General features: G+C 57.7%; 111 protein-coding genes and 1 riboswitch (2 of these 112 cut by a window edge). Of the genes, 49 read left to right on the forward strand and 62 right to left on the reverse strand.

Features of this window, described 5'->3' with window-relative positions; genetic code table 11:
- Together ABJI08_RS09690 and ABJI08_RS09695 are read left to right on the forward strand one after the other, a co-directional pair.
- A protein-coding gene (locus ABJI08_RS09690; protein WP_348401630.1) for an FAD-binding dehydrogenase crosses the window boundary here: on the forward strand, window positions 1-68 show its final stretch. 1,573 nt of this gene lie to the left of the window's left edge; only the last 68 of its 1,641 coding nucleotides appear in the window; the start codon falls outside the window, past its left edge; the stop codon is at window positions 66-68.
- Window positions 69-95: 27 nt separating this feature from the next.
- Entirely contained in the window at window positions 96-944 is an 849-nt protein-coding gene (locus ABJI08_RS09695) for a DUF1989 domain-containing protein (protein WP_348401631.1), read from the forward strand.
- A 218-nt stretch (window positions 945-1,162) separates the two neighbouring features.
- Here the strand turns inward: ABJI08_RS09695 and ABJI08_RS09700 are convergent, their stop codons facing one another.
- On the reverse strand, window positions 1,163-2,503 hold the full coding sequence (locus ABJI08_RS09700; protein WP_348401632.1) for an aminotransferase class I/II-fold pyridoxal phosphate-dependent enzyme: 1,341 nt from the start codon (window positions 2,501-2,503) through the stop codon (window positions 1,163-1,165).
- A gap of 100 nt (window positions 2,504-2,603) precedes the next feature.
- On the opposite strand from ABJI08_RS09700, the gene ABJI08_RS09705 reads away from it, so the two are divergent.
- Complete coding sequence (locus tag ABJI08_RS09705) at window positions 2,604-3,500, forward strand: LysR family transcriptional regulator (RefSeq protein ID WP_348401633.1); 897 nt, start codon at window positions 2,604-2,606, stop codon at window positions 3,498-3,500.
- Here ABJI08_RS09705 and deoD read toward each other — a convergent pair.
- From deoD to ABJI08_RS09730, 5 genes are all read right to left on the reverse strand, one after another.
- Complete coding sequence (gene deoD / locus ABJI08_RS09710) at window positions 3,447-4,157, reverse strand: purine-nucleoside phosphorylase (RefSeq protein ID WP_348401634.1); 711 nt, start codon at window positions 4,155-4,157, stop codon at window positions 3,447-3,449. The genes ABJI08_RS09705 and deoD overlap by 54 nt on opposite strands.
- 83 nt (window positions 4,158-4,240) lie before the next feature.
- On the reverse strand, window positions 4,241-4,519 hold the full coding sequence (locus tag ABJI08_RS09715) for an acylphosphatase (RefSeq protein WP_348401635.1): 279 nt from the start codon (window positions 4,517-4,519) through the stop codon (window positions 4,241-4,243).
- Between the two features lie 55 nt (window positions 4,520-4,574).
- The gene (locus tag ABJI08_RS09720; protein WP_348401636.1) at window positions 4,575-4,889 is read right to left on the reverse strand and encodes an H-NS histone family protein; all 315 of its coding nucleotides are present in this window, start codon (window positions 4,887-4,889) and stop codon (window positions 4,575-4,577) included.
- 193 nt (window positions 4,890-5,082) lie between these two features.
- Complete coding sequence (locus ABJI08_RS09725) at window positions 5,083-7,062, reverse strand: protein meaA (protein ID WP_348401637.1); 1,980 nt, start codon at window positions 7,060-7,062, stop codon at window positions 5,083-5,085.
- A 94-nt stretch (window positions 7,063-7,156) separates the two neighbouring features.
- The gene (locus ABJI08_RS09730) at window positions 7,157-7,804 is read right to left on the reverse strand and encodes a GNAT family N-acetyltransferase (RefSeq protein ID WP_348401638.1); all 648 of its coding nucleotides are present in this window, start codon (window positions 7,802-7,804) and stop codon (window positions 7,157-7,159) included.
- Window positions 7,805-7,818: 14 nt separating this feature from the next.
- Between ABJI08_RS09730 and ABJI08_RS09735 the strand changes: the two genes are divergently transcribed.
- The 6 genes from ABJI08_RS09735 to ABJI08_RS09760 all read left to right on the forward strand — a co-directional run bounded on the left by ABJI08_RS09735 (window position 7,819) and on the right by ABJI08_RS09760 (window position 14,749).
- On the forward strand, window positions 7,819-9,177 hold the full coding sequence (locus ABJI08_RS09735; RefSeq protein ID WP_348401639.1) for a 1-acyl-sn-glycerol-3-phosphate acyltransferase: 1,359 nt from the start codon (window positions 7,819-7,821) through the stop codon (window positions 9,175-9,177).
- 154 nt (window positions 9,178-9,331) lie between these two features.
- Window positions 9,332-10,618 (forward strand): crotonyl-CoA carboxylase/reductase, encoded by a 1,287-nt coding sequence (gene ccrA, locus ABJI08_RS09740; RefSeq protein WP_348401640.1) that lies wholly within the window; start codon window positions 9,332-9,334, stop codon window positions 10,616-10,618.
- A gap of 387 nt (window positions 10,619-11,005) precedes the next feature.
- Window positions 11,006-11,719: a LuxR family transcriptional regulator gene (locus tag ABJI08_RS09745; protein WP_348401641.1), complete on the forward strand. Its 714-nt coding sequence runs from the start codon at window positions 11,006-11,008 to the stop codon at window positions 11,717-11,719.
- A gap of 88 nt (window positions 11,720-11,807) precedes the next feature.
- Window positions 11,808-12,446, forward strand: a complete 639-nt coding sequence (locus ABJI08_RS09750) for an acyl-homoserine-lactone synthase (RefSeq protein ID WP_348401642.1) — start codon at window positions 11,808-11,810, stop codon at window positions 12,444-12,446.
- A 51-nt stretch (window positions 12,447-12,497) separates the two neighbouring features.
- Window positions 12,498-14,024: an AAA family ATPase gene (locus ABJI08_RS09755; RefSeq protein WP_348401643.1), complete on the forward strand. Its 1,527-nt coding sequence runs from the start codon at window positions 12,498-12,500 to the stop codon at window positions 14,022-14,024.
- Window positions 14,021-14,749 carry an SDR family oxidoreductase gene (locus ABJI08_RS09760; protein WP_348401644.1) on the forward strand — a complete coding sequence of 243 codons (729 nt, stop codon included), beginning with the start codon at window positions 14,021-14,023 and terminating at the stop codon, window positions 14,747-14,749. Before ABJI08_RS09755 ends, ABJI08_RS09760 begins: the two co-directional genes overlap by 4 nt.
- Here ABJI08_RS09760 and ABJI08_RS09765 read toward each other — a convergent pair.
- The 15 genes from ABJI08_RS09765 to trpS form a co-directional block, all read right to left on the reverse strand.
- The gene (locus ABJI08_RS09765; protein ID WP_348401645.1) at window positions 14,746-15,951 is read right to left on the reverse strand and encodes an anaerobic sulfatase maturase; all 1,206 of its coding nucleotides are present in this window, start codon (window positions 15,949-15,951) and stop codon (window positions 14,746-14,748) included. The genes ABJI08_RS09760 and ABJI08_RS09765 overlap by 4 nt on opposite strands.
- A gap of 77 nt (window positions 15,952-16,028) precedes the next feature.
- On the reverse strand, window positions 16,029-16,790 hold the full coding sequence (locus ABJI08_RS09770; RefSeq protein WP_348401646.1) for a TIGR02186 family protein: 762 nt from the start codon (window positions 16,788-16,790) through the stop codon (window positions 16,029-16,031).
- A 1-nt stretch (window position 16,791) separates the two neighbouring features.
- Window positions 16,792-17,709 carry a sulfite exporter TauE/SafE family protein gene (locus ABJI08_RS09775; protein WP_348401647.1) on the reverse strand — a complete coding sequence of 306 codons (918 nt, stop codon included), beginning with the start codon at window positions 17,707-17,709 and terminating at the stop codon, window positions 16,792-16,794.
- Window positions 17,710-17,804: 95 nt separating this feature from the next.
- Window positions 17,805-18,770: an ABC transporter permease gene (locus ABJI08_RS09780; protein ID WP_348401648.1), complete on the reverse strand. Its 966-nt coding sequence runs from the start codon at window positions 18,768-18,770 to the stop codon at window positions 17,805-17,807.
- Window positions 18,770-19,864 (reverse strand): ABC transporter permease, encoded by a 1,095-nt coding sequence (locus tag ABJI08_RS09785; RefSeq protein WP_348401649.1) that lies wholly within the window; start codon window positions 19,862-19,864, stop codon window positions 18,770-18,772. The genes ABJI08_RS09780 and ABJI08_RS09785 overlap by 1 nt, the downstream gene beginning before the upstream one ends.
- Before the next feature lie 169 nt (window positions 19,865-20,033).
- Window positions 20,034-21,563: an ABC transporter ATP-binding protein gene (locus ABJI08_RS09790; protein ID WP_348401650.1), complete on the reverse strand. Its 1,530-nt coding sequence runs from the start codon at window positions 21,561-21,563 to the stop codon at window positions 20,034-20,036.
- Entirely contained in the window at window positions 21,560-21,916 is a 357-nt protein-coding gene (locus ABJI08_RS09795) for a molecular chaperone GroEL (RefSeq protein WP_348401651.1), read from the reverse strand. The genes ABJI08_RS09790 and ABJI08_RS09795 overlap by 4 nt, the downstream gene beginning before the upstream one ends.
- 79 nt (window positions 21,917-21,995) lie before the next feature.
- Window positions 21,996-22,985: a BMP family ABC transporter substrate-binding protein gene (locus ABJI08_RS09800; protein WP_348401652.1), complete on the reverse strand. Its 990-nt coding sequence runs from the start codon at window positions 22,983-22,985 to the stop codon at window positions 21,996-21,998.
- A gap of 151 nt (window positions 22,986-23,136) precedes the next feature.
- On the reverse strand, window positions 23,137-23,559 hold the full coding sequence (locus ABJI08_RS09805; RefSeq protein WP_348401653.1) for an N-acetyltransferase: 423 nt from the start codon (window positions 23,557-23,559) through the stop codon (window positions 23,137-23,139).
- Window positions 23,556-24,146 carry a tRNA (adenosine(37)-N6)-threonylcarbamoyltransferase complex dimerization subunit type 1 TsaB gene (gene tsaB / locus ABJI08_RS09810; protein WP_348401654.1) on the reverse strand — a complete coding sequence of 197 codons (591 nt, stop codon included), beginning with the start codon at window positions 24,144-24,146 and terminating at the stop codon, window positions 23,556-23,558. Before tsaB ends, ABJI08_RS09805 begins: the two co-directional genes overlap by 4 nt.
- 243 nt (window positions 24,147-24,389) lie before the next feature.
- On the reverse strand, window positions 24,390-24,953 hold the full coding sequence (locus tag ABJI08_RS09815; protein ID WP_348401655.1) for a NifU family protein: 564 nt from the start codon (window positions 24,951-24,953) through the stop codon (window positions 24,390-24,392).
- 72 nt (window positions 24,954-25,025) lie between these two features.
- Entirely contained in the window at window positions 25,026-25,616 is a 591-nt protein-coding gene (locus ABJI08_RS09820; protein ID WP_348401656.1) for a 2-hydroxychromene-2-carboxylate isomerase, read from the reverse strand.
- A gap of 3 nt (window positions 25,617-25,619) precedes the next feature.
- Complete coding sequence (locus ABJI08_RS09825) at window positions 25,620-26,075, reverse strand: universal stress protein (protein WP_348401657.1); 456 nt, start codon at window positions 26,073-26,075, stop codon at window positions 25,620-25,622.
- A 68-nt stretch (window positions 26,076-26,143) separates the two neighbouring features.
- Window positions 26,144-27,007: a branched-chain amino acid aminotransferase gene (locus ABJI08_RS09830; RefSeq protein ID WP_348401658.1), complete on the reverse strand. Its 864-nt coding sequence runs from the start codon at window positions 27,005-27,007 to the stop codon at window positions 26,144-26,146.
- A gap of 166 nt (window positions 27,008-27,173) precedes the next feature.
- On the reverse strand, window positions 27,174-28,214 hold the full coding sequence (gene trpS, locus ABJI08_RS09835; RefSeq protein WP_348401659.1) for a tryptophan--tRNA ligase: 1,041 nt from the start codon (window positions 28,212-28,214) through the stop codon (window positions 27,174-27,176).
- Between the two features lie 73 nt (window positions 28,215-28,287).
- Between trpS and ABJI08_RS09840 the strand changes: the two genes are divergently transcribed.
- On the forward strand, window positions 28,288-28,974 hold the full coding sequence (locus ABJI08_RS09840) for a rhomboid family intramembrane serine protease (protein WP_348401660.1): 687 nt from the start codon (window positions 28,288-28,290) through the stop codon (window positions 28,972-28,974).
- Here ABJI08_RS09840 and ABJI08_RS09845 read toward each other — a convergent pair whose 3' ends face one another.
- From ABJI08_RS09845 to ABJI08_RS09860, 4 genes are all read right to left on the reverse strand, one after another.
- Window positions 28,975-29,493 (reverse strand): DUF308 domain-containing protein, encoded by a 519-nt coding sequence (locus tag ABJI08_RS09845; protein WP_348401661.1) that lies wholly within the window; start codon window positions 29,491-29,493, stop codon window positions 28,975-28,977.
- 82 nt (window positions 29,494-29,575) lie between these two features.
- Window positions 29,576-31,120, reverse strand: coding sequence for a murein biosynthesis integral membrane protein MurJ (gene murJ / locus ABJI08_RS09850; protein ID WP_348401662.1), 1,545 nt, complete (start codon window positions 31,118-31,120; stop codon window positions 29,576-29,578).
- Window positions 31,117-33,849, reverse strand: coding sequence for a [protein-PII] uridylyltransferase (locus tag ABJI08_RS09855; protein ID WP_348401841.1), 2,733 nt, complete (start codon window positions 33,847-33,849; stop codon window positions 31,117-31,119). Before ABJI08_RS09855 ends, murJ begins: the two co-directional genes overlap by 4 nt.
- Before the next feature lie 37 nt (window positions 33,850-33,886).
- Window positions 33,887-35,059, reverse strand: a complete 1,173-nt coding sequence (locus ABJI08_RS09860; RefSeq protein ID WP_348401663.1) for a penicillin-binding protein activator — start codon at window positions 35,057-35,059, stop codon at window positions 33,887-33,889.
- A gap of 95 nt (window positions 35,060-35,154) precedes the next feature.
- Here ABJI08_RS09860 and rsmI point away from each other — a divergent pair, with 95 nt between their 5' ends.
- The 3 genes from rsmI (at window position 35,155) to gshB (ending at window position 37,407) form a co-directional block, all read left to right on the forward strand.
- Window positions 35,155-36,012, forward strand: a complete 858-nt coding sequence (gene rsmI / locus ABJI08_RS09865) for a 16S rRNA (cytidine(1402)-2'-O)-methyltransferase (RefSeq protein ID WP_348401664.1) — start codon at window positions 35,155-35,157, stop codon at window positions 36,010-36,012.
- 69 nt (window positions 36,013-36,081) lie between these two features.
- A complete protein-coding gene (locus ABJI08_RS09870; protein ID WP_348401665.1) occupies window positions 36,082-36,408 on the forward strand; it encodes a YraN family protein in 327 nt (108 codons plus the stop codon).
- 63 nt (window positions 36,409-36,471) lie between these two features.
- Complete coding sequence (gene gshB / locus ABJI08_RS09875) at window positions 36,472-37,407, forward strand: glutathione synthase (protein WP_348401666.1); 936 nt, start codon at window positions 36,472-36,474, stop codon at window positions 37,405-37,407.
- Here gshB and ABJI08_RS09880 read toward each other — a convergent pair whose 3' ends face one another.
- The 4 genes from ABJI08_RS09880 to cobU all read right to left on the reverse strand — a co-directional run bounded on the left by ABJI08_RS09880 (window position 37,408) and on the right by cobU (window position 41,013).
- Entirely contained in the window at window positions 37,408-38,922 is a 1,515-nt protein-coding gene (locus ABJI08_RS09880; protein WP_348401667.1) for a YifB family Mg chelatase-like AAA ATPase, read from the reverse strand.
- 69 nt (window positions 38,923-38,991) lie between these two features.
- On the reverse strand, window positions 38,992-39,858 hold the full coding sequence (locus ABJI08_RS09885) for a glutathione S-transferase (protein WP_348401668.1): 867 nt from the start codon (window positions 39,856-39,858) through the stop codon (window positions 38,992-38,994).
- Window positions 39,859-39,916: 58 nt separating this feature from the next.
- Window positions 39,917-40,495 carry a histidine phosphatase family protein gene (locus ABJI08_RS09890; RefSeq protein WP_348401669.1) on the reverse strand — a complete coding sequence of 193 codons (579 nt, stop codon included), beginning with the start codon at window positions 40,493-40,495 and terminating at the stop codon, window positions 39,917-39,919.
- On the reverse strand, window positions 40,492-41,013 hold the full coding sequence (gene cobU, locus ABJI08_RS09895; protein WP_348401670.1) for a bifunctional adenosylcobinamide kinase/adenosylcobinamide-phosphate guanylyltransferase: 522 nt from the start codon (window positions 41,011-41,013) through the stop codon (window positions 40,492-40,494). The genes ABJI08_RS09890 and cobU overlap by 4 nt, the downstream gene beginning before the upstream one ends.
- A gap of 32 nt (window positions 41,014-41,045) precedes the next feature.
- On the opposite strand from cobU, the gene ABJI08_RS09900 reads away from it, so the two are divergent.
- The 4 genes from ABJI08_RS09900 (at window position 41,046) to ABJI08_RS09915 (ending at window position 44,749) form a co-directional block, all read left to right on the forward strand.
- Window positions 41,046-41,918 (forward strand): ChaN family lipoprotein, encoded by an 873-nt coding sequence (locus ABJI08_RS09900; protein WP_348401671.1) that lies wholly within the window; start codon window positions 41,046-41,048, stop codon window positions 41,916-41,918.
- A 69-nt stretch (window positions 41,919-41,987) separates the two neighbouring features.
- Entirely contained in the window at window positions 41,988-43,184 is a 1,197-nt protein-coding gene (coaBC, locus tag ABJI08_RS09905) for a bifunctional phosphopantothenoylcysteine decarboxylase/phosphopantothenate--cysteine ligase CoaBC (protein ID WP_348401672.1), read from the forward strand.
- 39 nt (window positions 43,185-43,223) lie between these two features.
- Window positions 43,224-43,691, forward strand: coding sequence for a dUTP diphosphatase (dut, locus tag ABJI08_RS09910; RefSeq protein ID WP_348401673.1), 468 nt, complete (start codon window positions 43,224-43,226; stop codon window positions 43,689-43,691).
- Complete coding sequence (locus ABJI08_RS09915; RefSeq protein ID WP_348401674.1) at window positions 43,691-44,749, forward strand: HesA/MoeB/ThiF family protein; 1,059 nt, start codon at window positions 43,691-43,693, stop codon at window positions 44,747-44,749. Before dut ends, ABJI08_RS09915 begins: the two co-directional genes overlap by 1 nt.
- A 41-nt stretch (window positions 44,750-44,790) precedes the next feature.
- On the opposite strand, the gene ABJI08_RS09920 is transcribed toward ABJI08_RS09915, so the two are convergent.
- Window positions 44,791-45,999 carry a PLP-dependent aspartate aminotransferase family protein gene (locus tag ABJI08_RS09920; protein ID WP_348401675.1) on the reverse strand — a complete coding sequence of 403 codons (1,209 nt, stop codon included), beginning with the start codon at window positions 45,997-45,999 and terminating at the stop codon, window positions 44,791-44,793.
- 111 nt (window positions 46,000-46,110) lie between these two features.
- Here ABJI08_RS09920 and ABJI08_RS09925 point away from each other — a divergent pair, with 111 nt between their 5' ends.
- Entirely contained in the window at window positions 46,111-48,123 is a 2,013-nt protein-coding gene (locus tag ABJI08_RS09925) for a M3 family metallopeptidase (protein WP_348401676.1), read from the forward strand.
- Between the two features lie 111 nt (window positions 48,124-48,234).
- Here ABJI08_RS09925 and ABJI08_RS09930 read toward each other — a convergent pair whose 3' ends face one another.
- The 7 genes from ABJI08_RS09930 to ABJI08_RS09960 all read right to left on the reverse strand — a co-directional run bounded on the left by ABJI08_RS09930 (window position 48,235) and on the right by ABJI08_RS09960 (window position 55,813).
- Window positions 48,235-49,731, reverse strand: a complete 1,497-nt coding sequence (locus ABJI08_RS09930; protein WP_348401677.1) for a phosphomannomutase/phosphoglucomutase — start codon at window positions 49,729-49,731, stop codon at window positions 48,235-48,237.
- Window positions 49,732-49,755: 24 nt separating this feature from the next.
- Window positions 49,756-50,589: a 3-deoxy-8-phosphooctulonate synthase gene (gene kdsA, locus ABJI08_RS09935; protein ID WP_348401678.1), complete on the reverse strand. Its 834-nt coding sequence runs from the start codon at window positions 50,587-50,589 to the stop codon at window positions 49,756-49,758.
- The gene (locus ABJI08_RS09940) at window positions 50,590-52,242 is read right to left on the reverse strand and encodes a capsule biosynthesis protein (RefSeq protein WP_348401679.1); all 1,653 of its coding nucleotides are present in this window, start codon (window positions 52,240-52,242) and stop codon (window positions 50,590-50,592) included.
- Complete coding sequence (locus ABJI08_RS09945; protein ID WP_348401680.1) at window positions 52,220-52,879, reverse strand: ATP-binding cassette domain-containing protein; 660 nt, start codon at window positions 52,877-52,879, stop codon at window positions 52,220-52,222. Before ABJI08_RS09945 ends, ABJI08_RS09940 begins: the two co-directional genes overlap by 23 nt.
- A 187-nt stretch (window positions 52,880-53,066) precedes the next feature.
- The gene (locus tag ABJI08_RS09950; protein WP_348401681.1) at window positions 53,067-54,314 is read right to left on the reverse strand and encodes a Na+/H+ antiporter NhaA; all 1,248 of its coding nucleotides are present in this window, start codon (window positions 54,312-54,314) and stop codon (window positions 53,067-53,069) included.
- Window positions 54,315-54,441: 127 nt separating this feature from the next.
- Window positions 54,442-55,476: a permease gene (locus ABJI08_RS09955; RefSeq protein ID WP_348401682.1), complete on the reverse strand. Its 1,035-nt coding sequence runs from the start codon at window positions 55,474-55,476 to the stop codon at window positions 54,442-54,444.
- Window positions 55,469-55,813 (reverse strand): metalloregulator ArsR/SmtB family transcription factor, encoded by a 345-nt coding sequence (locus ABJI08_RS09960; RefSeq protein ID WP_348401683.1) that lies wholly within the window; start codon window positions 55,811-55,813, stop codon window positions 55,469-55,471. The genes ABJI08_RS09955 and ABJI08_RS09960 overlap by 8 nt, the downstream gene beginning before the upstream one ends.
- A gap of 85 nt (window positions 55,814-55,898) precedes the next feature.
- Here ABJI08_RS09960 and ABJI08_RS09965 point away from each other — a divergent pair, with 85 nt between their 5' ends.
- A complete protein-coding gene (locus tag ABJI08_RS09965; protein ID WP_348401684.1) occupies window positions 55,899-56,480 on the forward strand; it encodes a uracil-DNA glycosylase family protein in 582 nt (193 codons plus the stop codon).
- A complete protein-coding gene (locus ABJI08_RS09970; protein ID WP_348401685.1) occupies window positions 56,477-57,268 on the forward strand; it encodes an SseB family protein in 792 nt (263 codons plus the stop codon). Before ABJI08_RS09965 ends, ABJI08_RS09970 begins: the two co-directional genes overlap by 4 nt.
- A 28-nt stretch (window positions 57,269-57,296) precedes the next feature.
- On the opposite strand, the gene ABJI08_RS09975 is transcribed toward ABJI08_RS09970, so the two are convergent.
- The 7 genes from ABJI08_RS09975 to ABJI08_RS10005 form a co-directional block, all read right to left on the reverse strand.
- Complete coding sequence (locus ABJI08_RS09975) at window positions 57,297-58,226, reverse strand: glyoxylate/hydroxypyruvate reductase A (protein WP_348401686.1); 930 nt, start codon at window positions 58,224-58,226, stop codon at window positions 57,297-57,299.
- Entirely contained in the window at window positions 58,223-58,633 is a 411-nt protein-coding gene (locus ABJI08_RS09980) for a VOC family protein (RefSeq protein ID WP_348401687.1), read from the reverse strand. The genes ABJI08_RS09975 and ABJI08_RS09980 overlap by 4 nt, the downstream gene beginning before the upstream one ends.
- A gap of 73 nt (window positions 58,634-58,706) precedes the next feature.
- The gene (rodA, locus tag ABJI08_RS09985) at window positions 58,707-59,846 is read right to left on the reverse strand and encodes a rod shape-determining protein RodA (RefSeq protein ID WP_348401688.1); all 1,140 of its coding nucleotides are present in this window, start codon (window positions 59,844-59,846) and stop codon (window positions 58,707-58,709) included.
- Window positions 59,843-61,786 (reverse strand): penicillin-binding protein 2, encoded by a 1,944-nt coding sequence (gene mrdA, locus ABJI08_RS09990; RefSeq protein ID WP_348401689.1) that lies wholly within the window; start codon window positions 61,784-61,786, stop codon window positions 59,843-59,845. Before mrdA ends, rodA begins: the two co-directional genes overlap by 4 nt.
- On the reverse strand, window positions 61,783-62,319 hold the full coding sequence (locus ABJI08_RS09995) for a rod shape-determining protein MreD (protein WP_348401690.1): 537 nt from the start codon (window positions 62,317-62,319) through the stop codon (window positions 61,783-61,785). Before ABJI08_RS09995 ends, mrdA begins: the two co-directional genes overlap by 4 nt.
- A complete protein-coding gene (mreC, locus tag ABJI08_RS10000) occupies window positions 62,312-63,205 on the reverse strand; it encodes a rod shape-determining protein MreC (RefSeq protein ID WP_348401691.1) in 894 nt (297 codons plus the stop codon). The genes ABJI08_RS09995 and mreC overlap by 8 nt, the downstream gene beginning before the upstream one ends.
- Before the next feature lie 76 nt (window positions 63,206-63,281).
- Window positions 63,282-64,322 (reverse strand): rod shape-determining protein, encoded by a 1,041-nt coding sequence (locus tag ABJI08_RS10005; RefSeq protein WP_348401692.1) that lies wholly within the window; start codon window positions 64,320-64,322, stop codon window positions 63,282-63,284.
- A 217-nt stretch (window positions 64,323-64,539) separates the two neighbouring features.
- Between ABJI08_RS10005 and rlmJ the strand changes: the two genes are divergently transcribed.
- Complete coding sequence (gene rlmJ / locus ABJI08_RS10010) at window positions 64,540-65,322, forward strand: 23S rRNA (adenine(2030)-N(6))-methyltransferase RlmJ (RefSeq protein ID WP_348401693.1); 783 nt, start codon at window positions 64,540-64,542, stop codon at window positions 65,320-65,322.
- Between the two features lie 47 nt (window positions 65,323-65,369).
- Here rlmJ and ABJI08_RS10015 read toward each other — a convergent pair whose 3' ends face one another.
- Together ABJI08_RS10015 and ABJI08_RS10020 are read right to left on the reverse strand one after the other, a co-directional pair.
- Window positions 65,370-66,911 carry an arylsulfatase gene (locus ABJI08_RS10015; protein WP_348401694.1) on the reverse strand — a complete coding sequence of 514 codons (1,542 nt, stop codon included), beginning with the start codon at window positions 66,909-66,911 and terminating at the stop codon, window positions 65,370-65,372.
- 172 nt (window positions 66,912-67,083) lie between these two features.
- Window positions 67,084-68,655 (reverse strand): 2-isopropylmalate synthase, encoded by a 1,572-nt coding sequence (locus ABJI08_RS10020; RefSeq protein ID WP_348401695.1) that lies wholly within the window; start codon window positions 68,653-68,655, stop codon window positions 67,084-67,086.
- A gap of 295 nt (window positions 68,656-68,950) precedes the next feature.
- Here ABJI08_RS10020 and ABJI08_RS10025 point away from each other — a divergent pair, with 295 nt between their 5' ends.
- Both ABJI08_RS10025 and ABJI08_RS10030 read left to right on the forward strand, forming a co-directional pair.
- Complete coding sequence (locus ABJI08_RS10025) at window positions 68,951-69,436, forward strand: hypothetical protein (protein WP_348401696.1); 486 nt, start codon at window positions 68,951-68,953, stop codon at window positions 69,434-69,436.
- A gap of 3 nt (window positions 69,437-69,439) precedes the next feature.
- Window positions 69,440-70,045, forward strand: a complete 606-nt coding sequence (locus ABJI08_RS10030) for a TetR/AcrR family transcriptional regulator (protein WP_348401697.1) — start codon at window positions 69,440-69,442, stop codon at window positions 70,043-70,045.
- A 227-nt stretch (window positions 70,046-70,272) separates the two neighbouring features.
- Here the strand turns inward: ABJI08_RS10030 and ABJI08_RS10035 are convergent, their stop codons facing one another.
- The 3 genes from ABJI08_RS10035 to ABJI08_RS10045 are packed head-to-tail and all read right to left on the reverse strand — an operon-like array spanning window position 70,273 to window position 73,302.
- Window positions 70,273-71,382: a hypothetical protein gene (locus tag ABJI08_RS10035; protein WP_348401698.1), complete on the reverse strand. Its 1,110-nt coding sequence runs from the start codon at window positions 71,380-71,382 to the stop codon at window positions 70,273-70,275.
- The gene (locus tag ABJI08_RS10040; RefSeq protein ID WP_348401699.1) at window positions 71,360-71,887 is read right to left on the reverse strand and encodes a hypothetical protein; all 528 of its coding nucleotides are present in this window, start codon (window positions 71,885-71,887) and stop codon (window positions 71,360-71,362) included. The genes ABJI08_RS10035 and ABJI08_RS10040 overlap by 23 nt, the downstream gene beginning before the upstream one ends.
- A gap of 29 nt (window positions 71,888-71,916) precedes the next feature.
- Window positions 71,917-73,302, reverse strand: coding sequence for a 2-isopropylmalate synthase (locus tag ABJI08_RS10045; protein ID WP_348401700.1), 1,386 nt, complete (start codon window positions 73,300-73,302; stop codon window positions 71,917-71,919).
- 155 nt (window positions 73,303-73,457) lie between these two features.
- Between ABJI08_RS10045 and ABJI08_RS10050 the strand changes: the two genes are divergently transcribed.
- Entirely contained in the window at window positions 73,458-75,116 is a 1,659-nt protein-coding gene (locus ABJI08_RS10050; RefSeq protein ID WP_348401701.1) for an NAD+ synthase, read from the forward strand.
- Window positions 75,117-75,178: 62 nt separating this feature from the next.
- On the opposite strand, the gene ABJI08_RS10055 is transcribed toward ABJI08_RS10050, so the two are convergent.
- From ABJI08_RS10055 to ABJI08_RS10065, 3 genes are all read right to left on the reverse strand, one after another.
- Window positions 75,179-76,126: a 1-phosphofructokinase family hexose kinase gene (locus tag ABJI08_RS10055; RefSeq protein WP_348401702.1), complete on the reverse strand. Its 948-nt coding sequence runs from the start codon at window positions 76,124-76,126 to the stop codon at window positions 75,179-75,181.
- An 83-nt stretch (window positions 76,127-76,209) separates the two neighbouring features.
- A complete protein-coding gene (locus tag ABJI08_RS10060; RefSeq protein WP_348401703.1) occupies window positions 76,210-76,614 on the reverse strand; it encodes a metallopeptidase family protein in 405 nt (134 codons plus the stop codon).
- Between the two features lie 55 nt (window positions 76,615-76,669).
- Entirely contained in the window at window positions 76,670-77,599 is a 930-nt protein-coding gene (locus ABJI08_RS10065; RefSeq protein WP_348401704.1) for an MBL fold metallo-hydrolase, read from the reverse strand.
- 111 nt (window positions 77,600-77,710) lie between these two features.
- Between ABJI08_RS10065 and ABJI08_RS10070 the strand changes: the two genes are divergently transcribed.
- The 3 genes from ABJI08_RS10070 to gltX all read left to right on the forward strand — a co-directional run bounded on the left by ABJI08_RS10070 (window position 77,711) and on the right by gltX (window position 80,400).
- On the forward strand, window positions 77,711-78,139 hold the full coding sequence (locus tag ABJI08_RS10070; protein WP_348401705.1) for a DUF1801 domain-containing protein: 429 nt from the start codon (window positions 77,711-77,713) through the stop codon (window positions 78,137-78,139).
- A gap of 88 nt (window positions 78,140-78,227) precedes the next feature.
- Window positions 78,228-78,920: a hypothetical protein gene (locus tag ABJI08_RS10075; protein WP_348401706.1), complete on the forward strand. Its 693-nt coding sequence runs from the start codon at window positions 78,228-78,230 to the stop codon at window positions 78,918-78,920.
- 154 nt (window positions 78,921-79,074) lie between these two features.
- Window positions 79,075-80,400, forward strand: a complete 1,326-nt coding sequence (gene gltX, locus ABJI08_RS10080; RefSeq protein ID WP_348401707.1) for a glutamate--tRNA ligase — start codon at window positions 79,075-79,077, stop codon at window positions 80,398-80,400.
- A gap of 190 nt (window positions 80,401-80,590) precedes the next feature.
- Here the strand turns inward: gltX and ABJI08_RS10085 are convergent, their stop codons facing one another.
- A complete protein-coding gene (locus ABJI08_RS10085; protein WP_348401708.1) occupies window positions 80,591-81,154 on the reverse strand; it encodes a gamma-glutamylcyclotransferase family protein in 564 nt (187 codons plus the stop codon).
- 94 nt (window positions 81,155-81,248) lie between these two features.
- On the opposite strand from ABJI08_RS10085, the gene ABJI08_RS10090 reads away from it, so the two are divergent.
- The 4 genes from ABJI08_RS10090 to gcvP all read left to right on the forward strand — a co-directional run bounded on the left by ABJI08_RS10090 (window position 81,249) and on the right by gcvP (window position 86,468).
- Window positions 81,249-81,707: an Rrf2 family transcriptional regulator gene (locus ABJI08_RS10090; protein ID WP_348401709.1), complete on the forward strand. Its 459-nt coding sequence runs from the start codon at window positions 81,249-81,251 to the stop codon at window positions 81,705-81,707.
- Between the two features lie 50 nt (window positions 81,708-81,757).
- Window positions 81,758-81,845: riboswitch (glycine riboswitch) on the forward strand.
- Window positions 81,846-82,003: 158 nt separating this feature from the next.
- On the forward strand, window positions 82,004-83,128 hold the full coding sequence (gene gcvT, locus ABJI08_RS10095; RefSeq protein ID WP_348401710.1) for a glycine cleavage system aminomethyltransferase GcvT: 1,125 nt from the start codon (window positions 82,004-82,006) through the stop codon (window positions 83,126-83,128).
- 18 nt (window positions 83,129-83,146) lie between these two features.
- Window positions 83,147-83,506, forward strand: coding sequence for a glycine cleavage system protein GcvH (gene gcvH, locus ABJI08_RS10100; protein WP_348401711.1), 360 nt, complete (start codon window positions 83,147-83,149; stop codon window positions 83,504-83,506).
- Between the two features lie 112 nt (window positions 83,507-83,618).
- The gene (gcvP, locus tag ABJI08_RS10105; RefSeq protein ID WP_348401712.1) at window positions 83,619-86,468 is read left to right on the forward strand and encodes an aminomethyl-transferring glycine dehydrogenase; all 2,850 of its coding nucleotides are present in this window, start codon (window positions 83,619-83,621) and stop codon (window positions 86,466-86,468) included.
- A gap of 171 nt (window positions 86,469-86,639) precedes the next feature.
- Here the strand turns inward: gcvP and ABJI08_RS10110 are convergent, their stop codons facing one another.
- Window positions 86,640-89,165 carry an FtsX-like permease family protein gene (locus ABJI08_RS10110; RefSeq protein WP_348401713.1) on the reverse strand — a complete coding sequence of 842 codons (2,526 nt, stop codon included), beginning with the start codon at window positions 89,163-89,165 and terminating at the stop codon, window positions 86,640-86,642.
- Complete coding sequence (locus ABJI08_RS10115; RefSeq protein WP_348401714.1) at window positions 89,162-89,848, reverse strand: ABC transporter ATP-binding protein; 687 nt, start codon at window positions 89,846-89,848, stop codon at window positions 89,162-89,164. Before ABJI08_RS10115 ends, ABJI08_RS10110 begins: the two co-directional genes overlap by 4 nt.
- A gap of 99 nt (window positions 89,849-89,947) precedes the next feature.
- Between ABJI08_RS10115 and ABJI08_RS10120 the strand changes: the two genes are divergently transcribed.
- Together ABJI08_RS10120 and ABJI08_RS10125 are read left to right on the forward strand one after the other, a co-directional pair.
- A complete protein-coding gene (locus ABJI08_RS10120; protein WP_348401842.1) occupies window positions 89,948-90,526 on the forward strand; it encodes an arylesterase in 579 nt (192 codons plus the stop codon).
- Window positions 90,527-90,529: 3 nt separating this feature from the next.
- On the forward strand, window positions 90,530-91,141 hold the full coding sequence (locus ABJI08_RS10125; protein WP_348401715.1) for an SOS response-associated peptidase family protein: 612 nt from the start codon (window positions 90,530-90,532) through the stop codon (window positions 91,139-91,141).
- A gap of 19 nt (window positions 91,142-91,160) precedes the next feature.
- Here the strand turns inward: ABJI08_RS10125 and ABJI08_RS10130 are convergent, their stop codons facing one another.
- The gene (locus tag ABJI08_RS10130) at window positions 91,161-91,367 is read right to left on the reverse strand and encodes a cold-shock protein (RefSeq protein ID WP_348401716.1); all 207 of its coding nucleotides are present in this window, start codon (window positions 91,365-91,367) and stop codon (window positions 91,161-91,163) included.
- Between the two features lie 301 nt (window positions 91,368-91,668).
- Between ABJI08_RS10130 and ABJI08_RS10135 the strand changes: the two genes are divergently transcribed.
- Window positions 91,669-92,991, forward strand: coding sequence for an NAD(P)-dependent oxidoreductase (locus ABJI08_RS10135; RefSeq protein ID WP_348401717.1), 1,323 nt, complete (start codon window positions 91,669-91,671; stop codon window positions 92,989-92,991).
- A 14-nt stretch (window positions 92,992-93,005) separates the two neighbouring features.
- The gene (gene preA, locus ABJI08_RS10140) at window positions 93,006-94,310 is read left to right on the forward strand and encodes an NAD-dependent dihydropyrimidine dehydrogenase subunit PreA (protein WP_348401718.1); all 1,305 of its coding nucleotides are present in this window, start codon (window positions 93,006-93,008) and stop codon (window positions 94,308-94,310) included.
- Between the two features lie 93 nt (window positions 94,311-94,403).
- Here the strand turns inward: preA and ABJI08_RS10145 are convergent, their stop codons facing one another.
- The 3 genes from ABJI08_RS10145 to ABJI08_RS10155 all read right to left on the reverse strand — a co-directional run bounded on the left by ABJI08_RS10145 (window position 94,404) and on the right by ABJI08_RS10155 (window position 96,906).
- Window positions 94,404-95,573, reverse strand: coding sequence for an MFS transporter (locus ABJI08_RS10145; RefSeq protein WP_348401719.1), 1,170 nt, complete (start codon window positions 95,571-95,573; stop codon window positions 94,404-94,406).
- On the reverse strand, window positions 95,570-96,187 hold the full coding sequence (locus ABJI08_RS10150) for a TetR family transcriptional regulator C-terminal domain-containing protein (RefSeq protein ID WP_348401720.1): 618 nt from the start codon (window positions 96,185-96,187) through the stop codon (window positions 95,570-95,572). Before ABJI08_RS10150 ends, ABJI08_RS10145 begins: the two co-directional genes overlap by 4 nt.
- A gap of 83 nt (window positions 96,188-96,270) precedes the next feature.
- A complete protein-coding gene (locus ABJI08_RS10155) occupies window positions 96,271-96,906 on the reverse strand; it encodes a TetR/AcrR family transcriptional regulator (RefSeq protein WP_348401721.1) in 636 nt (211 codons plus the stop codon).
- 129 nt (window positions 96,907-97,035) lie between these two features.
- Here ABJI08_RS10155 and ABJI08_RS10160 point away from each other — a divergent pair, with 129 nt between their 5' ends.
- The 8 genes from ABJI08_RS10160 to ABJI08_RS10195 all read left to right on the forward strand — a co-directional run bounded on the left by ABJI08_RS10160 (window position 97,036) and on the right by ABJI08_RS10195 (window position 104,222).
- Window positions 97,036-98,286, forward strand: coding sequence for a Zn-dependent hydrolase (locus ABJI08_RS10160; protein ID WP_348401722.1), 1,251 nt, complete (start codon window positions 97,036-97,038; stop codon window positions 98,284-98,286).
- Between the two features lie 75 nt (window positions 98,287-98,361).
- A complete protein-coding gene (locus ABJI08_RS10165; RefSeq protein WP_348401723.1) occupies window positions 98,362-98,721 on the forward strand; it encodes a hypothetical protein in 360 nt (119 codons plus the stop codon).
- A 21-nt stretch (window positions 98,722-98,742) separates the two neighbouring features.
- Entirely contained in the window at window positions 98,743-100,197 is a 1,455-nt protein-coding gene (hydA, locus tag ABJI08_RS10170; protein ID WP_348401724.1) for a dihydropyrimidinase, read from the forward strand.
- A 65-nt stretch (window positions 100,198-100,262) separates the two neighbouring features.
- Window positions 100,263-101,045 (forward strand): ABC transporter ATP-binding protein, encoded by a 783-nt coding sequence (locus ABJI08_RS10175; RefSeq protein ID WP_348401725.1) that lies wholly within the window; start codon window positions 100,263-100,265, stop codon window positions 101,043-101,045.
- Window positions 101,038-101,469 (forward strand): GNAT family N-acetyltransferase, encoded by a 432-nt coding sequence (locus ABJI08_RS10180; protein WP_348401726.1) that lies wholly within the window; start codon window positions 101,038-101,040, stop codon window positions 101,467-101,469. The genes ABJI08_RS10175 and ABJI08_RS10180 overlap by 8 nt, the downstream gene beginning before the upstream one ends.
- Complete coding sequence (locus ABJI08_RS10185; RefSeq protein WP_348401727.1) at window positions 101,466-102,350, forward strand: ABC transporter permease; 885 nt, start codon at window positions 101,466-101,468, stop codon at window positions 102,348-102,350. Before ABJI08_RS10180 ends, ABJI08_RS10185 begins: the two co-directional genes overlap by 4 nt.
- Entirely contained in the window at window positions 102,350-103,189 is an 840-nt protein-coding gene (locus ABJI08_RS10190) for an ABC transporter permease (protein WP_348401728.1), read from the forward strand. The genes ABJI08_RS10185 and ABJI08_RS10190 overlap by 1 nt, the downstream gene beginning before the upstream one ends.
- A gap of 43 nt (window positions 103,190-103,232) precedes the next feature.
- Window positions 103,233-104,222, forward strand: coding sequence for an ABC transporter substrate-binding protein (locus tag ABJI08_RS10195; RefSeq protein WP_348401729.1), 990 nt, complete (start codon window positions 103,233-103,235; stop codon window positions 104,220-104,222).
- Between the two features lie 99 nt (window positions 104,223-104,321).
- On the opposite strand, the gene ABJI08_RS10200 is transcribed toward ABJI08_RS10195, so the two are convergent.
- On the reverse strand, window positions 104,322-107,012 hold the full coding sequence (locus tag ABJI08_RS10200) for an AsmA-like C-terminal region-containing protein (RefSeq protein ID WP_348401730.1): 2,691 nt from the start codon (window positions 107,010-107,012) through the stop codon (window positions 104,322-104,324).
- Between the two features lie 312 nt (window positions 107,013-107,324).
- Here ABJI08_RS10200 and ABJI08_RS10205 point away from each other — a divergent pair, with 312 nt between their 5' ends.
- Together ABJI08_RS10205 and trxC are read left to right on the forward strand one after the other, a co-directional pair.
- On the forward strand, window positions 107,325-108,371 hold the full coding sequence (locus tag ABJI08_RS10205) for an AbrB family transcriptional regulator (RefSeq protein WP_348401731.1): 1,047 nt from the start codon (window positions 107,325-107,327) through the stop codon (window positions 108,369-108,371).
- A 47-nt stretch (window positions 108,372-108,418) separates the two neighbouring features.
- Window positions 108,419-108,850 (forward strand): thioredoxin TrxC, encoded by a 432-nt coding sequence (trxC, locus tag ABJI08_RS10210; RefSeq protein WP_348401732.1) that lies wholly within the window; start codon window positions 108,419-108,421, stop codon window positions 108,848-108,850.
- On the opposite strand, the gene ABJI08_RS10215 is transcribed toward trxC, so the two are convergent.
- Window positions 108,834-109,985: a geranylgeranyl reductase family protein gene (locus tag ABJI08_RS10215; protein WP_348401733.1), complete on the reverse strand. Its 1,152-nt coding sequence runs from the start codon at window positions 109,983-109,985 to the stop codon at window positions 108,834-108,836. The two genes, trxC and ABJI08_RS10215, sit on opposite strands and share 17 nt — an antisense overlap.
- A gap of 103 nt (window positions 109,986-110,088) precedes the next feature.
- On the opposite strand from ABJI08_RS10215, the gene ABJI08_RS10220 reads away from it, so the two are divergent.
- Entirely contained in the window at window positions 110,089-110,484 is a 396-nt protein-coding gene (locus tag ABJI08_RS10220; protein WP_348401734.1) for an acyl-CoA thioesterase, read from the forward strand.
- 122 nt (window positions 110,485-110,606) lie between these two features.
- Complete coding sequence (locus ABJI08_RS10225) at window positions 110,607-110,948, forward strand: BrnA antitoxin family protein (protein ID WP_348401735.1); 342 nt, start codon at window positions 110,607-110,609, stop codon at window positions 110,946-110,948.
- Between the two features lies 1 nt (window position 110,949).
- Here ABJI08_RS10225 and ABJI08_RS10230 read toward each other — a convergent pair whose 3' ends face one another.
- Complete coding sequence (locus ABJI08_RS10230) at window positions 110,950-111,165, reverse strand: hypothetical protein (RefSeq protein ID WP_348401736.1); 216 nt, start codon at window positions 111,163-111,165, stop codon at window positions 110,950-110,952.
- Window positions 111,166-111,460: 295 nt separating this feature from the next.
- Here ABJI08_RS10230 and ABJI08_RS10235 point away from each other — a divergent pair, with 295 nt between their 5' ends.
- Both ABJI08_RS10235 and ABJI08_RS10240 read left to right on the forward strand, forming a co-directional pair.
- A complete protein-coding gene (locus tag ABJI08_RS10235; protein WP_348401737.1) occupies window positions 111,461-112,309 on the forward strand; it encodes a fumarylacetoacetate hydrolase family protein in 849 nt (282 codons plus the stop codon).
- A gap of 15 nt (window positions 112,310-112,324) precedes the next feature.
- Window positions 112,325-113,097, forward strand: partial view of an IlvD/Edd family dehydratase gene (locus tag ABJI08_RS10240; RefSeq protein ID WP_348401738.1) — the 5' portion only. The gene runs 1,009 nt beyond the window's last position; the window shows 773 of its 1,782 coding nt (coding positions 1-773); the start codon lies at window positions 112,325-112,327; its stop codon lies beyond the right edge, outside the window.

The following is a 113,097-nucleotide window of genomic DNA, read 5'->3' on the forward strand; positions in this document are numbered from 1 at the left end:
ACGCGTTGGAAGGTACGTTTCTGGGCGGGTGTATTTATTCAGGTCGCGCGGCCGGCAGGTCTGTCTGAGGCATTGATGCAAAAGGAGAATTCAGGATGAACCAGCCAGTTGATGCGGACGAGCGGCGTGCCAAAGCGCCGGTGATTTGTTACCCGGTCGACACTTTGCCGAGACCCGATCTTGCGCTTTATGCCCGTGCCCGCAACGGGGCCGTCAAGGTGAGCGAAGTGGTGGTTCCGCCGCGAGAGGCCGGGTGCTTTCATGTCAAAGCCGGGTCCTTTTTCCGGATATCTTCGATTGATGGGCCACAGGTGGGGGACCTGAACCTGTGGAATGCCAGTGATCTGTCCGAAAGGTTCTATTCCGGCAAGACCCGGGCGCTGCACGGGACGCATCTGAGTACGGGCGCGCGCATGTGGTCTTCTTTCCCGTATCTGAGGCCTATGGCGACCGTCACGCAGGATACGCTGTCGTGGTACGGCATGGATGAATACGGTGGCAGCGTGCATGATGTGATTGGCACGCGTTGTGATCCCTATACAGGTAACTTGTTGAATTCGGACAACTATCATCATTGTTGCCACTCAAACCTGACCCGTGCGCTGGCGCAGGAAACGGGATTGCCGCTGAAGGACGCAGAGGCCCATGTGCATGACGTTCTGAATGTCTTTATGTGCACGGGTTTCACGCGGGACACAGGGCAATATTTCATGAAGGCCAGCCCGGTGCGTCCGGGGGATTACATCGAATTCTTCGCTGAGATCGACCTGCTCGGCGCGCTCAGCGCCTGTCCGGGCGGGGATTGTTCCAGCCAGCACAGCTCGGATGTCGCAGCGTGTTATCCGTTGATGGTCGAGGTGTTTGACCCAGTGGCGGGCACGCTGGGTTCATGGCAACCGCCCGCTGTGAACCAGTATGACCGGACCCATGGAATTGAGGGCTGACCCGACTTGAAAACTCTCGGCGCCATGGCCTTAGCTGGCGCTCGATTTGGCGCATCGGCAGCGCGTCGGTATCACGTCGGTATTGCGTCGGTTTTGGCGTGGTGGCGATGGATACCCACCCCCACGTCTTGCACGCGTCGAAATCGACGCGCCGGGGCCCCGCGCCCATTGGGCGTGGGGCCGGGCCCAACGGATGGCGGACCAGCTTGCTGGTCAGATCATCGGGCGGGAGCCTCTGGCAGGTGGACAAAGTGAAGCCGGTCGAAGGTCTTTCGCCAACGCGCCGTTTCACCAGCTAACGTTTCAGGCGCGTCCGAGCGCAGCGCCTCTGCAATCCGCCGCGCCAGTTCCGGTGCGTGCGCGCGCGTCATGCCCCAGCGCACCAGTTCCGGTGTGCCAATGCGCAATCCGTTCAGATCATTCGCCACAGGGGCGGTTGGCAACCCGATACCGCAGGCCAGAAACCCCGCCCGCCGTAGCTTTTTCGAGGCCGCTTGCCCTCCACCGAAAGGCTCTGCCAAAATGGCGAATTGATGAGATCGGGTTGGGCCATCTTGGGTTTCGAAAACAGCAGTGCCTAATGCCTTGAGTTCGGCTGCCAGTGCGCTGGCCAGATCGATCATTGCGTCTGCATAGTCCCGTCCGTGATCGCGCCAGTCCAGCATGCTGACCGCCAGCGCGGCGGATTTGGCCGCGTCGAAATTGGCGGTCATTCCTGGGAACGCAATGGCATCCAGCCGCTCGGCAATGGTGGCGTCATTGGTGACAATCAGGCCCGAAGGCGGGCCGCCCAGCGATTTGTAGGTGGACATGGTCATCACATGCGCGCCTTCGGCCAGCGGGTTTTGCCATGCGCGCCCGGCGATAATGCCGCATTGATGGGCCGCGTCGAACAGCACATGCGCCCCAACCGTATCCGCAATTGCCCGAATTTCGCGGACCGGGTGTTCCAGCAGGTTCAGCGATCCGCCAATCGTGATCAGCTTGGGTTTGACCTGTCCGACAAGCTTTGCCAGCGCTTCAAGGTCGACAGTGTAGCCGTCTGCATTCACCGGTGCCGCATGGCTGGTTAGCCCATATAGACCCGCGCAGCCTGCCGCGTGATGGGTGACATGCCCGCCAATCTCGGCCGGTGGTGTGATGATGGTGTCGCCGGGGTTGGTCAGGGCCATGAAGCCATAAAGGTTGGCAATCGCCCCCGAGGGCACACGGATTTCTGCGTATTTCGCGCCAAACACTTCGGCGCAAAGTTCAGCTGCGATGACCTCGATCTCTTCGATGGCTTCCAGACCCATTTCGTATTTGTCGCCGGGATAGCCCAGCGATGGGCGGGTGCCCATGCCCGATGCCAACAGCGCTTCAGCCATTGGGTTCATCACGTTGGTCGCGGGGTTGAGGTTAAAGCAATCGCGTTCGTGGATCTGCCGGTTTTGATCAGCGAGTTCGCTGATCCGGGACGATATGGCGGCGCTTTGGGCGGTGGCGGTCTGTGTTGCGATGCTTTGAACACGTGTTTCACAGTTGGCGGGCACCCATGGGCGCGGGGTGAGGTGAGGCATGTCAGGCTCCGGTTTGATGTTGTGCCCACTAGGCGCGGATATTTGCGATCGCGCAAACCAGTTTTCATGATATGTAGGCATAGTAAAGCTAGGGGTATTTATGGCAATTGCACCACCAAGACCCAAGGGGCCGCCGCTGACGGCGTTGCGTGCTTTTGAGGCGGCGGCCCGGTTGGGCGGGTTCTCCCGGGCGGCAGAGGAATTATGCGTGACCCCGGGAGCGATCGCGCAACAGGTGAAGGCTTTAGAAGACTGGTGTGGGGCGGCGTTGTTTGACCGGCAGGCACAGGGCGTTGATCTGAGCCGGGTCGGGGCCGAGGTGTTGCCCGGTTTGACACATGCGTTTGACGCGCTTGGTGCGGCGGTTGGTGATTTGCGGCAGGCGGCAGCACCGGGGCGGGTGCATATTGCGGCGCTGCCATCCATCGCGCAGCTATGGGTGTCGCCGCGCATGCCAGCGCTTCGTGCAGCCTTGCCCGGGTTGCAATTGTCTGTCACCGCGCTGGAAACGCCGCCCAACCTGATGCGCGACCCGTTTGATCTGACAGTGTTTTACGGCGCAGGCGACGGCGTGCGCATTGCGCAGGACGAGATATTCCCTGTCTGCGCCCCGGATGTGGCAGAGCGATTGCGCGATATTGGTGATCTGGCCGACGTGCCGTGCTTATCGGATGCGGTATGGCAAGAGGATTGGGCCCGTTGGCTGAGCGCATGCGGGTGTGATTTGCGTGTAAAAGGACCGGTCTATTCGCTCTATGCGCTTGCCGTCGAAGAAGCGGTGCACGGCGCGGGGGTCCTGATGGGGCACGGCGCGCTGATCGAGCGGCATCTGGCCAGCGGTGCGCTTGTTGCGCCGTTTCATACCCGCGCACGTTTGCCCCGCTGGTTAGAGCTGCGCCACAAGGGCGGCGCGGTTGCGCCACCCTTGCAGGCGTTGATCGGGTTACTGAGCGGAGAAGGCGGCCTCCAGCGCAATCTCGACCATGTCACCAAATGACTTCTCGCGGTCCTCGGCGGGCAGGGCCTCGTGGGTGATCAGGTGATCAGAGACCGTCAGCACAGCAAGCGCGCGCCGCCCATGACGCGCCGCAAGATTGTAAAGCTCGGCTGCCTCCATCTCGACGCCCAGAATGCCGTGGCGGATCATTTGTTCGTTAAGGTCGGGGCGTTCGTCATAAAACACGTCCGAGGAATAGATATTGCCAACATGCGTGGGCGTGCCGCGCGCGGTCGCCGCATCTGCAGCAGCGCGCAGCAATCCGTAATCGGCGCAGGGCGCAAAGTTCAGTTCTTTGAAAATGCCGCGTGAAGGCGTCGACACGGAACTGGCTGACATGGCGATAATGACATCACGCACATTCACGCTGGTCTGCATTCCGCCGCAGGACCCGATGCGGATCAGGGTTTGGGCATTGTAGCTGGTGATCAGCTCATTGGCGTAGATTGACAGCGAAGGCATGCCCATACCGGACCCGTGAATGGTCACGCGATGTCCGTTCCATGTGCCGGTAAAGCCCAACATGCCGCGCACCTTGTTGACGCATTCCACGTCGCTGAGAAATGTCTCGGCGGCCCATTTTGCGCGATACGGGTCGCCGGGCAGCAGGACGGTGTCGGCAATCTGGCCGGGTTCGGCACCAATGTGGATGGTCATGGATGTCCCTCATGCGTGAATTCTGGTTCTGCCGGCCAGAAGACGACAACCCGGGCATCTGTGCAAGGGGGAAGGCAGGTCAGTCAGCGGCGGATGACGAAACTTGTGCTGTCCGGGGCAGGGGTGGATTTGTGCCATTGCACATCGCGCACCCAGGCGGCGGCGGGGCCGGACCACAGATCGGTTAGCATGGTCTCGACAGCGGTTGGATCGCCCTGAAAGAAGGCGGTCACGGATCCGGTGGGGTCATTGCTGACCCAGCCTTGAAGACCCAGTTTGCGCGCACGCGCTCGTGTCCAGGCGCGGAATGCGACGCGTTGAACCCGTCCAGTGATTTTGGCTGTAATGGCAGTCTGAGACATGCGGCACCTTTGCAAGCGAGAGTGCCGCATGTCGTGAGTCGGAACAAGGCGCGACTCAGATTTCCATCTGATCGGGGGCAATACCCGCAGCAAGTGCTTCGTCAAACCACTTTGGTTTACGCCCTTTTCCAGTCCAGGTTTTGGACTTGTCATCCGGGTGCACGTATTTTGGCACGCCTTTGGTCAATCCGCCCTGACGTTTTCCGGCGACGTTTGCAATTTCATCCAGAGAGAAACCGTATTTTTCGGCGGCCTCCTGCACGGCTTTGAGCGCATTGGCTTTGCGCGCTGTCTCCAATTTTACAAGTTGAATATCGATCTGTGATTTGAGCTCAGTCAGTTGACCGGCATCCATGCCTTCTAAATCCATGGTTTTTCCCTTCGCGTATTTTCGTGGCAAAATTTACCAACATAACTCACCCAAAGAATAGGCGTTAATTTGTGTCAGTTATTGCCAAAAACTGTATCAAAGCAGTCGTTTGGGGAAGTAAGAGAGTCAAATAGCCGGATATTCGGCGGAAATCCGGCTATTTTGAGGCGACGCGCAATTCGCCGCTGATTAGTTATTGTGCGGCCACTGCTTTGGGATCGACGAGGGTTACAATGTCGCGCATGATTGTATTCAGCTCAAAATCTTTTGGTGTGTAAACGCGGGCGACGCCCATAGCGCGCAAACGATCCGCATCTTCGTCCGGAATGATTCCCCCAACAATGACGGGTGTATGACCCAGACCAGCCGCTTTCATACGTTGCATCAGGTCTTCGACCAAGGGGATATGGCTGCCGGACAATATCGACAAGCCAACGACATGCGCCTCGTCATCCAGCGTTTTTGCGACGATTTCTTCGGGTGTCAGGCGAATGCCGTCATACGTGATGTCCATGCCGCAATCGCGTGCGCGAAAGGCAATCTGTTCGGCGCCGTTGGAATGGCCGTCCAGTCCGGGCTTTCCGATCACGAATTTCAGACGTCGTCCCAAGCGGTCGCTGACAGTGTCCACAGCTTCGCGAATTTCGTCCAGCCCTTCGGTTTTATTGGACGGCGCGCCGGAAACACCAGTTGGCCCGCGATATTCACCGTGGATGACGCGCATCTGCGCCGCCCATTCGCCGGTGGTCACGCCAGCCTTGGCCGCAGCGATTGAGGCGGGCATGACGTTTTTGCCAGACTGAGCGGCGGCGCGCAGGTCGGCGAGCGCCTTTTCCACGGCGGCGGTGTCACGTGCGTTGCGCCATTCGTTCAAACGGTCGATCTGGTGCTGTTCCACAGCCGGATCAACGACCATGATGCCGCCATCTCCAGTCATCAGGGGCGAGGCTTCGCCCTTTTGGTATTTGTTCACGCCGACAACAACGGTTTCACCAGCTTCGATCCGGTTCAGACGCTCTGCGTTTGAATCAACCAGACGCGACTTCATATAGTCGATTGCGCTGATGGCGCCGCCCATGCTGTCGAGGTTGGCCAGTTCGTGGCGCGCGCCGTCTTTGAGTGCGGCCACCTTTTTATCGACCGCCGGGTTGCCATCAAACAGGTCATCAAATTCCAGAAGATCGGTTTCATAGGCCATGATTTGCTGCATGCGCATTGACCATTGCTGATCCCATGGGCGGGGCAGGCCAAGGGCTTCGTTCCATGCCGGAAGCTGCACGGCGCGGGCGCGGGCCTTTTTCGACAAAGTCACGGCCAGCATTTCGATCAGGATGCGGTAAACGTTGTTTTCCGGTTGTTGCTCAGTCAACCCAAGGCTGTTGACCTGAACACCATATCGGAAACGGCGGTATTTCGGATTTTCGACCCCATAACGGGTTTCGAGGATTTCATCCCAGAGATCGACAAAGGCGCGCATTTTGCACATCTCTGTTACAAATCGTATCCCGGCATTTACGAAAAACGAAATACGACCCGCGAGCGCAGGAAAGTCTTCGGCAGGGACGCGTGGTTTCAATGCGTCCAATACGGCAATGGCTGTGGCCAGCGCAAATGCCAGTTCCTGTTCCGGTGTCGCGCCTGCCTCTTGCAAATGGTAGGAGCACACGTTCATCGGATTCCATTTGGGCACGTTGGTATAGCAATACTCGGCCACATCCGCGATCATTTTGAGCGAGGGTTTGGGTGGGCAAATATACGTGCCGCGCGACAGGTATTCCTTGATCAGGTCATTTTGGACGGTGCCCTGCAATTTCGAGATATCGGCGCCCTGTTCTTCGGCGGCGGCAATATAAAGGGACAGCAACCAGGGCGCGGTGGCGTTGATTGTCATTGAGGTATTCATCTGCTCGAGCGGGATTTGATCGAACAGGGTGCGCATGTCGCCCAGATGACAGACAGGCACGCCGACCTTGCCGACTTCGCCGCGCGACAGGATGTGATCACTGTCATATCCGGTTTGTGTTGGCAGGTCGAAGGCGACGGACAGCCCGGTCTGGCCTTTTTCAAGGTTCGAGCGATAAAGCGCGTTTGATGCCTCGGCAGTTGAGTGGCCAGCATAGGTGCGGATCAGCCAGGGGCGATCGGTTTGACGGTCTTTCTGCATCTGCGACATGGCACGTCCTCGTAAATCGTTTGGGCAATAATGTTGCGTCACAGCGTAGATATGCGAAATATCATGTGCTTGTCAATTCGCTGCGTTGCGGCAATTACGTTGTGACGTCACATACCATCTTTGTTGCGCTGTTAAACCCGAAGATATGCCGCAGGGGGCCAAGGTGATCTGTGCCAGTGGCCACAAAACCCTGACGTTCATAAAGTGCGCGCGCGCGAGGGTTGCTATCGATCACATCCAGACGGACATTGGACAGGCCCTGATGGATGGCCTGTTGTTTGATGGCAGCAATCAGAGCGGTACCAGCACCCATTCCGCGCGCGTGCGGTGCCACAAAGAGTCCGTCCATGAGCAAGGTATCCGTCACAGTGTCGCGTTCCAACAGCGACAGAGCCGTCCCGCGCCACAGCGCGCCGGGCCAGCCATAGACGGCTGCCATCTCTTTGAGGCCGCCTTCGATCAACGCGCCCGAGGTGGTCTTGAACCCGGCCAGCCCCATCAGATCACCCGCGTTGTTTCGCGCGGACAGGGCAAAGGCGGGGTTGAGGGCAGAGGTGAAAAAGGCAAGCGCTTTAGGCGGCGGCGCCATCACCCGGCCAAGCTTGCCTGAAAATGCTTCCCAATAAAGATTGGCCACTGTTGTGCGCTCGGTCTGAAGAAAGCCGCGGGTGATTGAGATCGCACACATGTGGAAGATTGCCTGTTGTTTGTGCGATTTGATATTTACCTTGGCGCGCTGCATTGCAAGAGTTTGGTATGGGTTCGACCGTCGAATTACCGCTTTGGCTTTTTATCCTGATCCTGCTGTTTGCGGCGGTAACAGCAGCGAGCCATTTGCTTTTCCCGTCGGTGCGCTGGTTTTTTCGCCGTCGCATGGAAAAGGCTGTGTCGCAGCTGAATACCAAGCTGGAGCGCCCGATCGAGCCGTTCAAGCTGGCGCGGCGTTATGACATGATCCAACGGTTGATTTATCAGCCCGACGTCGCGCAGGCGGTGGCAGACAGGGCGGCAGAACTGGGTATTCCCGAAAACGTGGCCTTTGAAGAGGCCAAACGCTATGCGCGGGAAATTGTGCCGTCGTTTTCCGCGTCGGCCTATTTCGGGTTTGCTATTCGGGCGGCGCGATTGCTGAGCACATCCTTGTATCGCGTGCGATTGGCACATTTTGACGAGAAAGGCATCCGCGACATTTCCAGGGACGCGACGGTGGTGTTTGTGATGAACCACCGCAGCAACATGGACTATGTGCTGGTGACTTATCTGGCGGCGGAACGGTCGGCGCTGGCCTATGCGGTGGGAGAATGGGCGCGCGTCTGGCCGTTAAGTCGGTTGATAAAGGCGATGGGGGCCTATTTCATCAGGCGCAAGTCGCGTAACGCGCTGTACCGCAAGGTTCTTGCTGCGTATGTGCGGCTGGCAACGCAGGGCGGAGTGACCCAAGCGATGTTTCCCGAAGGGCGGCTGAGTCTGGATGGTGCGCCGCAAGATCCAAAGCGCGGGTTGATCAAATATATCACCGACGGTGTGGATCCTGATGTGCGTGATGTGGTGTTTGTACCGGTCGCGCTGAACTATGACCGTGTGTTGGAAGACCGCATTTTGCTGGAGGCCAAAGCGCGGGGCGGCAAGGGGTTTCCTGCCCGGATCAGCGTGATTGGCGGGTTCTTTCTGAAACAGTTGTGGTTGCGTGTGCGCGGCAAATACCACCGTTTTGGATATGCGGCGGTGAGCTTTGGGCATCCGCTGTCGTTGAAGACATTTGTTGAGACCAACACAAATGACGTTGCCGAACAGCTGGCCGCAGAGTTAATGCGGCGTATTAACGGGGTGGTGCCGGTTCTGCCAGTGCCGCTTGTTGCGGCCATTCTTGAAGACGCAGACGCGCCCATGTCTCGCGGGACGATCGAAGCCGCATTTGCCGCCAGAGTGGACAGCTTGAACGCTGCGCATATTCATTTGCCGCGTGATGACCAGAGCTATGCGGTTGAAGTTGGCCTGCGCATGCTGACCCAGCGGCGTATGATTGTGAAATCCGAAGGCCGGTACAGTGTCAATCCGGATCAGACAGACGCGTTAAGCTTTTACGCAAATTCAATTCGTCACCTGCTGACTTGATTATGCAGGTGCGGCAGAAATTTCTGCGGTTGCTGGGTCATAAAATTACAAAATGAACGCGATTGAGGTTGCAATATTACGTAAGGGTCGATATTTCACGGCTAGACGCTGCGATTCTGCATCGCGGCAAACAGGACGTTAACAGGAGGCAAACATGGCTCTGGATACCGAAAGCGCAATTGCAGCATACGAGGCTCCGGAAAAGGACCTTTATGAAGTTGGGGAAATGCCCCCGCTGGGTTTCGTACCCAAGAAAATGTATTCGTGGGCGATCCGTCGTGATCGTCACGGCGAACCCGATCAGTCGTTTAAGATTGAAGTGGTCGACACATGGCAAGTGGACAGCCACGAAGTGCTGGTTCTGGTAATGGCCGCTGGCGTGAACTATAACGGCGTCTGGGCCGGTCTTGGCCAGCCAATCTCGCCGTTTGATGTGCATGGTCAGGAATACCACATTGCCGGGTCGGATGCGGCTGGCATTGTCTGGGCCGTTGGCGACAAGGTCAAAACCTGGAAAGTGGGCGACGAAGTTGTCATTCACTGTAATCAGGATGATGGCGACGACGAGGAATGTAACGGCGGCGATCCGATGTTCTCTCCGACGCAGCGCATTTGGGGCTATGAAACCGGCGACGGGTCGTTTTCGCAGTTCACCCGCGTTCAGGCGCAGCAGTTGATGCCACGTCCCAAGCATCTGACCTGGGAAGAGTCGGCCTGTTACACACTGACGCTGGCAACCGCGTATCGCATGTTGTTTGGACATCACCCACACGAGCTTAAGCCCGGTCAGAACGTTCTGGTCTGGGGCGCGTCGGGCGGATTGGGATCGTATGCGATCCAGCTGGCCAACACGGCGGGCGCAAACGCAATCGGTGTGATTTCGGACGAAAGCAAGCGCCAGTTTGTGATGGATCAGGGCGCCAAGGGCGTGATCAACCGCAAGGATTTTGATTGTTGGGGGCAACTGCCCACTGTGAACAGCCCTGAATATAATGCGTGGCTGAAAGAGGCGCGCAAATTCGGCAAGGCGATCTGGGAAATCACTGGCAAAGGCGTGAGCGTCGATATGGTGTTTGAACACCCCGGCGAGGCGACCTTTCCTGTGTCGACTCTGGTGGTTAAAAAGGGCGGCATCGTTGTGATCTGCGCTGGCACCTCGGGGTTCAACACGACATTTGACGTGCGCTATATGTGGATGCATCAAAAGCGTCTTCAGGGATCGCATTTTGCCAACCTGAAGCAAGCCGCATCGGCCAATCGTTTGATGGTCGAGCGCCGTCTGGATCCGTGTATGTCGGAAGTGTTCGCATGGGACGAGATCCCGGCCGCACACATGAAGATGCTGCGCAACGAGCACAAGCCGGGCAATATGGCGGTGCTGGTGCAGGCGCCCAAGACCGGCTTGCGTACGGTTGAGGATGTCCTTGAGGCTGGCAAGTAAGACTGCCCGCTAAATATACGGCATTTGATCTAAAACGAATCGCCCCCGAATCGCGTTGCCGGTTCGGGGGCGATTGTCGTTTCAGAGCGGTCATTATTGGTTTCAACACGTTGTGCGCGGCGCCCTCGCTATTTTTGGGGAGAAGAAATCAGTGAATATCTTAACAAAGGTCACTCGTGCTATGCTTGTATTAACCATTCATTAACCACTGATAACGAGAGTCAAATATGAAAAACGACTGGATACTCGACGTTCTCTCAGACCTTCGGACCTTTGCTCAGGCAAACGGAATGGACGTCTTGGCGGATCAGCTGGACGATACTCGTCTGGTGGCAGCAACAGAGATCGTGTCGATGGCTGAAAAGGTGGGGACGGCGCGACATGGGGATGACGCAACGACGGGAAATCATACTGGAGGAGTTAGAACGCGCGCAAGAGCTTGATGCGCTTCAATCAACAATTGAAGAGTTGCAGCAGCATTTTGGCGTCGACCATATGGTGTATCACTGGGTCAATTCCAACGGCGATCAATATGGCTGCGGTACTTATGACGACCTTTGGGTCAATCGCTATCTTGAACGCGATTATATTCGCGTAGACCCGGTTATTATCGGGTGTTATCAAAGATTTCACCCGGTGGACTGGAAGCGACTAGACTGGTCAAGCAAAGCTGCCCGAGCCTTTCAACGCGATGCGATTGATCACGGAATTGGCAATCAGGGATTTTCGATCCCGATCCGCGGGCCAAATGGCCAGTTTGCCCTGTTTACCGCCAGTCACCATTGTGACGATGATACATGGGCGGTCTTTACCGACACCAACCGGCGTGACCTTATTTTAATTGCACATGAGTTTAACCAGAAGGCATTGGAGTTCGAGCCAAGCCGCCAGCCCGAGCGATCCCGGGCGTTATCTCCGCGCGAAGTGGACGCGATCACATTCATCGCGATGGGCTATTCACGCGCACAAGTGGCAGAGACTTTGTCGATCTCGGAACATACGCTGCGGGTCTATATCGAAAGCGCACGGTTCAAACTGGGCGCGATGAACACAACCCATGCGGTGGCACAGGCGATGAGTCGCGGCTTGATTGTGGTTTGAAATGGTTAACGGCGCGTCTGGCGCATTAAATCGGCATTAATGGTTAATCGCTAGCTCTGTTCCCGCTCGAAAAGGGAAGGGATGCAGAATGCTCCGCTATATTTATGCCGATGAAATTGACAAGTTTCCAAAGCTGAAACGCAGTATGTTTCTGGACCGGGCCGATCAGTTCAAGACCCGGCTGGAATGGGATGTGACCGTAGACGACAAGGGCGAAGAACGCGATGAATATGACGCGCTGAACCCGCTTTACGTGATCTGGGAAAAACCTGACGGAACACACGGTGGGTCAATGCGGCTGTTGCCGACCACAGGGCCTTGCATGGTGAACGACCATTTTCTTCATCTGACAGACGGGGTACGGATAGAAAGTCCGCTGATCTGGGAATGCACGCGGTTTTGTCTGGCACGCGATACCGAACCACGCACAGCGGCGGCGTTGATGCTGGCGGGCGGCGAGGTCATGACCGGGTTTGGGGTTGAGCATTATGTTGGTGTATTTGACGCCAGAATGGTGCGCATTTACCGGCTGATTGGCTCGTCGCCCGAAGTGCTGGGCACACAAGGAACAGGACGCGATCAGATCAGCGTTGGATTGTGGAGCTTTACCGATGAGGCGCGCAAGAAGGTGGCTGAACGGGCCGGTCTGGATCCGGATTTGTCGCGTGCCTGGTTTGAGGCCGCCTTTGGCAGTGACCGTCAGGTTGGGTTCGCACAATCGGCCTGACCCCGGCGTTCTGCGCTGGCACCTGCGGGGCGGCAGTTGTAGGGTCGCGTCATGGAGACCAGCGCACTTACTCTTAGCCATGATCAGGCGGATGCCTTTGACACGATCGCAGAGATGCTGCGCGAAGCGGGCGTTGATCTGAACGAAGGTTTGCTAACCCCGCCAACCGAAGGAAAAACGGCTCTGGCCGCGGTTCTCGGCAAAGCGGGGTCGGGCAAAACCCTGTTGCTGGCTGAGTTGGTCAAGGCGTTGGACGAAGCCGGTGTCGACATCGTGTCCGGCGATTATGAGGGTCGCAAACGTAAAGATCGACGCACCCTGGCCATTCTGGCGCCCACAAACAAGGCGGCCAGCGTTTTGCGAATGCGCGGCGTGCCTGCGACCACCATTCACCGGATTATCTATACCCCGGTCTATGATCCGGAATACGAACGCATCGCGGATTGGCTGGCGGGTAACGGTGAACGGCCCGAGGTTGAAGGACTGACCGACGAGGCGCTGGACCGGGCCGCGGAGTTCTACAAATTACACAAGTCGATCCCGGGGGCTTTGGCGGCTGCGGGGTTACGCGGGTCGGATTTCATCACCGGTTGGAAGCGACGCGATGAACCGCTGGACATTGGGTTTGTTGATGAAGGCTCAATGCTGGATGATAAGCAGTTCGAAGATCTGCAGGAAATCTTTCAGACTTTGGTGTTGTTTGGCGATCCGGCACAGCTGGCCCCAGTGAACCAGTCCGGTGCGATGGTGTTTGACCGGTTGCCCAAGGCGTCAAAACACGAATTACAACGCATTCACCGGCAAGAGGCCGACAATCCCATTCTTGATCTGGCACATGCGCTGGGTGATCCCGAGATTGGGTTTCAGGATTTTGAGCGGCTGGTCGAGGAAACCGCACGCAAGGATGACCGGGTGGTGTGGGCGCAACGGGTCGAGGTGGATCTGATGGCGCGCAGTCCGGTTTTGGTGTGGCGCAACGCGACCCGTATCCGGCTGATCAACGCATTCCGCCGTGTGCATGATGCCCCCGAAGATCAATTGCTGGAGGGTGAACCGCTGATCTGCGACGGGTTGGAATTACCGCTCAAGCATCGCAAAAAACGGCTGGATCTTGAGGCTCGCGGGCTAATCAAAGGCGCGCAGGTGATCTATCTGGGCCCGGGGCGCAAGACCGGATTTTCGCGGTTGCATGTGATGGGGGCCGAAGACCCGCGTGTGTCGGCGGCGTCGATTGTCAAAATCGAAATACCGGACGAAGAAGAACCGTTTATTCCATTTGCCGCGCGCATGGGGGCCACGTTTTTGCACGGCGCGGCCGTCACCATTCATAAGGCACAGGGCAGCCAGTGGGAAAACGTGCAAGTGTTTGCGCCCGACCTGTTTGTCGCCGCCCGCATGGGGCGGGTCGAGGCGGGGCAACCGTTGTGGAAGCGGTTGGCCTATGTGGCGATCACGCGCGCGTCAGAACGTTTACACTGGGTGGTGCGCAACCGGTTGGCCAAACCAACAGGCCCGCTGAGAGTGGATGATTTGCAGGTCGCGCCTGTGCCATTGAAGCTGGAGGAAGAGACATTATGAAAAGCATTCTGATCACCGGAGCCAGCCAGGGAATTGGCCGCAAGACCGCAGAAATGTTTCTGGAGGCAGGCTGGCGCGTGGGGTTGGTTGCACGCAATGGCGAAAAGCTGGAGGCCATTGCATCACATTATGACACGGCGGTGGCGCTGCCCGCAGATGTGACAGATCCTAACATGATGGAGGCTGTTTTTGACGCCTTTGTGGATCAGGCCGGGCGGTTGGACGCGTTGTTTAACAATGCCGGAATGTTTGGAACGGCTGGCACGATTGATACGCTCGAGGTTGATGATTTTGACCGGGTGATGAACGTGAACGTGCGCGGCATGTTTATCGCGGCGCGTCTGGCGTTTCGTCATATGCGTCAGCAAAATCCGCAGGGCGGGCGGATTATCAACAACGGGTCATTGTCGGCCTATGTGCCGCGCGAAGGGTCGATTTGTTATACCACCAGCAAACACGCGATCACCGGTATGACGCGCACCTTGTCTCTGGACGGGCGTCCGTTTGACATTTCCTGTGGCCAGATCGACATTGGCAATGCGGCCACGGATTTGGTGGCCTCTTTGAACTCTGCGCTGGTTGAGGCGGGCAAGCCTGCCATCGACACAATGGCGGTTGAGGATGCGGCTCGGTCCGTGCTGCATATGGCTGAAATGCCTGCATCCGCAAACGTGCAGTTCATGACAGTGATGGCGACAAAAATGCCTTATATCGGGCGCGGTTAGCGCGCGGCGTTTGCTGCGGGCAAACCACGCGAGACAAGCGAAGCCATTTTTTGCAAACGCTCGCCAGCGTGGCGCATAAACATCGTGTAGCTTTCGCAGAAATAATTGTGCCCGTCTTCGCCGCTTTTGGATTTGGCAAAGCGATGTTTGGGACACCCGCCATTACAGGCAAACCGGAACGAACAGGATTGGCATTGCCCGGTCAGGCTGTTTTTTTTGTCGAGACCAAATTCAATCTGATCCTGCCGCCAAAGCATGTCGCGCAGCGGCGTTTCAGTGATATTGCCCAGTCGGTACTCCGGGTAAACGTAATGATCGCAGGCATATAAGCTGCCGTCATGTTCCAGCGCCAACCCATTGCCACAGGTTTCAGCAAAGATGCACAAGGTTGACGGGGCGCCCATCCATAAGCCCAGTTGCACATCGAAATACTGTACATAGACTTTGCCGATATCGTTTTTGAACCACGCGTCGAACACGTCACACAGGAATTTTCCATAGGCGCGCGGTGCGACGGACCAGTTGGTGACGTTGTTGCCCGGATCCATGTCGACCTGCGGGGCGCTGGCCAGCCCGTCGCCGGCGCTGCGTTCTGCGATCGGGATGAATTGCAAAAACTCAAACCCGGCGCCCTTGAGAAAACGATAAACCTCTTTGGCCTTACCGCTGTTGGCGCGGTGCACTGTGGTCATGGCGTTGTAGTCGACGTTGTGACGTTGCAAGACATCCAACCCGGCCATGACCGCGTCAAATGTGGGTCGCCCGGCGCGATCAACCCGGTAACGGTCATGGATTTTCTTGGGGCCGTCGACGGACAGCCCAACCAGAAACGCGTTGTCGTGCAGGAACGCACCCCAGTCGTCATTCAGCAGCATGCCATTGGTTTGAATTGCGTTGCTGACCTTGGTGTTTTCCGGGGCGTATTTCTTTTGCAGCGCGATAATCTTTCGGAAATAGTCGACCCCCAGCATCGTCGGTTCGCCGCCTTGCCATGCAAAGCTGACCTCGGGCAAGCCCGCTTCAAGCGATGTTTCGACGGTTTGGCGAATGTAAGCGTCCAACACGTCGTCGGACATGCGGAATTTCTTTTCCGACGGGAAAAGCTTTTCCTTTTCGAGATAGTAACAATAGGCGCAGTCGATATTGCAGCGCGGACCAATCGGCTTGGTCATGATGTGAAACGGGCGTGGCTGTTTGGTCATAAGACACTCTTGGCGCTGGCAATAGCGCATGACACCCGATTTCGACGCACGTGGCAATCAGGAATGAACGCCGTTGCTTAGCCCTGACGCAACAGACGGAAGGCTGCGGATGCGCCCCAACCGGCAACGATGGCGATCGCCAGAGACATCAGGCCATAGATCAATGGTTTTTGGCGTGACAGATCATAGAGCCAGCGTTCAAGGCCAACTTTGTCAACATCAATGATCGTTTCGAACTGAGACACAACTTTGCCGCCTCGGGTCAAAAAGATGCGTGCAGGGTAATCGCCTTCGGCAAGGTTGGCAGGCATCTTTATCGAAGTTCTGAACAAGGTTTGTTGGTCGACCTGAACGGCATTTTCCAACAACTGATACAGGCCCTGATTCTTGCGAATGCGAATAATGGCTTCTGAAAAACTTTGAGCATCGTCGATGTTCATCGGTGCGCCGACCGAACGGATGGCGCGGGGTATGGAAACTCTGTGGCGCTGATCTTCGACGCTGCTGAGCGCCTGTTCAAAAGGGGCGGACGTTGCGACGGCGTAAAAGGTGGGTGCGGAGTCTACTTCGACAGTATCGGTGTTGATCCAGATGCCAAATTTACGTTCCTTGCGGCGCACAGTCACGGGATGTGATGGGCCGGAAACGGTGATCACAACCTCAAGCGGCGCATCGGTGGGAATGGGGGATTCGCGTTTGACAGCACCGAAGACCAGAATTTCGGATCCGTCAAAAGTGGCCGTGATGGCGACCTTGTCCTGGCTGAGGCCAAGCACCACTTCTTCGGCGCGAAGCGGCATTGCGACAAGGGCGATGAGCAGACAGAGCAGGCGCAGCATATTAGTGCCCCCCCGCCGTACCGATTGAATAGAGTTCTGAAGGTTCCAGAAGCAAATCCAGACCCAGTTTTGCACAAACCAGCATGACCATCAGAGCCAGAAGAATGCGTAGCTGTTCCGCCTTAAGATAGGTGCCGATCCGGGTGCCGATTTGTGCGCCGATGACACCGCCCAAAAGCAGCAGAACAGCCAGCGCGATGTCGACAGTAAAGTTCGTTGTGGCGTGCAACAGCGTTGTAAAACCGGTGACAAAAATGATCTGGAACAGCGAAGTTCCAACCACAACTTTGGTCGGCATGCCCAGCAGATAGATCATCGCAGGCACCATGATAAATCCGCCGCCAACACCCATGATCGCTGCCAGAATACCAACCGCGATGCCAACAACAATGGGCGGGATTACGGAAATATAGAGGCCGGACACCCGGAACCGCATTTTAAAGGGAAGCCCGTGAATCCAATTGTGTTTCTTACGTTTGACGGGACCTGGATTTTTGCGTGACTTGCGGATCGCATTCAGGCTCTCGACGAACATAAGGCTGCCGATAATGCCCAGGAAGACCACGTAGCAAAGCCGCACCAGCAGGTCGACCTGTCCCTGAGCCTTTAGATAGTTGAAGACAACCACACCAAAAGCGGCGCCAATCAAACCCCCGACAAGGAGCACGCCCCCCATCTTGAGGTCCACCGTCTTGCGTTTGAAATGTGCGAGAACGCCAGAAAAAGACGAAGCGACAATCTGGTTTGCTTCGGTGGCTACCGCAACGGCTGGGGGAATGCCGATGAAAAACAACAGCGGCGTCATCAGAAAGCCACCGCCAACACCAAACATTCCGGACAATATCCCGACCATCCCTCCGAGACCCAGCAATAGAAATGCGTTTACGGAAACTTCGGCAATGGGGAGGTATATCTGCATGTCGTTTCATAAGTTTGCATGTGCAGAAAATCAAGCTGCCAGCGAACACAAATGCTGGCAGGCCTGAAACCTTTCCGTGAACTGGACTTATTCCATCAGCGTTCTTTGACGTAAGGTTCTCCGCCTGCGCGCGGTGGAATGGCGCGTCCGACAAATCCGGCAAGGATCACAACCGTCAAAATATAGGGCAAAACGTCCATAACCTGGACTGGAATGACGAAATTGCCGATTTCGATATTTTGATAGCGCAGCGCCACGGCTTGAAGTAGGCCAAACAAAAGCGTCGTCGAAAGCGCATACCACGGGCGCCATTTCGCAAAGATCAATGCCGCGAGTGCGATGAAGCCACGCCCGGCGGTCATGTCTTTGACAAATCCGGCCTGCAGCGCGGTTGCCAGGTATGCGCCAGCGATTCCGCAAAGAACGCCACAGATCATTACGGCAGCGTATCGTAGTCCAACAACTGAAACGCCTGCTGTATCCACAGCGGCGGGGTTTTCGCCAACCGCGCGCAGACGCAGGCCAAAACGGGTGCGATACAAAATCCACCATGTGGCCGGAACACAGGCGAAGGCGAGGTAGACCAGAATTGAATGGCCCGAGATAAGTTCGGCATAAATCGGCCCGAAGATTGGAACGCCAGACAGGGAGTCGGCCAGCGGCAATTCGATGGGATTAAAGCGTGCGTCACCCTCTAGTGATGGGGTGCGGCCGCCTTGCTTGAACCAGTCCTGTGCGACCAGAACGGTCATACCGGCCGCCAGAAAGTTGATCGCGACGCCCGAAATCAGCTGATTGCCCCGGAAAGTGATTGATGCCAGACCGTGGATCACAGACAGGATCATAGAGCTGGCAATGCCTGCAAGTAGCCCCATCCAGACCGAGCCGGTGGCGTAGGCTATGGCGGCAGAAAAGAAAGCGGCGGCCAGCATTTTGCCTTCTAGCCCGATGTCAAAGATACCCGCGCGTTCAGAGAATAGCCCGGCGAGGCAGGCCAGAAGCAAAGGCGTGGCCAGACGAATGGTTGAATCCAGCACTTGGATGATTGTCAGGAAATCCATCAAGCATTCCTCCGGCGCAGTGCAAGGAAGAGTTTTTCAAGCGGCATGCGTACCATGTTATCGAGCGCGCCGGTAAACAGGATCACGAGGGCCTGAATCACCACGATCAATTCTCGTGGGATACTGGTCCAGAGCGCGAGTTCTGCGCCTCCCTGATAAAGGAAGCCAAACAGGATGGCAGCGAGGAAAACGCCAAACGGATGGCTGCGCCCCATCAGAGCCACAGCAATGCCAATAAAGCCCGCACCTTCGGTTGAGTTCAGGATCAGGCGTTCGCTTTCGCCCATTGTGGTGTTGACCGACATCATGCCCGCCAAGGCGCCCGAGATCAGCATGGCAATCACAGTGATGCGCACGGGACTGATGCCTGCGTATTTGGCGGCGGATTCAGAAAAGCCAAATGACCGGATTTCATAGCCCAGACGGGTGCGCCAGATCAGGAACCAGACCAGAATGCAGGCAATCACCGCAAGAAAGAATGTGACATTGGCCGGTGCGCCGCGAAACAGGATGTTTTCAGAGGTTGAAAACATGTCGCGGAAGGTGGGCAGATGGGTGGCTTCGGGGAACTTGGCGGTGGCCGGGTCCATGGCGCCAACCGGGCGCAGGATGTTCACAAGCACATAGTTCAGCAGACCGGCTGCGATAAAGTTGAACATGATCGTGGTAATCACGATATGGCTGCCGCGTTTGGCCTGAAGAATGGCCGGGATATAGGCCCAGGCCGCGCCAAATAATGCACCTCCAACCGAGGCGCCAAGGATCGCCAGAGACCAGTGTGGCCAAGGGACATAGAGACAGACCAGCGCAACGCCAAGGCCACCTATCATGGCCTGACCTTCGCCGCCGATGTTGAACATACGGGCGTGAAACGCGATGGCGACGGCCAGCCCGGTGAACATAAAGTTGGTGGCGTAATAGAGCGTATACCCCCACCCGGCAGAGCGCATCAACGCGCCCTCAACCATCAGCTTAAACGCGGCAATCGGGTTTTCCCCGATGGCGAGAATAACCAAAGCTGACAGAAATGCGGCCAGTAACAAGCTACATAGCGGAACAAGGACGGCGTCAGCCCATTTTGGCATCTTTTCCATTATGAACGCTCCCCTTTATGGGCCGGACACGTCCGAGTACCGGCGCGACCTAAATGTAGCGCAGAGATGCCAGGCACATCCCAATCACGATCCCAACCCATACGAGCCAGTTTTCCCGAAAATGCCGACGCAGGCGCCACAGCTTTTTTGACATGCGTAAGTACTTTCATCAGGCATTTTCTCCGTCAATTCCTGCCATCAACAGACCCAATTCTTTTTCGTTGGTCTGTGCGGGCAGGCGTTCGCCCATGATATGTCCGTCAAACATCACGGCAATCCGGTCAGCCAGTGACAATACTTCTTCCAGTTCGACGCTGACCAGCAAAATGGCTTTGCCCTGATCGCGCAGATTGACGATTTGCTGGTGGATGAATTCGATTGCGCCAATGTCAACACCGCGGGTGGGCTGGCCAATCAGCAACAAATCCGGGTTGCGTTCAATTTCGCGGGCCAGCACAATTTTCTGCTGGTTGCCGCCGGAGAAATTCTTGGCTGCAAGTTTGGGATGTGGCGGACGCACGTCGAACCGGTCCATTTTTTCCTGCGCCAGTTCCTGAATACCGGCGTTGTCCATCAGCATGCCGGATTGATAGGCCGGGTCGCGGTGATAGCCGAACACGACGTTTTCCCACGCCGAGTATTCCATGATCAAACCCTCGCGCTGGCGGTCTTCTGGCACATGGGCGATGCCTGCGTTGCGACGGGATTGGCCATGCGCGCCTTTGCCCGTCAGCGGTATTTCAGTGCCGTTCACGCGGATCGTGCCGGTCGCCTCGGCAAACCCGCCCAAAACTTCAAGCAATTCGGACTGGCCGTTGCCCGCCACGCCAGCAATGCCGAGAATTTCACCTTTGCGCACGGTCAGGTCGATGCCTTTGACACGCTCAACGCCTTTGTCGTCGATCACGCGCAGGTTCTGAACCTCAAGCACAACGTCACCGGGGGTGGCCGGGACTTTGTCGACGCGTAGCAGCACTTTGCGCCCCACCATCAATTCAGCAAGATGTTCCGGGCTGGTTTCGGTTGTTTTAACAGTGGCGGTCATTTCGCCACGTCGCATCACCGAAACGGTATTGGTGATGTCCATGATTTCCCGCAGCTTATGCGTAATCAGGATGATGGTTTTACCCTCTTCGCGCAGCCGGTCGAGGATGCGGAACAGCTGGTCCGCTTCGGCCGGGGTCAGCACGCCGGTGGGTTCGTCGAGAATAAGAATGTCGGCCTGTCGATACAGCGCCTTGAGGATTTCAACGCGCTGCTGGTGTCCGACCGACAGGTTTTCAATCAGGGCATCCGGATCGATGTTCAGTTCGTATTCCTGCGCCAGATGCGCCAGCTCTTTACGCGCCTTGGCCAGTGATGGGCGCAACAACCGGCCATCTTCTGCGCCAAGGATGATGTTTTCCAGCACGGTGAAATTCTCAACCAGCTTAAAGTGCTGAAACACCATGCCGATGCCTGCTGAAATGGCGGCCTGGCTGTCGGGGATCAGGGTTTTCTGCCCCTTGATGAAAATCTCGCCTTTGTCGGCTTTGTAAAACCCATAAAGGATTGACATCAAAGTGGATTTTCCGGCGCCGTTTTCGCCGATAATGCCGTGAATCGTACCGGGTTGGACCGAGATTGAGATATCCTTGTTGGCCTGTACCGGGCCAAAGGCCTTGGATATGCCTTTGAGTTCAATGGCCGGGGCTGTCATTCAGGCTCTCCCAGTCCGACGAAGCCGGTCATGCGGGCAGGGCGCGACTGGTCGTCAGGTTCGATGAAATACTGACCGAATTGTTTCATACCGTCCGCCATGGCGAATTCCACGGTGGCGCGCTGCGTTGATCCGGTTGTGCTGAGGTTTACGACGCGGGCCGAGGCGCCGGGGGCGTATTCGGTATACATCGCGATATAGCCGATAAGCGCGTCAATGTCGGTGAGCGCGTCAGATGTGCGCGGGTCAAGGTAATAGAGCTCGGTGGGCAGGATGGCGCGCAAAGTAGCCGCGCGCGTGTCCGGGTTTGGGTCACCCCATGCCTCGAAAAAGGTTTCGACTGCGTGTGACATCGGACATCCTTGCTAAGAAGGGCCGCGCCGCAATGGCACGGCCCTGTTTCACGTTTCGATAATCAGCAAAAAACGCAGATTATTCGACCGGGCAGGTGTTGTCTGACATGTAGTCATGCACCTTGAGGTCGCCCGCAGAGATCTTGTTTTTCGCGTCGTCCACGGCGTTTTTCATGGTCACTGGAACCAGACCCTTGTTGTGCTCGTCCATGGCATAATCGATGCCGCCATTGGCGACGCCCATCACGCTAAAGCCGATGCGCAGCTCTTCGCCTTCGGTCATGGCTTCGAACACGGCGTTGTCGACGCGTTTCATCATCGAGGTCAGAACCTTGCCTGAGTGCAGGTAGTTCTGGTTGCTGTCCACACCAATCGACAGGATGCCTTCGTCGGCGGCGGTTTGCAGAACGCCCACGCCTGTACCGCCAGCCGCGGCATACACCACGTCAGCACCTTGCGAGATTTGCGCCTTGGTCAGTTCAGAACCCTTAACCGGGTCATTCCAAGCGGCAGGTGTCGTGCCGGTCATGTTCTGGATCACGGTTGCGTCTGGATTGGCCGCCTTAACGCCCTGAACATAGCCACACGCGAATTTGCGGATCAGCGGGATGTCCATGCCGCCGATGAAGCCGACGGTGCCCGATTTAGACGCCATGCCAGCCATCATGCCCACGAGGTATGAGCCTTCGTGTTCGTTGAAGACAACGGAACGCACGTTAGGCTGATTGACCACCATATCGATGATGGCGAATTTGGTGTCAGGATAATCAGGTGCCACTTCGTCCAGCACGTTGCCAAAGGCAAAGCCGGTCATAATGATAGGGTTTGAACCTGCTTCTGCGAACCGGCGCAGGGCCTGTTCACGCTGGGCTTCGGACTGAAGCTCGATTTCGCGGAACGTGCCGCCGGTCTGGCTGGCCCAACGCTGCGCGCCGCTAAAGGCCGCTTCGTTGAAGGATTTGTCGAACTTGCCGCCAAGGTCGAAAATCAGCGCTGGTTCAGCAAGAGCTGCGCCAGCCGACAGAGCAACGCCAGCGGCGGCCCCAAGAAATTTTTGCATCAGGGTCATGAATGTCTCCCATATGTTGGTCGGGCCAGTCGTTGACAATGCCAGCCCTTCATTTGATTGATCCTGAAAGATCACCTGCCAAGTAAGGCGACTGTCAGCGGGGGGGTCAACCTGTTTTTGACCATCTGGCCGAGATTCAGAGGAAGAGGCCTCACTGCCCTTGGGTCAGCGGTTTGAACATTAAGCGCGCGGCGACATGAGTTCCGTCGGATCGGGTATAGTAATCAGGGCGCTGGCCCCCGGTTTGGTACCCCCGCGAATCGTAAAGGGAAATTGCAGACAGGTTGTCCTGCGCGACCTCAAGAAACGCGCGGGTCGCGCCACGGGCCTGCGATTCGGCTTCGAAAGCGTCCAGCAGATCGCGGCCGATTCCGCCGCGTCGTGCATCGGGATGCACGGCCAGTGTCAGCAATTCGCATTCATCCGCCACGCAACGTCCCAGCGCAAAGCCCTGAGGGCGGGTGACAGCGAAAACGAGCGGCGAGGTCAGCAAATCGCGTATTTCCCGCGCCGACCAGGCGCGGGTGTCAACAAAGGCAGCGGCGTGCAGATCGGCGAGGCCCTGGGGCGTCATTCGAAAATGACCGGTGCGGGATCGCGTGGCGGGGCGGCATCGGCGGGTTTGATGTAGAGTGGGGCAGGGCGGACGGGTGATTTGGTGTACCCGGTGGCGGCATAGCGCGCGATATTAACCACCAGCTGGTCCGGCGAAGGGGGCAGATGAATCGGCAAATCAAAAGCGTGTGGCGGCGCGGCCAGCATCGGGGAAGGTGTGTCCGGATGCAGCACATAAAGCTGATCGCGCGGGGCTGGCACGGCAGCAATATGTGGGTCCGAGTGGTCCAGTGAAAGCGCCTGAAACGTCGAAACTCCAACTGCCGGGATCGCAAGACCCAGCGCGAGCCCCCTTGCGGCGGAAACCGAAATCCGAATGCCGGTGAAATTGCCCGGACCTACGCCGACGCCAATGGCGCTCAGATCGTTCCATTGCGTGTTTGCGTCGTTCAGAACGCGCTCCAACATGGTCATCAGATGTTCAGCCTGACCACGTTTCATCGGGTCGTAGGCGCTGGCCAACACTTTGGCACCTTGCATCAGAGCCGCCGCGCAATAGGGGCCGGATGTATCAAAGGCGAGAATAAGAGGAGAGGTGTCGGACATATCGGTGCCGTGTTGTTGCAGTCAAAACCGCGCGGCCTGTTTTGGCATGGCGGCGTTTCATCAGTGTTTAGCCATGGCAGGGCATTGTCAAAATGGCAATGGAATTGAATGCGCGATACCCTCGGAGCGATGAAAACAAGGCGCGGTCAATGTAGGGGCGTTTTAAATGCAAACGGACGGCGCTGAAATGGCACCGTCCGGAATTTCGTGTTGGTTTGACCGCAGTCGATTTGCGCCTGTGCCTCAGACAGCGACCGGGCGCACCTCGGTCACTTCGGGGATATAGTGGCGCAGCAGGTTCTCGATGCCCATTTTCAGGGTCAGAGTCGAGGACGGGCAGCCAGCGCAGGCGCCTTGCATGTGCAGATAAACAACGCCGCGATCAAATCCGTGAAAGGTGATGTCGCCACCATCCTGAGCGACGGCAGGGCGCACGCGTGTGTCCAGAAGTTCTTTGATCTGACCAACAATTTCGCCATCTGGCCCGTCATGGTCTGCATGGCCCGAAGCCTGAACCGCGTCTGAGGCCATAACCGGCTGACCCGACTGGAAATGTTCCATAATCGCGCCCAGAATGGCGGGTTTGATGTGGTCCCATTCAACGCCATCTTCTTTGGTGACTGTGACGAAGTCCGTGCCGAAAAACACGCCTGCGACGCCTTTGATCGCAAACACACGTGTCGCCAGAGGCGAGGCCGAGGCACCATCTGCAGTCGGAAAATCCGCTGTGCCCATTTCCAAAACAGTCTGTCCCGGAAGGAATTTGAGAGTGGCCGGATTTGGTGTGGATTCAGTCTGAATGAACATATTACATGCACCTTTTTTGTCTTACCCGAGATATGCGCCTCTGTCAGGGCAGTGTCAAGGTTTAGAACTATTCTAATCTGGTGCGGCCCAGTCCAACGCAGCCTCCAGACGGTCGTCGCCCCAGAACACTTCTTCGCCAACAGTGAAACTTGGCGCGCCGAACAGCCCAAGCGCAATTGCCCGGTCGGTCTGATGGCGCAGTTCAGTTTTGATGGCCGGGTCTTGCCCGGCGTCCAGGAGCGTGACGGACAGGTCGGCCTGTGCGAGGCAATTTTGCAGGACCTGAGGGTCGGCTATGTCGGCGCCTCCACCAAATTGCGCTGTATAGACCGCACGGCAAAACGCAGGCATTTGCGGACCAGCGGCCAGCGCAATGCGGGCGGCCAGCAGACCGTTCCGGGGGAAGGGATCAGGGCGCGTGAATGGCAGGTCGCGAGCTTTGGTCAAACGGTCCATATCACGCCACATATAGCGCCCTTTGGCCGGGTAGACATTGAACGGCGACGTGGGCCACCCTTGTGCGGCAAATATCGGACCCAAAAGGAAAGGACGCCACCGCACGACAACATCGCACCTGCGGGCGAGGTCCTGGATACGCATGGCGCTGAGATATGAGTAGGTGGACGCGAATTCGAACCAGAAATCAAGCGTCGCACCGGCCATCGCTCAGGTGACGGCCTCAAGCTGATCCTTGGACAAATCCCCCGGCACGATGGTGACCGGAAACGGCAGGCTGCCCGCGTTGCGCGTCAATTGAGAAACCAGCGGACCGGGGCCCTTGCGGTCAGTGCCCGCCCCCAACACCAGAATGCCAATTTCCGGATCGTCTTTGATTTCGGCAAGGATCTCAGAGACAGCTTCGCCTTCGCGCACGGTCAGTTCGGGATCAACATTCTGACGGTCGCGCATCCATTTGGCGAACACTTCGAAATGCACTTCGATCCGTTCACGGGCCTCTTCGCGCATAATGTCGCCAACACCGATCCAGTGATTGAATTCTTCCGGTTCGATAATTGACAGGATTTTGACACCACCGCCGGTATTAGACGCCCGCATAGCCGCAAACCGCATGGCATTCAGGCACTCGCGGCTGTCATCCAGTACCACAAGAAACTTACGCATGGTTGTTCTCCATTTTGTGCAGATCATGACCGGTCGGTCAGATCGGCGCAACCGATATTCATGCCCGGTCAGGCGTTTGAATGCGCCCAGTCCCAATACATTTCGCGGGCCCGGCGGGTGACGGGACCAACCTGGTACTGGCGGTCTTCAAAGGCGGTGACGGGGGTGACTTTGTTCATATTGCCAGACAGGAACACTTCGTCGGCGCCTTCAAAATCGGCAAAGCTGAGCACGGATTCATGTACGGTCATACCGTCTGCACGCATATTGCTGAGGTGACGCGCGCGGGTGATGCCAGCCAGAAACGTTCCGTTCGGGATTGGCGTAAACACTTCGCCATCGCGCACCATAAAGACATTCGCGGTGGCGGTTTCTGCGACGTTGCCCAAAGCGTCGGCCACAAGGGCATTGGAAAACCCTTTGGAGCGGGCCTCGGTCAGCATGCGGGCGTTGTTTGGATAAAGGCACCCGGCCTTGGCATTGACAACGGCGTCCTCCAGCACCGGGCGGCGAAACTGGGTCTGGGTCAGAGTAACGGACGCTTCGGGCGCGGCCATCGGGATTTGCTCCAGACAAATGGCAAACCCGGTTTCATCCTTGCTGGGCACAATGGCCGTAGAATCCCCGCCAATGCCCCAATACATCGGGCGAATATACACGGCGCTGTTGGTGTCAAAAGCCTTGAGACCGTCGCGGATGATGTCGACCATATCTTGCGCAGATACAGTCGGATTGAGCATCAGCGCCTCGGCGGACCGGTTGGCGCGGGCGCAGTGCTTGTCCAGATCGGGCATAATCCCCTCAAAGAACCGCGCGCCATCAAAAACGCCAGAGCCAAGCCATGCGCCATGATCTGCGGCGCGCATGACCGGGATGTCGCCATCATGCCATGCGCCATTGAAATAGGTTCGGATATTTGTGCCAACTGCCATGGGTGTTCCCTCTCTCGCCAGTGGCGACAGTAGGCTTGGCGAGGGGGGAAGGTCTACAACAAAACGCGCCCTGGCGGATGTCGGTCAGAGCGGGGTGTCGCATGGACGAGAAAGGGGCGCGGCATGAACCGCGCCCCTGACGCATAATGATTGGCGTCTGGTGTCGTCAGGTCGACGAAATCATACCGACAATGTCGTAGGCTTTCTTGAGGATCGGCGTCGCCAGCGTGCGCGCCTGATTGGCGCCGTGACCCAGAATGCGGTCAATTTCCGCGGGTTCTTTCATCAAACGCGCCATTTCCGAAGAAATCGGCGCCAGCTTTTCAACCGCCAGCTCCGACAGGATCGGTTTGAATTCTGAGAATTGCTTGCCACCCATATCCCTGAGCACCGCGTCTACCGTTTGATCGGACAATGCCGAATAAATGTTCACCAGATTGCGCGCCTCTGGGCGGTCTTCGAGCCCTTTTTCCTCGGAAGGCAGCCCATCCGGGTCGGTCTTGGCCTTGCGGATCTTTTTGGCGATGGTGTCGGCATCGTCGGTCATGTTAATGCGGCTGGCGTCAGACGGATCGGATTTGGACATCTTTTTGGACCCGTCCCGCAGGCTCATCACACGTGTGGCGGCGCCTTCAATCACCGGCTCGGTGATCGGGAAAAAGTCGACGCCAAAGTCGTGATTGAATTTGGTGGCGACATCGCGGGTCAGTTCAAGGTGCTGTTTCTGATCCTCGCCCACGGGCACGTGGGTGGCGTGATAGATCAGGATATCCGCCGCCATGAGCGCAGGATAGGCAAACAGGCCCAGCGAAGCGTTCTGCTGGTTCTTGCCTGCCTTGTCTTTCCATTGTGTCATCCGCTGCATCCAGCCCATGCGGGCGACGCAGTTAAATATCCATGCCAGCTGGGCATGTTCGGGCACCTGACTTTGGTTGAACAGGATGGATTTGTCCGGGTCGATGCCAGCCGCAATGAACCCGGCGCACAGTTCGCGCGTGGCATGGCGCAGCTTTTCGGGGTCTTGCCAGACGGTGATCGCGTGCAGGTCAACCATACAATAGACGGTCTCGAACGAGCCTTCATTCTGCATGTCAACAAAGCGCTTCATCGCGCCGAGATAGTTACCGAGGGTCAGGCCGCCCGAGGGTTGGATGCCCGAGAAGACGCGCTGGGTAAAGTGAGAAGACGTTTGGACCGCCTCGTTCATGGGAATACTCCGTCTGGATTTAAGTGTGCGCTTGCCTTACCCATGGGGTAAATCGCCGTCAAGGAGCGTAAAAATGAGCAGTCCCGAACCCCAGAGCCCAATTAATCCATTGCCGCCCGTCGTTGCGGCGTTGTTTCTGATCATTGTTGGCATCGAAACGGCGTTCTGGCTGGGAAGCAAAGGCATCGTTGGTGGCCCCGGCGCGGTGGGCTGGCGGCTGGCAGCGGTCCAGAAATACGCGTTTTCGACTGATATTTTCCAATGGATGCTGGCCAATGGCAGATGGTCGCCGGAACATCTTTGGCGCTTTGTGACCTATGCGTTCATACACGGCAACTTTACGCACGCTTTGTTTGGGGGCGTGTTGTTGTTGGCGATGGGCAAGATGGTCGGAGAGGTGTTTTCGGCCATTTCCACGTTAACAGTATTTCTGTTGTCCAGTGTGGTCGGCGCGCTTGGCTATGCGTTGATCACCGGAAGCTCGGTGCCGTTGATCGGGTCTTACCCTGGTGTTTACGGGTTAATCGGGGCGTTTACGTTCTTGTTGTGGATACGGTTGGGGCTGGTTGGAGCGCCACAAGCGCGTGCCTTTTCGCTGATTGGGATGTTGATGGCGATCCAGCTGATTTTTGGCCTGATTTTTGGCAGCAATCCCGACTGGGTTGCGGATGTCTGCGGATTTGGAACCGGTTTTCTGCTGTCTTTCCTGCTGGTGCCCGGTGGGTGGCGGCGGATCCGCGAAAAGATCCGCCGCGACTGATCAGGCGTCCTGGTTCTTGGCAACAATGGCCAGCGCAATTGCGCTGACGCCATTGGACAAAAGTTCGATACCCAGCAGAACGCCCAAAACAACCGTTGCTGATTGCGGGAAGTTGGACAGCACCATCACGCCCAGCACAATCGAGACCAGACCAGATATCATCAGGGCGCTGCGCATGGGGCCTTGAGCGCCGGAAAATCCGACCCAGGCCTTGAAAATTCCCGAAACCAAAAACATGATCCCGGCGATCATGGTCAGCGCGACCAGACCTCTGAGCGGTTCAGCCAAAAGATTTAGGCCGATGATAAGTGCGACCAGACCCAACAGTGCACCCAGCACTTTATGCCCGACGCCCTCGGCCCTGAGGCCCGCAATAATTTGAATGAACCCAAGAATAAAAAAGCTCCATCCGGTGATCAGTGTTGCTGTCACCGAAGCAGCAAATGGATTTAGTAATGCAATAATGCCTGCCACAAGTGACAGGATGCCGACCAGCAGCATGATAACCCAATTGGACATGTTCTCTCTCTCCGTTCGTCGCGAACTGAAGCGATGTAACGTCAGATTTGGGGGAAGGTGCAACAGGTATTTTGGTTAAAGTTCAGCGGGATCTGCGCGCGGCGTTCCGTAATTCGGAAAACCGAAACGCGCCGGTGATGTGAGAGCTCACAAAATAGGCGACGCTGCCCAGACTGATCAGCGCAATCAGCGCGATATATCGCCAGCCATCGGCACCAAGCCACGGGCTGAGAATGACGGTGCTGATCCAAAGAGTTGCCGCCATAACCGCCGATGACACGCATATGCGCCAGATCCGGCTGCGCAGACGGTCATCGAACCGGGCGACCTTGCCATATCGGCGCGCACCTGCGCCGAGCTGTGCAACCATGATCCACGCCGAAAAGGATGCCGCCACAGCCGGAGCCATCCAGCCAAGCAGAGGCGACAGACCAAATGCCAGTGTCGCATTCACAATCATGGCCCAAACCGCATAGTGGAAAGGGCGTTTGGTGTCCTGTCGTGCAAAATAAAGCGGTTGCAATAGCTTTTGCAGCACAAAAGCCGGCAGTCCCAGCCCGTAGATGGCCACGGCGACGGCAATGGAGGCACTGTCATCTGATGACGTGGCACCGCGTTCAAACAGAACTGAGACCAGCGGCAATGGGATCACAAGGAAGGCCACCGCACAGGGAATGGTCAGAAACAGGGCGAATTCACCCGCCCGCGAGAATGCGTAGCGTGCGCCTTCATCGTCTTTGGCCTCCAGCCGACGCGACAGGTCTGGCAACAACACAATACCCACCGCAATACCCACGACGCCAAGTGGCAATTGATACAGCCGGTCTGCGGCGAACAGCCAGCTGACCGCGCCAGGGGTGGAGGACGCGACGATCTGGCCGACCACGAGATTGATCTGCATAACCCCTGAGGCCAGCGCCGCAGGTACGGCTACGCGAACCATCTTGCTCATTTCCGGTGTCCAGCGCGGGCGTCCGGGGCGAATAGAAATCCCTGCGCGCGTGGTTGCGACCCAGACAAGCGCTAACTGCGCCACTCCGGCAATCGGAATGGTCCAGACCAGCCAGAGAACAATGTCGCCTCCGACGGCGGCGCCAATGATCAGCGCGGGGACAACCAGAATATTCAATAAAACAGGTGCCGCCGCCGCGGCGGCAAACCGACCGGTTGCGTTCAATATGCCCGAAAACAATGCGGCCAGAGACATGAAGAAGATATAGGGAAACACGATATGGCCAAAACCAACGGTCATATCGAACCGTTCGTCGCCATAAAACCCTTCGGCAGTGATCCACACCAGCGCAGGCATACAGATCATGGCCAATGCGGTCAGCACAAGAACCGCGCTGGCCAGCAGGTTAAATGCATCGCTGGCGAATTCTTGCGCGTCGTCATCGGCCTGATATTTGCGCGAAAACATCGGCACAAAAGCTGCGTTAAATGCCCCTTCGGCAAAGAAGCGGCGGAACATATTGGGCAGGCGAAAAGCCGCGACAAAAGCATCCAGCGCGCTGCCCGGACCGATGTAGTTCAGGATCAGAATTTCACGTGCAAAGCCCAGAACGCGGCTCATCAAAGTCCAGAACCCTACTGTCAAAAAACCCCGTATCAGCCGGACAGGTTTCAAGTCTTGGCCCTCGCAGCGCCTTTTTCAATAGCCTCGCGCAGGCGTTTTTCCAGAGTACGCTGTTTCGATTCCGTGTGAAATTTCAGCCCGAACATGTCTTTGACGTAAAAGCTGTCGACCACCTGCTCTCCGTAGGTCGCGATAACGGCCGAGGCGATATAGACATTGCCGTTGGCCAGCGACCGGGTCAGATCAAACAGCAAACCGGGGCGATCCCGGGTGTCGACTTCGATGATGGTGTAAATTTCCGAGCCTTCGTTGTCGAAGGTGATCGTGGTTGGCACCTTAAAGGCGCGTTCACGCTTTTTGATCACATCGCGCGACTTGATCGCTTCGGCTGGCGCAACTTCGCCTTTGAGCGTGCGATCAATCATTTTGCGCAGCCGCGGCAGGCGGGCAGATTCGTAAGGGTGTCCCTCGGAATCCTGGATCCAGAATGCCGCCGTGGCATAGCCATCCTTGGACGTGAACGTGCGTGCATCCACAACGTTGGCCCCAACAAGCGCAAGTGCGCCAGACAATCGTGAAAAGATGCCGGGGTGGTCTGCCAGTGCAAAGCACACGCGGGTGGCGTCGCGGTCTTCATCCGGGTGCAGGTCGATCCGGATTTCGTTGTCCTGAATATCGCGCAGCAATTCGGCAAACACGGTGTGTGCCGTGATGTGCAGCCCCTGCCAATAGGGGTCGTAATGGCGCCCGGTCTCTTTCTTGATGTCCTTTGGCGCCCAATCGGCAAGCTCTTTGCGCAGGAGTTTTTTGGCCTCAACACCGCGGTTTTCGCGGGTGATGGCTTCCATACCATCTTCCAGCACAAGCCGGGTTTGACGGTAGAGCGCGCGCAGCAAAACTGCTTTCCAGTTGTTCCATGTGTCCGGACCAACGCCGCGAATGTCACAGACGGTTAAAACGGTCAGCAGGTTGAGCCGGTCCACAGTCGACACGGCCTTGGCGAAATCACGGATCGTACGCGGGTCGGCAATGTCGCGTTTTTGCGCCATATCCGACATCAACAAGTGATGCCGGACCAGCCATTCGACGGTTTCGCATTCTGCCTTGGGCAATCCCAGATTGGGGGCGACGCGCCGTGCGATCTGAGCACCCAGAACCGCGTGGTCAATGTCGCGTCCTTTGCCGATGTCATGCAGCAAAAGCGCCACCATCAGCGCGCGCCGGTTGATCCCGGATTTCAGAATTTCGCTGGACAGCGGCAGTTCTTCGCGAAGTTCTTCGCGTTCGATTTTGTCAAGGTTGGCGATCACCTGAATGGTGTGTTCGTCAACCGTATAGGAGTGGTACATATTGAACTGCATCATCGCGACGATGGGTTCAAAGTCGGGAATAAACGCGGACAAAACACCCAGTTCGTTCATGCGACGCAAGGCGCGTTCGGGATTGCCGTGTTTGAGCAGCAAATCAAGGAAAATGGTGCGGGCTTCTTTGTCGGCGCGCATGCCATCATCAATCAAATGCAGATTGCGCTGGATCAACCGCATGGCATCTGGATGGATCAAAAGTCCGGTGCGCAAACCTTCTTCAAAGATGCGCAGCAAGTTGACCTTGTCCATCAAAAATGTCTGTTCATCAACCAAAGCCAACCGGTTGTGGATCACCTCATACAGAGGCTTCACACGCCGACGGCGACGGAAAATACGTTCCAGCAGCGGGGCAGGTTTGGCATGGATCGCCTCGAGCCGGGTCAGCAGGATACGGGTCAGATCACCAACAGATGTGGCATGGCGGAAATAGTCCTGCATAAAGTGTTCAACAGCACGCCGCCCACCTTTGTCGGTGTAGTGCATACGTTCGGCCACGGTGACCTGAACGTCAAAATTAAGCTGTTCAACCGGGCGCCGGGAAATGAGGTGCAAATGTCCGCGCACTGCCCAAAGAAAATTTTCGGCCTTGAGGAACATGTCGAGTTCGTCACGTCGCAGCACGTCGAGTTCAACAAGCTCGGCAACCTCTTGCACGTGGTACACGTATTTGGCAATCCAGAACAAAGACTGCAAATCGCGCAGGCCGCCTTTGCCTTCTTTTACATTCGGCTCGACCACATAACGTTCGCCGTGTTTCAAATGACGCGCTTCACGTTCGGACAGCTTGGCTTCGATAAATTCGGTTTCAGTGCCGGTAAAAAGATCAGCCTGAAGGCGTGTTTCCAGCTCGTCGCTCAGCGGGGCATGGCCATCCAGAAATCGGTGTTCCAAAAGGGCTGTGCGAATGGTGAAATCTTCTCGCCCCAGCCGCAGGCAATCCTTAACGGTGCGGCTGGCATGCCCAACCTTGAGACGCAGGTCCCACAGGATGTAGAGCATGGATTCAATCACGCTTTCGGCCCAGGCGGTGATTTTGTAGGGCGTCAGAAACAGCAGATCGACATCGGATTGCGGCGCCATTTCACCACGACCGTATCCCCCAACGGCAAATAGCGCGAGGCGCTCACCTTCGGTCGGGTTGGGCAGCGGATGAATATATGTGGTGGCCACGTGGTAGGCGCAACCGACCAGACAATCGGTTAGCCAGGTGTAAGATCGCGTCATCCGACGAGCTTTGAACGGTTGCTCACAAAACGCCTCTGCGATGCGTTCCATACCGCGATTACGTTGTTCAGCAAGCACCTTGACGACACCGCCGCGAAACGACTGGCCGTCAAGGTTTTCTTGATGCAACGCCTCGATGCGGGCAATGACGGCTTCACCGTCAAAGATGTCACGATGCTCGCAGATCAGTGCGCGTTTGGGCAGCGGGCGAAATGGGTGTTCCGGTTCAGAAACCGGCTCCGCCGAATCGTGATGGGGCAGGGTCAATAATCACCACCTTTTTATCGCGGATCGTGGCAACAGCCAGTCCGCGTTCATTCGTACCATCGGCGCGAAGGCGGAAGATGCCGTTTACGCCCTGAAATCCAGCCCCTTGAGTCAGGGCTCCGGTGGTCAATGCATCGCGTTTGCCTGCCTTGACCAGTGCGCCGATCGCCGCAATGCCGTCATAGGCGAGGCCACCAATGGGATGGGGCAAGCCGCCATAGGTTTGCGCATAGCGCGTTTGGAACTGCTGATTCAAGCTTGGATCAGGCATCGCAAACCATCCGCCCTGAACGCCGGGCAATTCCAGTGTCTGAGATGGGATGTCCCAGCGGGTTAGTCCCATATATTGCGTTGTGGCCGGGCTGAGGCCTGCTTCGGGCAGCAATTGTGTCAGCAATGGCAGCGCGCCAGAGGTGTCAGATGTCAGGAAAATCGCGTTTGCCTGATTCTGATCCGCGGTAAGTTTGATCTGCGACGTAGCTGCAATCACGCCCTGCTGCGAAAACTCATAACCGATTGTGCCTGCCGCAGTTGCGTGTTGGCGAGAGATTGCCGAAAGGATCGCATTACGCCCAATCTGACCAGAAGCGTTGTCTGCATGCACAACCATGATCTGGTCTTTGGCATTACGTTTGGCATATCCCACCAAACGATCTGCGGTGTTATCAAAGGTCGCGCCCAGAACAAACAGGTTGCCGCCAGCGATATTGGTGTTGTTGGAAAATGCCAGAACATTGACATCGCGATTGGCCACGGCCTTGGCGGCTGAATTGGCTGCTTCGGCAAAGACGGGTCCCAGAATGATCTTGGCACCTTCGTTCACCGCCTGAATGGCAGCCCCATGTGCCGTGTCAGCCCGACCAGCTGTTGGATAGATCCGCAGATCAATCTGCACGCCCTGCAAGTCAGCAATGGCGAGCTTGGCAGCATTTTCAAGGCTCTGCGCCAAAAGCGCATCGCCGGAATCGCTTGATCCCTTGGGAATCAGCAGCGCAACCGGGACCGGCGCCCCAGGTGTGATGGACGGCCCGGTGCTCAGACCAGTTGGTTCGCAGGCAAAAAGCGCAAAACTGGCCAGTCCCAGCGTTGCCCCTTTCAGAAACTTGCGGGCGCGTTTAAGAAAAGCAAACATCATAAAATTCCACTCCCAGAAGGGTCGGGTCCGCAAATTTGATCCGGCCGCCCGATTGGGGGAGATAATAAACGTACCGGAAGGCGGGTCCAGAGGTGAATCACAAGACCGAAAAATTGCAGCCCGGGTTGTACTTTGTCGCCACACCTATCGGGACGGCGCGCGATATTACGCTGAGAGCGCTGGACGTGCTGGCCTCGGCAGACGTGATTGCAGCCGAGGATACCCGGTCGATGCGGCGCCTGCTGGAAATCCATGGGGTGCCTTTGGGGGACCGCCCGCTGCTGTCTTATCATGACCATTCCGGTGCGGGCGCGCGGGACAAGCTGATGACGTTTCTGGCAGAGGGCCGGTCCGTGGCATATGCGTCCGAGGCTGGAACGCCGCTGATTGCGGACCCTGGATATCATTTGTCCCGTGCGGCGGCAGAGGCCGGGCATGGCGTAACGTCTGCGCCGGGGCCGTGCGCGATTATCACCGCACTCACACTGGCCGGACTGCCAACGGATGCGTTCTTTTTCGCAGGATTTTTGCCAAATACGAGCAAGGCGAGATGCACGGCGTTGGCAGCGTTAAGTGATGTACCGGGCACGTTGGTGTTTTACGAATCCCCCAAACGGGTTGCTGACATGCTGAAAGACGCGGCTGCAACGCTGGGCGGCACGCGCGAGGCCGCGATTGGGCGTGAATTGACCAAGAAGTTCGAAGAGGTTTTGCGCGGTACGTTGGATGAATTGTCCCAAGGCGCGGCCGAGCGTCGGTTCAAAGGGGAAATTGTCGTTCTGATTGACCGCGCTCGCGGTGAAACTGACAATGCGGATGATATTGAAACGGCATTAAAGGAAGCTTTGAAAACAATGAGCTTGCGGGACGCGTCCGAAGTGGTGGCGCAGGCTTACGGCGCGCATAAACGGAAAATTTATCAGTTGGCCCTAAAACTCAAACAGGATTGAGGACGGAACGAGGGCGATGTGCGCAAAACCTCTGATACTTTCAGATCAGAAAGGAATTACCACGCCGGGATGGCAGCAGAGGATAGTGTCGCGCGCGCGTATACCGGTCAGGGCATGACTATCGCGCATCGTCGCTGGCGCGGGCAAGGCGGCGAGATTGATCTGATTGTGCGCGATGGCGAAAAAGTGATCTTTGTCGAAGTCAAGAAAAGCAGATCGCATAATCAGGCGGCAACGCGGGTCTTGCCCAGCCAAATTGCGCGGATTCAGGCAAGCGGAGAAGAATTTCTGGGCAGTGAACCAAACGGGTTGCTGACCGAGGCGCGGTTTGATGTGGCGCTGGTTGATGCGATGGGGCGGACGGAAATCATTGAAAACGCGCTGATGATGGCCTGAGCGGGCATTGCAAGCAGATTGTTCTTGCACCATGTATTGGGGGCATCAAAAGAGGTTGCCCCAATGAAGATTGCCTTTCAGATGGACCCGATCCAATCGGTAGACATCAACGCGGACAGTTCGTTCCGGCTGGCCGAAGAAGCGCAGGCGCGCGGACACGAGCTGTTTTATTATTCTCCCGACAAACTGGCCTATGAAGAAGGCGAAATTACCGCGCGCGGGCAGACCATGACGGTGCGGCGCGAACAGGGCAATCATGTTGATATTGGACCAGAAACGCGGGTGAATTTGCGCGACTACGATGTGGTCTGGCTGCGTCAGGATCCGCCATTTGACATGCATTATATTACGTCGACGCATCTTTTGGACCGGCTGATGCCCGAGACGCTTGTTGTGAACGATCCGTTTTGGGTGCGCAATTACCCCGAAAAACTGTTGGTGCTGGACTTTCCTGATCTGACACCACCCACCACCATTGCGCGTGATCTGGACACGATCAAAGCGTTCAAGGAAAAGCACGGCGACGTCATCCTGAAACCGCTTTATGGCAATGGTGGCGCGGGCGTTTTCCGGCTGGATCGCAATGACCGCAACCTGACGTCGCTGCACGAACTGTTCTCTGGTTTCAGCCGGGAGCCTTTGATTGTGCAGAAGTTCCTGCCCGATGTGAGCAACGGCGACAAACGCGTGATTCTGGTGGATGGCGAGCCCGTGGGCGCAATTAACCGGGTACCAGCCGCCGGTGAAACCCGCTCCAATATGCATGTCGGCGGCCGCCCTGAAAAAGTGGCGCTGAGCGCGCGTGATCTTGAGATTTGCGCGGCCATCGGGCCGCTGTTGCGCGAAAAGGGTCAGGTTTTTGTCGGGATCGACGTGATTGGCGATTATCTCACTGAAATCAATGTGACGTCCCCCACCGGCATTCAGGAACTGGAACGTTTTGACGGCATCAATGTAGCCGAAAAAATCTGGCAAGCGATTGAGGCGAAACGCGCCTGATCAAAGCTGTTTGGCCGATGTCAGCCGGAAACTGACCGCTTCGGCAACATGTGGTTTGCGCACCTGTTCGCTGTCGGCGAGATCGGCAATGGTGCGCGCCACCCGCAACACCCTGTGATAACCGCGCGCCGTCAGGCCGAAGCGCTGCGCGACTTTGCCCAGAAAATCGCGCCCTTCCGCATCCGGCGCGGCAATTTCGTCCAGCACACTGCCCTGGGCATCCGCATTGGCGCGCACCGTGTCTGAAGCCTCATATCGCCTGGCCTGAACGATTTGAGCCTGACAGACGCGTTCGCGAACAGTTTGCGACGAGTCTCCGCTCGCTGGAAGTTCGAGATCTGTATAGCTGACCGGGGGCACTTCGATGCGCAGGTCCAACCTGTCCAGCAACGGACCAGACAAGCGCCCCAGATAGTCGTCACCACAGGCCGGGACGCGGGCACATGCACGTTCGGGGTCAAACATATGGCCGCAACGACAGGGATTGGCGGCCGCAACCAGCATGAAACGGCAGGGATAGGTGACATGCGCGTTGGCGCGGGCGATCATTACCTCACCGGTTTCAATGGGTTGGCGCAAGGTTTCCAGCACGGGGCGTGAGAACTCGGGCAATTCATCCATGAACAAAACCCCGTTATGCGCCAGCGAAATCTCTCCGGGGGTGGCGCGTCGTCCGCCCCCGACAATCGCAGCCATCGAGGCCGTGTGATGGGGTTTGCGAAACGGGCGGGTGCGCGAAATGCCACCCTGATCCAGCAACCCGGCAATCGAATGGATCATCGAGGTTTCCAGCGCTTCTGCCGGACTAAGCGGGGGCAGGATTGACGGCAAGCGCGCGGCGAGCATGGATTTTCCAGAGCCGGGCGCGCCGACCATGAAAAGATGGTGACGACCCGCTGCCGCAATTTCTAACGCACGTTTGGCGCGTTCCTGTCCCTTGACTTCGCACAGGTCCAGTCCCGTTGCGTTCTGCAGAACCTCGCCGGGTTCCGAGGGGGGAAGGGGGGATTGACCGGTGTAATGGCGAACCACATCGGCCAGCGAATTGGCGCCAATCACCTGTGTAGAGGCGACCCAGGCCGCCTCGGACCCGCTGGCCTGAGGGCAAAGCAAACTGCGCTGATCCTGGGCGGCTGACATCGCGGCGGGCAAGGCCCCGGTGACCGGGACCAGTGATCCATCCAACGACAGCTCGCCCAGCGATACCGTGCCCTCGGATGCGTCTTCGGGGATAATGCCCAATGCGGCCAGCAATGCGACCGCAATGGGCAGATCAAAATGGCTGCCTTCTTTGGGCAGATCGGCAGGCGACAGGTTAATTGTGATGCGTTTTGAGGGCAGCGCGATGGCCATGGATGAGAGTGCAGAGCGTACGCGGTCGCGCGCCTCGGACACGGCTTTGTCCGGAAGGCCAACGATAGAAAACGCCGGGAGACCGGGGGTTACGGCGCATTGCACCTCGACCTGATGCGCCTCGACCCCCTCAAATGCCACGGTATATGCCCGTGTAACCATCGTCGCCCCTTTCACCAGCCCTGTTAAGATTGGTAAACGGAAGATGGTTAGCGAATGGTAAAGACCGCCCTATAAAAGCGCCATAAAGGCGGGCCAGGCGGCGGGATCAGCGACGGTTTTGTTCCGGCAGAACGCATTGCAGAACCCAAAGCGCCGCCCCTCAAGCTCTAAAACATGGCTGACCGGTTTGCCGGAATAAGGGCAGCTTTTGTTCTCAGAATCCGTCCCGTCAACCGCCTTGGCGGCAAGCGGTTCGGGGCCTGGCCATGGGCGGGTGTCAAAGGGTTTTGCATAGCGTTTCAGGGTCGCACCATGCACCAGCCCCATCGCGCGCCAACGCCGAAACGCCGGGTCATTTAGGTGGGCATCGACATAGGCCTGCGCGTCGGCCCCCACCGGTAGATTATAGCCAGCAATGCGCGCCGCAACGGGCGCAAAAAAGGCGTCTGCTGCGGTGTAGGCGCCACATAACCATGGCCCGTCACCACCACATGTTGCGCGGGCATGGGCCCAGATGAGTTCCAGCCGCTTGAGGTCCGCCAGCACGTCATCCGATGGGTGGCTGTCGGCATAGCTCAGCCGCACGCTCATAGGACAATCCGTGCGCAACGCGCCAAACCCGGAGTGCATTTCAGCGATCAGATTGCGGCATGTGGCGCGTGCCAGCGGATCAGACGGCAAATGACCCGCGTCCGGGTGGCGGGAGGCCAGTTCCTCGGCAATTGCGAGGCTGTCTGAGACAATGGCGCCTTCTGGTGTGCGCATCGCGGGCACCGTTTTGGCCGGAGCATAGTCTTTTAGCTGCTCGCTGACCGGTATTCCGGAAAAGTCCAACAGTTGGGTGGTCCGGTCGATCCCGAATTTTTCAAACAAAAGCCAGCCGCGCAGCGACCAGGATGAATAGGCGTAGTCGCCGAGAATAAGTTGATAGGTCATGGTGTTAGGCTACTGGATTTGATTGCATCGCCAAAACGAAAGATTTTGACGGATACCATCACGGATTGTGATTTATATGCCCGAGTGACCAGCCCGACGGGTTGATCGAAACGGATGTGACAGACAAATTGTCGATCCGGTGGGAGAATGCCTCGTAGGCGGTCAGGCGTTCGGCCCGTTGGACCTGGGACAGGATGACGCCGAAATGGGCCACTGCAATGATGTCCTGTCCCGGATGTGCCGTGATGACCCGGTCAATGGCACGGTCCACGCGCGCCGTGACTTCGTGCCAGCTCTCGCCATTGGGGGGGCGCACGTCGCCGGGGGTTTCCCAATAGGCGCGGATGCGTTCGGGGTCTGTTGCCTCGATATCGGCAAAATTCCTGAGCTCCCAGTCGCCAAAATGAATTTCGCGCAGATCTGTATCATGGGGCAGGCGCGTGTGCGATTTTTGGAGCGCATCCGCCGTGGCACTGGCGCGCGACAGGTCAGAACTGATCATAACGGCCTGATCGGGCAGGAAATCGGACAGGCGTTGAATGGCCGCGGTGTCTGACAGGTCCGCAGGCAGGTCGGACCAGCCAACCATGGTTTTGGCGTGGGTTGGGCCATGACGCACAAGGTACAATGTGGTCATGGCAACGTGCCTTTCAGCGTTAACGGCAACCCGGCGACAACCAGAACGGCCGCATCTGCCTGAGCCGCGATTTTTTGGTTCAGCTTGCCCTGAGCATCCCGAAACCGGCGGGCGAGTGCGTTATCAGGTACGATATCAAGGCCCACTTCGTTGGAGACAACAACAACTTGCCCAAGACAGGATTGCAACGCCGCTAACAAACGGTTGGTTTCCCCGTCGATGTCTGATTCTGCGAGCAGATGATTTGACAGCCACATCGTGGCGCAATCCAGAAGGACCACCTCGTTTGGGGCAACTTTGGCAAGCGCATCGGCAGCCCCAAGAGGCGTTTCGACGGTGCGCCAATCGGATCCGCGCATCTTAAGATGCTGCGCGATTTTGAGCCGCATTTCATCGTCAAATGCCTGCGCGGTCGCCAGATAAACCCTTGGCGCGCGGGTGTTGACGACCAGTTGTTCCGCAAAGGCCGATTTGCCCGAAGATGCCCCACCCAGGACCAATGTCAGTTTCGCAAGCATGGCATCCCACTTTGACGTAATCTCGGGCCAGAGTGCTTAAATCTGAGGGCAAGCGCAAGATGCGCAAAGGGGTTGTACCGTCCCTGTTCGGGTGCCATGTCTCGGGTATGAGATTTATGATGTGCCTGACGTTAACCGTGTTTGCTGCCCCGCTGGCCGCCGAAATTATCACACCTGATCAGATAGAACGTTTTCGCGAAAGCGACGTGGTTTTTCTGGGCGAGCTGCATGACAACCCGCATCACCACGCCAATCAGGCGGCGGCGGTGTCCGCGCTGCGCCCCGGAGCGGTTGTGTTCGAGATGCTGACCCCGGATAAAGCCGCATTGATTACGCCTGAATTGCTTTCGGATGAGGGGGAACTGGCGCGCAAATTGGACTGGGCACAAAGCGGATGGCCTGATTTCGCGATGTATTATCCAATTTTCCAAGCCTCTGAGGGGGCGATGATCCTTGGGGCGCAGGTTACAAGAGAAGACGCGCGGGCCGCTGTGATGGGGGATGGCGTGACGGCGCGATTTGGCGAAGATGCCGATCAGTACGGCCTGACAGACGCTTTGCCCGAGGCGCAGCAATCCCGACGTGAAGCGATGCAAATGTCGGCCCATTGTGATGCGCTGCCCGAGACGATGCTGGCTGGTATGGTCATGGTTCAGCGATACCGGGATGCGACACTGGCGCGCGCGGTGACGCACGCCGCGCATGAGGTCGACGGACCGGTTGTGGTGATCACTGGCAACGGTCACGCGCGTACCGATTGGGGGGTGCCGTCCCTTTTGCCCAAGGAGCTGAACGTGGTGTCCATTGCGCAACTGGAACAACCACCGGAGCCAGGCCAGCCGCATGATTACTGGGTTGTGACCGATCCGGCGGAGCGCGAAGACCCCTGTAAGGCATTCCAATAAAGCCAGATTGCTTGTGTCGCGCAGGTTGGCAGCCTAAGTTTGGGCTGATGAATTGAGAAAGGTCTCAAAATGCTGACAGACAAGCGCATTCTGCTAATTATCGGCGGAGGAATCGCTGCCTTTAAGTCGCTTGAACTGATCCGGCGGCTGCGTGAACGCGGTGCGTGGGTGACGCCGGTGCTGACGCGGGCTGGAGCAGAGTTTGTCACGCCTTTGTCGGTCTCGTCGCTGGCGGGTGAAAAGGCCTATGCCGATCTGTTTGATCTGACGGATGAGGCCGAGATGGGGCATATTCAGCTGTCCCGGTCTGCGGATCTGATTGTTGTGGCTCCGGCGACGGCTGATCTGATGGCCAAGATGGCGCATGGATTGGCCAATGATCTGGCGTCGACGCTGTTGCTGGCCACGGACACGCCGGTTCTGGTGGCACCCGCAATGAACGTGCGCATGTGGGAACACCCGGCGACGCGGCGCAATGTGTCAACGTTGCGTGGGGACGGGATTTCGTTTGTTGGCCCCAACGAGGGCGAGATGGCCTGCGGGGAATACGGCCCCGGGCGTATGTCAGAACCGCTTGAAATTGTTGCGGCAATTGAAATGGCTTTGGCCGAAGGACCGTTGACCGGGCGGCGCGTGCTGGTCACGTCTGGCCCAACTCACGAACCAATTGATCCGGTGCGCTATATCGCCAACCGGTCTTCGGGCGCGCAGGGCACGGCGATTGCGCGGGCTTTGGCGGTGATGGGGGCGGATGTGGTGTTTGTCACCGGCCCGGCCGAAGCAGACCGGCCGGAAGGCGCGCATATCGTTGAGGTCGAAACCGCAGCAGAGATGATGGCAGCGGTACAATCGGTGATGCCGGTTGATGCCGCCGTGTTTGCCGCTGCGGTGGCAGACTGGCGTGTGGCCAGTGCGTCGGACAGTAAGATAAAGAAAAATAACGGAAAAATTCCAACTTTGGACTTTGCCGAGAACCCGGACATTCTGGCCAGTGTGAGCCAGATGGGCACAGGGCGACCTGATCTTGTTGTTGGGTTTGCGGCGGAAACCGATGACGTGATTGCCAATGCAACAGCCAAGCGCACCCGCAAGCAATGCGACTGGATCATCGCCAATGATGTCAGCCCGGAAACCGGGATCATGGGCGGGACGGAAAATGCGGTGACGCTGATTTCCGATGAAGGTGCCGAGACGTGGCCGCGCATGGGCAAAGACGAGGTGGCCCATCAGTTGGCGTCGCGTATCGCCGATGCGTTGGATGCTTAAAAACGTCGTGATTTCAAACCGATAAGAGCGGGACAACACATGCACTCTGTGGCCATCAAAGTAAGCTGGTTGGACGATGCCGACCGGGATGTGGCGCTGCCGTTTTACGAATCTGACGGGGCCGCAGGGGCCGATGTGCGCGCCAATTTTGCGCCTGAGTTGCGGGATGGCATTTTGATCGAGGCGGGGGGGCGCGCGCTTGTGCCCACAGGGATTCGTGTTGAGATTCCAATGGGCTATGAGGTGCAGGTGCGGCCGCGCTCTGGCTTGGCGCTGAAACATGGGCTGACCCTGCCAAACACGCCCGGCACAATCGACAGCGACTATCGCGGTCCGTTGGGCGTTATTATTTTGAACACCGGCACCGAGCCGTTTCATGTCACCCACGGAATGCGCATCGCGCAATTGATTGTTGCGCCAGTTGTGCAAGGAAATTTTGTGGTCTCAGAAGAGCTTAGCAACACGAAGCGCGGCGAAGGCGGGTTCGGCTCGACCGGTGTCAGCTGATGGGTCTTGTTCTTGGGCTTGCGCTGACTTTGTGGTTGATCGGAGCAGTGGTTAAGGCGCCCACTGGCGCGCGTTGGGGCATGATCGCTGTACTTTATGCGGGCGTTTTGCTCATCCAACTGGCCTTGCCAGCAGGGCATCAATTGCGGGTGGCAACCGGTGACAGTCTTGCTTTGTGGGTGATGATCGGCGTGGTCGTGAGTTTTGTACTGGCTTATCGTAAGGTATTGGTACGTTTGCGAAAACATGCACAGGAACCTGAGACTATGGTAGCCGAAAGCCCGTTCAATGACACCGAACTTAACCGCTATGCGCGCCATATCGTATTGCGGGAAATGGGCGGTTTGGGGCAGAAAAAACTGAAAGATGCCAAGGTGTTGGTGATTGGCGCCGGGGGGTTAGGATCGCCCGCGTTACTGTATCTTGCGGCGGCGGGTGTTGGCACAATTGGTGTTGTCGATGACGATGAGGTCGACAATTCGAACCTGCAACGTCAGGTGATCCATCGTGACGACGCAATTGGAACCCCCAAAGTGTTTTCCGCTGAGGCCGCTATGATGGCACAAAATCCTTTCATTTCGGTTAAGCCCTATCATCGGCGCCTGAACGTCGAAGACGCCTCCGAGTTGATCTCTGAATACGATCTGGTACTGGACGGAACCGACAACTTCGACACCCGATATCTGGTCAATCAGGTCTGTGTCGAGCTGGGAAAACCGCTGATTTCAGGCGCGCTGTCTCAGTGGGAAGGGCAGCTGAGCGTGTTTGACCCGACCAATGGAACGCCTTGTTACCAATGTATTTTTCCTGAGGCGCCAGCGGATGGTCTGGCGCCAAGCTGTTCTGAGGCCGGGGTAATTGGGCCGTTGCCCGGCGTGGTTGGCACGATGATGGCGGTTGAGGCAATTAAGGTTATCACAGGGGCAGGAGCGGCGTTGCGTGGCGAGATGATGATCTATGATGCGCTGTGGGGCGAAACCCGTAAAATCGCCATGAAACCCCGCGCAGACTGCCCGGTATGTGGCTCAAAGAAAGCTGGAAAACCGACATCGGTATAACGTCGGTATTCCGGCAGTATTACGTCGGTGTGGTTTTGCGCTCAGAGCACCTTTGCCAGATCAGCAATCAGGTCGTCGGCGTCTTCTAACCCCACCGACAATCGGAAGATACCGTCACCCGCATAAGCGCGGTAATCGTCAAGCTGCGCTCCGGTCAATCGGAATGACGTATCCATCAGCGCGTCTGTTCCCATCCAGAAAATCAGGCTGCGGTGATGGCCCAGCGACACCGCATAATGGATGGTCTCTAATCGTTCGATCATGACTTGTGCCATCGCCTCGCCCTGTTGCGCGTTGCCTACCTGAAACGAAACCATGCCTGACGTATTGGTCATCTGCGCCTGGGCCAGCGCGTGTTGCGGGTGGCTGGGCAGACCGGGGTAAATCACCTGGGTCACAGAGGATTGTGTTTCCAGCCACTGTGCGACTGCCATCGCGCCAGTTTCGTGGGCTTTCATGCGCAGCGGTAATGTCGACATCCCGCGCGAAATTAGCCACGCGTTGAATGGTGACATGATGCCGCCATGATGGATCGACGCTTCGCCGCGCATTTGGCTGATCAGCTCTTTGCGCCCCGCCACTGCGCCACCAACGGCGTCGCCATGCCCGCCCAAATATTTGGTTGCGGAATGCAGGATCAGGTCTACCCCCAACGCGGTGCAATTCTGCCCGAGTGGCGAGGCGAAAGTGGCGTCACATGACAGAATCGCATTCGCGTCGCGGGCAATTTTCGAGATCGCCGCAAGATCGGTCAGGCGCCCGATGGGGTTGACCGGGGTTTCGGCGTGGATCAGGCGGGTGTTGGGACGGATTGCAGCGGCAACGGCGGCGGGGTCTGAAAAGTTGACGGTGTCGACCGCAATGCCAAAGCGCGGTAGCGTATCGCGCGCCAGTTCAGCGACCCCGGCATATGACACATCCGAGACAATGGCGTGATCGCCTGCAGACAAAAAGGTCAGAAATATCGCGCTGGCTGCGGCCATGCCCGAGGCGACACACAGGCAATCCTGAGTGCCTTCCAGTGCGGCGATCTTTTGTTCCAGCATTTGGACGGTGGGGTTGCCCCAGCGCGCATAAAGAAAGGCACCGTTGTCTTCCAGATCATGGGCTGAAAACCCGGATACCTGATCGGTGACAAATGTTGACGACATATGCAACGGCGGTGCCGAAGCGCCAGTGGCCGGATCAGGGCTTTCGCCTGCGTGAATAGCGGTGGTCATTACGCCCTTTGGGCTGTTGCGAAATGTCATATCAAGCTCCCGGTTGAATAACCTGAGCGTGGGGGCGCAGCTTTGTGATTGCAAGTCCGATTGCGACCCGCGCGTGTCGTGCTTAGGGTGGCGTCAAAGGAGACCAGCCCCATGACCAACCCGTTGCTGTCCGACTGGACCACGCCGTTTCAGATTGCCCCGTTTGACACCATTGCCGACACCGATTTTGTCCCGGCTTTTGAGCAGGCATTGACCGAACACAAGGCCGAGATTGAGATTGTCGCAGGGTCCGCAGAAGCGCCGACATTTGCCAATACAATCGAAGCGTTAGAGGCCGCAGGTGGTGCGTTGGACAAGGTTTTGTCGGTGTTTTTTACTGTGACAGGTGCCGACAGCTCTGAGGCGCGCGAGGCGTTGCAGCGTGAATTTTCCCCCAAGCTGGCACAGCACAGCGCCGAAATTGCGTCAAACAAGGCGCTGTTTGCTCGGGTGGCAGCCGTTTGGGACGCGCGGGATGGCTTGGATTTGACTGACGAACAGCAGCGTGTGCTGATGCTGACACATCGCGGATTTGTGCGCGGTGGTGCGGCGCTCGAAGGGGACAAAGACGCCCGCATGCAGCAGATCAAGGCGCGGTTGGCGGTGTTGGGTACCGAGTTTACACAAAATCTGTTAGCAGATGAGCGTGATTGGTTCATGAAACTGTCCGAAGAGGATCTGGACGGGTTGCCCGGATTTGTCGTTGATGCGGCCCGGGCGGCAGGTGTCGAAAAAGAAGCTGATGGCCCGGTGGTTACACTGTCCAGATCGCTGATCGTGCCGTTCCTGCAGTTTTCACCGCGACGTGATCTGCGCGAGGTTGCGTTCAGGGCCTGGGTGGCACGTGGCGAAAATGGTGGTGATACGGATAACCGTGCCATTGCGGCTGAAATACTGGCGTTGAGAGAAGAGCGGGCTCAGCTGTTGGGCTATGCGACATTTGCCAATTACAAGCTTGAAACCGAAATGGCGAAAACACCCGATGCGGTCCGGGATTTGCTGATGGCGGTCTGGACCCCGGCAAAAGCACGTGCGCAGGCGGATGCGGCGATCTTGACGGATATGATGCAGGTTGACGGCGTAAATGGACCGCTGGAACCGTGGGACTGGCGCTATTACGCGGAAAAGCGGCGCAAGGCGGATCATGATCTGGACGAGGCGACGCTGAAGCCCTATCTGCAACTGGACCGGATGATTGAGGCGTCGTTTGCCTGTGCGACACGGTTGTTCGGGTTGGCGTTTGAACCGCTGGATGTGCCGCTCTACCACCCCGATTGTCGCGCGTGGGAGGTCACACGCAATGGCAAACATGTGGCGGTGTTCATCGGGGATTATTTTGCGCGCGGGTCTAAACGCTCGGGCGCGTGGTGTTCTGCGATGCGAGGGCAGGCGAAAATGCCGGAACAGCAAGCACCGGTTGTGATCAATGTGTGCAATTTTGCAAAGGGTGATCCGTCGCTGCTCAGCTATGACGACGCGCGGACCTTGTTTCACGAATTCGGCCACGCCTTGCACCAGATGTTGTCGAATGTGACCTATGAGAGCATTTCGGGCACATCGGTTGCGCGAGATTTTGTCGAATTGCCCAGCCAGCTTTATGAACACTGGCTTGAAGTGCCTGAAGTGTTGCAGGAATTTGCCACCCATGCCGAGACCGGCGAAGCGATGCCGCCTGAGATGCTGGAAAAGGTGTTGGGTGCCGCGAATTTTGATCAGGGATTTCAGACGGTTGAATATGTCGCCTCGGCGCTGGTCGATCTGGCGTTCCATGATGGCGCAGCACCACAAGACCCTATGGCCCGACAAGCCGAGGTATTGGCCGATCTGGACATGCCACGTGCCATCACGATGCGCCACGCCACTCCGCATTTCGCGCATGTCTTTGCCGGGGACGGGTATTCCAGCGGATATTACAGCTATATGTGGTCCGAAGTGATGGATGCCGATGCCTTTGCCGCCTTTGAAGAAGCCGGCAGCGCGTTTGACCCGGCAACGGCTGAGGCCTTGGAGGCGCATATCCTGTCAACTGGCGGGTCAGTGGAAGCCGAACAGCTTTACACCCGGTTTCGGGGGCGACTGCCGGGGGTTGAGGCATTGCTCAAAGGGCGCGGCTTGATGGCTTGACCAGGGGGGTGTCTGAAACCTGGGAAACAGGCTCAGCGCAGCTGAGCCACGCCCAACGCTTTTGGGGCGCAGCTTGCTGTGTTCTGAAAGCGGCGGGAGCCGCCCGTCAGTTTAGATTGTCTGGTCGTAGTCGCCAACACCGGGTTCCGTGCGGATGCCCTTGTTCAGCTCGTCAAAGATGGCGTGCAGTTCCGCTTCGCTTTCCGCGCTTTCGCACACGACAACAAGGTTAGGTGTGTTGGACGATGCCCGCACCAGACCCCAGCTGCCGTTTTCCAGAATGACGCGCGCGCCATTGACGGTCACGATTTCCTTGATCGGCTGACCTGCAAAAGTCTCACCAGCTTCATGCTTGGCCACAAGTTTTGCAACCAGCCGTTCCAGAATATCGTATTTCTCGGTATCAGAGGCATAGGGCGACATCGTTGGGGTCGACCATGTTTTCGGCAGCGCCTTGCGCAGGTCCGACATGGACTTGTCCGGGTTGCGGTCCATCAGTTTGCAGATTTCCACGGCAACACGCATGCCACAGTCGTATCCGCGCCCGATTGGTTCTGCCAGAAAGTAGTGTCCTGACTTCTCGAAACCAGCCAAAGCGTTGATTTCTTTTACCCGGCGTTTCATGTGGCTGTGCCCGGTTTTCCAGTAGTCCACAGTGACACCCGCCGCCTTAAGCTCGGGGTCAGCGGCGTAGAGGCCGGTTGATTTCACGTCCGCCACAAAGGTTGGGTTCGGATAGATTTTGCACAGGTCGCGGGCCATGATCACGCCAACCTTGTCTGCAAAAATCTCTTCGCCCTCGTCGTCGACCACACCGCACCGGTCGCCGTCGCCATCAAAACCCAGCGCCAGATCAGCGCCGGATGCTTTGACCGAGTCTGACATGTCGTGCAGCATCAGCATGTCTTCGGGGTTCGGATTGTAGTTGGGGAACGTGTAGTCCAGTTCGTTGTGACTTGGCACCACTTCGACGCCCATACGTTCGAAAATCTCAGGAGCAAATGCGGACGCGGTGCCATTGCCGGTTGCGCAGACGACTTTGAGCGGGCGGGACACTTTGAAATCACCCACCAGATCGTCGATATAGGCCTCTTTCACACCCGAAACCATTTCGCAGGCGCCACCAGGGGCGGCGTCAAAATCGCCGTTCAGCACGATGTCGCGCAGCTCTGCCATTTCGTCCGGGCCGTGTGTCAGTGGGCGTTCAAAACCCATTTTCACGCCAGTCCAGCCGTTAGGGTTGTGGCTGGCTGTGACCATTGCGACGGCCGGAACATCCAGATGAAACTGAGCGAAATAGGCCATGGGCGACACGGCCGGGCCAATATCTTTGACCCGGATACCTGCCTGCATCAGACCGATAATCAGCGCGTGTTTAATGGCCACGGAATAGTCGCGGTAATCGTTGCCCACTGCGATCACAGGCTCAATTCCACGTCGTTGGATTTGCGTGCCCAGACCAAAGCCAAGCGCGGTCATGCCGGGCAGGTTGATCTCTTCCGGGAATTTCCAGCGGGCGTCATATTCGCGAAACCCGGTTGGCTTGATCATTGGATCGCGCAGGAATTCCCAGGTGTTGGGTGTCACGTCATGAATAGGGCGTGTCATGTTCAAACTCAGTTGCTTTGTGGTTTAAATGGATAAGGGATTTGCCTTGGCAACATGATCAAACGCCATCAACGTTTCAATCAGTTTGGGCATATCGTGCAGATGCATCATGTTGGGGCCATCGGAAGGGGAGTTATCCGGGTCTTGATGGGTTTCGATGAACACGGCAGCGATGCCAAGCGAAATTGCTGCGCGCGCCATAACCGGAGCGAATTCGCGTTGCCCACCAGAGCTGCCGCCCTGACCGCCGGGTTGCTGAACAGAGTGCGTTGCGTCCATCACAACAGGATATCCGGTCTGGGCCATACGCGGCAGGGACCGCATATCTGCGACCAGCGTGTTATAGCCAAACGACGTGCCGCGTTCGGTCAACAGGATGCGTGAATTGCCAGTGCTTTCGACCTTGGCCACGACGTTGTCCATATCCCAGGGGGCCAGAAACTGACCCTTTTTGATATTGATCGCCGCGCCGGTTTCACCTGCGGCCAGCAACAGGTCTGTTTGACGGCACAGGAAGGCGGGGATTTGCAGGATGTCCACGGCATCTGCGGCGGGCGCGCATTGTGCCTCGGTGTGAATATCCGTCAGAACCGGTACGCCAATCGCCTTGCCGACATCGGACAAGACTTTCAACCCACCGTCCAGACCCAACCCACGTTTGCCGGAAACAGAGGTGCGGTTGGCCTTGTCATAACTTGCCTTGAACACATATTGTGCCCCGGCTGCGTCGCAGGCTTCTTTCATTTTGCCCGCGATCATTTGCGCGTGGTCCGCGCTTTCCAGCTGGCAGGGGCCGGCAATGACGGTCAGGGGACAATCATTGCCAACGGTCAATCCGGCGATTTCGACATGCTTCATTTACGAGGACACCTGTTCTCTGAGAATTGATGCTGTGAGTGAGATCATCAGGTAGATGCCCGAGAAAATAAGGAAGGCCAGGACAGTGTTTTCGAAACTGCGCGGATATGAGGGATCCTGACTGGCGACCGGTTCTACGGACGTCGTCAGATAACGCACCTGACGGCTGGCTTCGAGCTCGGTCTGTTTGAGCGTTTGCAGCGCTGATTGCATCAAAAGGTCAGCGGTTGCCAGATCAGCTTGCGCCATTTGGATTTGCGCGGTTTTCTGAGCCAGAGATGAGCCGCCGCTTGTGGCTTCGGTCATTTTCTTTTGCAGGCGCAAAAGCAGTGCCTGGAGGCGTCTGACGTCGCCACGCACACCTTCGACGCGCGCCTTGTTGGGACGGGCATTGTCTTCGAGCGCGGCAAGTTGCAGCTCTTTTTCCTGAAGCTGGACTTCTACATTTGAAACTTGTTGGCGCAGCGACATGATCAAGCCTTCGGGATCGAGTACCGAATTTTCCTGAAGTTTGACCAGAGCTTCCTGTGCCTCGCGGCGTTCGCCCTTGGCCTTGTCCAGACTTGTGCCCGCATCGCGCACCTGATCCTCGCGTTTGCGTTGAGACAGGTCATCAACACGCGTTTCTGCATAGCCGATCAGAGCCTCGGAAAACCGGGCCGAAACCGCAGGATCCGGGGTCGAAACCTCCATGCGCACAACGCCTTCGGTCGGGTCGTAGCCAATCTTCACGTATTTTTTGTAGAGCTTATAGGCCTTCTCATGCGACGCCTCTGCGGGGAGGCGCTGAATAGGGTCGATAAAATCCTGAGAGAATACGTCTTTAAAACCTTCGTCTTCGTCCAGCCGCACCATGGCGTCCTTGGAGGCAAGATAGCTTTGGGTTGCGATACTGTCCTGATTGGTCGCGAATTGTGTCCCTGACAACAGCGAGCCAAGCCCGGAGCCGCCTGCGTTGTCAGCCTGCAGGATCAGGAATTCAGACTTGGTTGAATACATCGGTGTTGCCACCGAATAGAAATACCAGGCCGCAAACATCGTTGGCAGAAAGACAAATGCCGACAAACGTCCCAGCATAAGTAAAAGACGGCGACGACGGCGACGCGCGATGTCTTTTTGAATTTCGCCAATCTCGACCGCACGCATTTCGGCGGGAGAACGGGTTTCGGTTGACGGAAGCTGGTTCTTGTCCACCGGCGTGGTCTGGGGCAGCTGGACCCGGTTTTCTGCAACCTTCGCCGGGATGTTGTCAGTTTCCTTTTGCACCAGTTCAAGCATGTTTGTGCGTTGAAACGGATCAATTCCAGCCGAGCGCAACAGGCGTATGGCGTCGTAATCTGATGTCGCGGCCAGCCCGTTTTTCTGAGCCATACGGCGCGCCATGCGCAATTGGCGCCCGGTCAGACCTTCGCGCTTGATATCATCGATTTCCTGTTCCGCAGACTTGGCCTGACCCGGAGCAGGGGGTTTGCCGGTGGCCTTGTCGCGCGCAGGTGGCTGAGGAATGTCGCTGGTCGGTCGGGCGGCGGCGGACGTGGACCGTGTTGGGGTCACGCTTGCCCCGGCCGCAGACGCGGTTGTGCCATCGGCGATCGTTTCCGAAGGGACAGAACGACGTATGCGAAACTTTTTAGCCTTGGGTTTGGTAGTCATAGAGCTGCTTTGCCTCTTCCAAGGTGTCGAAAATATACAACTGACCGTTCAGCAATACTGCAGCCGAACGAGCGAACTTTTCCAGCGTTTGCGGCTGGTGCGACACGATAATGATGGTGGTGGTGCGCAGGCGTTCCTTAAGAACTTCGCCAGCGCGTTTGTTAAAGTCGACATCGGTGGACGAGGGCATGCCTTCGTCAATCAGGTACATGTCGAAATCAAGCGCGAGCAACAGCGAAAATGTGAAACGCGCCCGCATGCCGGACGAGTAGGTGCCCAACGGTTGATCGAAATATTCACCCAGACCACATAGCCAGCGACAGAACGCTTCGACATAGTCCGGATCAAGGCCATATAGCCGCGCGATGTAGCGGCTGTTTTCAACAGCGGTGTGTTTGTTGACAACGCCACCCATAAAACCCAGCGGAAACGAGATACGGCAATCGCGCCGAATGACGCCTTCGTCCGGTTTTTCGAGACCGGCCATCATGTTGATCAAGGTGGTTTTGCCGGTGCCGTTTGGGGCGAGCACACCAAGAGAACTTCCCAGTTCAACGCGGAACGACACGCGGTCAAGGATCACCTTGCGCTGACTTCCTGTCCAAAAGGACTTACTCACATTTTCGAACTCGAGCATGGAATGCTCCCGGGCTGCTCTGCCTTTAGCTTACACCAAATCCCTTAACGCTCTGTCGGCGTCTTTGGGATCAATATGTCGGATTGCGCATATGATTAGCAACTCTCTGAGGCAAGATTACGGCGAGAAACAAGAAAAACCGGCGCAAAGGCACCGGTTTTTCCGAATTTGTCATGTTTGATTCGCGTCAGAGGTTTTGTTTTTGAACGCGAAACACCTTACCGGCGATTATCGAAACCACAGCAGCCGAGAAGCTGAACAGGGCACCCATCTTGGCTGCGTCCTGAACCGGACCAGCATCAAACGCCACCGAGGCCACAAACAGAGACACGGTGAAGCCAATCGCGGCCACACATCCGATGACCACAAGGTCGATGATACGCATGCCTTGGGGGATACCCAGTTTGAGCGGCACAGCGGCGACCCAGCCAAAGAGCAGAATGCCAACCGGTTTGCCGATCAACAGCCCGGCAAGCACAAGCCACGTTGCGTCACCCATGGACGAAAACTGAACCCCGGCATTGAGCAGGCCAAAGAAGAACAGGATCATTTCGACCGGGCGTTTCAGCGCGTGCTCAACCACGTTGAGCAGGTCATGCAGGTGGGTTTCAGCTTCGGCAAACAAACCAAACGCACGGTCCGCATGGGGCAGGGTCGGCACGATGGGCAGAAGGCCCAGAGCCGGGTGCAGGCCCGAGCGCATAAAGCCATACCAGCTGAGACATGCGGCCACGAAATAGGGCGCAAAATGCAGTTTCTTACGCACCCATGTGGAATTTGGGCGCGCTTGATTGCCACGGTCCATGCGGCGCGGCAGCCAGTTGAAGAACACGTAAACTGCGATGGCTGCAAACAGCGACAGCAGCAGCCATTCGGGCCCCAGTTCGCCAGAAGGGTAGAAGATCGCGAGGATAATCAGGCCTGCCGCGTCATCTGCGATGGCCAGCAACAACAGGAAACGGACCGCCGGATGACCCGCTCCAAACACGATGCGACCCACAAGATAGGAAAACGCGATGTCGGTTGCTGTGGGAATGGCCCAGCCATTGGCCACAGCGCTATATGTGTCTGATCCCATGATCAGCGCCAGACCCAGATAGACGCCGATGGGGCCAAACATGCCGCCTGCGGTGGCAAACAGCGGTGTGGCCGCTTTTTTGCCGCGCAAAGACCCGTTTTTCAGAATGACGGCTTCCCAGACTTCCTTGGCTGCGATGGCAAAGAACAGGGCCATCAACAGGTCATTCACAAGATAATGCAATGTCAGGGTTCGGTGGCCATCATGCAAATGGCCGATCGGCGCATGATCCCAGATCACGAATTCAACGAAGTGATGGTAGCTTGAATAGTCGAAGTTGGCCCAGATAAGTGCCACAACTGCGCCAATTATCAGTAGCAGTGAGTATTCGTTGAGAAAGTTCCAGACGCGATACATGAAGCTCCACCCTTAATCCAGTTTGGATCGGTGATTAGCGGAATTCTCAGTCTCGGGCAACGGTTGGGTGACAGACGCGACAACAGGCGCGGAAAAAGTCAATTCCGCGCCTGTTTTGAACGCATGTTCAGGCGATGGCTTGCCAGACAACACCGGCGATCAGCGCACCCAGCATGGCATAGCCAAGATAGGCAAAGAACACTTTTGGTTTGACCAGCGCCCAGACCGCGATGGCCGCCGGGATACAGCTGACCCCGCCAGCCAGAACAAAGCTCATTGCGGCACCATTGGACATGCCCTGTTCCAAAAGCGCATCGACCAGAGGCACGGCAGCGTATCCGTTCAGATAGGCCGGTGCGCCCACCAATGCGCCCAAAATGATCGGCATCACGCCAGAACCACCCAGGAAACCAGCAATCCAGTCAGCCGGGACATAGTGGATCATCAGCGCTTCGAGCACATAGGCCAGTGCCAGCCATTTCAAAAGGAACAGCAGGTTTTCCATCGAGGTTTCACGAAACGTGTCTCGACGTTCTTTTTCGGTCCAGAATTTCCATACAGGTTTGTCGGAGAACGGTTTTTTGGTGCCACAACAGCCGCCGACCTGAGGCCGTTCGCGCAACGGTTCGGTGAAAACCGGCGTGGATTTCAGCAACATGGTGCCATAGCCGCCCATCAGGCCCAGACCAATGGCCGCCACGGCCTTGGCCACGGCAAAGTCAAATCCAAGCGTACCGGAGGTGATGGCAAACATCGCAGGGTCCATCAGCGGAGAGGCCAGCCAGAACGCCATCACCGCAGAGAGCGGCGCGCCCACAGCCAGCAGGGCGGCGATAAAGGGAATGACCTCGCAAGAGCAAAATGGGGAGAGACCGCCAATAAGCGCTGCAAATAGAATCATGCGCGTTTCGCGGCCCTGAAACGCCTTGGCAATCAGGTTTTCAGTGCCCGTCGCCTTGAGATAGCCGATGGCAAGCACCGCAAACAGGATAAACGGGCCGGTGTGCAGCAATGCGCCGCTGGCAAACTGGATGGTTGGCCAGAGCTGTTTCGTGTCCAGGATCGCGACCGCAACGAGAATCAGCACAAAGGCCAGCCAGGCCTTGTCGATACGGGCAAGGCGTGCGCCAAGCGGGGCGGGGGATTGGGTGGTATCAGCCATGATCGTGATCCTTGTTGGGGGTTGCGCTGTCGGCGCAACATTCCTGCAAAAGAAAGTGTGACAACTGGTGTACAGCGTCATAAGCCGCCGCGACGCAGATGATCGAGCGGCCCTGTTTTTCCTGAGTGACCAGCCCCGCCTGCGCGAGAATTTTCATATGATGGGTCAGGGTCGAGCCGGTCACGCCGGTGCGCTGGCCCAATTCGCCAATCGAGATGCCTTCGCCGCCTGCGCGCACAAGGCAGCGCAAAACGGAAAGGCGTTGTTCAGAACCAAGCGCTGCAAAAGTAGAGGCTGCAATTTCGAGCGAGATATCGGTGGGGTCACTGTGTTTCATATTTCTAGAAATATCGAAATAACTGAGTCGCGCAAGTGTTATTTCGATAATTGTCGAAATAAATGGTGGGGACTATATCCAAGACATGACATTGAGAGATGATATTCGGGCCTGTCGGCTTTGCGCGGACCGGTTTGCAGGCACTGCAACCGCGCATGTGCCGCGCCCGGTGGTGTGGTTTCGCCCAAACGCGCGCATTCTGATCGTAGGGCAGGCGCCGGGCGCGCGGGTGCACGAAAGCGGGCGCCCCTTTACCGATCCGTCGGGTGACCGCTTGCGCGACTGGATGGATGTGGACGAAGAAACGTTTTACAACCGCGACCGCGTTGCCATTGTACCCATGGCGTTCTGTTTTCCCGGCTACAACGCCAAGGGCAGCGATTTGCCGCCCCCGCCAATTTGCGCGCGTACGTGGCGTGACAGGGTGATGGCGGATCTGGGACAGGTTCCGCTGATCCTTATGATCGGTGGATACGCGCAAAAATGGCATCTGGGCACCAAAGCCGGTGTGACTGAGACCGTAGAGCGCTGGCGCGACCATGCGCCCGACATGATCCCCTTGCCTCATCCGTCGTGGCGCAATACGGCATGGATAAAGAAAAACCCGTGGTTTCAGGCTGATCTGTTGCCAGTCTTGCGGGCACGCATCAAGGAGGTGCTGAAATGACCGAAGTGACTCCGCTGGACCATGCGCATGCCGCGATGGAAGCGGCATCCGAAGATGACGGCGCGCGGCTGCGCTTTTTTGAACGCCTTGCTGATGCCGAGCTGTTTATGTTGCTAGACAAAGATATCGAAGGCGACAGCATTTCGCCCGAAGTGTTCGAAACCTCTGATGCGTCTTTTGTATTGGTGTTTGATACCGAGGAACGGTTGTCCAAATTCGTCAATCGCGTTGTGCCTTATGCGGCGCTTTCGGGCCGTGTGATTGCCGGAATGCTGGCGGGGCAGGGCATGGGATTGGCGCTGAACCCGGAAGTGGCGCCAAGTGCGATCCTGATCCCGCCCGAGGCGGTGGGGTGGTTGGCAGAGACGCTGACCCATGCGCCCGATGAGGTCGAGGCGCGCCCCGAAAGTTTCACCGCACCGATTGGATTGCCCGAAATTTTGCTGACCGCGTTGGACACAAAGCTGTCGACGGCGGTGGGATTGGCGAAATATGCCTATCTGGTTGGGGTTGCCTACGAAAACGGCGTGCGTTCGCATATGCTGGGCTTTGTGCAGGCAGTGCCGGAGGCGCAGTCGGCGCTGGCCAAAGCGGTGAACGAGGCGTTGACCTTTTCCGGGATCGAAGCGGCGGCGCTGGATGTTGGGTTTTTTGAGCCATCTGATCCGGTCGCGGCGCAGCTGGCGCGGGTTGGGTTGCGCTTTGACCTGCCTGAACCGCCCGAAATACCCGAATACAAGCCAATCCCGCCCGGCAGCGATCCGGATTCGCCGCCGAAGCTGAGATAGAGCGAGTCAGGCCGTTTCAGGAAACGGCCTAATAACCCGCCTTGCGGTCCACAAGGTAGAGAAAGTCTTCGCCCGCCTCGCCGCGCCGTACGTTTTCGGCAATCACCTGTGCGGAGGTTACGGGGCGGGTTTCCGAGGCGATATGTGGCGTGACCGTCACGCGGGGATGCGCCCAGAACGGGTGTTCGGGCGGCAGCGGTTCGATGCGGAACACATCCAGCGTGGCATGAGCGACGTGGCCGGTGTCCAATGCTGCCAACACCGCGTCATCGTCGATCAACGGCCCACGCCCGGGATTGATGATAAAGGCGCCGGTCGGCAAAAGCTTTAGGGTTTCGCCATTCAGCGTGTTTTCGGTGGCAGGTGTTGTGGGCAGCAGAAGCACTAGGATGTCAGCGCGTTCCAAAGCCGTTTTTAGCCCGTCCGAGCCATGCAGACACGTGATGCCGTCAATCTGCTTGGCGCTGCGGCTCCAACCGGTGACAGGAAACCCCAAGCCCGCGATGGCCCGTGCACAGGCAGTGCCCAATTCACCCAGACCCAGAACCGTCACGCGGCGATCCTGGGCGAGGGGGGGAATGTAAGGGTGCCATTGACCGTTTTGGTCTTTGATGTTGCGATCCATGCCCAGATGATGACGCAGGACGTGCCCGGTGACCCATTCGACCATGCCACGGGTCATACCGGGATCGACCATGCGGGCCAGCGGTTGGGTCAGAGTGGGATTGCCAACCACGTTTTCGACCCCGGCCCACAGGTTCAGCACCGCTTTGCAGCGGGTGAACGGTGTGAAATCCTGAACGTCGCTGTTGGGGGCATAAACGATGTAATCCACGGTGTCCGGGGCATGATAGGTGCGCAGATCAACCTTTAATCCCAGATCGGCAAACGCAGTGTGCAGGGGATGTTCGTATTTCTCCCAACGATCGGCCTGAGCAGCAAACAGAACATTGATCATGTCGCAAACACTCCTGACATATCGCTAAAGCCCTTGACCTCGATTGGATTCCCAAACGGATCGCGAAAAAACATCGTGCTTTGTTCGCCCGGTTTCCCGGCAAAACGCGTGAACGGCTCCAGTACAAATTCAACATTCAGGGATTGCAAACGATCCGCCAGCGCGCGCCAGTCGGACTGGGGCAGGATCACGCCAAGATGCGGCATGGGCACCATTTTGTCACCGACACAGCCGGTGGCAGATGTGGCGAATGTTTCGCCCAGATGCAGGGAAATCTGATGCCCGAAAAAGTTGAAATCCACCCAGGTTTCGGTGCTGCGCCCTTCGGTGCATCCCAGTATGCCGCCATAAAAGGCGCGCGCCTGATCAAGATCGCCGACATTATAGGCCAGATGAAAGATCGACATGGTGTATCCTTGCTTGCGGTTTGGATCAGTCAGGGCACAAAAACCGGTGCGGTGGCAAGGGGGGATGTTTGGCTTAGCGGGGGCGGTGCACATGCGCGCTTTGGACAAGGCCAAAGGCGATCATAAGAACCAGCATGGCAGAGCCGCCATAGCTGACCAATGGCAATGGCACACCCACCACCGGCGCCAGTCCCATGACCATCGACATGTTCACCGCAAAGAACAGGAAAAAGGCGCCGGCAATGCCAAGCGTCAGCAATGCGGAGTACCTGTCGCGATTGGCCAGCGCCGATGCGATGCAGAACAGGATGATGAGCGCATAGAGCGCCAAAAGCGAGATGGCCCCGATAAAGCCGAATTCCTCGGCCAGCGTGGTGAAGATAAAGTCGGTGTGCTTTTCCGGAAGGAAGTTCAGGCGCGATTGGGTGCCTTGCATAAAGCCGCGCCCGGTCCAGCCGCCGGACCCCAGCGCGATCTTGGACTGGGTGATGTGATACCCGGCGCCCAGCGGATCGGATGACGGATCAAGAAACGTGTCGATGCGGCGATACTGATAGTCTTTGAGCAACTGCCAGTCGGCTCCGCGGGATTGGAAAACAGCCGCCACCAGACCAACGGCAAGCCCGATCACAGCCGCGAAATAGGCCCAGTGTACCCCAGCCATGAACATCACCATCGCCCCGCCAACCAGCAAAAGGATCGACGTGCCAAGGTCAGGCTGGCGCAACACCATCGCGGTAGGCAGCAGGATCATCAAAACCGGCACCAGCACCCAGAACGGGCGGGATGTGCGTTTGGATGGCAACCAGTCGTAATATCCTGCAAGGGCCATCACCAGCGTGATTTTCATCAGCTCAGACGGTTGCAGACGCATGAAACCAAGGTCGATCCAGCGTTGTGCACCCATTCCGACGCTGCCCATCACTTCGACCAGAACAAGCAGGACAATTGTGACCAGATAGGCGGCACCGGACACGGATCGCCAGAACCAGATCGGGACCATGGCGACAAACAGCATCAACGCCAGCCCAAGCCCATAACGTTTCATCTGGGGCTCGGCCCACGGAGAAAACGATCCGCCCGCCACGGAATAGAGCATCAGAAAGCCCACACAGGTCACGGCCGTCAAAAGCAGCACCAGCGGCCAGTTCAGATACAGCACCTTGCGCAGGCCTGCCGGGACATATTTGACGGTATACTCTAGATAACTCATGCGCGGTCTCGCGTTGAGATATCACGTTCGGGAACCAGACGGTCCAGCTCTTCCTGTTGCGTGCGGATGCGGCCGCGATCCTTGGACGGATAGGCCGACAGGGGTGGTGTGCCGCCATAAAGCGCCTGAAGCGTGATGTCGCGCGCGATGGGGGCCGCCGCCGTTGAGCCGCCGCCGCCATGTTCGACCACCACGGCCACCGCAATACGCGGATTGTCGTAGGGGGCGAAATTCACGAACAGGGCGTGGTCACGGCGATCCCATGGCAGGTCGCTGTTGCGGGTCACGCCACGTGCACGCTCTGCTGTGGTGATGTTGCGCACCTGACTGGTTCCGGTTTTGCCGGCCAGCCGATACTGGTCTTCGATGATGCGGCTGCGATAGGCGGTCCCGCGCCGGTTGTTGGACACGGCATACATGCCCCGGCGGACCTGCCTGAGATGGTTTTCGTTGATGTCCAGCGCGGCTGGGTCGATGATTGTCTGGTCGATCCCATTGACGGACTTGACCAGTCGCGGCTCAATCTGAAGCCCTGAGGCGAGGCGCGCGGTCATCACCGCCAGTTGCAGCGGTGAGGCCAGCACAAAACCCTGACCGATCGACGCGTTTACCGTATCGCCAACCACCCATGTTTCGCCGCGCACGCTTTGTTTCCAGTTGCGGGTTGGGCTTAACCCGCGCGCCACACCGGACAATGGCAGATCATACCGGACGCCAAGCCCAAGCTTGGCCGCCATCGCAGACATGCGGTCGATGCCCACCTCAAGCGCGAGTTCATAGAAATAGACGTCGCAGCTTTCGCGCAGGGCTTGTGACAGACCAACATGCCCATGACCGGCGCGTTTCCAACAGTGGAACCGGCGATTGGAGACTTCGAGATGGCCGGGGCACCAGACCGTGTCTTCGGGTGTAACGAGGCCAGCTTCAAGGGCGGCCAGTGCTGTCACCATCTTATAGGTTGACCCGGGGGGATAGGTGCCCTGAACGGACTTGGCCGCAAGGGGGCGATGGTCGTTTTCGGTCAGATTCCGGTAGCCAGCCACGGAAATGCCCTGCACAAACAGGTTCGGATCAAAGGTCGGCGCAGAAGCCACCGCCAGCAGATCGCCATTCTGACAATCAATCACCACCGCCGAGGCGCTTTCCTCGCCCAGTCGGGCTTGGGTGTAAGATTGCAATTGCTGGTCGACGGTCAGCTGAACATCGTCGCCTTGCTGGCCTTCGCGTCGGTCCAGTTCACGCATGACGCGCCCAACTGCGTTGACCTCGACCCGTTTGGTGCCTGCTTTGCCGCGCAAATTGTCTTCCAGGCGGCCTTCCAGCCCAACTTTGCCAATCTGAAAGCGGGGGATGCGCAAGAGCTGATCCGGGTTATTGATCTTAGTAAGGTCGTAATCCGAGATCGGACCGACATAGCCCACCACATGGGCAAAATCACCTCTGAGCGGATAATAGCGCGACAGCCCAACCTCGGGTGTGATGCCGGGCAGGGCGGGGGCGTTGACGGCGACGCGGCTCATTTCCTCCCAGGTGACACGATCAGCAATTGTGACCGGCAAAAACGGCGGTGACCTGCGCATCTCTGTGATCGCGCGATCAAGGTCATCCGGGTCGAGTTCGACAAGTGAGGCGAGCTTTTCGATCACCTTGTCCACATCGCCTGCATCCTCGCGCACCATAATGATGCGATAAGACGGTTCATTGCGGGCCAGAATGATGCCGTTGCGGTCAAAAACTTCACCGCGTGCGGGGGGGATCAGGCGAATATTGATGCGGTTTTCTTCGGCCAAAAGCCGGAACTGATCTGCCTGTTCCACCTGAAGAAACCGCATGCGCAGCCCCAAAGCGCCAACAAACGCAACCTGTGCGCCGCCCAGTAACAGGGCGCGGCGATTAAGGCGGGTGTGGCTTTCGCCAACTTCTGCCGGGGATTTTCTCATGTGGCGACCCCCATTCCGTTATCGCGCACCGTTGTACGACGCACGCCAAGCAAGACAGAGGACAGAAATACAACAAACGGGTAGGCGATCACATTCATGATCAGTTGCATCAGGGTCAGACCCAACGAGGCGCGTTCAATCAGAAACACGGTCAACCCAAGACGGTAGGCCAGTGTGACGGCAATCATGACAGCCGCCGCGATGGCCCATTCCGTGAGAAACGTGGCCGAGCGCAAAGACTGGGCGCGGCGGTGTTGCACCTCGACGGCGATGACCATCACCGCAGCCATCAAACCCGGCGGGCGCAGCAGCAGCAAATCCGCCAGCAGAAAGATCAGCGCCACCAGCACGGGGGGGGTGTATTTGGGTTGGCGCACGGCCCAGGCCACGGTCAGAACCACCAGCAGATCAGGCCCGGCCCAGCGGCGCGGCGTGGTTTCAAGGGGCAGCAGCTGAAGAAACAGCAGCGCCAGACACAGCGCGGCAAAGGTGAGCCGCATGACCCATTTGTGAGACAGAACAGCGCTAGCCATCGCTGGCCTCGGCGGCATCTGCCGATTGTTCAGGGGAAATAACAGTGCCCGGCGTGGTGACGTTTTCCTGACCGTGATGACGCAGGACACGCAGATATTCGAGCCGTTCATAATCTGCCGCCAGACGCACACGCAGCCGCCCGCCGGGATCGGTTGCGACTTGTCCGATCAACAGACCGCCGGGGAAAACGCCGCCATCCCCGGATGTCACAACTCGGTCGCCCGGGCGCACGAGATCCGGGTTTTCTAGGAAATCGACATGCGGGGCGACGGAATTGTCACCGATAATCAGCGCAGTCTGACCAGAGGGCTGAATTTGCGCCGGAATGCGCGACGAGCTGTCGGTGAGCAGGATCACGCGCGCCGTGGTTTGGCCTACGCCTGAAATCCGCCCCACAAGGCCAATGCCATCCATCGTCGCCCAACCATCCACAACGCCGTCGCGCGCGCCGATGTTCAGCAACACGGATTGGCGAAACGGAGAGCCGCTGTCGGCCAGTACAACACCCGTTACATAGGTCAGGCGCGGATCAAGGCGCACATTGTTCAGATCCAACAGCCGCGCATTTTCCTGCTCAAGCTGCAGAGCCGCTTCCTTCCATGCCTTCATTTGTTGAAGTTCACGACGAAGCTCTTGGTTTTGTTCGACAATCCGGTTGTAGCTTTGGAAATCCCTAAGCAGGTTAACGGTGGCTGTGACAGGCGCCATTGCCCAGTCAAAGCTGGGCACAACGCGGTCTGTAACCTGTGCGCGGAACCGTTCCACCCGGGGGCTGTCGATGCGCCAGACCAGAAATACCGCAAGCAGACACAGCACAATTACCCCTACAAACAAACGTTTGAGGGGCGCTGCATAGTCTTCGCCTTGGTTGCGGTCTTTGGCCAACCTGCCTCCGGGGTTTTGAAGGACGTGTTAGATGTAGCACGCGGGGCCGTCTGATCCAAACGGCCCGGCTGGGGCGTCAGCTGTCGTAATCGATGGCGTGACGCAGTTGTTTTTCGTATTCCAGCGCCTTGCCGGTGCCCATGGCCACACAGTTCAGGCTTTCATCCGCGATTGACACGGCCAGCCCGGTCTGTTCGCGCAGCGCCAGATCAAGATCGCCAAGCAACGCGCCGCCGCCGGTCAGCATCACACCCCGGTCCACGATATCTGCGGCCAGATCGGGGGGGGTGGCTTCCAGCGCGGTCATGACAGCTTCGCAAATCTGCTGCACAGGTTCGGCCAGTGCCTCGGCGACCTGCGCCTGACTGATCTCGGTTTCTTTGGGCACGCCATTCAGCAGATCGCGCCCGCGGATTTGCATCGACTGGCCACGGCCATCGTCGGGCATGCGCGCGGTGCCGATAGATGTCTTGATCCGTTCCGCCGTGCTCTCTCCGACCAGCAGGTTTTGCTGGCGGCGCAGATAGTTGATGATGGCCTCGTCCATGCGGTCGCCCCCGACACGGACCGAACGGGCGTACACGATGTCACCAAGGGACAGAACCGCCACTTCGGTGGTTCCGCCGCCGATATCGACAACCATGTTGCCGGTGGGGTCGGTGATTGGCATGCCGGCACCAATAGCCGCAGCAATGGGTTCCGCGATCAATCCGGCACGTCGCGCGCCAGCCGACAGAACCGATTGGCGAATCGCGCGTTTTTCAACAGGCGTGGCACCGTGGGGCACACAGACGATGATCTTGGGCTTGGAAAAGGTCGAGCGTTTATGCACTTTGCGGATGAAGTGTTTGATCATCTCTTCGGCGGTGTCAAAATCCGCAATCACACCGTCGCGCATCGGGCGAATGGCCTCAATAGACCCGGGCGTGCGGCCCAGCATCAGTTTCGCATCTTCGCCCACGGCCAGCACCTTTTTGATGCCATCCTTGACGTGATACGCGACCACTGATGGTTCGCTGAGGATGATGCCTTTGCCTTTGACGTAGACCAGCGTGTTCGCTGTCCCAAGGTCGATGGCCATGTCAGACGAGAACAAGCCGCCCAGATTTCCCAGCATGTGTCTTCCATTCCCCAGAAATTCAAATAGGACCCGCGACTCTGCCGGAAACGGGCCGACCTTCTTATATGGAGTGCTTTGGGTTTGTGAAAGACCCTCAAAAGCCCAAATGCGCATGAATCCGCCATGAATTGAGAGCCGGCCTTATCTGTGGCACGATCGCTTGCATTCCGGGCGAAAAAACGGCCATGTGCAGGGCAGCAAAAAGGGCGCGAACATGTTGAGCTACCAGCATATTTACCATGCGGGCAATCTGGCGGATGTGCAGAAACATGCGCTGTTGTGCCGGATGCTGGCGTATATGGGGCAAAAGCCCAAACCGATCAGTTATCTTGAGACACATGCCGGGCGCGGGCTTTATGAATTGCAGTCCGCTGAGGCCCTGAAGACTGGCGAGGCCGCAGCGGGTATCGGTGTCGCTGAACAGTGGTTTGATGAAAAACACCCCTATTCACAAGCACTTGCCAACGTTCGGGCACGCCATGGTGCAGGCGTGTATCCGGGATCGCCGGGCTTGGCGGCGGCTTTGCAGCGTGAGGGGGACAAGATGCATCTGGCGGAACTGCACCCGCAAGAAAACGCCGCCCTGGTGCAAGCGATGCGCGGCAGTGGCGCCAAAGTGCATCGTATGGATGGGTTCGAAATGGCCATGGGCGTGTGCCCTCCTACGCCGCGAAGGGGGCTGATTCTGATCGACCCGAGTTATGAAATAAAAAGCGATTACAACACGATACCGAGCTTCATCGCGCAGTTGAATCGCAAATGGAATGTGGGCGTGATCGCGTTGTGGTATCCAATTTTGGTGGATGGCGCTCACAAAGACATGCTGGCCGCGCTTGAGGCGCAGGACTTGCCCAAAGTGCTGCGACATGAAGTCAGATTTCCGCCTGTGCGCGCTGGGCACCGTATGGTGGGGTCGGGGATGTACATTGTGAACGCGCCATTTGGCCTGGAAGATGAAGCCAAGTGGCTTAGCGGGCTTTTTTCAGCGATGAAATAAAGCAAGCCGCCGGATAACTCCGGCGGCTCAATTTCGCACGCGACGTTTTAACCACCTTGGTTTCGTTGCAAGCTTTCAAGCACTTGGTCGATCCCAAAGCTGGCGGCTTTGGCACGGGGTGGATAGCTTACAAATGTTTCCAAGAATTTTGCGACATAGGCTTGCGCCGGCACCAACAGAAACAGCCGCTCAAAGCGAAACTGTGCATAGGCTGGTGCTTCGTGCTGGGCGCGCTCAAACGGATCACTGTACAAATCAATGATCTTGGGGAGACGCAGTTGGACAAACGGTTCCTGCCAGACGTCAAAACCATGCGCCCGCTGCTCGGCAAAGACTACCTTCCAACGGTTGTAGCGCATATTCACCAGATCGCCGCCGTCCGAGAAATAGAAAAACTCTCTGCGTGGACCTTCTTCGGTTTCCCCTTTGAAATATGGCATGAAATCATACCCATCCAAATGAACCGGCTCGTTGGCTTCGCCAAATGGAGCTTCGGTCAGCATGCGTTCTTTCATATCAGTATCGCCCAAAGCAGACATGAATGTGGGGAACCAATCAAGGTGGCTGATGATCTGGCTTGATCTGCGTCCGGGTTCAATCACGCCGGGCCATTTGATCATCATTGGAACACGATAGCCGCCTTCCCAGTTGTCGTTCTTTTCGCCTTTGAACGGGGTTGTCCCGCCGTCCGGCCAGCTAAACACTTCGGCCCCGTTGTCGGTGGAATACATAACAACGGTATTATCGGCGATGCCCAGTTCGTCCAGTTTGTCCAGAAGTTCACCGACCATGCCATCATGTTCCACCATCCCGTCCGGGTAAACGCCCAGTCCGGTGACACCCTGACTTTCGGGTTTGAGGTGTGTATTGATGTGCATCCGGGTGGAATTGTACCACAGAAAGAAAGGTTTATCCTGTTCGGTCGCACGATCCATAAAGTCGAGCGCGCCTGCGGTGACTTCTTCGTCAATGGTTTCCATACGCTTTTTGGTCAAAGGTCCGGTGTCTTCAACGGACCCGTCCACGTTGGATTTGATGACACCACGCGGGCCGAAATTTTCCCGGAATTCAGGGTCCTTGGGGTAGTCGACGTTTTCCGGCTCTTCTTCGGCATTAAGGTGGTACAGGTTGCCAAAAAATTCGTCAAAACCGTGGTTGGTCGGCAGGTGTTCGTCCCTGTCGCCAAGGTGGTTTTTGCCATACTGGCCGGTCATGTACCCTTTGGACTTCATGTACTCAGCAATTGTCGGGTCTTTCTCCGACATGCCTTCTTTGGCGCCCGGCAGACCTACTTTGAGCAAACCTGTGCGGAACCCTGACTGCCCGGTGACAAAAGATGCGCGCCCGGCTGTACAGGATTGTTCGCCGTAGCCGTGGGTAAATAAAATGCCTTCGTCAGCGATGCGATCAATATTGGGGGTCTCGTATCCCATCATGCCCTGGTTGTAGGCGCTGACATTCCAATACCCGATGTCATCGCCCCAGATCACAAGGACGTTGGGTTGATCGCTTGCGGTTGCTTGCATGGCAAGTGTGGTGCCAGTGGCAAACGCAGTCGCAAAAATAGCCCTGCGGACAAGGTGTCTCATCTGATTTCCTCCCAATAAAATGTTGCTTATGGAAACCAATGTGCCAGATTCATGTTTTTTCGGCAAGAAATGTGATCACTGCCAAGACACGTTTTAGTTGTATCCACGAACAGGCACGTACAAAAAAGCCGCCCCGAGGGGCGACCTTAATGTTGTTAATTTTCGGTGTCTATCAGGCCATATCCTTGTAGGAAATTTCCCGTGCATCCGCGCCTTCGCCCATTTTGGTGCGACGCACCAGCAGGCGGTTGAGCGCGTGGATATAGGCTTTGGCTGAGGCCACAACCGTGTCGGTGTTGGCCGATTCCCCGGTGGCGATGTTGCCATCTTCCTCAAGGCGCACAGATACGGTGGCCTGGGCATCAGTGCCTTCGGTCACCGCCTGCACCTGATACAGCGACAGGCGCGCGGTATTGGGATGCAACTCGCGGATGGCCTTGAACGTGGCATCGACCGGCCCGTCACCTTGCGCCGTGGCACTGACATCCTTGCCGTTGATTTCCATTTCAACCGTGGATTCCGCAGGACCACCCGTGCCGCAGACCACTTTCATAGACACCAGTTTCAGCGCATCATTTGCGGCGTCTTCACCCACGCGCACCAGCGCGACGATGTCGTCGTCAAACACCTCTTTCTTGCGGTCGGCCAGTTCTTTGAAGGACACAAAGATGTCCTTGAGTTGGTTGTCGCCAACGTCAAAGCCCAAGTTTTCCAGTTTGTCACGCAATGCCGCGCGGCCCGAGTGTTTGCCCAGCGGCAAAGACGTGCCTGACAGGCCGACATCTTCGGGGCGCATTATCTCAAAATTCTCGCGGTTTTTGAGCATGCCATCCTGATGGATGCCGCTTTCATGGGCAAAAGCGTTTTTGCCAACAATCGCCTTGTTGAACTGCACCGGAAAGCCCGACACGGTGGCGACCCGGCGCGAAATGGCCATGATCTTGGTGGTGTCAATGCGGGTGTGCCATGGCATGATGTCATGCCGGGTTTTCAGCGCCATCACCACCTCTTCGAGCGCGGTATTCCCTGCACGCTCGCCCAGGCCGTTGATCGTGCATTCGATCTGACGGGCGCCCCCGGCAACAGCCGCCAGCGAATTGGCGGTCGCCATGCCAAGGTCATTGTGACAGTGGGTGGCAAAGATCACGTCATCCGCGCCGGGCACGGTGGCGATCAGATTGCGGATCAGATCAGCGCTTTCGACCGGTGCCGTATAGCCAACGGTGTCAGGGATGTTGATCGTGGTCGCCCCGGCCTTGATGGCGATCTCAACTACGCGGCACAGGTAATCCCATTCCGTGCGGGTGGCATCCATTGGCGACCATTGCACGTTTTCGCACAGGTTGCGCGCGTGGGTCACAGTTTCGTGGATTTTGTCGGCCATCTCGTCCATGGTCAGGTTCGGAATGGCGCGGTGCAGCTCGGACGTGCCGATAAAGGTGTGAATGCGGTTTTGTTCGGCGTGTTTCACAGCCTCCCAACAGCGGTCGATATCCGCGAAGTTGGCCCGGGCCAGCCCGCAGATGCGACTGTTGCTGGCGTTCTTCGCAATTTCGCTGACGGCGCGAAAATCGCCCTCTGACGCGATTGGAAAACCGGCTTCGATGATGTCCACGCCCATCTCGTCCAGCATACCGGCGATCTCAAGTTTTTCGTCATGGGTCATGGTGGCGCCGGGGCTTTGTTCGCCGTCGCGCAGGGTCGTGTCAAATATGACAACGCGGTCAGATGTCTTGTCAGTCATGTCGGATCTCTTTCAGTGTTCTCCAGAAGCCAGGGCGCGAAACGGCATCCTCTGAGCGGTCGCGCCAAAGAACGGCACGCTCAGAGGCGGGCTAGGAGAAGCAGGAGGCCAGCCGGAATCGCCGCGCAGGTGCACGTAGCTTTGGGGGCGATATGGGGCCAATTGGTCATGTCACCAGTTTATAAGCGCTGGAGCGCGAAGATAAAGACAAAAAGTGACGGGCGGGATATTGAAATTTTAATTAGTGAGTGATAACTAATTACCCGACACGCGCATCTGATAAGGAGACATGGGTATGGATATGGCAGGCAAAGCAGGCTGGGCTGTTGCAGGCGTCCTTGCGGCGGCGTTGGGGCTTAGTGGATATGTGTTTGTCGTGGGGGGCAATACAGTGCCTTACGAAGACGGGCGCACGGTGATCCTTTTGACCAAGGATGAACGCAATCTGGTGCTTGGGGAAATGCGTGGTCTGTTAGAGGCGGTTCAAGGTATTACGCAGGCCGCTGTGGCTGGCGATATGGACGAAGTTGCCGCGCAGGCGAGCGCCGTGGGCATGGCAGCTGCAGATGGCGAAAGCCCGGCGCTGATGGCCAAGCTGCCACTGGACTTCATGACCTTGGGGCTTGGGGCACACCGTTCAATGGATGCTTTGGCCGAATTGGCAGGAACTACTGACGATCCGCTGGTTATTCTGGGGGCGATGGGGGATGCTATGGATGCCTGCACCGGGTGCCACGCCGGATATCGGCTTGGTGTGGAAGGCATAGACGGAGGCAGCTAAAGCTTGGCCAGAGAACGCAAAAGCGCAGAAGACCGCAAGGCCGAGATCGTGCAGATCGCCATCCAGCTGGCCGGAGAACTGGGCCCGGACCGGGTCACAACGCAGGCGCTGGCCGACGCGGTCGGGTTGAGCCAGCCTGCAATATTTCGGCATTTCCCGACCAAGCCGGATATCTGGCTGGCAGTGGGGCAAACCATAGCCAGGCGCATGGAGATGCAGGCCGCACCCGAGCCGGGAAATGATCCGCTTGCCGTGCTTGAGGCGCTGGTGGCGCGCTATCTTGGGCAGATCATGCAAACGCCCGCAATTCCGGCGATCCTGTTTTCGCGCGAGCTGCACGTGGAAAACGAGGCGCTGCGGCGCCATTTTGAAACCGTGATGACAGGCCGGCGCAAGATGTTCGAAGCCCTGATCCGTGAGGCACAATCGCAAGGACAGGTGGAAGAGGGCTCCGATAAGGCTGCTGATCTGGCGGCGCTGGTGCTGGCCAGCATTCAGGGGCTGGCAATGCGCTGGTCACTCGAAGCGCGTGGATTTGATCTTGAAGCAGAAGGTCGCCGGTTGATCGGGCAACTGATCCGGGGCTGTGCGGGACCTGTGGTCAGATGATCGGAGCAGTGCTTTAGAACGCGCCTGTTGGGCTCTCAGTTATGTTGTCCTGTTTGCCTAGGATTGATTCCGGGTCCTGTCGCCCCCGCGATTGCCGCCATTTGTCCGGGGCAGGACAACGTGGCGTTGGCCATCGCTGCCGCCGGTCTTCTGTTAATCCTGATAGCGATAACACCAGCCGTTGCCGGGCGTTTTTGCATGGGAAACGGCTGTGATCCTCTGGTGATTTATGGACTGGTCGCAAGGACGGTTTTTGCCCTTGCATAGGCAGCAAAAAGGGCCGGGCCGGAATGTTTGCTGCATGCGTAGAGGCTACCGCCTTGGGCCATGTGGCTTACATAGTCTTTTTGAGAAAGTGTCTGGAAGCGCTTGATGTCGAGCACGATGCCTGATCGGCAGGCAAATTGCTGATGTTCGGACCGGATCAGCGCGTTTTTCAGGGACGGAGGAGCGATAGAGGCCTCGAACGCAGTGCGGGCTGTGTTGGGCTTGGCACCTGGTATTTGTTGATCTTCATAGGCGGTGAACATTTCAAAAAGATTGATCACGCCGGTGCTGTGTTCCAGCACTGCGGCCACAAGATCAGAAGTGAGTTCAGCAGTTGTCAGGTCGATTTGACCGGCGTCAAGTTCGGCAAAATGATTATCCTGAAAATGCACCGCCTCGTGAATCAGGAAGAAACGCAGCATCGCGGCCATATGGCTTTCGAAATAGGGGCCGGTCAACAAGATGCTTTCTGCGGAGTTGCGAAACATGGCCTTTGTTTTCTCAGGGGTCTCGGGATTATTGATTGTCTTTTCCAGAAAACCCCGGGAGCCTTCTTCCGCCCTTTGGCATTTTCTTTCGGCGCAATCTGCCTGAAGATCTGTCTGAATTGCCTCATGCGCGCGGCCCAGGCAGGTACGCCATGTGGTGCCGGGTCTGCGGCAGGTGGCAAGGTGCGAGACTGTAGCGCTTGGCTTGTTTTTGTTGATCCTGCTTGGCGCGCCGAATCCAATTTGGCCAATCTTGCTGGCCAGCGTGAGATAGCAACTGTCTTGCACAAAGGCGGCGTCGACATGAATTGTACCGGATCGGTCGATTTGGGGGAAATAGCTGGGCGCGTGATCGTGGTATTTCAGCCGCAGGTCGGCGCGGCTGTCGGCAAATTGCGGCAGAGTCGTAACCTCGGTAAAGGTGCGTTCGAGTACGGCGCGCGTAACGTCCGGGGCGCATTGCGGCAGAACCTGATCGCGTACAAAGGCCTCTTCATCTTGTGCAATAGATTGCGAAGCCGTCAGGCATATGGCCAATGCAGCGCAGATTGCACCCAGCCTAGCGCGCAATGCGCGCGACATAGGAATTGCCAAAAATGTCTGTAAATACAATCTCATCAAATTGCCCTTCAATTCCGTCATGACGCAAAGTGAACCGGTCACGCCCGCCGCTTTCAATCGCCTGCAGGACGGGCAGAACCACCACGACGCGATTGTTCAGACGACGTAGGCGCACCCGTGTGTTTTGGCCGCCAAGCGAATAGACGGCGGTGGTTTCAGGGGCGGCGTTCAGCGTTTCGGTGGTGCTCTCTGGTATCTCGGCGAGGGCCAGAAGGTCGGGCGATGTGAAGGTGGGCATTGTGGGCGACACAAGGCGGACTTCGATCAGATCGAGGGGTTCGCTCGATGTGTTGCGCACAAAGATGTCATACCCGCTGTCGGCCGTCGTGGCCCGGATTTTGACGGTGTCCTGAGACAGAGTTGGGTTCGTCAAATAGGTTACTGCAATCGGCAGGGCCGCGCTGACCGCTGCCGCCGCAATACCGCCCGCGATCAGAAATTTATAGGCGCCCTTCAGGCTTGCCATGTACGATCCTTCCGACCGATGTATGTGCCCTAGTTCTTGAGTGCACCATTGTCCCAGTCGCCGCTGGCCTCTTCGCCGCTGGCATAACGCATGGTGCCTTCGCCCTGACGCTTGCCTGCCTTGAACGTACCCTCGTAAATGTCGCCATTGGCATAGGTGGCTACACCAACGCCGTTGATCTCGCCATTGTTCCATTCGCCGGAATACTTAAAGCCATCCGGCATCACGATCTCGCCAACGCCGTGGCGCTGGCCCTGGGCAAACTGGCCCGAATAGATCGTTCCATCGGCATAAGTTGCTTTGCCCATGCCGTGACGCTGGCCGTCGGCCCATTCCCCTTCGTAGCGATAGCCATCCGAATAGGTCATCACCCCGTGACCGTGATTGCGCGCGTTGGCGAATTCGCCCTCATAGATCAGCCCGTTGGCATAGCTTGCTTTGCCGACGCCGTCGATCACGCCGATTTTCCAGTCACCTTCATAGGTCGAGCCGTCATTATAGGTGATCAGCCCCTGACCATCGGCCAGATCATCCTTGAACTGTCCGACATAGATCGAGCCGTCAGGATAAGTGACCTGACCATTGCCTTCGATATGACCGTCGACCCAGTTGCCGGAATATTTGTATCCATCCGCCCCGACAAAATTGCCCTCGCCATGGCGTTGATCCGCTTCGAAATTGCCCTCATAGGCGTCGCCATTGGCATAGGTCACACGCCCGGTGCCCTGACGCTGACCGCCGACAAGCTGGCCGACATAGATGTCGCCATTGGGTTGGGTCAGTGTGCCTTCGCCTTCGATCTGACCACCCGCCCATGTGCCGGAATAGATCAGCCCGTCGGGCATGGTCAGCGTGCCGTCGCCTTCGCGCTCACCCGCCACAATCTGACCGTCATAGATGGTGCCGTCGGCATAGGTGATCTTGCCCAGACCCTCTTTGACGCCGTTCAGCCAGTCGCCTTCATAGCGATAGCCGCCGGGGCTGAGCATGACGCCTTTGCCGTGATGCATCGCGTTCTGAAAGCCGCCTTCATAGCGCACACCATTGGCGTAGATCGCAACACCGGTTCCGGTGATTTTGCCCTCGGCCCATTCGCCTTCATAGGTGCCGCCATCGGTGAAGGTGATCTTGCCAAAGCCATGCGGTTTGCCTTTGGCAAATTCGCCTTCAAATACCGAGCCATTGGGAAAGCGCGCCATGCCTTTGCCCTTGATCTCGCCATCGGTCCAGGCACCGGTATATTCGTATCCGTTGGGCAGCCGATATGTTCCCTCGCCGTGCTGAAGCCCGCCCTTGAACGTCCCTTCGTACACGCCGCCATCGTCATACTGCTTGGTCAGGACCTGACTGTCCTGTGCTGCGAGCGGCGCCGCTGCAACAAGGATGGCCAGGGTAAGTGCCTGAGTTCTGCTCATGTTTTTGATCCCCATGGGTTCGCCCCGCCGTTTTACGGCTTTTGCGAAATTCTAAGGCAAGGAGAAACCTGGGGCAACGGGTTTTGCAGTTTTACGCTTTTCCCTGCCGTGGGTTCTGCTAAATCTGCCTGTAAGCGATGCGACAGGAGGCCAATATGGCTGACACTTTCCGCCTGACAATGGCACAAGCCAACCCGACCATGGGCGACCTGAACGGCAATGCCGCCAAAGTGCGCGCCATCTGGGCAGAGGCCAAGGCCGCCGGATCTGACCTTGTGGCGTTTCCCGAGATGTTCATCGTTGGCTACAACGCGCAGGACCTGATCAAGAAACCAGCGCTGCAGCGCGCCGCAATGGATGTGATCGCGCAGCTGGCGGTGGAGTGTGCAGATGGTCCAACGGTCGCCGTGGGCGGGCCGTATGTCGATGGCGACCGTTTGTACAACGCCTATTTTGTGCTGAGAGATGGCAAGGTGGTGCATCGCCATCTGAAGCATCATTTGCCCAATTACACAGTTTTTGACGAAGAAAGGCTGTTTGATCATGGCCCGCTGGGCGGTCCTTATGACGTCAATGGTGTGCGCATCGGGTCGCCGATCTGTGAGGATGCGTGGTTTGAGGATGTGTCCGAGACACTGGAAGAAACCGGCGCGGAAATCCTCGTCGTGCCCAATGGGTCGCCTTATTACCGGGACAAGTTTGATCGCCGCATGAGCCATATGGTGGCCCGTGTGGTCGAAACCGGATTGCCGCTGGTCTATCTCAATATGGTGGGTGGTCAGGATGATCAGGTGTTCGACGGGGGCTCTTTTGTGCTGAACCCGGGCGGCGAGCTGGCCATGCAATTGCCGGTTTTTGACGAGGTCGTGGCGCATGTGGAATTCACCCGCACGGATCGTGGCTGGCGGTGTGGTGACGGTGACAAGGCTATTTTGCCCGCCGGAGAAGAGCAGGATTATCGCGTCTGCGTCGAGGCGCTGCGCGACTATATGGGTAAAACTGGATTCAAAAAGGTTCTGCTGGGCCTGTCGGGCGGCATTGATTCGGCGTTGGTGGCCACCATTGCCGTAGACGCGCTGGGCGCGGAAAACGTGCGCTGCGTGATGCTGCCGTCTGAATACACCTCGCAAGGCTCGCTGGATGACGCCAAAGACATCGCGGAACGGTTGGGATGCCGATACGATTTTGTGCCGATCCGCGAAGGGCGCGACGCCATCACCAATACGCTGGCCCCGTTGTTCGAAGGGTTAGAGTCCGGGTTGGCCGAGGAAAACATCCAGTCGCGCCTGCGTGGACTATTGTTGATGGCGATGTCCAATAAATTTGGCGAAATGCTGCTGACCACAGGCAATAAATCCGAGGTCGCGGTGGGCTATGCCACGATCTATGGTGACATGGCGGGCGGGTACAATCCGATCAAGGACATGTACAAGACCCGCGTGTTTGAAACCTCTCGCTGGCGCAACGAGGTGCATCGCGACTGGATGATGGGGCCTGCGGGCGAAGTTATCCCGGTACCGATCATCGAAAAGCCACCCTCTGCCGAGTTGCGCCCGGATCAGAAAGACGAAGACAGCCTGCCGCCCTACGACGTGCTGGATGCGATTCTGCTGATGTTGGTGGATGAGGAAAAATCCGTTGCCGAGATTGTCGCGGCAGGGTTTGACCGGGAAATCGTCAAACGGGTGGAATCGCTGGTGTATATCAGCGAATACAAACGCTTTCAGTCAGCGCCCGGTGCGCGGCTGAGCAAAAAGGCGTTCTGGTTGGACCGGCGTTATCCGATTGTGAACCGGTTCCGCGATCCGAGCTGAGGCAGACGCCTTGTTGGACGTCTGCGCGACCGAGAGACGGCGTCGGGTGCAAAACCGGGAGGTTAAATCTCGGTGACGTCAATTTGTGGCATCATGTCCCTGACCATATCCGGGTCGCAAAGACGGGTTGCCTCGGTTGTGACCGCTGATGCGGCGGTTGCTACGGCAAGGCGCAAACACTCGGGCGGTGCGTCATTTCTGGACAACGCATAGGTGAATCCACCAACAAAGCTGTCGCCGGCGCCGACCGCGCTGACAACTTTGACCCGGGGTGACACCGCGTGCCAGCAGCCATCGGAGGTTGCCAGAACGGACCCGTCCGGACCGCGCGACACCAGCACGTAGCGGGCAATGCCCCGGTCAACGAGGCTGCGGGCAAAGGCGGCCGTATCGGCGCGGCTCGGCAGGGCACGACCTGCCAGCCCTTCGGCTTCTTCTGCGTCCATGCGCAGAACATGCAGCGATTCGTGTGGGTCCTCGACCAGATTGGCCAGCGCAGGTCCAGACGTGTCGACCACAAGACGGGCGCGACGGTCCTGAACGTGGCCCGACAGGATTGCGGGAAAATTCTTGGCCACGCCCGGTGGCTGGCTGCCAGACAGCACAACCAGAGTTTCGCGCCCTGTTGCCTGATCAATGGTGTCCAGCGCACGGCGCAAATCGTTTTCGCTCCACGACGGGCCGGGCAGGACAAACCGGTATTGCCCGCCATCTGCTTCAGAGGTGACGGACAGGCTTTGACGGGTTTCGCCGGGGCCCTGAAAGCCCACGGTTGCGATGCCTTCCTGAGTCAGCAATTCCAACAGGCGCGCGCCGTTATTTCCGCCGATCGCAACCAGTGCTGCAGAGCGCCCGCCGAGCAGCTTGATCGCGCGGCTGACATTGATGCCACCGCCGCCGGGGTCAAATGCAGGGTCCGAACAGCGCAGTTTCAGGCCGGGCTCCAGCGCGCTGATCCCGGTCGCCAGATCCACGCATGGATTCAGTGTCACAGTCAGGATATCAGGCATGTCGCGGCTACTCCCCAGCAGATTCCGCTGCAGTATGGCCATCGCGGCGGGCAGGTCCAGCGCTTTCTGTTAGCGCTCACGGTTTATTCCCACCAGCGGTCGATTCTGGCGATGTCTGCGTCTGACCAGCCAAAGTGATGCGCGAATTCATGCACGGTCACATCGGCAACAAGGTCCGCCAGCGCGATGTCGCCCCGCGCACGCCATTCATTGAGGATTGGTTCGCGAAACAGCCAGACCATATCGGGCAGGGGGGCCGGATCACTGACAGATTTCAGGGGCAGGGGGATGCCTTCGTAAAGCCCGGTCAGGTCCGCCGGATTTGTTATGCCCAGATCGCCGAGTACATCCTTGGGCGGCCAGTCCGTGATCTGCACAACAACGTTGCACGCGGCAGAGCGAAACGCCGTTGGAAATCCGTCAATGGCAGCCTGTGCCATCTGGTGAAACCGGGAAAGGTTGGGGTCTGCATCAGCAAAGTATGCCATGGTCCAGCGCCCTATGAAAACCCGGCCCGACAGACATGTCGGACCGGGAAAGGGATCAACCCAGCATTAGTTGATAAGATGCAGGGACGTATTTGAACTGGTTGTTATGAGACTCAACAAATCCAACACCCGGCCACGGCATGTGATAGCCGACAAACGGAATGTTATCGGCCGCCATCATGCCCAGCATCTTTTTGCGGGTTTCGGCAGCGGCAGGCTTGTCCATGTCAAACTTGACCTCCCAGTCAGGGTGGGCAAGCGACCACACATAGTGGTTGGCAAAATCCGCAGCGATCACAAGCTGTTTGCCATTGCTTTCAATCATATAGGCCATGTGTCCGGGCGTGTGCCCATAGGCTGCGACAGAGGTGATACCGGACGCGACGGACGCACCGGGGTCGAGCATTTCAAAGCGGTCGGCATTGGGACGGATTTTGGCCTCAAACGCTTTGTTTTTGCCTGCCTTGTCCCACGCATTGAACTCGATCGCGCCGGTGACGTGGCGGGCGTTGGGGAATGTCAGCCCTGCCTCGCCAGCGACGCCGCCAATATGATCGCCGTGCATGTGGGTGATCACCACAGTGTCGATCTGATCAGGTGTATATCCGGCAGCCTTGAGCGTTTCGGTGATGCCACCGGGGTTCAGGCCGGTATCAAACAGCACCAACTCGGACCCGGTATTGACCACAGTTGGGGTAAAGAAGAACTGGGCCGCATCGGTTGGGATGTTGTTGGCCTTTGAGGTGGCGTTGAAGTCTTCCTCAGACGCGTTGAGGCCAAAGATTGTTTGCGGTCCTTCGACGGCGCGGGTGCCCGCCAAAAGAGTGGTGACTTCGAAGCCGCCAAGTTTCATGCGGTTAAAGCGGGTTGTGCCCACCCCAAGCATGTCAGCAGCGGCCAGCGCAGGGCTTGCGGCCCCGGCAAGCGGCAGCGCGGCAGCCCCCATAAGCAAATGGCGACGATTGATGTGTGGAGTCTTCAGCATGACGTGTCCTCTCTGACGGTCGTGAATCTCGATAAACCGGATAATATCGATTTTACGCACAGAAACGACAATTGGATTGAAAATCACGCAGAATTGACAACGATAAGCTTTATGAGTGCCAACAAAACAATCGCCACAGACGTTGATCCGGTCGATTTTCTGGCCAAAGCGGAACCCGCCCGCCGCCGCGAGGATGGATTGGTTTTGTTAGAGCTGTTCGGGCGGGTGACCGGTTTTCCTGCTGTGATGTGGGGTGATAGTATCGTGGGCTTTGGTCGCTATCACTATCGCTATAAAACCGGACGTGAAGGCGATTTTCTGGCGACAGGGTTTAGCCCACGCAAGGCGCAGATGTCGATTTACATCATGCCGGGATATCAGGACTACGAGACAATCCTGCAGCGACTTGGCAAGCACAAACTGGGCCGCAGTTGCCTGTATGTAAACAAGCTGGACGATATCGATCTGAGCGTTCTGGAAGAGTTGATAGAGACAGGAATGCGCGATCTGCATGCGTTGTGGCCAGTACATCCGCAGTAATTATTGGCGGTCTGTCGGGCGGCGCGGCCGTGGATTGTTCTCGTAAAAGTTGTTTACGTGACGCGCGTCTCACGGCAAACTGCATGACATGCGCGTTTTATTAAGTTTTTTTTGTCTGTCGATTCTGATGGGTTGTGGATCGGTCGATTATGAAAATGCACCGGTTGGCCGGTTCAAAGGATCCCTGCTGGTCATGTGGGTCAGCGAGGAAAAGTTTGTATTTGTTCCTGCACCGGGCGCGCCGCTGCGGTTTGAGCGCAATAATGCGTCGGCTAGTCTGCCGGTGATCATGCCCGAGATGATGTATACGGATGGCGGCTCGATCCCGAGGGCCGCCCGATTGTTTCAGGGCTTTTCACCATGGGGATATGCGCCCGCCTATATGGTGCATGACTGGATTTTCGTCGCGCGCCATTGCCTGACAGATGGCGATGCCACGCCAGCAGAGCAGGGTGTTGCGCAGATGACCTTTCAGGAAAGTGCCGAGGTCATTGCTGAAGCGATCCAGACATTGATTTTTGAGCGCAAAGTCCAGAAAAGCGACGTCGCGCCGCGGGTGGTTTCCGGCGCGGTCGCCGGACCAATTTCTTATAACCGATGGACAATCAAAGGGGCTTGCGAAGAGGATCGGGTATCTGAGCAGCATCGCGCTGAGGTTGAAGCTGCTTTGAACCAACTGGCGGGCAAGTCTTCGGCTGATGAAATAATTTTGCCGGGTGATCCCGGTGAGCCGGGTGTTCCGGTCACACCGGCCGGTATTGTAGCGCAGATTTCATTCTAAAGGCGCGTCTGCGGCGCACAGGTTGGTCTCGGTGTCGCCCAATGGGCGCCGCCTCGGATTGGCGCTTTGTCTTAATTGTCAGGCGTCACGGCGTGGTCGGGTAGTGGACAAAGCGGGTCAGGTGTGGAAAGGGATGCGGCAACAGGAGATTACCATGACGACCACACGTTTCGCCCCGTCGCCGACCGGCTATATTCATGTTGGCAACCTGCGCACCGCGCTGATGAACTATCTGATTGCCCGCAAGGCAGGCGGGGAGTTCATCCTGCGGATTGATGACACCGACCCCGAACGCAGCAAGCAGGAATATGTCGACGGAATTCAGCAGGATCTTGAGTGGTTGGGTCTGACATGGGGTCGGATGGAACGTCAATCTGACCGGTTGGAACGTTATGAAGACGCAGCCCAGACGCTGCGCGACATGGGGCGGTTTTATGAGTGCTTTGAAAGCCCGACAGAGCTGGACCTGAAGCGCAAGAAACAGCTGAACATGGGCAATCCGCCGGTCTATGACCGGTCTGCTCTGGCCTTGTCCGAGGATGAGAAGACCAATCTGCGGGCCGAGCGCGGCAATGGTCACTGGCGCTTTAAGCTGGATCAAACCCGGATCGAATGGGACGACGGTATTCTGGGACATCGCTCGATCGACGCAGCAAGCGTGTCTGATCCGGTGCTGATCCGGGGCGATGGTCAGTTTCTCTACACGCTGGCTTCGGTTTGTGACGACATCGACTATGGCATCACGAATGTGGTGCGTGGGTCGGACCATGTGACCAACACGGCCACGCAAATCCAGATCATTGAGGCGCTGGGCGGAAGCGTGCCAGGTTTTGCGCACCATTCGCTGCTAACCGGGCCACAAGGCGAGGCTTTGTCCAAACGTTTGGGCACATTGGCGCTGCGCGACCTGCGCGAGGCGGGCGTTGAGCCGATGGCGCTGCTGAGCCTGATGGCGCGTTTGGGATCAAGCGACCCGATTGAGCTGCGCGGAGCGATGGACGCGATTGCAGACGGGTTTGAAATTACTCATTTTGGCGCGGCGCCCACCAAGTTTGACGTTGCCGATCTGTATCCGCTAACGGCAAAGCTGTTGCATGACTTGCCGCTGGAAGACGTGGCGCAGGATGTTGCCGATGCCGGCGTGCCGGGTGACCTGGCCGCGCGTTTCTGGGATGTGACCAAGGCCAATATCACCACGCGCAAAGACTTCAAAGGATGGTGGGACCTGTTTGCCAACGGTGCCGAGCCGGACATTGACGCAGAAGATCGGGAGTTCATCGCACAGGCCATGACCTTGCTGCCAGACGGGCCGTTTGACGATGATACCTGGGGCAAATGGACGGCAGATGTAAAAGCCGCGACCGGGCGCAAGGGGCGGGGCCTGTTCATGCCTTTGCGCAAAGCCCTGACAGGGCAAAGCCACGGGCCCGATATGTCGTCGCTGATGCCGCTGCTGCAGGTGATCAAGGCGCGCGGTTAACGCGCGCCTCACCACTTCATTTTGCAAAAAATACTCCAAGGGTGAATTGGCCGCGCCAGAGGCCAAGAGGGAGCAGCGCTCCCTGCCGCGCTTGCGCGGCCACGCCCAACGCCATGCCGCGCTTGCGCGGCCACGCCCAACGCCCTGCCGCGCAACGTGTTGCGCTTCAGGGGGGCGGGAGCACGCCGGGTCAGGTGATAAGTGTCGCCTGTTGCTGGTGCAGACCTTCATCCACCAGATCGATGGCGGCTTCAGAGACAGGTTCATACCGTGGATACCGTGGCGCCGCGCGATCGTTCAGCATCGGGGCTGACCAGCCATGGGTGGTGGCAAAGAATCGCGCCACGCCAGCCTCTCCAAATTCCCGCAGATATCCCTGAACAACCGTGTCGACGTAGCTCAGCAGTACGGGATGTTCTGTGTCGGGCGCGCCGTGTTTGCCTTTTGGGACCGTATAGGTGGCCACGTCGATTGCGGCTGGCTTGGGATGTGACACCGCGTGATTGGCGTCAATCCGGTCATAGGCCCGTTCCCGTTCGTCCAGCGCGGCCCAGTCGCCATCCGGCACATGTGCGATTAACCCTTCGATCTCGCAATGCGGATCCGGTTCGATTGTCAGATAGGCCAGCGCGCGCAAATCGGTATGACGCCAGACGCGGCGCCACCCTGTCAGGCGGGCGGGATGGGTATCGCCATACTGATGCGTATCGCGGTTCACGAGGCTGCCGTAGCCAAAGAAATATGGGGCTTTCATAATGCGCACCCTGCCACACTCTTGATCCATGTCAATTCCGCAAGGCCCCTCATGCGCCATAAGGGATAGAACCAGAACAAGGGCGGAACCTCTCGTGCGTATCACAAAACGAACCAACATCGCGATTCGAGTGCTGATGTTCTGTACCGCTCACAGCGGTCGCCTGGTGACAAAACATGAGATTGCGGGGCGGTGCAACGCCTCGGAAAACCATCTGGCTCAGGTGATCAACCAACTGGCGCAGATGGGCGTGATCAACACCCAGCGCGGCCGCAATGGCGGGCTGGAACTGGCCCGACCGGCCTCACAGATCAGCATTGGCGAGATTTTTCGCATCATGGAGGCGCCGGTGCCTTTGACCGAGTGCTTTGCGGATGTCGACAATTCCTGTCCCCTGACCGAAGCCTGTCGGTTGCGGTATGCGCTGCAGGATGCCGCCGAGGCGTTTTATCTGCGGCTGGACGATGTCACACTGGATGCATTGGTATGTGACAACAGCGCCTTGCTCAATATTCTTGCGCCAGGTCCATGCGCGACACAAGCTGCTCAGTAAGCGACATTTTCTGGTCTTGCCAGCGCGCGAACTGCACACTACGGTACACCACAGATGACTCGGGAGAACTGGACTTGTCCGGTGCCGAAGGAGCAACCGCCCCGGAAACTCTCAGGCTGCAAGGACCGAGACATCTGAAGACAGACTCTGGAGAGAGGCGCGTTATGCGTCCGCCGAAGGGATAACGATCTCAGGCGAAAGGACAGAGGGGGCATCACACGCGCAACAAGTTTGCGCGGTTATGGGATGCCGGAACCTTCCTTCATGGATGCGCCGGAAACAGGGGGGCGAGAGCCATGGAAGAGTTGAAGCGCACACCGCTTTTTGATCTGCATGCAGAGCTTGGCGCCAAGATGGTGCCGTTTGCCGGGTATGAAATGCCTGTGCAATACGGGCTGGGCGTGATGAAAGAACATCTGCACACGCGTGCGTCGGCAGGTCTGTTTGACGTCAGCCACATGGGGCAGGTGATTCTGCGCGGCCCGGATTACGCGGCTATTGCACAGGCGTTTGAGACGATGGTGCCGATGGATGTGCTTGGCCTGGGCGAAGGACGTCAGCGGTACGGGCTGTTCACCAACGCCTCGGGCGGTATCGAAGACGATCTGATGTTTGCCAATCGCGGCGATCATTTGTTTGTCGTGGTGAACGCGGCCTGCAAAGATGCCGACATTGATCGTATGCGGTCCGTGCTTGAGCCTGAGATTTCAGTTGAGACGATCACGGATCGTGCGCTGGTCGCGCTCCAGGGCCCCGCTGCCGAGGCGGCGCTGGCACGGTTGAACCCGGCTGTGATTGACATGTCGTTTATGGATGTGGCGACCATTGATCTGAACGGGGCCGTCTGCTGGATTTCCCGCTCGGGCTATTCCGGCGAGGATGGGTACGAAATTTCGATCCCCAACAGTGATGCTGATGCGGTCTGCCGCGCTTTGCTGGCGATGGATGAGGTTGAGGCGATTGGTCTTGGCGCGCGCGACAGCCTGCGCCTTGAGGCTGGTTTGTGCCTATATGGCAATGATATTGACGCAGACACGTCGCCCATCGAGGCCGGTCTGACATGGGCCATTCAGAAAGCTCGCCGTCAGGGCGGCGACCGCGCCGGGGGATTTCCGGGTGTGTCGCGCATCTTTGGTGATCTGGCCGAAGGTGTGGCGCGCAAGCGGGTTGGCTTGTCCCCACAGGGACGTGCCCCCATGCGTGCGGGTACACAGCTTTTTGCTGCGGCAGACGGCGGTGATCCGATTGGAGAAGTCACATCGGGCGGATTTGGCCCGACGCTGAACGGGCCGGTGGCCATGGGATATGTCGGCAGCGCGCAAGCAGCTGTCGGAACAGAAATTTTTGGTGAGGTCCGGGGCAAACGTATGCCCGTTACGGTGGCAAAGATGCCGCTGGTCCCCGCCAATTTCAAACGCTGAGCAACAGGAGACTAGGCAATGAAATTTACCGAAGAACACGAATGGCTGCGCGTCGAAGATGATCTGGTTGTGGTCGGGATCACCGATCATGCCAGCGAGCAACTGGGCGACGTGGTGTTTGTGGAACTGCCCGAAGCCGGCACCGAAGTGACCAAGGACGAAGAAGTCTGTGTCCTGGAATCGGTCAAGGCCGCCAGCGATATTCTGGCCCCGATTGATGGCGAGATTGTCGAAGTGAACAACGCCATCGTGGAAGATCCGGGCAAGGTAAACGAAGACCCGCTGGGCGATGCCTGGTTCTTCAAGATCAAGGCCGCCGATCCTGGCCAGATGGACGATTACATGGACGAAGCCGAGTACAAGACCTTTATCGGCTAACGTCCTGCCGGGGCCTTTGCGCCCGCATATCGGGGCGTTGCGCCCAATTTTGACTGACCGGCGTGCCCTGAACAGGGCGCGCCACCTGATGCTTTGTTTCCGGGAGGATGCCATGCCCTTCAAACCGACAGAATACCTGCCTTATGATTTTGCCAATCGGCGCCATATCGGCCCTTCGCCCGAAGAGATGGACGAGATGCTGGACGTGGTGAGCGCGGCTGATCTGGATGCGCTGATTGATGACACGGTGCCCCAAAGCATCCGCCAAAAGGCGCCGCTGGACTTTGGCCGCCCGATGTCCGAACGCGAACTGTTGCACCATATGCGTGAAACCGCCAGCAAGAACGAAGTCTACACTTCGCTGATCGGGCAGGGGTATCACGGCACGGTCACGCCGCCCGCCATTCAGCGTAATATTCTGGAAAACCCGGCATGGTACACGGCATACACGCCCTATCAGCCCGAGATTTCGCAAGGGCGCCTTGAGGCGCTGCTGAACTTTCAGACCATGATCAGCGATCTGACGGGGCTGGAAATTGCCAATGCGTCACTGCTGGATGAATCCACCGCCTGCGCCGAAGCAATGACCATGGCGCAGCGTGTCAGCAAGTCCAAGCAAAAGGCGTTTTTCGTCGACCGCGACTGTCATCCTCAAAATATCGCCGTGGTGAAAACCCGCGCCGAGCCTCTGGGCATCGAGGTGATCGTTGGCAACCCGGACAAGATGGATGCCAGCACCGTGTTTGGCGCGCTGTTCCAGTATCCCGGAACCTATGGCCATGTGCGTGACTTTACCGATCACATGAGCGCGCTGCATGACCACAAAGCCATCGGCATTGTGTCCGCAGATCCGCTGGCGCTGACCCTGCTCAAGGAACCGGGCGCAATGGGGGCCGATATTGCCATCGGCTCGACCCAGCGTTTTGGTGTTCCGGTGGGCTATGGCGGACCGCACGCGGCCTATATGGCCACCAAAGACGCTTATAAGCGGGCCATGCCCGGGCGCATTATTGGTGTGTCAATCGACAGCCAGGGCAACCGCGCCTATCGCTTGTCGTTGCAGACCCGCGAACAACATATCCGCCGCGAAAAAGCCAATTCGAACGTCTGTACAGCGCAGGCTTTGCTGGCGGTGATGGCGTCGATGTATGGCGTGTTTCATGGCCCTAAGGGGCTTAAGGCGATTGCCCAGCGTATCCACCGCAAAACCGCCCGTCTGGCGCGTGGTCTGGAAGACGCCGGGTTCAAAGTCGACCCGAAAGTGTTCTTTGATACGATCACCGTGGACGTGGGTCCATTGCAGGCGGCGGTGCTGAAATCGGCGCGCGACGAGCGTGTCAATCTGCGCGCTGTTGGCGAAAAACGGGTCGGGATTTCGATTGATGAAACCACCCGCCCCGAAACCATCGAACGGGTCTGGCGGGCGTTTGGTATCGAACGGGCAGATGATGACTTTGAACCCGAATACCGGGTGCCCGATGACATGCATCGACGCAGCGAATACCTGACCCATCCGATTTTCCACATGAACCGGGCCGAGACGGAAATGATGCGCTATATGCGGCGCCTGGCGGATCGCGATCTGGCGCTTGACCGCGCGATGATCCCGCTGGGCTCGTGCACCATGAAGCTGAATTCTGCCGCGGAAATGATGCCGCTCAGCTGGCCGGAATACGCCTATATCCACCCGTTTGCCCCGCTGGATCAGGCACAGGGCTACGCAGAACTGATCGATGATCTGTCTGTCAAGCTGTGCGATATCACCGGTTATGATGCGATCTCGATGCAGCCCAACTCGGGCGCGCAGGGCGAATATGCCGGGCTGCTGACAATTGCGGCCTATCACCGGGGCAATGGCGAAGGGCACCGCAACATCTGTCTGATCCCGATGAGCGCGCATGGCACCAACCCTGCCAGCGCCATGATGGTGGGCTGGAAAGTGGTGCCGGTGAAGTCAGCAGAGAACGGCGATATCGATCTGGAGGATTTCCGCGAAAAGGCGGAAAAGCACTCTGAGAACCTTGCCGGCTGCATGATCACCTATCCCTCGACGCACGGCGTGTTTGAGGAAACCGTGACCGATGTGACCGCGATCACGCATCAGCATGGCGGGCAGGTTTATATTGATGGCGCCAACATGAATGCCATGGTCGGGCTCAGCCGTCCGGGTGATCTGGGCGGCGATGTCAGCCACCTCAACCTGCATAAGACCTTTGCCATTCCGCATGGCGGGGGTGGTCCCGGCATGGGGCCGATTGGGGTCAAGGCGCATCTGGTACCGCACCTTCCGGGCCATCCGCAATCAGGCGGCGCCGAGGGGCCTGTGTCTGCAGCGCCTTATGGTTCGGCGTCGATCCTGACGATCAGCTGGGCCTATTGCCTGATGATGGGCGGCGAGGGGCTGACCCAGGCGACACGTGTGGCAATCCTGAACGCCAACTATATCGCAAAGCGGTTGGAAGGCGCATTTGACGTGCTTTACCGCGGGCCGACGGGCCGGGTTGCGCATGAGTGCATCATCGATACGCGCCCCTTTGCCGACAGCGCTGGGGTCAGCGTCGATGACATCGCCAAACGCCTGATGGATTGCGGCTTTCACGCCCCAACTATGAGCTGGCCTGTGGCGGGCACGCTGATGATCGAACCCACCGAATCCGAAACCAAGGCAGAACTGGACCGGTTCATCGATGCCATGCTGGCGATCCGCGAGGAAATCCGCGACATCGAAGAAGGGCGCATTGATGCCGAGGTCAACCCGCTGAAAATGGCGCCGCACACAATGGAAGACCTCGTGCGCGACTGGGACCGGCCTTATAGCCGCGAACAGGGCTGTTTCCCGCCGGGCGCGTTCCGGGTCGATAAATACTGGCCACCGGTCAACCGGGTCGACAATGCCTGGGGGGATCGCAATCTGGTCTGCATCTGCCCGCCGATGGAAGATTACGAAGACGCCGCCGAATAACCCGGCGCCGGATTTCATCTTCTCAAAAGTACTCCGGCCAGAATACTCGGGGAGTCTCAGTTGGTCTGAGACGGGGCAGCGCCCCCAACAGGCTCAGCATTTATGCTGAGCCTGGCCCAACGTCTGGCAGGGCCCGCAAGGGCCCGAAGATGGCGGGAGCGCTCCGGTTTATTAGTCGCGCGCGCGCAGGATACGGGCCGGACGCACACCAAGGGACGGCAGCGCAAAAAACAGCCCGGCCAGCAGATTGGCCATCAGACCTGCTGTGACCACGATCAGCGCGTTGGACCAGATCACCGTAAAATCGCTTTCCATGACAAAGGTCATCACGGCCCACGCACCGGTCAGCCCAATCGCCAGCGCAACCAGACCCGCCGCCGCCCCCAGCAATGCCGCACGCAGGGCAAAGCTGCTCAGGATCTGGGACCGCACGGCGCCCATGGTTTTCAGCACAGCCGCCTCATAGGTACGCCCTTGTTGTCCGGCCGCCGCTGCCCCGATAATGACCAGAAATCCGGTCAGCAGGATCGCCGCTGCGCCATAGGTGGTGGCATTGGCCAGCTGTCCAACCAGTGTCGACACACGCCCCACCGCTTCGCGCACATGGATTGCGGTGATGTTGGGATAGGCCTCTGACAGGCTGCGCAAAATCCCAGCTTCGGCCGCTTCTTCGGCATAAACCGTAGCGATGAAACTATGCGGCGCACCAGACAGCGCGGCGGCGTTCATGGTGATCACAAAGCCCATGCCAGCGGTCGAAAAATCCACCTCCCGAAAGCTTGTGACTGTCGCCGTGATATCACGGCCCAGCACATTCACGGTGATCGCGTCGCCCAGCTTGATCCCGATTTCCAGCGCTTCTTCTTCGGCAAAGCTGATCTGGGGGGGGGCGTCATATCCCGGTCCCCACCATTCTCCGGCGGTCAGCTTGGTGTTGGCGGGCATTTCGTCTGCATAGGTCAGACCCCGGTCGCCCCGGATCACCCAGTGATCTCCAGCCACTTCGCGGGCCGGAACGTCGTTGATCCGCGTGACCACGCCGCGCAGCATGGGGGCGTTTTCAACCTTAGACACGGCCGCATTGGCATCCATCTGTGCCTGAAACCCAGGCATCTGATCTTTTTGAATGTCGACAAAGAAAAACGACGGCGCCACGTCCGGCAGATCGCGGGCAATGGCGTTGCGCAGATTGCCGTCGACCTGACCAATCGTGGCCAGAACCGACAGGCCCAGCCCCAGCGACATCACCACCGGTGTGGTTGCTTCGCGCGACCGCGATATGGCGTTTAAGGCCCAGTTGAGCGCAGGCGCGCGCAGGGCGCGGCGCGGCAGGGCACGGATCAACGCCCGCAGGCCAAGGGCCGCCAGTGACAAAAACACCATCGCCGCAACAACGCCACCAGCGAACCACAGCGTCAGGCGGGTCGATCCTGACAGCCATGCTGCAACCCCGACGAGCACCGCCAGCAACAAGGCGACAGCAATCAGATAGCGCAGCGCAGGCAGTGATGTGCGCGCACCCAAAGCGTCGCGGAACAAAGAGGTCGGACGCACATCTTCGATCCGTGCCAGCGGCCAGAGCGTAAAGATTGCAGCGGTCAACGCGCCATAGAGCGCGGCCTCAAACAGGGGAAGCGGATAGACTGTGAACACCGCCGGAAAGGGCAGTACAGACAGGATAAGTGGGGCGAGCAGGATCGGGGTCAGTGCGCCGATCAACAGCCCGGCGGCAATTCCGACACTCGCCACCATACCGATTTGCAAAAAGTAGGTCAGAAAGATCGTGTTCCGTTCCGCGCCCAGACTGCGCAGGATGGCAATCACTTCGGTCTTTCGCGCCAGATAGGCGCGGATCGCAGTGGACACGCCCACACCACCCACAGCCAGTCCGGCCAGCCCGACAAGGATCAGAAACGCGCCAAACCGCTCCACAAACCGGGTGATCCCCGGTGCGCCATTGCGGCTGTCACGCCAGCGCAGGCCGGTGCTTTCAAACTGCGCCAGCGCGTCTTGTTCCAGCGCCACAAGGTCAGGGTTGGGCGGCAGGTCCAGCCGGTAATGTGATGTGAACAGGGTGCCGGGCGACAAAAGCCCTGAGTTGCTAAGCCCGTCCAGCGTTACAATAGTGCGCGGCGCTAGGCCAAAACCCCCGGAACTGTCCGGTTCGCGGATCAGGCGGGCCATCAGAACAAAGTCCTGCTGACCAAGCGCAAATGTGTCACCTATTTCCAGTTCCAAACGATCAGCCAGCAATTCCTGCACAACGGCGCCGGGCAACCCGTCTTGTCCGGCCATGGCCGTGTCCAGCGGCTGCGGTGGGTCAAGTTGCACGCTGCCCACAAGCGGGTAAGCGCTGTCGATGGCTTTGACTTGAGTCAGCGCGCGGTCAGAGCTATCGCCTTGTGTGACCACGGCCATTGAGCGGAAATCGATCAGCTCGGATGTGGCCAATGTGTTCTGATCCATCCATGCGCGTTCGTCATCCGTCGCCCGGCGATAGGTAAAGCTCATCTCGGCGTCGCCCCCCAAAAGGGCGGCGCCTTCGGTGGCAAGGCCAGCCTCGATCGCGGCGCGGACAGAGCCAATCGCGGCAATTGTTGCGACGCCCAAAGCAAGGCAGGCCAGAAATACCGTGAAGCCGCGCAGACCGCCGCGGATTTCACGTCGGGCAAGGCGGCTGGCCTGAGCAAAGCTCATGCGGCGGCGTCCGTTGCATCTGCGATCAGACCGTCGCGCAACCGGACCACGCGCGAGCAGCGTTGCGCCAGCGCGTTGGAATGTGTCACCAGCACCAGCGTAGTGCCGCGTTTGGCATGCATGTCAAACAACAGATCCATAATAATCTCGCCCGTGCTTTGATCCAGATTGCCGGTCGGTTCGTCCGCCAGCAGTATTTGCGGCGACGGTGCCGAGGCGCGCGCCAGCGCCACGCGCTGTTGTTCGCCGCCCGACAACTGGCTGGGATAATGATCCCCGCGATGCCCAAGGCCAACCGCGTCCAATTCGGCGCGGGCGCGCTCCATCGCATCGCGATGTCCGGCCAGTTCCAGCGGTGTGGCAACGTTTTCCAGCGCGGTCATGGTGGGGATCAGATGAAAGTTCTGGAACACCACGCCCATATTGGCGCGTCGAAACCGGGCCAGCGCGTCTTCGGACATGGCGCTCAGGTTTTGGTCCAGCGCGGTGATCTGCCCGCCAGTGGCGCGTTCCAGCCCGCCCATCAACATCAACAGCGAAGATTTCCCCGATCCTGAGGGTCCGACAAGCGCCAAAGTCTCGCCTTTGTGAACTTCGAGCGTGATGCCGTGCAGAATTTCCACACGCCCGGCATTGCTATCCAGCGCCAAAGCGGCATCTTTAAGGGAAAGGATGGAAGTCATTCGGGAGATCGCCTGTTGTCAATTGTTTCAGAACTATATGGGCACGCGAAAGTGAGGGGCAAGGCGTTGGGCCTTAGTCTTTTACTGGTGACGCCTGCCATGGCCGAGCCTGTGGTGGTGGCGGCATTGGGCGACAGCCTGACGCATGGGTATGGATTGGCGATGGATGACGGGTTTGTACCCGAGATGCAACGCTGGCTGACGTCACAGGGTAGTGAGGTCAGGTTGATTAACGCCGGAGTATCCGGTGACACCACGCAAGGCGGGCTGGCGCGCGTGGACTGGACGCTGACGCCGGATGTGGATGCGATGATTGTGACGTTGGGTGGAAACGACGCCCTGCGCGGCATTGATCCGGCGGTCAGCCGGGCCAATCTGGCCGGTATTCTTGAGGCAGCCAAGGCCCGGGAGGTTGCGGTTTTGCTGATCGGTATGAAGGCGCCGTTGAATTACGGCGACGATTACAAGGTGGCGTTTGACGGGATGTATGGCGCGCTGTCCGAAGAATATGAAACCTTGCTGGCGCCGGATTTCTTTGAAGGTTTGCGCGGGATCGAGGCTCAGGATCTGGGCGGGGTGATGCAGGACGATGGGCTGCATCCCAATCCCGTTGGTGTTGATATGGTTGTTGAAGTGCTTGGGCCGTATGTTGTGAAGCTGGTCGAGACGGTGAAGTAAGTCATGCCGGGGCGGTTTTTTCTGACAACGCCGATGGCCGGGATCGGGGACTGGATCGGCCAGGACAGCGCGCAGGTCGCAGATGAGCCGCCGCGCCGCAATATGCAGCCCGGGCAAGAGGTGGGCTGTCTCACGGGAGACGGCTTTGCCAGAATGCGCTGGGGTATCATTCCGGTGGGGCGGGTGAACGCGCGCGGACGCCCGGTTATGGAGACAATCGTCAATGCGCGATCCGAAACCGTGTTTGACAAAAGCGCGTTTGACGGGGTTGGTCGGGCGGTTGTGATCGTGGATGGCTGGTATGAATGGACCGGCGAGAAACGCAGGAAAACAGCGTGGCGCATATCCGGACCCGAGCCGTTGATCTTTGTGGCGATCACCGATGTCTGGACGGCGCCGGGTGGGCTGCAGGTGCCGCAGGTGGCAACCGTGACTTGCGAGCCCAACAAGGATGTGGCCGCAATTCACCATCGCATTGGCGTGTTGCTGCGTCGCCAGGATGTGGCGCTGTGGTTGTCAGGCGAGGAAAACGTGGTCGCGCCGCTGATGGTGCCCTGGCCCGATGGGCAACTGACCCTTCAAGAGGCGTCTGATGTTGACTGGACGGGGCCGTAAAAGCCCCGCCCGGATGTGATTATATCGCTGCGAGATCAACGGCGCTTTCGCGCCCGTCACGACCCGCCTGCAGCTCGTAGCTGACCTTTTGGTTGTCGGCCAGACCGGTGAGGCCAGACCGCTCTACAGCAGAGATGTGTACAAAGATGTCCTTGCCGCCATCATCGGGTGCAATAAAGCCATAACCCTTGGTTGTGTTGAACCATTTTACGGTGCCAGTGGCCATTCCGTCGTCTCCTGATTTGTGCTGCCCGCGACATGCGACAGCCCGGCCTTGTCACAATTTCGAATGACTGAGCCGGTAAGGAGCAGATGGTCGAATGTAGTAACTTGCACTAGATTTCTGACTCTGTGATACAAAGTTTTCAAGCAAAACTTCTGTGGAAATGTAGGATCGGCGGCGAATTTCCGATGCAATTTCGGGCGTTTCGCAATTTCCTGCCAGAATTGAAATTTTACCAGTTGATAAAAAAATTATCCTGTGAGAGCCTGACTCAATAGCCAAACAAGGTGCTTGGGGAGGTAATATGTCCAACACACCGTTCAGCGAAGGAATTGAAGCAGGGCGACTGAGTGCTGCGGCCATTTCGGAAAATTTTGGGGATTTGCATCCTCGTTTAGATGATCACGAGGCGTTGGTTGCGTCGGATCGTTGTTATTTCTGCCATGATGCACCCTGTATGACGGCGTGCCCGACAGACATCGATATTCCGCTGTTTATTCGCCAGATTTCAACTGGCACGCCCGAAGCGGCGGCGCGTACTATTTTCAGCCAGAATATTCTGGGCGGCATGTGCGCGCGGGTCTGTCCGACTGAAACGCTGTGCGAAGAAGTGTGCGTGCGTGAAACTGCCGAAGGATCGCCGGTCGAGATCGGGCGGCTGCAGCGCTATGCGACGGATGTTTTGATGGCAAGCGGCGTGCACCCGTTTGAGCGTGACGCAGCAACGGGCAAGCGCGTGGCCGTGGTGGGAGCTGGGCCTGCGGGGCTGTCTGCGGCGCACCGGCTGGCGATGTATGGCCATGACGTGACGGTTTATGACGGACGCGCCAAGGCGGGTGGTCTGAACGAATTTGGCATCGCGGCCTATAAATCGGTCGATGGGTTTGCGGAACGCGAAGTGGACTGGTTGCTCAAAATTGGCGGGATCACTCTGGAGACCGGCAAGGCGCTGGGCGCTGGTTTGTCGCTGGATCAGCTGCAGACCGATTTTGACGCGGTGTTTCTGGGCATTGGTCTGGGCGGTGTGAATGTGCTGGGCGTAGATGGTGAAGACAAGGAGGGCGTTGATGATGCAGTCGATTTCATCGCGGAACTGCGTCAGTCCGACGATCTGACAACACTGCCGGTGGGCCGGGACGTTGTGGTGATCGGTGGCGGAATGACGGCAGTGGATGCGGCTGTGCAGGCCAAGTTGCTGGGCGCGCTGAACGTGTCGCTGGTGTATCGCCGCGGGCGGGATCGCATGAATGCATCGCAATTCGAGCAGGATCTGGCCGCCTCAAAAGGTGTGCGGATCATCACCAATGCCTCGCCCAAAGCGGTGATTGGAAACGGCGCGGTGCGTGAGATCGAATTTGAATACACCAACGACGATCTGACCCCGACCGGGCAAACTGTGCGGCTGGCGGCAGATCAGGTGTTCAAGGCCATTGGTCAGACGCTGGACAGCGACGGATTGCCGGATGTGGTACATGGTAAGATCAGCGTTGATGAGACCGGACGCACCAGTGTGGCGGGCATCTGGGCGGGTGGCGACTGTGCCAGCGGCGGCGACGATCTGACGGTGACAGCCGTTGGCGAAGGGCGCGACGCGGCCGAAGATATTCACGCCTCGTTGATGGCGTAAGGGAGGACAGTAGAATGGCTGATCTGACAAGTGACTTCGTAGGTATCAAATCTCCGAACCCGTTCTGGCTGGCCTCGGCGCCGCCCACGGACAAGGAATACAACGTGCGCCGCGCATTTGAAGCAGGCTGGGGTGGGGTTGTGTGGAAAACGCTGGGGGCCGAGGGGCCGCCGGTGGTGAATGTGAACGGCCCGCGTTATGGGGCCATTTACGGCGCTGACAGGCGGCTTTTGGGGTTGAACAACATCGAGCTGATCACCGATCGCCCGTTGGAAGTGAACCTTGAGGAAATGCTGCGAGTCAAGCGGGACTACCCGGATCATGCGCTGATCGCGAGCGTCATGGTGCCGTGTGAAGAGGATGAGTGGAAACGCATTCTGCCGATGATTGCCGAGACGGGGTGCGACGGGTTCGAGCTGAACTTTGGTTGTCCGCACGGCATGGCCGAACGCGGTATGGGGTCAGCCGTAGGGCAGGTGCCCGAGTATATCGAGATGGTGTCGCGCTGGTGCAAAGCGGCGACGGATTTGCCGGTGATCGTCAAGCTGACGCCCAATATTACCAACATCCTTTATCCCGCAGAGGCGGCTGTTAAGGGCGGGGCGGACGCGGTCAGTCTGATCAATACGATCAATTCGATCACCAGCGTCGATCTGGACATGATGAGCCCCGAGCCGATGATTGACGGCAAGGGTACGCATGGCGGCTATTGCGGCCCGGCGGTCAAACCAATTGCGATGAATATGGTGGCCGAGATCGCGCGCAACCCAGCGACGGCAAATATGCCGATTTCGGGCATTGGCGGCATCACCACATGGCGCGACGCGGCAGAGTTCATGGCGCTGGGTGCGGGCAATGTGCAGGTCTGCACCGCGGCGATGACCTATGGCTTTAAGATTGTGCAGGAAATGATTTCCGGCCTGAGCCAGTGGATGGATGAAAAGGGCCATGAAAGCACCGCCGACTTCGTTGGTATGGCGACGCCTAATGTCACCGATTGGCAGTATCTGAACCTGAACCACGTGACCAAGGCGGTGATCAATCAGGATGATTGCATCAAATGCGGTCGCTGCTATGCCGCATGCGAAGACACCAGCCATCAGGCGATTGAGATGACAGATGACCGTGTGTTCTCAGTCAAAGATGACGAATGTGTCGCCTGCAATCTGTGTGTGAACGTGTGCCCGGTCGAAGGCTGTATCACCATGCGTACGCTGGACGCTGGCGACATGGATGAGCGCACGGGGCAGCCTGTGGCGCCGGACTATGGCAACTGGACCACACATCCGAACAATCCCTCGGTTCAAGCCGCCGAGTGAAGCGCCGCTGAAATTTGTCATGTCAACGCATCCTCCCGTCTGATCATGACATAGTGCGCCTCTGGTTTTGCCGGGGGCGCAGTCTTTTGCGGATCAGGGGGTTTGTGGGCGCAGAACGCTGGCCAGCGCGATTGTGACCATCGCCAGAATGCCGAGCAAGGCAAAAGACACCCGCAACGAGGACGCGGCGGCGATAAATCCGATCAGCGCGGGCCCCAGCAACATCCCGCCATAGCTGAGCGTGGCCACGCGCGAGATCGCCTGAGCCTGTGGCAGGTTTGGGTCGTTGGCGGCGCGTGAAAAGGCAAGCGGCACCACCAACCCATAGCCCAATCCAAGCAAGGCAAGCCCAACCAAAGTGACCGGCGGGCTCGCGATCGCTACGATCAGGATCACGCCCGCCAATGCCATGCCTCCGCTGATCCGGGTCGCAAGAACCGGACCAAGCCGTCGGGTCAGCCCGGCACCAGACAGGCGCACAAGCACCATGGCGGCAGAGAAAACCGCATACCCAGCGGCGGCCAACCCTTCGCCAGCCTGGGTGACATCGCGCAGGTATATGGCACTCCAATCCGCCATCGCGCCTTCACCTAAGGTCGAGCAGAAGCACAACAGGCCAACCAGCAGCAATGGCCCTTTGGGTAGTGGAAATAGCGGGCCATCGGGGGACTGACCGGTGCGTGAGGACCAGGGGATTTTGGCAAACCAAAGCGCAAGGCCAGTGATACAGGTGCCGGCAACGGCGTAATGCAACAGCGGGCTGGCGGATAATTGGATTGCGACCACACCGCTCATCGCACCAATCCCGGCGCCAAAGCTCCAGATTGCGTGAAACACGGGCATGACCGTTTTTTCCGATGCCCGGTCAGACTCAGCTGCCCATGCATTCATGGCGACATCCATCGCGCCATGGGTGGCACCAAACAGGAACAGCGTAACCGCCAGCAAAGTCACATTGGGCGACAGCGCCAATCCCAACAGGCACAGGAAATTGCCGAACGCCAGCATGCGCGACATGGGGGCAGCGCCGTGTTTGTCCGACAAGCGCCCCGCCAGAGGAAAGGACAGGATTGCCCCTGCCGCCAGTAGCAAAAGGATCAACCCTAACGTTGCATGGTTCAGTGATAATGAGTCTTTGAACGCCGGAATACGCGACGCCCACATGCCGAACAATCCACCATTGAGGGCAAACATAAACGCCACGGCGACGATGCCCTTTCGGTGGCTTTGCGCACCGGGTGCGGCATCGGTCGACACGCTCATGGCGTCAGCATTTTGCGGAACATCGTTTCAAGAAAAGTGTTGGCGCCGTCCAGAACCGAGGCGTCTTCGTGCATCAGAACCCGGACCTGTGCGTCAAAATCCGCATAATGTTGCGTGGTGGCCCAGATTGAAAAGATCAGGTGGCGCGGATCAACTGGCGCCAGCCGTCCGGCATCAACCCAGCTTTGGATCAACGCAACCTTGCGATCAAAGAGCGGTTTGAGACCGGTTTCCAGATGTGGTGCCATACGTGGTGCACCTTGCAGGATTTCATTGGCAAACAAACGGCTTTCCCGGGGATATTCCCGCGACATCTCAAGTTTGCGGTGCACATAAGCAAGCAGTTCCGTCAACGGGTCGCCATCGGCATTCATATGGTCCAGCGGATCAAGCCATGTCTCCATAAGCTTGTTCAACAGCGAGACGTGAATGTCTTCTTTGCCCTCAAAGTAATAGAGAATGTTTGGTTTGGAGAGACCGGCCTCTTCCGCGATCTGGTCCAGCGTCGCGCCCCGATAACCAAGGCGCGAAAAGACTTCCAGCGCGGCATCGAGAATGCGTTTGCGATTACGCTGTTGAATTCGGCTGTGTTTCTTGGCTGGAACATTGGGCATTCGGCATCTTTCCTGTGGGCGCAACCTAGGACGCTACTGCACAGGGCATTCTGCGTCGATATGAATTTCAGACCGGGGTCAGGTCACTGCACGGCCCCGATACCGCGCAGGATAATGCGTTTGACGGAAGTCTTGGCAGCGCTCCACTGATCATCTGACAGCGGCGCGCCATGGTTCAGGGTTTCGATCTGGTGTCCAAAATCGGCGTAATGTTGGGTGGTGGCCCAGAGCATATAGAGCAGATGGCGCGGATCGATATCGTCCATGCGACCTTCGGCGATCCAGCGGCGGATCACATCGGCGCGCCCTTCGGTCCAGTCGGTCAGAGTTGTTTCCAGATAATCCTGAATGACCGGTGCCCCGTGCATGACCTCTGAGGCCCACACTTTGGACCCGGCCGGATGGCGGCGCGAGATTTCCATTTTGGCGTCAATATAGGCGCCGATTCCCTCGGCAGGGCCGTCGGCCTGATCAAAAATGTCGGCCGCCTGAAGCCAAATCTGAAATATGTTCTGCACAACCTGACGATACAAGGATTCCTTGGTCGGAAAATAATAGTGTAAATTGGCCTTGGGTAGCCCCGCCATATCGGCAATCAACTGCATGGTTGCGCCGCCAAACCCTGCCTCGGCAAAGACTTTTTCTGCTGCCGCCAAAATAAGCTTCTCGCTTTCCTGACGTCGCTCTTTTTTGCTGCTGCTGCGGCGTGTGGGGGCCATGTCATAAAACCTGAGAATTTTCTTGACCGGTTGGTCAGGTTGTGGTGCTCTGAATTTGACCATACGGTCAGGATGCGCGCGAAAGCAAGAGGCCACACGGCCCGTAGCGAAACATGGGGAGATGAAGTCATGGCGGCACCGGGTGAAAACCTTAAGGTGAATGCGGATCGATTGTGGGACAGCCTGATGGAAATGGCCAGGATCGGACCCGGCGTGGCGGGCGGTAATAATCGCCAGACCGTGACAGATGAAGACGGCGAAGGGCGCGCGTTGTTCCAAAGCTGGTGCGAGGCTGTGGGCTGTGAGATGGGGCTGGATCAGATGGGCAACATGTTTGCCACCTATCCCGGTGCCGACCCCGAGGCGTTGCCGGTCTATGTCGGATCCCATCTGGATACGCAGCCGACGGGCGGCAAATATGATGGCGTGCTGGGTGTGCTGGGTGGCTTGGAAATCCTGCGCACGATGAAGGATCTGGGCATCAGGACAAAACATCCCATCGTGGTGACCAACTGGACCAACGAAGAGGGCACTCGTTATGCACCCGCGATGTTGGCGTCGGGTGTTTTCGCCGGTGTGCACACGCAGGACTGGGCCTATGAACGCGAAGACGCGGAAGGTCTGAAATTCGGTGATGAGCTGGCCCGTATTGGCTGGCGCGGAGATGAGCCTGTGGGCGCGCGCAAGATGCATGCGTTTTTTGAGCTGCATATTGAGCAGGGCCCCATTCTGGAGGCTGAAGAAAAAGATATTGGCGTTGTTACCCATGGACAGGGGCTGAGCTGGACGCAGGTCACGATTGAGGGCAAGGATTCCCACACCGGGTCCACGCCGATGCCGATGCGCAAAAACGCAGGTCTTGGTATGGCGCGGGTGCTTGAGAAAGTGGATGAGATTGCGTGGAGCCATGCACCGCACGCGGTTGGCGCGGCAGGGCACATCGATGTTTATCCCAATTCGCGCAACGTGATCCCGGGCAAAGTGGTGTTCACCGTGGATTTCCGGTCGCCGGATTTGTCGGTGATCGAGGATATGGAAGCGCGGCTGAAGGTTGAGGCCCAGAAAATCGCTGATGACATGGGGCTGAGCATCGCCTTTGAGAAAGTCGGCGGATTTGATCCGGTGCAGTTTGACGAAACCTGCGTCAGCGCGGTGCGTGGCGCGGCAGAGCGGCTGGGCTATTCGCATCGTGATTTGATATCGGGCGCGGGGCATGACGCCTGCTGGATCAATCAGGTCGCACCAACGGCGATGGTGATGTGCCCTTGTGTCGACGGGCTGTCACATAATGAAGCGGAAGAAATTTCGCGTGAATGGGCGGCGGCGGGTGCAGATGTGTTGATGCATGCGGTGCTGGAAACGGCGGAGATTGTTGAGTGAGAAAGGCCTAATTGGGGGCCAGCCCCCAATCCCCCGGAGTATTTTTGGCAAAATGAAGAACAGGACGAAGGAGAGGTGATTGCGGCCCGCAGCCCCGAGGACCAGATCAGCGCGCTGATCGCCGCAGAGTTGGATGCCTATGATCCGGATGGGGCCGCGACGCGCAAAGTTGGACAGGGACAGGCCATGTCAGCCGAGTGGCATCGGGCGACGCTGGCGGATTTTCGGTCGGTACTGATCGAGCCGCAAAAGCTTGACGTGTCTTTCAGTGGCGGTGTGACGATGACGTGCTGGGCGATCACAAAGAGCAATGGTGATTATCGCGTGGTCTGGGTACCGGGAACCGAGACTTTTTCGCTGGTAACAGAAACGAAATTCGGGCCCGTTGATATCGGGGTGCATGGCGACGCGATCGGATGCTTCGGGTCGATTTGAGATAAGACAGGGAGTGAGACAATGTCCACGGTGATCAGAAACGGAACAATTGTCACGGCGGATCTGACCTATAAGGCGGATGTGCTGGTAGAGGGGGGCGTGATCGCGCAGATCGGGCTGGACCTGAAGGGCGATAAGGAGCTGGACGCGACCGGCTGTTACGTGATGCCGGGTGGGATTGATCCACATGTGCATTTGGAAATGCCGTTTATGGGCACCTATTCCAGCGACGATTTCGAGAGCGGTACACGCGCCGGTTTGGCCGGGGGCACTACGATGGTGGTGGATTTCTGCCTGCCCAATCAGGGCGAGAGCTTGCTGGATGCGATCAGGCGCTGGGACAACAAATCGACCCGCGCCAACTGTGACTATTCTTTTCATATGGCGGTCACGTGGTGGGGCGAACAGATTTTCAACGATATGAAAACTGTCGTTCAGCAGCGCGGGATCAACACGTTCAAGCATTTCCTTGCCTATAAGGGTGCGCTGATGGTGAACGATGACGAGCTGTTTGCCTCGTTCAACCGTCTGTCAGAGCTGGGCGGGATTGCCATGGTGCATGCCGAGAATGGCGACGTGGTGGCAGAGATGACCGCGAAACTGTTGGCTGAGGGAAACAATGGACCCGAGGCGCATGCGTATTCGCGGCCCAGTCAGGTTGAGGGTGAGGCGACCAATCGCGCGATTATGATTGCCGATATGGCCGGGGTGCCGCTTTATGTGGTGCATACATCCTGTGAAGAGGCCCACGAGGCCATTCGGCGGGCCAAGCAACAGGGCAAGCGGGTATGGGGTGAACCGCTGATCCAGCATCTGACGCTGGATGAGAGCGAATATTTCAATAAAGACTGGGACCATGCCGCCCGTCGGGTGATGTCACCACCTTTCCGCAACAAAAAACATCAGGACAGTCTTTGGGCCGGGTTACAGTCGGGCTCATTGTCAGTTGTGGCGACGGACCATTGTGCTTTTACCACCGAACAGAAACGCACTGGAGTCGGCGATTTCTCGAAGATCCCCAACGGCACTGGCGGGCTTGAGGATCGGATGCCGATGTTATGGACGCATGGGGTGGAAACCGGGCGGCTGACGCCAAACGAATTTGTGGCCGTGACCTCGACCAATATCGCCAAAATCCTGAACTGCTACCCGAAAAAGGGCGCGGTTCTGGTGGGGGCGGATGCGGACCTTGTGGTGTGGGACCCGGCAAAGACCAAGACCATCACAGCCGGATCTCAGCAATCGGCGATCGATTACAACGTGTTTGAGGGCAAGCAGGTCAAAGGCCTGCCGCGCTATACGCTGACACGCGGGCAGGTGGCTGTGAATGACGGTGTGATCCAGACACAGGAAGGCCACGGCCAGTTTGTATCGCGTGAAGCCAACACATCTGTAAACAAGGCGTTGAGCAGCTGGAAAGAGCTGACCGCGCCGCGCCCGGTGGAGCGCACCGGTATACCAGTGACTGGGGTGTAGCAGGACGTGATCAACAAAATCGCAGGTCAGACCATCCACGCGGATGAAATAGAGACGAGATCAGAATGAGCGAAGCCCCTGTCATATCAGCGAAAAATCTGAGCCTGACCTTTGAGACAAATGACGGCCCTGTGCATGCGCTCAAGGACGTTACTCTGGACATCAACAAGGGCGATTTTGTCAGCTTTATCGGCCCTTCGGGTTGTGGCAAGACCACGTTTTTGCGGGTCATGGCCGATCTGGAAACGCCAACGGCAGGCGAGATCACGGTGAATGGCGTCAGCCCCGAAGAAGCACGCAAAGCGCGGGCTTATGGCTATGTGTTTCAGCATGCGGGGCTTTACCCCTGGCGCACAATTGGCGGCAATATCCGCCTGCCGCTGGAAATCATGGGCGCTGATAAGGCGACGCAGGATCAGCGGGTGGCCGAAGTTCTGGAACTGGTGCATCTGGACGGGTTTGAGAAGAAATTCCCATGGCAGCTGTCGGGTGGCATGCAGCAGCGGGCTTCGATTGCGCGTGCACTGGCGTTCCATGCGGACATTCTTTTGATGGATGAGCCGTTTGGTGCGCTGGATGAAATTGTGCGCGACCATCTAAATGAACAGGTTCTGGACCTTTGGGCGCGCACCAACAAGACCATTGGCTTTGTGACCCATTCGATCCCCGAGGCGGTGTACCTGTCGACGCGGATTGTAGTGATGTCACCGCGTCCGGGGCGGATCACGGATGTGATCGAAAGCACATTGTCGCGCGAACGCCCTTTGGATATCCGCGACAGTCCTGAGTTTATCGAGATCGCGCATCGGGTACGGGATGGGCTGCGCGCGGGGCATGCTGATGACTGAGCTGTTGATCAGACGTGCCGTGCCCGACGACATCCCGGCGATGCTGCAAGTGGTGTGTGACTGGGAAAACGCAACACCCTGGATGGTGTCTGTGCTGGATAGGGCCGGGATCGAAGCCTCAATCCGGGATGTATTCGGTTCCCGCGAAATCTGGGTCGCTGGCAAGCCCGTCGAGGGGTATTTGTCATTCAATCCCGAAACGCTTCAGGTGAGCGGTTTGTACTGCGCCAGACCCGGAAACGGCGTGGGCAAGGCGCTGATGGACCGGGTCAAACAAGGCCGTGACGCGATCTGGTTACGCACCCATGAACCCAATGAGGCGGCGCAAAAGTTTTACCGTCGTGAAGGTTTTGTCAAAGTGTCACGCCACGCACCTGAACCGCCCAATGTGTTGCACGAATTGCGCATGGAGTGGTCGGCATGAGCGCGTTTTGGTTTCGGCTTGGCCCAATTATCACCGTTGTGATCGCCATCTTTGTGTTGTGGTACGCCGGGGCTGTGGCGCTGAATTCTGCATGGGCCTATGACAAGGCCAAGCGGGCCGAGGTCGAACTGACCACGTCCGAGTTAATCGCTGACACATTGAGCCAGGAAAAACCCAAACTGCCTGCACCACATCAGGTAGGGCGCGAGATTTGGAAGACCACCGGCGAAATGGTGGTTAAGGGGCGGGCGTTTTCGAAACGGTCGCTGATTTATCACAGCTGGATTACGTTGAGTTCGACATTGCTTGGATTTGCCATGGGCACGGCGCTGGGCATCGCGCTGGCCGTGGGGATTGTCTATAACCGGACTATGGATATGAGCGTGATGCCGTGGGTGATTGCGTCCCAGACCATTCCTATTCTGGCGATTGCACCGATGATCATCGTGGTGTTGAACGCCATCGGGATTTCGGGATTGCTGCCCAAGGCTGTGATCTCGATGTATTTGTCGTTTTTCCCGGTTGTTGTTGGCATGGTCAAAGGGTTGCGAAGCCCCGATCACATGCAGTTGGACCAGATGAAGACGTGGAATGCCAGCGGCGGGCAAGAGTTCCGAAAGCTGCGCCTGCCTTCGTCGATGCCGTATCTGTTTACCTCGCTTAAGGTGGCCATGGCGGCCTCGTTGGTGGGGGCTATCGTGGGGGAATTGCCCACTGGAGCTGTCGCTGGCCTGGGCGCGCGGTTGCTGGCAGGGAGCTATTACGGTCAGACGATCCAGATCTGGAGCGCGTTGATCACCGCAGCGGCGCTGGCGGCGTCTTTGGTGGGGCTGATCGGCGTGATCCAGCGGGTTGTTCTTAAACGGATGGGGATGGCGTGATGGGCTGGCTTATTGCAGGGCTTGTGATCTGGGGTGCCGGTTGGGCATTGAATGTCTGGCTGGCAGGTCAACCGCGGACCCGTTTCACTGCGCTGGCGGTGCCGGTGATCTTTGGGCTGACGCTGGTGCTGATCTGGGAATGCGTTGTGCGTGGGTTCGAGATCAACCCGGTGTTGTTGCCGCCACCCTCATCTATCTTACTTCGCTTTGGCACGTCGCTGCCAATTCTGTGGCAGGACTTTGTGCAGACCGCCATCAAGGGCGCGCTCAGCGGCTATGTTATGGGATGTGGTTCGGCGTTTTTGACGGCGGTTGTGATTGACCGGTTCCCGTTCTTGCAGCGCGGCCTGTTGCCGGTGGGCAATTTTGTGGCGGCGCTGCCTATTATCGGTATGGCGCCCATTCTGGTGATGTGGTTCGGCTTTGACTGGCAATCCAAGGCAGCGGTTGTGGTGGTCATGGTGTTCTTTCCAATGCTGGTGAACACCGTGCAGGGATTGCAGGCCACGGACGCGATGCAGCGCGACCTGATGCGCACTTATGCGTCCGGCTACTGGCAGACATTGCTGAAACTTCGTCTGCCTGCGGCCATGCCCTTTATCTTCAACGGGTTGAAAATTTCGACAACACTGGCGCTGATTGGTGCCATTGTGGCCGAATTCTTTGGCTCGCCGATCAAAGGCATGGGGTTTCGTATTTCGACCGAGGTCGGGCGGCTGGCGCTTGATATGGTCTGGGCCGAGATTGTCGTTGCGGCAATCGTTGGGTCTGCGTTTTATGGCGGGGTCGCGCTTTTGGAAAAAGCGGTCACATTCTGGCACCCGTCCCAAAGGGGCTGAGCAAAAATAATAAACAGAAAAGTTCAACAAGGAGAATAAGACAATGAAAACAATGATGACAACGATCACCGCAGCAGCAATGGGGCTGGCAGCCTCGATGGTGCAAGCAGCGGATGATGTCACGCTTCAGCTGAAATGGGTCACACAAGCTCAGTTTGCTGGATATTATGTGGCGCAGGATCAGGGCTTTTATGACGAAGAAGGTCTGAACGTGACCATCAAACCCGGCGGCCCTGACATCGCCCCGGCGCAGGTGATTGCCGGTGGTGGCGCAGACGTGGTGCTGGACTGGATGCCATCCGCGCTGGCCAGCCGTGAAAAAGGCCTTGCGCTGGTCAATATCGCGCAGCCGTTCAAAAGCTCGGGTATGATGCTGACCTGCCGCAAGGATGCCGGTGTGACGGCACCCACCGATTTCGCCGGCAAAACGCTGGGTGTCTGGTTCTATGGCAACGAATATCCGTTCCTGAGCTGGATGAGTAAACTGGGTCTGGCCACAGATGGTTCAGATGGCGGCGTGACCGTTCTCAAGCAAGGCTTTAACGTTGATCCGATCCTTCAGGGGCAGGCCGCGTGTGTGTCGACCATGACGTATAACGAATACTGGCAGATCATCGATGCGGGTCTGACCCCGGACGATCTGGTGGTTTTCAAATACGAAGATCAGGGTGTGGCGACGTTGGAAGACGGCATGTATGTGCTGGAAGACAACCTGAGCGACCCGGCCTTTGAAGACAAAATGGTGCGCTTTGTGCGGGCCTCTATGAAGGGTTGGAAATGGGCCGAAGAGAACCCGGATGACGCGGCGATGATCGTACTGGACAACGACGCATCGGGTGCACAAACCGAAAAGCATCAAAAACGTATGATGGGTGAGATTGCCAAGCTGACGGCAGGGTCAAACGGCGCGCTGGATCCGGCGGATTTCGACCGCACAGTAGACAGCCTGATGTCGGGCGGGTCTGATCCGGTGATCACCAAAAAACCAGAAGGCGCATGGACACATGCGATCACAGATAAAGCCCTGAACTAAGGGTTTTAACCGCGGGGAGTGCGGAAAGGGCCGGGGGGAAACCTCCGGCCCTTAGCTTGTTCCAAGGTTTGGATTGCGGCGTTCAGACGCTGATCGCCGTCACTGCAGTTGCAGAATATCAGGGACGCAAAGTTTGCGCTCGGCGGGCATTTTGTCCTTGCCATCTTTACGCTTCAACCGCTTTGGACCATCTTTTACCTTGATTTTAGGATCAGCGAGCGGGCCCTTTAGAGTGATCGGCCAAGGGCTGCGCGAGAGCGGTTTGCCAATCTTGCGGGGTTGCAGATTAAGGTCCACAACTTTGTTTTTCAGGTCCGCCCCACCAAAGACGACAATCTGCACCTGATCGGTTTCCAATGTGGTCTGCTTTGTTGAGACGCTTCCGTTGGAAATGCTGATTGGCGCGTGCAAACAAACGATTGGTGCGACCTTTTGTTTATCCTTGGAAAACAGCCAGGGCAATACCCCAAGACCCGCCAGATCCAGCAGTTGGGTTTCAATGGATCCCTTGCGCAGGGACACGGTCGCATTGCCATTCATAGTGCTGGCAAAGTGCTTCACTGATTCCGTGCCACCGGTGAGATTGAAGTCGGCGTAAATTGTGCCGCTCGCGCCCTTTTTGAAATTCAGGTGGTGCAGGATATCGTCCAACCGCCATCCCCCGGCCTTGCCGGAAATCGTGAACAGGTGCGCTTCGTCAGAAAGATCCATATGGCCGTTCACGTCGAAATTGCCGCCACCATATTCAAACACCAGAGGTCCGGCCTTCAGATCGTTTTCATCCAGCGTCAGCCCGCTTTTCAGGCTGCTGATGCCTTTGGCGCCTTCGATGTGGCGCAGGTCAATGCCGATATCCATGTTCAGACCTGACAAAAGAACAGAGCGCCCAATGGGTTTGAGCGTCACGTCGCGAAGCGCGCCGGTGTCTTCGGGCGCGTCGGTTGCGTCCGCGTCATCGGATGCGTCTGACGCGTCTGTCTTTTCGACGGGCCCTTCGGTCGTGCCTGCATTGCCCAGCTTTCTCAGCTCACCAGCAGCCAATACGATGCTGCGAATTTCATCAATATTGATGAGATCGCTTTCGATCGTTCCTTTCAAAACAGGTTTGGTTGTGGCGTCATCCAGACTGGCAGAGATTTTCAGAACCGACTCTGCGACGGAAACATCAACACCCGTGCTCCAATCGGTGCCCTGGCTGACCAGAGTGATGGCAAGGTTGGCGTGGCCGGTATCCACCGGTTCCAGTGACAATGCCTGCAACAGCGCGGCTCCGGAGGGGACATCGACGTCAATACCCAGATCGATATCCTCGAACTTTAGCACGTTTTTGACGGTTCCGTGGACTTCGAGATTCCAGATGTCGGTTTCGCTGGTCTTGGCATCCAGATTGCTGAGTTCAAGTTGATTGATGTCGCCATTCAGATGAAAATCACCGGAAAACTTGCCAAGCTGATCATCTGTGCCCAGATGCTCTGACGAGATCAGGCTACTGGCCTGAATATCCAGCACGCCCTCTGCGGCGATACCTTGCAGTTGTAACGCGTCCTCAACAGAGGCGTCCAGGATCACAAAAGGGTCTGACGGAACGCCGATCCGCAAGTTAACATTCCCAACCCGTAGCGCACCGTCCGATGTTCTGGAAAGCCCGGAAAACTTAATCGGGGGTGGGCCTTCGCCGGACGTGTCCAGGGTAAAGCCGTTGGTTTTGATAACCATTTCACGCTGCGGGATTTTTCCCGGCACGCTGTCGATGACCATATCAACCGCAATGAGCTTGAGGTTTTTACGCGTTTCCGCCGGTGCGGGTTCATTGTCTTCCGGGTATAGCCTGATCCGGGTGGTCAACGAGACGTCTTCGGGGTTGCCGAGCTCTCCTATTTGTCCTGTCACAACAAGGCTTTGCCCGGTGGACAGTTCGACCTGAACATCAAGGTCATCAATGCGGGCGACGTTGTCCTTGGCCTTGAACGTTGCGCCCACGGTGCCTTTCCCTTCCAGCACGCGGTTCAGCTTTGCCACATCCAAAAGCTGTCCAAGTTCGGCAATATCGACGCTTGCTTTGACTTCCAGCCCCGTGTCTTGCGGAACCTGACTGGCGGCAATGGATATCTGTTCGAAATCAGCTGTTACCTGAAACGGGTCTTTTGCGGGGAAGGTGCCCTTTAGCTCAAACGTTTCGCCATTCAAAGATCCGGAGCCGGTCACAGTTGCATCTTCTGTTGCGCTGGCGCGCGCCAGTTCCAGATCAGAAAGCTGCAGGTCCAGATCCAGCCCGTTCTGAGCGCTTTGGTACAGGACGGAAATGTCCGTCAGCGCAATTTTGCGATCTGCCAGAATGTCAGCAAGTGCGTTGTTTGAGGATTTGGCAGGCTTGTCGGCGTCAGTTTCTGGTTTGGCCAAAGACTGCCACGTGGTTGTGCCATCCTCGGTGGTCAGCAGATTGACGTGAACGCCCGCCACAGAAAGATTGCTTAATGAGAGCTTGCCATTCCAAAGGTCTTTTGTAGCGACGTCAAAGCCCAGCGTGTCGATTTTTGCGAGATCTTTGTCAGAAACAGAGGTGCCGGGGAGCACAAGACCAGCTGCCGTAATCTTCAGCTTTCGACCGATGCCGATGCGCAGTTCATCTTCAATAACAACATCTTGACCAAGTTTCTTCGAGATCAGATTTTCAACGAATGTGGTCCTCATTGGGGAAAATAAGGATGACGACAGAACCAGCCATGCGGCAACGGCCACAAAAGCTATGGTGCCGCCACAAATCAATAAACCTTTCACGACGTATCGCACGCGCTTCTCCCTTATCGCTGGATTTCCACTAGGAACGCCTAGTCTGCTACAAATTCTTATATTCTAAAAGCTTAGTGCTGTTTCGAATTTCTCTCGCCCATTTCAAACATGACACGCACCTCTGGCAACCTCCATTTGTCGAAACTGGGAACATTGACGCACAAATTCCTGTTTTTCCTTGTTTTAAGGGCTATGAGATTATGCAACTTTCAATACCCCAACAAATTCGGCGATGTGATGCGCACGGCGGATTGAGACGACGCAATTCGCCCTTTGCTTTGTTAACCACCCGGAATGTGATAGCGGCGTAATATGAGAAAGTTCACAAGCGAAAATGCGGTTGTTGTGACGGTCCTGACGCTGATGGCGGGCGGGCTTGGCGCGGCGCTGGGGTGGGCCGTTGGGTTGCCGTTGTTTCAGCTGACCGGCCCTGCGTTGTTGGTCAGCGTGCTGGTTTTGGCCGGGGCGCCCTTGCGCGTGGTTGTACCGCTGCGAGATGCGGCTTTTCTTTTGGTCGGGATCAGCATCGGAGCAGGGCTGAACGCACAAGCGCGCGAAGCCATCCTGCGCTGGCCTCTGGCGTTTCTGGCGCTGGCCGTTTCTTTGGTCGTGATCCTGCTGGTCAATCGCGCGCTGTTGTCGCGGTTTTTTGGATTTGACCGTCGCGCCGCATTGCTTGCGTCATCGCCCGGACATCTGAGTTTTGTGGTGGCGCTGAGCGTGTCTTATGAGGCCGACGCAACGCGCATTGTGGTGATCCAGACCATCCGCGTTCTGGTGATGAGTGTGGTTGTCCCGTTCGCGCTGACCGCTGTTGGCGCTGAAATGAGCACGGCCCTGCCAATTGCGCCCGTGCTGATGAGCTGGGGCGCATTTGCCGCTTTGGTTGCCGCGGGCGCAGTATTTGGTCCGGTGCTGAAACGGTTCAAGGTGCCCGCGCATTTTCTGATTGGTGGCATGCTGGTGTCTGCGCTGGCGCATCTGCTAGAGCTGACACCGGGCGGCGTGCATCCGTTGCTTGGGCTGGCCGGATTGGTGGTGATTGGCACACTGATCGGTACGCGGTTTTCCGGGATTACCCTGACACAATTGCGACAGACCTTTTTTGCAGCGTTCACCTCAACCAGCGTGACGCTGCTGTTGTCAGCGGCTTTTGCGATTCCGGTGGCGTGGTTTTTGATAGTCCCCGTGTCACATGTGGTGGTCGCATTTGCGCCGGGTGGGCTGGAGACCATGATTGCGATGGGTGCCCTTTTGGGGGCGGATGCGGGGTTTGTTGCAGGCTGCCATCTGGGCCGTTTGCTGCTGTTGCCTGTTTTGCTTCCAACAATGCTGGCACGGTCTTCCAATGGGCAGTGAAGTCCTTATATCCACTGCAAACGCAATTTGACGTATCGGAGCGTGGCATGAGCGGCAAGAAACTTACCTGTTTTAAATGTGGTCAGGTCAACCGGGTGCCGTTTGACAAGCTGATGGCCGAACCGAAATGCGGAACATGCGGCACCGGGCTGATGACTGGCGGCGTGCCCGAGGTGGATTTGGCGACGCTGGAAAAAGCGGCGCGCACGGATGATGTGCCCATCGTGGTGGATTTCTGGGCACCATGGTGCGGGCCCTGTCGTCAGATGGCACCGCAGTTTCAGGCCGCAGCATCTGATCTGAAACCACAGGCGCGACTGGTCAAGCTGAACACCGAAGATCATCCCAATGCCGGTGCGAAATTCCGTATCCGGGGCATTCCGACGATGGCCGCATTTTCGAATGGAAAAGAACGTGCACGTCAGTCTGGTGCGATGCCGTCATCCGCCATTGTTTCCTGGGTTAAGGCGAGCGTCTGAATATATTCAGAATGTAATGCGGCAGGCGCGCCAGCACGCTGCGCGCCAGCTCTGGATATTCAATCTCGCCAGCCAGCAAACGCATGTATTGCAGTCGCACGGTGCCTGACCGGCGAAAGGTGGTGACAAAGATCTTTTGCCAGCGTGGCGCAAAGATAATGCGGCGCAACCGGCGCGCAATCCTGAGGTTGCGGTGCAGGTCGGTCAGCGCGCTTTGATAGCGAGTGATCGCCATGTCCGGCTGGTCTGATTTCAGCGCATCGCACGCCGCCTGTGCCGCCAGCTGGCCGCTTTTCATGGCAAAGGCGATGCCCTCGCCGGTGATCGGATCAACCAGACCGGCGGCGTCTCCGGCCAGCAGAATGTGACCTCGCCCAGGTGTCTTGCGAAACGCTCCGAAGGGCAGATAGTGCCCCTTGACCCTGACCTGTTCTGCATCGATCCCAAGCGTGCTCAGATAGGCAGAAAACCGGGCCTTCATATCGGGGTTTTCCGCGTGTAGCCCGCCAATGCCAATCGTCGTGCTCTGGCATTTGGGGAACGACCAGCCATACCCCCAGTTTGCAGCCCCAAGGTCGATACGCAGCGGTTGGTTCCCGTCGGGTCGCCCGCCATTTGGCGCTTCGATTTCAAGGCCGAACCCAATTGTGTTTTTGTCAAAAGGACTGCCGAACAGGTGACGGGCGATGATGGAATTCACCCCGTCTGCGCCGATCAAGATCGCCGCTGTAAGCGTTTCGCCATCCCGAAAAATAACGGAATTATCAGTGATTTGCGCAATCGGGCGTCCGGTGAAATCCTGCGCCCCGGCGTGGAGTGCGTGCTGAAACAATCGGGCGTCCAGATCCAGCCGCATGGTCAGATGCAGGGGCGGCACGTCGCGCAACACGGCCAGTTCGCGCCCCTGATGCCAAAACGCGAAATCGGTCCGGGTCACGGCGTGTGACAGATCAAATTCCTGCCCGAATATCTCGGTGTAATAAGTTCGGCTGCGTTCAGTGAACAGCCCGCCGCACAGCTTGTTACGCGGAAACTTTGCCTTGTCCAGCAAGGCAACCTTGTGCCCCTGACGGGCGGCGCAGGTGGCGGCGGCGCTCCCGGCCGGGCCGGCGCCAATCACGATGATGTCAAACACTGGACAAGGCCTCGATTACAACACAGCGGTTCTAGCAACTTTCCATGCGTTTGCCAGCACCCTATGGTGAAGGGGCGAGGACTGGTCCGAAAGGGGATTGAGGATGAACGAAACTGTGACGCCCAAGGGCGAGCTGACGCTGCGCACATTGGCGATGCCTGCAGATGTGAATGTAAACGGCGACATCTTTGGCGGCTGGGTGCTGAGCCAGATGGACATCGCCAGCGGGATTGTGGCGGGCACACGGGCACGTGGGCGCGTGGCCACGGTTGCGGTGGATGCGATGAAATTCATTCGTCCTGTGCATGTGGGGGATGTCTTGTGCATCTATGCTAGGGTGGACCGTGTCGGGCGCACCTCGATGGCCATCGGGCTTGAGGCATGGGCCTTGCGCAACCGGCATGGGAAACGGGAAAAAGTGACCGAAGCGACGTTCACTTATGTGGCGATCCACAGCAACGGAACACCGCGCCCGGTGCCGCCCGAACAAGAGGCTTAAGGGCCAAAAAGACGGATCGGCAGGCCGTCGGTAACACGTCGGTATTGCGTCAGCGTGCCCGAACGCTTGTCTAAGACGGTCTTAAACCCATCGGCGCAATGTTGTGGCAAAGGAGATTTGCCATGACAAACCGACCCCTGAGCAAGACCCGGCGCATTGCCCGCGACCGTCTCACCCGCAACCTGATTTACCTGAATTCCGAAATGTGGCTGTCAGCCGCAATGCGAGAGGACGTGCCCGAAGCGTGGCACACGCTGGAACAGGATGTGGATGTGGACGAGCCCAAGGAAAAGATCACGCTGTATGTGGATCGGTCTGTGGCCAGATTTTATCGCGCGATGGGTAAAGGCTATCAGGAACGGATCAACCGATTGCTGGCCACCTGGGCGCAAATGAAGATTGCCGAAGAACTGCGCGTGGACGCGCTGCTGGCACAACGGTTTGAAGAGAACGATCAGGTGTAACTCAGGCCTTGTAAAAACCCATCTCGGTTTGCTCTGTGTCCGAGCCGCGCAGGCCGTTCAGGCCCCAGATCATCAGACCTGACAAAAACGGAAACCCAAGGGAGAAGGTCATATAGGTCAGGATGCCATGAAGGATCGTGGCGTCCTGAAACAGCACTTGGATTGTCGCGACGACAATTCCGATAAAGCTTCCGACAAAGATCAGGATCAAGGCCATTCTGGTGCTCTCCCATTGTTCAGGATCAGCAGAACAGGGGAATAAGGCGAGATTGTGACTTGTATACGGCCTTGATTGGATGTGTCGCCGTTGGTCGTGTGAATTGCCCTGCAAATCGCCCGGTTCCCGGTCAACGCGACATTTTCAGCAAAAATCGGCTTTTCCCCGGACCGGGCACATGGTCATATGCAGCCAGATTTAATGACACCCGTACTGAGGCCGATGCACAAAGAGGGCGTGAAAACGTCGTCTGCAGCATTGCACGGATGGGGCGCGCAACCAAAGGAACACATTCATGAAGCTCATGCGTTATGGCGATCGCTACGGTTCGAAAATCCCTTGCATTGTCGATGGCGACGGGGTGGCGCGGGACGCGTCCGCGATTGTAAGCGACTTTGGGCCGCGTACGCTGACCCCTGAAACCATCGCGGCGCTGAAGGCGGCGGACCCGGCCAGCCTGCCAGTGGCCGATATCGAGGGCAAACGGCTGGCCCCGCCCGTGGCGCAACCGTTTAATATTTATTGCATCGGTCTAAACTATTCCGATCACGCCGCCGAAGCCGGAATGCCGGTACCGGATGAACCGATCCTGTTCAACAAATCCACCGGTACGTTTTGTGGCGCCAATGACAATCTGTTGTACAGCCCGAAGATGACCAAGCTGGACTGGGAAGTTGAGCTAGGCATTGTGATTGGCAAGAAAGCCCTGAACATCACCAAAGATCAGGCGCCGGATCACATTCTGGGGTACACGCTGGTCAATGATGTGTCCGAGCGTAGCTGGCAGCTGGAACGCGGCGGGCAATGGGCCAAGGGCAAGAGCTTTCCCAACTTCTGCCCCACTGGTCCGTGTCTGGTGACAGGTGACGCGTTGGGTGATCCACAGGCGTTGGGTATGTGGCTGGATGTGAATGGCGAACGTATGCAGACAGGTAACACCGCCACGATGGTCTTTGATTGTGCGACCATCGTCAGCTACCTGAGCGAATTTATGCAGCTTGAGCCTGGCGATCTGATTTGCACGGGCACACCTCCGGGTGTTGGCATGGGCATGACGCCACAAAAGTTCCTGAAAATCGGCGACACTGTGCGCCTTGGCATTGATGGATTGGGCGAACAGACCCAGACCGTCGTGGCTCTTTAATCTGGGAAGACAGACATGAAACTGCGTTCACAACAATGGTTCGACAATCCTGACAACCCGGCGATGACCGCGCTTTATATTGAGCGGTATCTGAATTTCGGCATCACCCGCGAGGAACTGCAATCGGGCAAGCCGATCATTGGCATCGCCCAGACCGGGTCTGACTTGAGCCCGTGCAATCGGCATCATATCGAGCTGGCCAAGAGGGTGCGCGATGGGATTGTCGCGTCGGGCGGGATTTGTTTTGAGTTCCCGGTGCATCCCATTCAGGAAACCGGCAAGCGGCCAACGGCGGCGCTGGACCGCAATCTTGCCTATCTGGGGTTGGTTGAGAGCCTGTATGGCTATCCGATTGACGGGGTCGTTTTGACCATTGGCTGTGACAAGACCACGCCCGCCTTGTTGATGGCCGCCGCTACGGTTGATATTCCGGCTATTGCGCTGTCGGTTGGGCCGATGCTGAATGGCTGGCACAAGGGCAAACGTGCCGGGTCGGGCACGGCTATATGGCAGGCGCGCAAAGAGCTTGCGGCGGGCGACATTGACTATGACGGGTTCATGGATGTGGCCACGGCGTCGGCGCCCTCGGTGGGCTATTGCAACACCATGGGCACCGCCAGCACGATGAATTCGCTGGCCGAAGCGCTGGGCATGCAATTGCCCGGCAGCGCCGCGATTCCGGCGCCTTACCGCGAACGGGGCCAGATTTCTTATGAAACCGGCAAGCGCATCGTTGCAATGGTGCACGAAGACCTCAAACCCAGCGACGTGATGACCCGCGCCGCGTT

It is taken from the genome of Shimia sp. (assembly GCF_039969785.1).
GTDB lineage: Bacteria > Pseudomonadota > Alphaproteobacteria > Rhodobacterales > Rhodobacteraceae > Shimia.

Coding starts and splice junctions, on each gene's coding strand:
- gcvT (WP_348401710.1), top strand. CDS start 82,004: ATGGAAGAGTTGAAGCGCACACCGCTTTTTGATCTGCATGCAGAGCTT.
- ABJI08_RS10040 (WP_348401699.1), bottom strand. CDS start 71,887: ATGGCAAGCCTGAAGGGCGCCTATAAATTTCTGATCGCGGGCGGTATT.
- ABJI08_RS10020 (WP_348401695.1), bottom strand. CDS start 68,655: ATGACTGACAAGACATCTGACCGCGTTGTCATATTTGACACGACCCTG.
- ABJI08_RS10220 (WP_348401734.1), top strand. CDS start 110,089: ATGAACGAAACTGTGACGCCCAAGGGCGAGCTGACGCTGCGCACATTG.
- cobU (WP_348401670.1), bottom strand. CDS start 41,013: ATGCTTGCGAAACTGACATTGGTCCTGGGTGGGGCATCTTCGGGCAAA.
- ABJI08_RS09880 (WP_348401667.1), bottom strand. CDS start 38,922: ATGGTTACACGGGCATATACCGTGGCATTTGAGGGGGTCGAGGCGCAT.
- ABJI08_RS09870 (WP_348401665.1), top strand. CDS start 36,082: ATGGCAGCAGAGGATAGTGTCGCGCGCGCGTATACCGGTCAGGGCATG.
- ccrA (WP_348401640.1), top strand. CDS start 9,332: ATGGCTCTGGATACCGAAAGCGCAATTGCAGCATACGAGGCTCCGGAA.
- ABJI08_RS10235 (WP_348401737.1), top strand. CDS start 111,461: ATGAAGCTCATGCGTTATGGCGATCGCTACGGTTCGAAAATCCCTTGC.
- ABJI08_RS10120 (WP_348401842.1), top strand. CDS start 89,948: ATGGCCGAGCCTGTGGTGGTGGCGGCATTGGGCGACAGCCTGACGCAT.
- ABJI08_RS10185 (WP_348401727.1), top strand. CDS start 101,466: ATGAGCGCGTTTTGGTTTCGGCTTGGCCCAATTATCACCGTTGTGATC.
- ABJI08_RS10150 (WP_348401720.1), bottom strand. CDS start 96,187: ATGCCCAATGTTCCAGCCAAGAAACACAGCCGAATTCAACAGCGTAAT.
- trxC (WP_348401732.1), top strand. CDS start 108,419: ATGAGCGGCAAGAAACTTACCTGTTTTAAATGTGGTCAGGTCAACCGG.
- ABJI08_RS09775 (WP_348401647.1), bottom strand. CDS start 17,709: ATGCAGATATACCTCCCCATTGCCGAAGTTTCCGTAAACGCATTTCTA.
- ABJI08_RS09745 (WP_348401641.1), top strand. CDS start 11,006: ATGACGCAACGACGGGAAATCATACTGGAGGAGTTAGAACGCGCGCAA.
- ABJI08_RS10225 (WP_348401735.1), top strand. CDS start 110,607: ATGACAAACCGACCCCTGAGCAAGACCCGGCGCATTGCCCGCGACCGT.
- ABJI08_RS10195 (WP_348401729.1), top strand. CDS start 103,233: ATGAAAACAATGATGACAACGATCACCGCAGCAGCAATGGGGCTGGCA.
- ABJI08_RS09725 (WP_348401637.1), bottom strand. CDS start 7,062: ATGTCGCAGATGCAGAAAGACCGTCAAACCGATCGCCCCTGGCTGATC.
- ABJI08_RS09940 (WP_348401679.1), bottom strand. CDS start 52,242: ATGACTACCAAACCCAAGGCTAAAAAGTTTCGCATACGTCGTTCTGTC.
- ABJI08_RS10180 (WP_348401726.1), top strand. CDS start 101,038: ATGACTGAGCTGTTGATCAGACGTGCCGTGCCCGACGACATCCCGGCG.
- ABJI08_RS09700 (WP_348401632.1), bottom strand. CDS start 2,503: ATGCCTCACCTCACCCCGCGCCCATGGGTGCCCGCCAACTGTGAAACA.
- gcvP (WP_348401712.1), top strand. CDS start 83,619: ATGCCCTTCAAACCGACAGAATACCTGCCTTATGATTTTGCCAATCGG.
- ABJI08_RS09770 (WP_348401646.1), bottom strand. CDS start 16,790: ATGCTGCGCCTGCTCTGTCTGCTCATCGCCCTTGTCGCAATGCCGCTT.
- ABJI08_RS09760 (WP_348401644.1), top strand. CDS start 14,021: ATGAAAAGCATTCTGATCACCGGAGCCAGCCAGGGAATTGGCCGCAAG.
- ABJI08_RS10155 (WP_348401721.1), bottom strand. CDS start 96,906: ATGGCCCCCACACGCCGCAGCAGCAGCAAAAAAGAGCGACGTCAGGAA.
- coaBC (WP_348401672.1), top strand. CDS start 41,988: ATGCTGACAGACAAGCGCATTCTGCTAATTATCGGCGGAGGAATCGCT.
- ABJI08_RS10075 (WP_348401706.1), top strand. CDS start 78,228: ATGCGCGTTTTATTAAGTTTTTTTTGTCTGTCGATTCTGATGGGTTGT.
- ABJI08_RS09825 (WP_348401657.1), bottom strand. CDS start 26,075: ATGCGTAAGTTTCTTGTGGTACTGGATGACAGCCGCGAGTGCCTGAAT.
- gshB (WP_348401666.1), top strand. CDS start 36,472: ATGAAGATTGCCTTTCAGATGGACCCGATCCAATCGGTAGACATCAAC.
- rodA (WP_348401688.1), bottom strand. CDS start 59,846: ATGAGTTATCTAGAGTATACCGTCAAATATGTCCCGGCAGGCCTGCGC.
- ABJI08_RS09885 (WP_348401668.1), bottom strand. CDS start 39,858: ATGACCTATCAACTTATTCTCGGCGACTACGCCTATTCATCCTGGTCG.
- ABJI08_RS10230 (WP_348401736.1), bottom strand. CDS start 111,165: ATGGCCTTGATCCTGATCTTTGTCGGAAGCTTTATCGGAATTGTCGTC.
- ABJI08_RS09915 (WP_348401674.1), top strand. CDS start 43,691: ATGGGTCTTGTTCTTGGGCTTGCGCTGACTTTGTGGTTGATCGGAGCA.
- ABJI08_RS10025 (WP_348401696.1), top strand. CDS start 68,951: ATGGATATGGCAGGCAAAGCAGGCTGGGCTGTTGCAGGCGTCCTTGCG.
- ABJI08_RS09945 (WP_348401680.1), bottom strand. CDS start 52,879: ATGCTCGAGTTCGAAAATGTGAGTAAGTCCTTTTGGACAGGAAGTCAG.
- ABJI08_RS09970 (WP_348401685.1), top strand. CDS start 56,477: ATGACCGAAGTGACTCCGCTGGACCATGCGCATGCCGCGATGGAAGCG.
- ABJI08_RS09925 (WP_348401676.1), top strand. CDS start 46,111: ATGACCAACCCGTTGCTGTCCGACTGGACCACGCCGTTTCAGATTGCC.
- ABJI08_RS10190 (WP_348401728.1), top strand. CDS start 102,350: ATGGGCTGGCTTATTGCAGGGCTTGTGATCTGGGGTGCCGGTTGGGCA.
- ABJI08_RS09955 (WP_348401682.1), bottom strand. CDS start 55,476: ATGGCTGATACCACCCAATCCCCCGCCCCGCTTGGCGCACGCCTTGCC.
- ABJI08_RS09815 (WP_348401655.1), bottom strand. CDS start 24,953: ATGTTCATTCAGACTGAATCCACACCAAATCCGGCCACTCTCAAATTC.
- ABJI08_RS09695 (WP_348401631.1), top strand. CDS start 96: ATGAACCAGCCAGTTGATGCGGACGAGCGGCGTGCCAAAGCGCCGGTG.
- ABJI08_RS09790 (WP_348401650.1), bottom strand. CDS start 21,563: ATGACAGCCCCGGCCATTGAACTCAAAGGCATATCCAAGGCCTTTGGC.
- ABJI08_RS09750 (WP_348401642.1), top strand. CDS start 11,808: ATGCTCCGCTATATTTATGCCGATGAAATTGACAAGTTTCCAAAGCTG.
- ABJI08_RS09720 (WP_348401636.1), bottom strand. CDS start 4,889: ATGGATTTAGAAGGCATGGATGCCGGTCAACTGACTGAGCTCAAATCA.
- ABJI08_RS09805 (WP_348401653.1), bottom strand. CDS start 23,559: ATGACGCCCCAGGGCCTCGCCGATCTGCACGCCGCTGCCTTTGTTGAC.
- ABJI08_RS09755 (WP_348401643.1), top strand. CDS start 12,498: ATGGAGACCAGCGCACTTACTCTTAGCCATGATCAGGCGGATGCCTTT.
- ABJI08_RS09930 (WP_348401677.1), bottom strand. CDS start 49,731: ATGACACGCCCTATTCATGACGTGACACCCAACACCTGGGAATTCCTG.
- ABJI08_RS09785 (WP_348401649.1), bottom strand. CDS start 19,864: ATGGAAAAGATGCCAAAATGGGCTGACGCCGTCCTTGTTCCGCTATGT.
- preA (WP_348401718.1), top strand. CDS start 93,006: ATGGCTGATCTGACAAGTGACTTCGTAGGTATCAAATCTCCGAACCCG.
- ABJI08_RS09960 (WP_348401683.1), bottom strand. CDS start 55,813: ATGAAACACAGTGACCCCACCGATATCTCGCTCGAAATTGCAGCCTCT.
- ABJI08_RS09920 (WP_348401675.1), bottom strand. CDS start 45,999: ATGACATTTCGCAACAGCCCAAAGGGCGTAATGACCACCGCTATTCAC.
- ABJI08_RS10015 (WP_348401694.1), bottom strand. CDS start 66,911: ATGAGACACCTTGTCCGCAGGGCTATTTTTGCGACTGCGTTTGCCACT.
- rlmJ (WP_348401693.1), top strand. CDS start 64,540: ATGTTGAGCTACCAGCATATTTACCATGCGGGCAATCTGGCGGATGTG.
- ABJI08_RS10125 (WP_348401715.1), top strand. CDS start 90,530: ATGCCGGGGCGGTTTTTTCTGACAACGCCGATGGCCGGGATCGGGGAC.
- ABJI08_RS10065 (WP_348401704.1), bottom strand. CDS start 77,599: ATGCTGAAGACTCCACACATCAATCGTCGCCATTTGCTTATGGGGGCT.
- ABJI08_RS10035 (WP_348401698.1), bottom strand. CDS start 71,382: ATGTCGCGCGCATTGCGCGCTAGGCTGGGTGCAATCTGCGCTGCATTG.
- ABJI08_RS10005 (WP_348401692.1), bottom strand. CDS start 64,322: ATGCTGGGAAATCTGGGCGGCTTGTTCTCGTCTGACATGGCCATCGAC.
- ABJI08_RS09735 (WP_348401639.1), top strand. CDS start 7,819: ATGGGTTCGACCGTCGAATTACCGCTTTGGCTTTTTATCCTGATCCTG.
- ABJI08_RS09890 (WP_348401669.1), bottom strand. CDS start 40,495: ATGACCACATTGTACCTTGTGCGTCATGGCCCAACCCACGCCAAAACC.
- ABJI08_RS10055 (WP_348401702.1), bottom strand. CDS start 76,126: ATGCCTGATATCCTGACTGTGACACTGAATCCATGCGTGGATCTGGCG.
- ABJI08_RS09820 (WP_348401656.1), bottom strand. CDS start 25,616: ATGGCCGGTGCGACGCTTGATTTCTGGTTCGAATTCGCGTCCACCTAC.
- ABJI08_RS09975 (WP_348401686.1), bottom strand. CDS start 58,226: ATGATCAATGTTCTGTTTGCTGCTCAGGCCGATCGTTGGGAGAAATAC.
- ABJI08_RS09840 (WP_348401660.1), top strand. CDS start 28,288: ATGAGCAGTCCCGAACCCCAGAGCCCAATTAATCCATTGCCGCCCGTC.
- ABJI08_RS10145 (WP_348401719.1), bottom strand. CDS start 95,573: ATGAGCGTGTCGACCGATGCCGCACCCGGTGCGCAAAGCCACCGAAAG.
- ABJI08_RS10205 (WP_348401731.1), top strand. CDS start 107,325: ATGAGAAAGTTCACAAGCGAAAATGCGGTTGTTGTGACGGTCCTGACG.
- hydA (WP_348401724.1), top strand. CDS start 98,743: ATGTCCACGGTGATCAGAAACGGAACAATTGTCACGGCGGATCTGACC.
- ABJI08_RS09795 (WP_348401651.1), bottom strand. CDS start 21,916: ATGTCACACGCAGTCGAAACCTTTTTCGAGGCATGGGGTGACCCAAAC.
- ABJI08_RS10130 (WP_348401716.1), bottom strand. CDS start 91,367: ATGGCCACTGGCACCGTAAAATGGTTCAACACAACCAAGGGTTATGGC.
- kdsA (WP_348401678.1), bottom strand. CDS start 50,589: ATGAAGCATGTCGAAATCGCCGGATTGACCGTTGGCAATGATTGTCCC.
- ABJI08_RS09965 (WP_348401684.1), top strand. CDS start 55,899: ATGACATTGAGAGATGATATTCGGGCCTGTCGGCTTTGCGCGGACCGG.
- deoD (WP_348401634.1), bottom strand. CDS start 4,157: ATGACCATCCACATTGGTGCCGAACCCGGCCAGATTGCCGACACCGTC.
- ABJI08_RS10135 (WP_348401717.1), top strand. CDS start 91,669: ATGTCCAACACACCGTTCAGCGAAGGAATTGAAGCAGGGCGACTGAGT.
- tsaB (WP_348401654.1), bottom strand. CDS start 24,146: ATGTCCGACACCTCTCCTCTTATTCTCGCCTTTGATACATCCGGCCCC.
- ABJI08_RS10160 (WP_348401722.1), top strand. CDS start 97,036: ATGGCGGCACCGGGTGAAAACCTTAAGGTGAATGCGGATCGATTGTGG.
- ABJI08_RS09860 (WP_348401663.1), bottom strand. CDS start 35,059: ATGTTTGCTTTTCTTAAACGCGCCCGCAAGTTTCTGAAAGGGGCAACG.
- ABJI08_RS10115 (WP_348401714.1), bottom strand. CDS start 89,848: ATGACTTCCATCCTTTCCCTTAAAGATGCCGCTTTGGCGCTGGATAGC.
- ABJI08_RS10085 (WP_348401708.1), bottom strand. CDS start 81,154: ATGAAAGCCCCATATTTCTTTGGCTACGGCAGCCTCGTGAACCGCGAT.
- ABJI08_RS09705 (WP_348401633.1), top strand. CDS start 2,604: ATGGCAATTGCACCACCAAGACCCAAGGGGCCGCCGCTGACGGCGTTG.
- ABJI08_RS09715 (WP_348401635.1), bottom strand. CDS start 4,519: ATGTCTCAGACTGCCATTACAGCCAAAATCACTGGACGGGTTCAACGC.
- ABJI08_RS09830 (WP_348401658.1), bottom strand. CDS start 27,007: ATGGCAGTTGGCACAAATATCCGAACCTATTTCAATGGCGCATGGCAT.
- ABJI08_RS09995 (WP_348401690.1), bottom strand. CDS start 62,319: ATGGCTAGCGCTGTTCTGTCTCACAAATGGGTCATGCGGCTCACCTTT.
- ABJI08_RS09980 (WP_348401687.1), bottom strand. CDS start 58,633: ATGTCGATCTTTCATCTGGCCTATAATGTCGGCGATCTTGATCAGGCG.
- ABJI08_RS09845 (WP_348401661.1), bottom strand. CDS start 29,493: ATGTCCAATTGGGTTATCATGCTGCTGGTCGGCATCCTGTCACTTGTG.
- ABJI08_RS10110 (WP_348401713.1), bottom strand. CDS start 89,165: ATGAGCTTTGCTCAGGCCAGCCGCCTTGCCCGACGTGAAATCCGCGGC.
- mrdA (WP_348401689.1), bottom strand. CDS start 61,786: ATGAGAAAATCCCCGGCAGAAGTTGGCGAAAGCCACACCCGCCTTAAT.
- gcvH (WP_348401711.1), top strand. CDS start 83,147: ATGAAATTTACCGAAGAACACGAATGGCTGCGCGTCGAAGATGATCTG.
- trpS (WP_348401659.1), bottom strand. CDS start 28,214: ATGAACGAGGCGGTCCAAACGTCTTCTCACTTTACCCAGCGCGTCTTC.
- ABJI08_RS09780 (WP_348401648.1), bottom strand. CDS start 18,770: ATGGATTTCCTGACAATCATCCAAGTGCTGGATTCAACCATTCGTCTG.
- dut (WP_348401673.1), top strand. CDS start 43,224: ATGCACTCTGTGGCCATCAAAGTAAGCTGGTTGGACGATGCCGACCGG.
- ABJI08_RS10070 (WP_348401705.1), top strand. CDS start 77,711: ATGAGTGCCAACAAAACAATCGCCACAGACGTTGATCCGGTCGATTTT.
- ABJI08_RS09765 (WP_348401645.1), bottom strand. CDS start 15,951: ATGACCAAACAGCCACGCCCGTTTCACATCATGACCAAGCCGATTGGT.
- ABJI08_RS09730 (WP_348401638.1), bottom strand. CDS start 7,804: ATGCAGCGCGCCAAGGTAAATATCAAATCGCACAAACAACAGGCAATC.
- ABJI08_RS10050 (WP_348401701.1), top strand. CDS start 73,458: ATGGCTGACACTTTCCGCCTGACAATGGCACAAGCCAACCCGACCATG.
- ABJI08_RS10060 (WP_348401703.1), bottom strand. CDS start 76,614: ATGGCATACTTTGCTGATGCAGACCCCAACCTTTCCCGGTTTCACCAG.
- gltX (WP_348401707.1), top strand. CDS start 79,075: ATGACGACCACACGTTTCGCCCCGTCGCCGACCGGCTATATTCATGTT.
- ABJI08_RS09950 (WP_348401681.1), bottom strand. CDS start 54,314: ATGTATCGCGTCTGGAACTTTCTCAACGAATACTCACTGCTACTGATA.
- ABJI08_RS10175 (WP_348401725.1), top strand. CDS start 100,263: ATGAGCGAAGCCCCTGTCATATCAGCGAAAAATCTGAGCCTGACCTTT.
- ABJI08_RS09800 (WP_348401652.1), bottom strand. CDS start 22,985: ATGACCCTGATGCAAAAATTTCTTGGGGCCGCCGCTGGCGTTGCTCTG.
- ABJI08_RS10045 (WP_348401700.1), bottom strand. CDS start 73,302: ATGAGCAGAACTCAGGCACTTACCCTGGCCATCCTTGTTGCAGCGGCG.